This window comes from Streptomyces sp. NPDC088387 (assembly GCF_044753385.1).
GTDB lineage: Bacteria > Actinomycetota > Actinomycetes > Streptomycetales > Streptomycetaceae > Streptomyces.
In genome coordinates this window covers 1-114,507 of record NZ_JBIVNC010000008.1, presented here as the reverse complement: position 1 = coordinate 114,507, position 114,507 = coordinate 1, and the positions used below count along the sequence as shown (strand labels likewise).

Below are 114,507 nucleotides of genomic sequence, written 5' to 3'. Positions count from 1 at the left end.
GGGTTCCAGGTCCTGGATCAGCCGGACCTGGCGGGCCGTCATGCCCCCGGAGGCGGGGACGACCGTACAGCCGAGCCGTTCGGCGCCGTAGTGGGCGCCGAGGCCGCCGGTGAACAGGCCGTAGCCGTACGCCACATGGACCGTGTCGCCCGGCCGGCCACCCGCGGCCCGCAGCGAGCGGGCCACCATGTCGGACCACATGGCCAGGTCGTTGTCCGTGTAGCCGACGATCGTCGGCAGCCCCGTGGTGCCGCTCGACGCGTGGATCCGGCGCAGCCGCTCCCGGGGCACGGCGAACAAGCCGTACGGGTAGTTCGCGCGCAGGTCGGCCTTCGTGGTGAACGGGAAACGGGCCAGGTCGGCCAGGGAGCGGCAGTCGTCGGGGTGGACGCCGGCCCGGTCGAAGGACTCCCGGTAGAACGGCACGTTCTCGTACGCCCGCCGCAGCGACTCCCGCATCCGGCCCAGCTGCACCGCCCGCAGGGCGTCGGGATCCAGCCGTTCGCCCGCGTCCAGCAGCTCCGTCGCCTCCGCCATCGGACCCACTCCCTCCGCCGCGACCACGCCGACCGCGCCGGGCGTGACGAGCCCGGCCACCGGTCACCCGGCGGCCGGTCCGGAGATCAGTTACCCATCTGCCGGTGGCCGCGGCAAGCGCTCCGCCCGACTTTCCCGGCGCCGCGCGTGCGGGTGCGCGTCAGGGCTGCTGCGGCCCGTACGCCGTCATGAAGCGGTCGCGGAACTTGTCCATCGGCCAGACCGGGGCGTCGGTGGCGGGCTTGATGCCCTCCGTCCAGTTCCAGTCCTGGATCCGGTCGAGCACCTTCGGGTCCTTGGCGACCACGGTGATCGGCACATCCCGGTTCTTGCTGCCCTTGGTGACGGAGGGGAGCGGCTGGTGGTCGCCGAGGAAGACCAGCACGGTGTCCTCGTCGCCGTAGCGCTTCATCCACTCGACGAGGCTGGTGACCGAGTACTCGATGGACTTGCGGTACTCCGTGCGGACACGGTCGGGGTCCTTCCAGACCTCCTTCGGGTCCGCGCCCTCCTTCTTGATCTCGTGGAAGATCGAACCGTCGCCCAGGTCCTCCCAATCGACCATCCGGGCCACCGGCGCCCACGGGTTGTGGCTGGACGCCAGGATGATCTCCGCCATCACCGGCTCGCGGTCCTCACGGCCGTGCTCCAGCCGTTCGAACGCCTCCAGGCTGAACTGGTCCGGCACCGGAGTCCAGCTGAAGTACGGGCCGTGATAACCGAGTTGCTCCGAGTCGTAGATGCGCTCCAGGCCGAAGAACTTCCCCTCGGGCCAGGCCCGGCGCACACCCGGCACGATGCCGACGGTGCGCCACGCGCCCGTCTTGCCGAAGTAGTTGGTGATGTTCATCCGGTCGCTGGTGGTCAGGCTGCGGTACCGCTGCTGGTTCTTGATCCACAGTCCGGACAGGAACGTGGAGTGGGCGAGCCAGCTGCCGGCGCCCGTCGTGGGCGACCTGAGCCATCCGCTGCGCGACGCGAACCCGGCCTCGTCCAGGGTCCGGCTGCCGTCGTCCAGGACCGCGCCGACCCCGGCGGCCATGTCGGGATCCTCGATCGCCGAACGGCCGTAGCTCTCGATGAACGTGAACAGCACGTCCTTGCCGCGCAGCCCGGTCAGCAGCTGGTCGGGAGGCGTGTCGGCGAACGCGTCCACCGCCGCCAGCTCCTCGAAGACCCGCGCGTCCCGCAAGCCCGCCTGCACCTGCTCCACCCGGTTGCCGAGGAACTCCGCGTTGCCCTTGGTGGCGACCGGGACACCGGACACCTGCACACCCAGCGTGACGCAGGTGATCCACGCGGTGCCCAGGATCAGCGTCGTACGGGCGGCCACGGGCCGGTGCCGTGTCATCAGGCCGGTCACCCGCACCATCGCGAGCGTCATCAGCACCAGCAGGCCGATGAACAGCACGATCACACCGATGACGGCGAGCACCTGGCCGGTGCGGCCGAACGACTCGCGCACGAAGTCCGTGGCATCGTCGAGCAGGATCCAGTCGAGGACCAGATCGAAGGGGCGGGCCATCACCTGGTAGAAGCCCATGTCGACGAACTTCAGCACGGTGACCAGGCCGAGGAACGCGCCCGAGATCACCGCCGCGATCCGGCGGCCCCGCGGCGGCAGCGCGAGCAGCAGCCCCGCGAGCAGGATCCCCTCGGCGGGCAGCCGCAGGAAGGCACCGACCTCCAGCCGCTCGACCTGGTTGGGCATGAGCAGCGCGCCGAAGAGGAGCACCCCGGCCAGCACGGTGGTACCGATGCCGACGCCGTGTGCGGTACGGGGGTAGCGATGCCGCCAGCCGAACCATCCGCGGGGGCCGGGGGGCTCCGGGACCCCGGTGGCGTCCGTGCCGCCGGTGATCTTCTGAGCCTTGGCGCCGGTCGCGTCGGCGTCGACCTCGACCTGGGCGTCGGAGTCGGCGTCGGCCTCGACCTCAGCGTCGGAGTCGCCCGGCTCCCGGGTCTCCGTGCTGGGCCCCTCGGCGTCGGAGTCGGCGTCGCCCTCGCCCTCGGCTTTGGCCTCGGTCTTCGTCGTGTCGCCCGGCTCCCGGGTCTCCGTGCCGGTCGACTCGACCCCGACCCCGACCTCGGCCGCGGGTTCCTCGGCCGACGGCTCCCGGGTCGCGTCGCCCCCGGTGTCCCCGTCCGTCCCGGCCTCCTCGGCGTCCGGCTGCTGGCGAGAGCGGATGAAGAGCGACACCCGGGGGGTCCTTCCGTGCGGTCGTGCGATGGCATGGCGAACAGGACCCGGTCACAGGGCCTGTCCCCACCAGTACGTCCGCACGGCCCGCCCGGTTCAACGCCCGCGCCACGGATTCACCCGTCCGCCGCCACCGCCACCTCCCGCGCCCACCGGTAGTCGGCCTTGCCGCTCGGCGAGCGGCGGATGGTCTCCGCGAGGACCAGCTGGCGCGGGATCTTGTAACCGGCGAGATGCGTCCGGCAGTGGACCTGGACCTCCTCCAGGGACAGCCCCGCCGCCCCCGCGCGCAACTGCACCACGGCCGCCACATGGCTGCCCCACCGTTGGTCCGGCACCCCGGCCACCAGAGCGTCGTACACGTCGGGGTGCGACTTGAGCGCCTGCTCGACCTCCTCCGGGTACACCTTCTCGCCGCCGGTGTTGATGCACTGCGAGCCGCGGCCGAGGACCGTGACCACCCCGTCCGCGTCGACGGTCGCCATGTCGCCGAGCAGCACCCAGCGCTCGCCGTCCTTCTCGAAGAAGGTCTCGGCGGTCTTCGCCGGGTCGTTGTAGTAGCCGAGCGGGACATGGCCGCACTGCGCGATCCGGCCCACCTCGCCGACGGCGACCGGCTCGTACGTCGCCGGATCCACCACCCGGGTACGGGAGTTGACGCGGATCCGGAAACCGCGGCCGGGCCCGGAGTCCTCGGTGGCCGTACCGTTGAAGCCGGACTCGGAGGAGCCGAAGTTGTTGAGCAGCATGACGTTCGGGACGAGTGCGAGGAACTGCCGGCGCACGGTCTCCGACATGATCGCGCCGGACGAGGACACACTGAACATCGCCGAGCAGTCGGTGCCCTTCATCGGCCCGGACAGCGCGTCGATCAGCGGTCGCAGCATCGCGTCGCCGACTAGCGTCATGCTGCTGACCTTCTCCTTCTCCACGGTCCGCAGCACCTCCTCCGGCACGAACCTGCGATGCAGTACCACCCGTTGGCCGAAGTTGAAGCCGATGAACGCGGTCAGCGTGGAGGTGCCGTGCATCAGCGGGGGAGTGGGGAAGAAGGTGATCCCGGCGCCACCGGCCGCGACCCGCTCGGCCAGCTCCTCCGGTGACTTCACCGGCTCGCCCGTCGGCGCCCCGCCGCCGAGCCCGGAGAAGAACAGGTCCTCCTGCCGCCACATCACCCCCTTCGGCATCCCGGTCGTGCCGCCGGTGTAGATGATGAACTGGTCGTCGCCCGAGCGCGCCGGGAACCCCCGCTCCGGGGACCCGTCGGCCTCGGCCTGCGCGAACGGCACGCCCGGCGCGTCCCCCGGCCCCACCCGCAGCAGATGCCGCACCTTCGGCGCCCGCGGCAGCGCGGCCGCCACCCGGTCCGCGAACTCGGTGTCGTAGACCAGGGCCGCCAGATCGGCGTCCCGGTAGAGATAGACCAACTCCTCCTCGACATAACGGTAGTTCACGTTCACCGGCACGATCCGCGCCTTGAGGCAGCCCAGGACCGTCTGGAGGTACTCGACGCCGTTGAAGAGGTGCAGGCCGAGGTGGTCGCCGGGCCGGATCCCGCTGTCGAGCAGATGGTGACCGATCCGGCAGGCGGCGGCGTCCAGTTCCGCGTACGTCAGGCGGCGCTCCGCGCCGGTGCCCGGATGGTCGACGTACACAAGCGCCTCACGGTCCGGGACCACGTCCACGACCGACTCGAACAGGTCGGCAAGGTTGTACTCCACCGCTCCTCCTGACCGTCGGGATGCCGGTCATCAGAGCAAAGGGCGACACAACTGTGAAGGGCTCGCGCAGCAGAAATCTGACTGACTGTCAGAAAACCCTTGAAGTGCTTCCCCGGCTCCTGCAACCTGTTCTCGTTCCGGAGACGGGCCGCAGGCCGGCGCGCTCACGCCGGACGGAGACGGAGGACGCCCCATGGGTGGCACCGAACACCTCACCGTGCACCGCGCAGGCGCCACACTGGTGCTCACACTCAACAGGCCCGAGGCCCGCAACGCCCTGTCGCTGCCGATGCTCGTCGGCCTGTACGACGGCTGGACCGAGGCCGACGAGGACAACGGGATCCGCTCGATCGTGCTCACCGGCGCAGGCGGCTCGTTCTGCGCCGGCATGGACCTCAAGGCGCTCGCGGGCAACGGGATGGCGGGGGACCAGAACCGCGACCGGCTGAAGGCCGACCCCGACCTTCACTGGAAGGCGATGCTGCGCCACCATCGCCCCCGCAAACCCGTGATCGCCGCCGTCGAGGGCCCCTGCGTCGCGGGCGGCACCGAGATCCTCCAGGGCACCGACATCCGCGTCGCCGGTGAGTCCGCCACCTTCGGTCTGTTCGAGGTCCGGCGCGGACTGTTCCCCATCGGCGGCTCCACCGTCCGGCTGCAACGCCAGATCCCGCGCACCCACGCCCTGGAGATGCTGCTCACCGGCCGCTCGTACACCGCCCGCGAGGCCGCCGACATCGGCCTCGTCGGCCATGTCGTGCCCGACGGCGACGCCCTCACGCGGGCGCTGGAGATCGCCGAGCGGATCAACGACTGCGGCCCGCTCGCCGTCGAGGCCGTCAAGGCGTCCGTGTACGACACCGCCGAGATGACCGAGACCGACGGCCTCGCCGCCGAACTCGCCCGTGGCTGGCCCATCTTCGACACCGCGGACGCCAAGGAGGGCGCCCGCGCCTTCGCGGAGAAACGACCGCCGGTCTACAAGCGCGCCTGAGGAGTCCCCGTGCCCGAAGTCCTCAAAGCCCCCCTCGTCGTCGAGTTCCCCTTCACCCGCTCCCTCGGCCCCGTCCAGAGCGCCTTCCTGACCGGCCTGCGCGAACGCGTCGTCCTCGGCGTCCGCACCACCGACGGCCGCACCCTCGTACCCCCCGTCGAGTACGACCCCGTCACGGCCGGCGAACTGCGCGACCTCGTCGAGGTCGCCCCCACCGGCACCGTCACCACCTGGGCCTGGAACCACGAACCCCGCCGCGGCCAGCCCCTCTCCACCCCCTTCGCCTGGGCCCTGATCCGCCTCGACGGCGCCGACACGGCCCTCCTGCACGCCCTCGACGCCCCCGGCCCCGAGGCCGTCCGCACCGGGATGCGCGTCCGGGTCCGCTGGGCCGGCGAACGCGTCGGCGCCATCACCGACATCGCCTGCTTCGAGCCGTACGACGGAGACCCGCCCGAACTCGCCGGCCACACAGGCGAGTTCGAGGACCCGGTCACCGGCATCGTCGCCCAGGCCCGCCTCGACTACACCTACGCGCCCGGCCGCACCACCTCCCGCTTCCTGGCCGGCCTCGCCGAGCACCGGGCACTCGGTGAACGCTGCCCGTCCTGCCACAAGGTGTACGTCCCGCCCCGCGGCGCCTGCCCCACCTGCGGCGTCGCCACCACCGACCAGGTCGAGACCGGCCCGGCCGGCACGGTCACCACCTTCTGCATCGTCAACATCAAGGCCAAGAACCTCGATATCAAAGTCCCCTACGTCTACGCCCACATCGCCCTCGACGGCGCCGACCTCGCACTGCACGGCCGGATCGGCGGCATCCCCTACGACCAGGTCCGCATGGGCCTGCGCGTCGAACCCGTCTGGAGCGACCACAGCCGCTTCCCCGACCACTACCGGCCCACCGGCGAACCCGACGCGGACTACGACACGTACAAGGAGCTGCTGTGACCGGCCCCGCGCCACTCCGTGAGATCGCCGTCGTCGCGTTCGCGCAGACCGACCACCGGCGCACCAGCGAGGACCTGTCCGAGGTCGAGATGCTCATGCCGGTCCTGCACCAGGTGCTCGACGCGACCGGCCTGAAGACCGCCGACATCGGCTTCACCTGCTCCGGCTCCAGCGACTACCTCGCCGGCCGGGCGTTCTCCTTCACCGGCGCCCTCGACGGCGTCGGCGCCTGGCCGCCCATCTGTGAGTCGCACGTCGAGATGGACGGCGCCTGGGCCCTGTACGAGGCCTGGACCAAACTGCTCACCGGCGAAGCCGACACCGCGCTCGTCTACTCCTACGGCAAGTCCTCACCCGGCTCCGTGCGCGACGTCCTCACCCGCCAGCTCGACCCGTACTACCTCGCCCCCCTGTGGCCCGACTCCGTCGCCCTCGCCGCCCTCCAGGCGCAGGCACTGATCGACACCGGTGCCACCGACGAACCCGCACTCGCCGCCGTCGCCGCCCGCAGCCGCCACGACGCCGAGGCCAACCCGCACGCCCAGCTGCGCGGTTCCGTCCCGCACGGCGACTACGCGGTACGGCCCCTGCGCACCGGCGACTGCCCGCCCATCGGCGACGGAGCCGCCGCGGTGATCCTCGCCGCCGGCGACCGCGCCCGCGAACTGTGCGAACGGCCCGCCTGGATCCACGGCATCGACCACCGCACCGAGGCCCACGGTCTCGGCGTCCGCGACCTCACCGACTCGCCCTCCACCCGGCTCGCCGCCGAGCGTGCCGGTGTCTTCGAACGGCCCGTCGACACCGCCGAGTTGCACGCGCCCTTCACCGCCCAGGAGATCGTGCTGCGCAGGGCGCTGGACCTCGGCGACGACGTACGTGTCAACCCGTCCGGCGGCGCCCTCGCCGCCAACCCGATCATGGCCGCGGGACTGATCCGCATCGGCGAGGCCGCCGCCCGCATCCACCGCGGGGAGTCCGACCGGGCACTCGCCCACGCCACGTCCGGCCCCTGCCTCCAACAGAACCTGGTCGCCGTACTCGAAGGGGATCCGCGATGAGCAAGGAACCCGTGGCCGTCGTCGGGATCGGCCAGACCAAGCACGTCGCCGCCCGCCGGGACGTGTCCATCGCCGGACTCGTCCGCGAGGCCGCCCGACAGGCCCTCGACGACGCCGAGTTGGACTGGGCCGACGTCGACGCCGTCGTCATCGGCAAGGCGCCCGACTTCTTCGAGGGCGTCATGATGCCGGAGCTGTACCTCGCCGACGCCCTCGGCGCGGTCGGCAAGCCCATGATGCGGGTGCACACCGCCGGATCGGTCGGCGGCTCCACCGCACTGGTCGCGGCCCAGCTCGTCGCCGCCCGCGTCCACGGCACCGTCCTCACCCTCGCCTTCGAGAAGCAGTCCGAGTCCAACGCCATGTGGGGACTGTCCCTGCCGGTCCCCTTCCAGCAGCCCCTGCTGGCCGGCGCCGGCGGCTTCTTCGCCCCGCACGTACGCGCCTACATGCGGCGCACCGGAGCCCCCGACAGCGTCGGCTCCCTCGTCGCCTACAAGGACCGCCGCAACGCCCTGAAGAACCCCTACGCCCACCTCCACGAGCACGACATCACCCTGGAGAAGGTCCAGGCCTCACCCATGCTCTGGGACCCGATCCGCTACTCCGAGACCTGCCCGTCCTCCGACGGCGCCTGCGCCATGGTCCTCACCGACCGCGCCGGAGCGGCCCGCGCCCCGCGCCCGCCCGCCTGGATGCTCGGTGGGGCGATGCGCAGCGAACCGACGATGTTCGCCGGGAAGGACTTCGTCTCCCCGCAGGCGGGCAAGGACTGCGCCGCCGACGTCTACCGGCAGGCCGGCATCGCCGACCCGCGCCGCGACATCGACGCCGTCGAGATGTACGTGCCGTTCTCCTGGTACGAACCGATGTGGCTGGAGAACCTCGGCTTCGCCGCCGAGGGCGAGGGCTGGAAACTCACCGAGTCCGGCGTGACCGAACTCGACGGCGACCTGCCCGTCAACATGTCCGGCGGTGTGCTGTCCACCAACCCCATCGGCGCCTCCGGCATGATCCGCTTCGCCGAGGCCGCCCTCCAGGTGCGCGGACAGGCCGGCGAGCACCAGGTCGACGGGGCCCGCCGGGTCCTCGGGCACGCCTACGGCGGCGGCTCCCAGTTCTTCTCGATGTGGCTCGTGGGAGCGCGTCCCCCGGACTCCTGAGGCCTCCCCCTCACGTGGCCTGTCGGCCTCGGGATGCGATCGCTAGGCTGGCCGCGGACGACGGTACCGGGAGGAGCACGGACGTGGCCGAGACCACCACCCAGCACATGCGGCTCATGGGCTGGGACAAGCCGGATCTGGATCTGAGCAACGCGCAGTGGCAGTCCAGCAGCCGCGGACTGGGGGATGTCCAGATCGCCTTTGTCGAGGGCTTCATCGCGATGCGCAACAGCGGCCGCCCGGAGGGCGCTTCCCTGATCTTCACCCCCGCGGAGTGGGGAGCGTTCGTGTCCGGAGCACGGGAAGGGGAGTTCGACCTCACCTGAGCGCTTGATCACGCCGGGTGCGCGGCGGCCGGCCCACGACGAATCGGTCCGGCCGCACAACGCCGGGGACCCCCGGACACGTACCATGGCGGCATGTCGTTCCTCCGCCGCCGCAGCGCCACGCCCGCCGGGCCCGAATTCGACGTTCTGGCCATGGACCCGGGCGACTGGCCCGGCAATCTCGGCGCCGGGCTGCTGCCCGCCCCCGACGGCAGCTGCCAGGGCGTCTTCCTGCGCTACGACCTGTTCGGCGGCCGCGGCCCCGCGATGATCATCGGCAATCTGCCCGAGGGCTCCCCGGCCCGGGACATCGCCGAGGGCCAGGTCCCCTTCGAGGTGGCACAGCTGCTGCTGGCGCTGGAGAACGAGGAGGACGTCACCGTCGTCGGCTCCGAGGACGTCCCCGTGATGCAGGGCGACAACCTGCTGATCGTGCGCCGCGTCAAACTCTCCGAGAGCCGGATCTCCTGTGTGCAGTTCGACCGCAGCGACGGCGTCCTGGTCACCATCGCCGCCTGGGACCGCCCCATCACGGACGACCTGTACGCCCTGCTGAAGCCGCTCCCGGCGGAGCTTTTCCAGCAGGGCTGAGGTCCTCCTACGACGCCGACGACCGCAGCTGCACGTCGGCGGCCCGCACATACGCCACCCGGTGGCCGAACTGGATCTCGTAGTACCGGTCCTTGCCGGTCACCACACGATGCCCGGCGGTGTCGAAGGTGACCGCGTAGTAGTAGGCGCTCCGCACGGTGTCCCCGACCACGTACTTCTGCCCGGCGGGCAGGGTGTACGGCAGTGGCCGCAGCGGCTGGGCCGGGACGTCCGCCGGGTACGCCGACGCCTCCGGGTAGGCCACCCCGTACACCGGCACACTCGCTCCGCCGTCCGTCGCGGTGACGACCTTGCCCTTCGCGGAGACGGCCGTCGGCGCCTTCGCCGGGTTGTGGAACCAGGCCTTCTGACCGAGGTACCAGATCGCCGTCCACTCACCGTCACGGCCGGCCACCGCGTACTGCTGGCCCGTGGTCGCGCGGGCACCGATGTCGTTCACGTCGATCGTCGACGGCCCACCGCCCGGACGCAGCCCCACGTCCTTGACCAGCGGATACGACGTGCCGGGCCCCGTGTACAGCCGTACCGCGCTCGAACCGTGCACCTCGCACGCCGCACCCTGGTCGACACAGCCCGTGTACGCGGGACGGTTCTCCGCGTACTCCGGCAGGATCGTCACCAGCCCGCCGCTCGCCCGCGCGGTCGCCTTGAAGGGCTTGCCGAGCAGCTCGAAGTAGTGCGCCCAGTCCCAGTACGGACCCGGGTCGGTGTGCATCCCGGGGACCGTCGCCGGGGAGGTGCCCGGCACGTTGTCGTGGCCCAGGATGTGCTGCCGGTCCAGCGGGATGTCGTACTTGGCGGACAGGTACTTCACCAGCCGGGCCGACGAGCGGTACATCGCCTCCGTGTACCAGGCGTCCGGGGCGGCGAGGAACCCCTCGTGCTCCAGGCCCACCGACGTCGAGTTGACGTACCAGTTGCCCGCGTGCCAGGCCACGTCCTTCGCCTTCACATGCTGGGCGATGTGACCGTCCGTGGAGCGCAGCGAGTAGTTCCAGGAGACGTACGTCGGATCCTGGACCAGGTCGAGGACCCCCTCCCACTGACCCTCCGTGTCGTGCACCACGATGTACTGGATGCGCTGCGAGCGCGGCCGGTCGCCCAGGTCGTGGTTGCCGTAGTCGCCCTCACCGAACTCCTCGTAGGGCGCCGGGATCCACTCGCACGAAACCGTCCTCGGACACTCCGCGCCACCGGCCTTCGCCGCGCGCAGACCGGCCCGCCCCAGCTGCGCGGTGTCCGGCGCCAGCCCCGGCCGGGCGGCGAGCGCGACCCGCTGGCCCGCGTCCGTGAACCGCTCCTCGCCGCTCTCGATCACCTGGAACACGTCGTTCGCGTACGAGGCGGCCGTCGCGGAGTCCTCGGCGCCGGAGAACTTCGCCACCGCCCCGTACCAGTCGGCCGGATCCTCGCTCGCCGGCGCGCCCAACTCCCGCTGGGCGGCGGCGAGCAGGGCCGCGCCGCCCGCCACGTTGGCCGCCGGGTCCGTCCGCAGCCGCTCGGCGCTCAGGCCGGTCAGCCCGGCGGCCTTGCGCAGCGTCGTGAGCCGGGCGGGGAGTTCGGAGTCCGCCGGGAGCTCCGCCTCGGGCAGCAGGGGTTCACGGGCGAGGTCACCGCGGGGGTCCTCGGCGCCCTCGCTGTGGTGCGGCGCGCCGGCCAGGGCCGTGCGGGCGTCCGTCAGATGCATCGGACCGTAGCCGCCGGTCACACTCGGCGCGCCGCCGTGGGCGTCCCAGCGGGACTGGAGATAGGAGACGCCGAGCAACACGCTCTGCGGGACCCGGTATTCGGCGGCCGCGGCGGCGAAGGCCTGTTGCAGACCGGACGCCTCGGCGGTCCGTGCCGTGGACGGGGCGGCGCCGAGCAGGGGCAGCAGCAGCGCCGACGTGGCGAGGGCACCGGCGGCCCTGCGGGTGCTTCTCGGCCGGGGGGTCCGATGAGCGGCGGTGGCAGGGTGACGCAAAACAGCCTCCTGTGACGTCGAGCGCGATGGGCCGTGCGGTGCCGGAGGTGACAGTGGTAGTCGCTCACCGACGATCCGTCAATCATGCCCAGGCACGCCCGCTTCACCGCGTCGACGCAGGTGGCTCGGCACGCCGAAGTCCGCGATGTGCCCGCATTCCGGGACACATCGCGGACCGACGGCCCCGTCAGCGAGTACCGACCGCCGCACGCACGGCCCTGCGGGCCAACTGGCAGTCGTCGTGCAGCCGCCGCAGCAGCAGCCGCTGTTCCTCGCCGGACGGCGCAGCACCCGAGTGGGCCGTGCCCGGTGCCGCCGGGGTCGTTTCCCGCATCGAACGCTGCACGGCCGTCTCGTACGTACGGATCTCCCGTGTCAGTACGAGCATCAGGTTGACCAGGAACGCGTCCCGGGACGCGGGCCCCGCCGACTGCGCGATCTGGCTGATCTGCCGCCGCGCCACCGGGGCGTCGCCCAGCACCGACCACAGCGTGGCCAGGTCGTAGCCCGGCAGGTACCAGCCCGCGTGTTCCCAGTCCACCAGCACCGGACCCGCCGGTGAGAGCAGGATGTTGGAGAGCAGGGCGTCCCCGTGACAGAACTGCCCCATCCCGGTACGGCTCGTGGTGGCCGCGATCCCGTGCAGCAGCTTCTGGAGATCACCCATGTCCCGGTCGGTCAGCAGCCCCAGTTGGTGGAAGCGGGAGATGCGGTCCGCGTAGTTCAGGGGTGCGTCGAAGGTGCCCGCCGGCGGACGCCAGGCGTTGAGCCGGCAGATCGTGCCCAGGGCCGCGCGGATGTCCGTGCGCGGCGGGGCCTCGGACGGGTGGCGTTGCAGGGCCGCCACTCGTCCCGGCATACGCTCGATGACGAGCGTGCAGTTCTCGGGATCCGCCGCGATCAGCCGCGGCACGCGCACCGGGGGGCGCTGCCGGACGAACGAGCGGTATGCCGCTATCTCGTGCCGGATCCGCTCGGCCCAGGCGGGGGACTGGTCCACCAGGCACTTGGCGACCGCCGTACTGCGTCCCGTCGTACCGACGAGGAGTACGGAGCGGCCGCTGCGGCGGAGCACCTGCACCGGCGCGAACTCCGGACAGATCCGGTGCACCGCCGCGAGCGCCGTCCGCAACTGCGCGCCCTGCGGGCCGGAGAGGTCGAGTCGTCCGCTGAGCGGAGGGGTTCCGAGTCCCGTACGCCGCGCCTGGCCCGCACCGAGCACAGGGCCGGCCGGTCGCGCGGGAGCCAGATAGGGGCCGCCACCCGACAGGGGGGCCTCGCCGGGACGGGCGGGGCCCGGCACCTGAGGACGCGGGCGAAGCGGCCGAGGCGGGGCGGACACGGAGGACGATGCTGCGTACATGGGAGATACAGATCCCTTCGTGTGCCTGCGAAGTCATAACGCCACCCGACCCGGTCGCCCCGGTACACCCTGGGGAGTGCACCGCCGTTCAAGAGGCGAGCGGGTCGGGGTGGCGCATTCCTACCTGACACCCGATCTCCCGTGGCACACCATCTGGCGCACCCTGGCGAACCCTGGCGAATAGTCGCCCGGCAACCTTCACCGGGCTACTGTCAACTCAGCCGAGAACCTGGGGGCTTGACGTGAGCGGAGAACCCAACACCCGACTTTCGGACCTGTTCGGCCTGGCCGGCTGGTCCAAGGGTGAGCTCGCGAGGCTGGTCAACCGGCAGGCGGCGGCCATGGGCCACCCCCAGCTGTCGACCGACACCTCGCGGGTGCGGCGGTGGATCGACATGGGAGAGATCCCGCGCGATCCGGTGCCGCGTGTGTTGGCAGCCCTGTTCACTGAGCGTCTCGGCCGTGTCGTGACCATTGAGGACCTCGGTCTGGTCCGGCACGGGCGTACGGGAAAACGGCAGGGCGCCGGGAATGAGGAACATCCCGACGGTGTGCCGTGGGCGCCCGAACGGACTGCCGCGGTCCTCACCGAATTCACGGGAATGGACCTCATGCTCAACCGACGCGGCTTGGTGGGCGCGGGTGCCGCGCTCGCCGCCGGCTCAGCACTCAGCAGCGCCATGTACGACTGGCTGCACACCGACCCTGCCCTCACCGCCGACGCCCCCCGGCTCCACGACCCCCTGCACGCCGACCCCGCTGGGTTCGACCGCTACGAGGCCGCCCCCATCGGATCGCAGGAGATCGAGGAGCTGGAGCGCTCGGTCGAAGTGTTCCGAGCCTGGGACGCGGCCCGCGGAGGCGGGCTCCAGCGCAAGGCGGTGGTGGGCCAGCTCAATGAAGTGGGCGGCATGCTCTCCTACCGCCACCCTCCCCACCTGCAACGACGCCTGTGGGGTGTGGCCGCCAACCTCGCCGTGCTCGCCGGCTGGATGTCCCACGACGTCGGCCTGGAACCCACGGCCCAGAAGTACTTCGTCATCGCCGCCCATGCCGCGCGCGAGGGCGGCGACCGGCCCAGGGCCGGCGAGGCGCTCTCCCGGGCGGCCCGTCAGATGGTCCATCTGGGCCGGCCCGACGACGCGCTCAACCTGATGAAACTCGCCCAGTCCGGCTCGGGCGAGGGGGTACTGCCCCGCACCCGCGCCATGTTCCACACCATCGAGGCCTGGGCCCAGGCCTCGATGGGCAAGGGCCAGGCGATGCGCCGCACTCTCGGACAGGCGGAGGACCTCTTCGTCTCCGACCGCAGCGATCTGGAACCGCCCGACTGGATGCAGACCTTCAAGGACGAGGATCTGTACGGCATGCAGGCCCTCGCCTACCGCACCCTGGCGGAGTTCGAGCCGGGCGCGGCCGCGCACGCGCAGTACTACGCGGAGAAGGCGCTGGCCCTGCGGGTCGACGGCCGGGAGCGGTCGAAGATCTTCGACCATCTGTCCATGGCCTCCGCCTGCTTCATCGCGGACGACCCCGAACAGGCCGACCGGTACGCGCGACTGGCCCTGATGTCGATGGGCTCCAACTCCTCGCGCCGCACCTGGGACCGGCTGCGAGAGATGTACCGGCTGACCGCCGAGTTCTCCGGCTACCCGAAGATCAGCGAGCTCCGGGAGGAGATCAAGCAGGCGCTCCCGAAGGCGAAGGGCAAGGGCGGCAACAGCACCCAGGCATAGTCCGTGTCCCGACTACTTCGACCGTCCCTACGAGGCCACCCCGACCACCAGCACGCAGGCGTCGTCCTCGCGCTCGGTCCCGCCGAACTCCTCCACGACCGTCCGCACACAGTCCTGCGCGGATCGCGCCCTGCCGAAGCGCGGGGCCAGGTCCAGGAGGTGTCGCACCGCTGCCGCTCCGCCACGGCTCTCCGGCTCGCCGGAACCCGCGGACCGCCGGCGGGCGGGCACCAGACCGTCGGTGTGGAACAACAGCAGATCGCCCGGTTCGAGGGTCACTTCGGCCTCGCCGTACTCGGCGCCCGAGGTCGCTCCCAGCAGAACACCGTCCGGTGCGCTCAGTCGGCGCCCCGTCCCGTCGCGGAACAGCAGCGGGGCGGGGTGTCCGGCCTGCGCCCAGAGCAGGGTCCGGCTCTCCGGCCGGTAGCGGCAGCAGATCGCGCTGCCGAGGGCGGGCTGGTTGCTGCTGTCCAGCAACTGGTTGAGCCAGGACAGCAGTTGGCCGGGCCGGGTGCCGGCCATCGCCATGCCGCGCAGGGCGCCGAGCAGCATCGCGACGTCGGAGGTCACGGCGATGCCGTGGCCCGTGAGGTCGCCGATGCCGAGCAGTGTCTCGCCGTTCGGCAGGTCCAGCGCGTCGTACCAGTCGCCGCTGATCAGGGTGCCCGTGGAGGCGGGCAGATGGCGGGCCGCCAGATCGAGGGTGTGCGGGCCGCTCCGGGCGAGGCGCAGGGAGCCACGCCACTGCGGCAGTACGGCTTCCTGGAGTTCGACCGCGAGCCGGCGTTCGGTGCTCGCGCGATGCCGGTGGCGCTGGAGGGAGTCCCGGGTCTCGCTCACCGCGGCCTGGCTGCGGCGGAGTTCGCTGACGTCGCGCAGGACGGCCCACATGGAGGCGGTGCTGCCGTCGGGGCCGAGTACCGGCTCGCCCATCATGTGCACGGTACGGATCTCGCCGTTGGGGCGGCGCACCCGGAACTCGCCGTCGATCCGCTGGGCGTCGACCAGACAGTCGGTGACCATCGTGGTGAGCCGCGGCCGGTCCTGGTCGTGGACCAGCGAGGGCAGTTCGTCGAGGGTGAGCGCCGGGGCGGACGGGTCGCGGCCCAGGATCTCGTACAGCTCCCCGGACCAGATGACCTCGTCCGTCAGCAGATTCCACTCCGCGCTGCCGACGCGGCTCAGTAACGACTCGCGGCGGGAGGCGGGCGAGGGCGGCGGGGCGGTCTCCTTCTGCGGGGCGGTGGTTCCGGGTCCCTCGCGCAGTTGCGCCAAGTGCTCGTCGAGGTCGTTGAGCTGGTGCAGTGCCAGGTCGTAGAGGGCGCGCTGCCAGCGCTGCTGCGGGTCGGACTCGTCATGCCGCGCGTCCTGCCGCCGAACGGCGTCCACATCGCCCTTGAGCCGTCGCGTCTGCGATATCAGGGCATCGACCGGGCCACGGCCCGGCGGCCGGCCGCCCGGGCGGTCTGCGGAGAGAGGGGACGGCATGACGCACTCCGATGTGGGGACAGTACGACCAGGGCTGTCGGGGGGACCGTTACGACTGTTGCACAGCCCGCGACGGCCTGTAAGGGATTTGGCAACACACGATACGGTGGTGCTTCTGGCATATGCCACCGTCTCTCCGGCTGGTCTGTCCTGCGCCTTCGGTCTACGCCGTCCGGCGCGTCAAGTCGTAGGCGATATAAGCGACTTGACGGACCGTCGGACGAAAGATGCGACTCTCCACCGTATGTTCGACGCGCACGTGTTCGGCAAGGCATCAGGGGTGCGGTGAGGGTGTGTGGAGTTGGGTCGTGAGTCGTAAAAACGTACGAAGGGTGGGTCGGCGGGTGCGAGGGTGACGGATGTGGGCCACGGTGTGTCCCGCACGTCAACTGGCCTTCCAGGGCGGCCCAGTTCGGGCGGTTTCATCGCACTAAATGGCGACAATGGCGCGCGAATGTGATGCAGGTCACACCAATTGATCATGGTCTCGGTGTAATGCAAAGCGCTCTGCGGGGTCGTACTGACACACCGGAAAACCGGACGACCTCGCCACGGCACTGGAGACCGCGTATGGACATCACCCTGGAGCAGCCCGCTCGCGCCCGACTGATCACCGTCGACTCGGAGATCCCCGTGCCCGCGACGCTGTGTTACGGCTCCGCCGATCCGCTGGCGGTGCAGATCGTGTTCCCGGCCGAGGTCGCCCTGGAGGGCGAGGGCGTCACCTGGACCTTCGCCCGGTCCCTCCTGGCGGACGGCCTCGACGGCCCGGCGGGCTCCGGGGACGTGCACATCTGGCCCTGCGGCCGCTCCCGGACCGTGCTGGAGTTCCACTCACCGCTGGGCCTGGCCCTGCTCCAGTTCGACTCGGCCTCCCTGCGCCGCTTCCTGGTGCGGACCTACGCCGTGGTGGCCGCCGGGACCGAGGATCTGAGCCCGGCGGTGGACGAAGGGCTGTCCGCGCTGTTCGGCACGGTCTGATGCGCCGGGCACGTACACCGACGCCCGGGACCGCAAGGCCGTGCGAACCGGTGTGCGGTGTGCCGCGGGGGCACACCGCACACCGCGCATGAACCACGGAGCAGCCGTACGGGCGTCGGCGGAGACCGGCGCTCACCGGCCCGACGGCCAGGCGTCCGCGTACAACTCGGGGCGCGGCGCCAGCTCCACCAGGGTCCGCGCGCCGCTCTCCAGCGCGCGGACGCCGGCCTCGGCGACCGCGGTCGCGGCGTAGCCGTCCCACGCGCTCGGCCCGGTGACCCGGCCCTGCCGCACGGCGTCGACCCAGGCGCGCACCTCGCGGTCGTAGGCGTCCGCGAACCGCACCACGTAGTCCTGCGCCACCTCCTCGTGGGCGCCGCCGTCGGCGGTCACGACCATGGAGTGCTGGTCGCCGATCCGCGCGCTGCCCGCCTCGCAGACGGCCTCGCAGCGCACCTGGTAGCCGAAGCCGGAGTTGACGAAGATCTCCACGTCGACGAGCGCGCCCCGCTCGGTCTCGAACAGGACGAACTGCGGGTCCTGCAACCCCTCCGGAGCCCGGTCCGACGGGCGCGGGCGCATGACCGTCACCGCGGTCAGCTCCTGGCCGAGCAGCCAGCGGGCGGCGTCGATCTCGTGCGAGACCGAGCTGTCGATGAGCTTCGCCGAGGTGAAGCGGTCCGGCGAGGACACGTTGCGGTGGGTGCAGTGCAGCATCAGCGGCCTGCCCAGACGTCCGCCGTCCAGCACCTCCTTGAGCTGCCGGTACTCGGCGTCGTAGCGCCTCATGAAGCCGATCTGAAGCAGCCGCCGTCCGAGCTTCGCCTCCGCCTCCAGGACGCGCAGGGCGCCCGCGGACTCCGGCACCATGGGCTTCTCGCAGAGCACCGGCAGCCGCCGTTCCAGGGCCGCGAGGAGGGCCTCCTCGTGCAGGGTGTCCGGCGAGGCGACGAGGACCGCCTCCACCCCCGGCGCGTCGAGCGCGGACAGGGCGTCGGCGTGCACCGAGGCACCCGTCAGGCCGGCCAGTGCCGCCTCGGCCCGCGCCGTGTCGGGATCGGCCACGGCGGCGACTCTGGCACCGCTCACCACCCCGCCGAGCCGGCGAATGTGGTCGGCACCCATGTGCCCGGCACCCAGCACGGCAACGCCCAGCAGATCACCCACGTGCGCACTCCCTTGTGGCCGAAGACTTCCGACCAGGGTAGATCGCGGGGCGGCGGCGGGAACCGGCGGGCGGTGCCGGGCGGCGGTGGCGAGCGGCGGTGGATCCGGTGGCGCGCGAGGCCCGTTCAGTAACGCAGTACGCCCGCGACGCCCTGGGCGTCGCCGAGGGTGCCGTCCGGGACGAAGCGCACGTCGGCGCCGGTCTCCAGGCACTTCTCAACGATCTCGTCCACGATGTCGTCGCGGGAGTCGAGATCACCGCTCGCCGCCGGCATCAGATGGTCGCCGTCGTCGCGCACGGTGATCCGGTAGTTCTCCTCGACGGCCAGCAACCGGACCCGTGCCTCCCGGGCGTTCTGCCACACCTCGTCGACACCGGCCGCGAACTCCTTGCGCCCACGGGCCGATTCGAGCTCCCGCGCCACCGCCTCGACACCCTTCGCGGCCGCGTCCCGCACGGCCGGCCGGACCGCCTGCCACACGGCGTCCGGCGTGCCGTGCGCCAGGCCCCCGTGATGCACGTGCACCGCGTTCCCGGCGACCCCGGCGACCTCGTCGAGGGCGGACAGCGCCGCCGTCTCGCCCGTCACGTACAGCGGCCTGGGGCTGGTGCGCAGCACGGCCTCCATCGCGGAGCCGGCCTCGCGCAGGAAGGCGCGGGTGCGCTCGTCGCGGAAGGTGCTCGGGGTGTCGCCGATGCGCTCCTGGCGCTCCGGGTCGAAGTTCTCGGGCCCGAGGGTCCGCGGGAACCCGTGCACGCGGGCCTCGGTGACCCGCTCCCCGCCGCCGTTCCACAGCGCGACCCGGTGCGCCGAGACGGACAGCACCCAGAACGGCCGTTCCGAGGCCTGCGCGGAGACCAGGTTGCGGGTGAGGAAGGTGTCGGAGAGGACCACACGCTCCGGCACCGTGCGGGCCAGCGACCACACCTGGTGCTCGCCCGGCGCCGCGAAGATCACCAGCCCGTCCTCGGAGTGCGCCAGATCGACCTCGGCGAGCGCCTGGTCCAGCTGGGCCACCACGTCGACCCGTCGTTCCCGGGTGACCGCCGGATCCGCCTCCAGCTGCTTCTTCGCCTCGGCCACCACATTGCGCAGCCGGACCGCGTCCTGCGCGCTGTGCGGCTCGCGGCGGTGTGTGGGCGTCAGCACGGAGACCGCCGGATAGGGGCGCGGGCGGCGCAGCTCGGCAAGGGTCGCGGGACTGAGTGCGTGCTCCATGACAGCACCATAGGACCGATTCACGGATCGGGCATTTGGTGTGCGGGGGGATTTCGCGGGCGCCCGGGCGTGCATCGGCCGGGCCCGCGCGTCGCGGTACCCGGCTCCGCCCGGCGTCAACGTGCGCCGCCGTCCGCCCAGTTGCCGTTCTCGTCTCAGTCGTCGCTCTCGTCGCCGCAGGAGCTGCCGCTGGGCGGCAGTGAGCCGTACAGCAGGAAGTCGTCGACCTTGCGGTGCACGCACTTCGACGACGCGTACCCGGTGTGCCCCTCGCCCTTGTTGTCCAGCACCACCGCCGACGGGCCGAGCCGCATCGCCGTCTGCTCGGTCCAGCGGTACGGCGTCGCCGGGTCGCCGCGCGTGCCGACCAGCAGCATCTTCGCGGAGCCGACGTCCTTGACCTCGTCCCGGATGTAGTCGGTGCCCTTGGGGCGGCCGTAACAGAGCAGCGCCTGCGTGAGCCGGTACGGGCCGAACACCTCGGACGCCTGCTCGTACGCCGCGCGCAGCCGGGGCAGCTCGCGGGTCATCTGCCGGGCCGTGGGCCGGTCGGGATCGTCCGCGCAGTTCACCGCCATCAGCGCGGACGGGAGGTTGTCCAGCGGCACCTCCTCGGGGTCGGCCAGGGCGCTCGGGGCCGGAGCCGGAGTGGCCCGCAGACCGGGACGGGCCGCACCGCCGGTCGCGAACATCTCCACACCCCGGGTGTCACCGTCCTCGGTCAGCGAGGCGAGGGCCCGCTCCAGGAGCGGCCACAGATCCTCGCTGTAGAGGGCCTGTCCGATGGCACCCACCAGGTCCTGACCGGAGAACGGACCGTCGAACGTCGTCGGCACCGGGTCCTCGTCCATGGACCGCACCAGGCGTACGACCTCCTCGCGGGCCTTGCGCGGATCCTGCCCGAACGGACAGGCGATGTCCTTCACGCACCAGTTCAGGAAGTCCTCCAGCGCCGTCTGCTGGCCCTTGGCGCCGGCGATGCCCTGCCGGGTGACCGGCTCGGTCAGGGTGTCCACCCCGTCCAGGGCGACCCGGCCCACCTTCTTGGGGAACTGCGCCGCGTAGACCGCGCCGAGCCGGGTGCCGTACGAGAACCCCAGGTAGTTGAGCTTCTTGTCGCCGAGCGCCTGGCGCATGACGTCCAGGTCCCGGGCGGCGTTCACCGTGCCCATGTGCGGCAGTACCGGCCCGGAGTGCTTGGCGCACTCGGTGGCGGTCTTGCGCAGTTGCCGCAGTACGGCCGCCGGGTCCTTGAGCGCGTCGCTCGACCCGTCCGCCTCGTCGTCGGTCTCGTACGCGGCGTCCCCGCAGCTCACCGGTGAGGACCTGCCGACGCCGCGCGGGTCGAAGCCCACCACGTCGTAGCCATCGGTGAGGTCCATGAAGTCGTCGCCGCCGTAAGCGAGTTCGGTCACCCCGGACACGCCGGGGCCGCCGAAGTTCAGCAGCAGGGATCCGCGCTTGTCGCCGCTGGAGCGGTAGCGCGCGAGGGCCAGCTCGATCGAGGCGGCCCTCGGCTTCGCGTAGTCCAGCGGCACGGTGACCTTGCCGCACTGGAGATCCTTCGGGAAACCGTCGCCCTGGCACCGGCCCCAGGTGATCTTCTGGCGGTAGAAGCGGTTCAGGTCGGCGTCGGGACGCGCGGCGGCCGTCGCCGGCAGCCCGGCGCCGAGCAGGGCCAGACCCGCGGCCGTCACGATGGCACGGCGTCGGACCGAGGGCGGCACGGACAGCTTGGCCTGCATCGTTGCCTCCATGGACGGCGCGGCCCAGGTGCGCGCCGCGAACCGGGAAACGGGGCCCTCGCTCACCATAGGCGGCGCCCGACCGGCACGCCTCCCGGAGGGCGGGGTGATCCATTCCGCCGTACGATCCGCTCTCTCGTCGCCCTCACGACGGCAATGGAGTGCTTTAAGGCCAGTTCGATAACCGTGCCACTCGATGGGGTGAAAGGCCGATAAGCCATAACTCGGATGGTTCGCCTGCGTTTTAACCGGTGCGGGCGAGTGCCCGTGACCATGTCTGGAAGGCAGGGAACCTATGAAACGGGTTACCCGAAACGGTGTGATCGCCGTCGCGGCCGCCTCCGGCGCGATGGCCGTGGCGTTTCCGGGACAGGCCGCCTTCGCGGCCGGCGGCTCCGGAGCGGACGGTTCCGCGACAGGTTCACCAGGGCTGATCTCCGGCAACACCATCCAGCTCCCGGTGCATGTCCCGGTGAACGTGTGCGGCAACACCGTGAATGTGGTGGGACTCCTCAACCCGGCGGCGGGCAACAGCTGCGCCAACAAGAGCGCGGACGAGGGGAAGAAGAAGGGGGCGCCCGCGGGAGCGGCCGCCCGCGGTGCGGAGCAGGGCTCACCGGGCGTGCTGTCGGGCAACGGGGTGCAGTTGCCCGTGCACCTCCCGGTGAACATCACCGGGAACAGCGTGAACGTCGTGGGTGTCGGCAACGCGGCCACCGGCAACGAGTCCGTCAACAACCCGGGACCGGCGAAGCCCGAGCAGCCGGTGCGCCCCGAGCGCCCGGAACCACGGCCCACCCCGCCGCGGCACGCCCCGGAACCGACCACACGGCCGGTCACCCCGCCCGCCCCGTCCGCACTCGCACAAACAGGCGCGGAAACGACTCTGCCCACCGCGATCGGCGCCGGCGCGCTGGTCCTCGGCGGCGCCGCCCTCTACCGGCGGTACCGGCCACGGGCGGTGCGCTGACCCGAGCGCGCACGCACGTACGGGCAGGCCCCGCCGGTTGCTGTCGCCCGGCGGGGCCTGTGGTTCGACCGGGGCCCGTGGTTCGACCGGGGCTTGTTGTTCAAGTGGAGCCTGTTGTTCAAGCGGGGCGTGTGGTCCGAGTCGGGCGGCCCGGGGCTCCGGGAAGCCGCGGATCAGTCCTTCGGTGCGAAGCAGCGGCGGTGCAACGCGCGGATCTCCGCCTCCAGTTCGGGCACCGGACCCTCCACCACCACACCGGGGGCCACCTCGTTGACGGGCAGCGGCCGCACCGGAGCGGCCGGTACCCCCAGCTCGGTCAGCCACTCGACCAACTGCGCGGAGGAGGCGACGTACACGATGCGGCCCAGGCCCACCCAGGCGTGCGCCGCCGCGCACATCGGGCAGTGCTCGCCCGACGTGTAGACGGTCGCCACCGCGCGGTCCTCCGGCGCCATGTGCTCCGCCGCCCAGCGGGCCAGCTCGAACTCGGGATGCCGGGTGCGGTCGCCGCCCGCGACCCGGTTGCGGTCCTCGGCCAGTACGGTGCCGTCCGCGTCGACGAGCACCGAACCGAACGGCTCGTCCCCGGCGTCCAGCGCCTCGGTCGCCAGCTCCAGACAGCGGCGCAGATACGGCAGCTCGGTGTTGTCGACCATGGGCCCGGCCTCCCTGTGGCAGTGATCGTCCGGAGAAAGCCTACGTCCGGTTCCTCCGGCACGGCCGGTCGCCGTGTCACCATCCGTGCCCGGCGGACGACGTTGTGTGAAAGCCGTTGCCACCGCTACGCCCCGGTGATGAAGTGAGCCCATGGATCACGCCGCGGTACTCGCCCTCTTCGACCGGGACATGCGTGAGAGCGCACAGCCGGACGGCCCCGACGCCACGGTCGAGCGGGTGGGACCGGTGGTCCGCCAGGTCGCCCCCGAGCACGGCTGGAACGGAATCCTCTGGTCCGACCTGGACGAGTCGACCGCCGACGCCGCGATCGCCGAGCAGATCGCCTACTACACCGGGCTGGGCCGGGAGTTCGAGTGGAAGGTCTACGGACACGACCTCCCCGTGGATCTCGGGCAGCGGCTCGTCGCGGCCGGGTTCACACCCGAGCCGGACGAGACGCTGATGATCGGCGAGGTCGCCGACCTGACCCTGGACGCCGAGCCGCCCGAGGGCATCCGGATCGTGCCCGTCACCGACGAGGCCGGCGTCGGCCTCGCGGCGGACGTGCACGAGCAGGCCTTCGGCACCGACAGCTCACGCCTGCGGCAGCGGATGCTCGCACAGCTGAAGGCCGATTCGGACGCGGTGGTCGCCGTACTCGCCCTGGACGGGGACGTCCCGGTGAGTGCGGCCCGGCTGGAGTTCACACCGGGCACCCGGTTCGCCGGACTGTGGGGCGGTGGCACCGTCGAGGCGTGGCGCGGACGCGGTATCTACCGCGCCCTGGTCGCCCACCGGTCCCGGGTCGCCGTCGAGCACGGCTACCGCTACCTCCAGGTCGACGCGGTCGCCCAGAGCCGCCCGATCCTCGAACGCCTCGGCTTCCAGCCGCTGACCACCACCACGCCGTACACGTACCTGCCGTAGGGCGGGCGGTGGTCGGTCCACGCTTCAGTCCCGCCGTGAGCGACCGGCGAGCAGCACAAGGGCCGCCGTCGCCGCCATGGCCGCGCTGACCCAGACGGCGAACCGCGGATCGTGCCCGGCCCCGGCGGCGACCCCGGCGCACAGCGGACCCGCGAACGCCCCGACGTTCAAGGCGACCGTCGCGAACGACCCGGCCAGCGTCGGGGCGTCTGCCGCGGTCCGCATGACCCGGTTGACGAGCGTCGAGCCGACCCCGAAGGACAGCGCGCCGAGCAGCACGGTGGCCGGGAAGAGCACGGTGGCCTCCGTGCTGGTCAGCGCCAGTACGGCCCAGGCGGCGGGCAGCGCGAGCAGGGCGCGGCGCAGGCCGCGGCCGAGCCGTCCGTCGCCGGTGCGGCCGGCCACCGTGACACCGGCGAACGAGCCCACGCCGAAGGCGGCGAGCAGACCCGGGACCGTGGCCTCGGACAGGCCGGTGACCTCGGTGGCCACCACCGCGAGATAGGCGAACGTCGCGAAGGTCGCCCCGTTGACAAGCGCTCCTAGGGTCAACGCCAGCCGCACGGACGGCAGTCGCAGGACACGGAGCTCGGACCGGACGCCGGTCCGTACGCCGGTGGAATCGACCGAAGGGGCAGAAGGGGCAGCCGAAGCCGAAGCTGATGCCGAAGTGGGAGTCGGAGTCGACGCCGATGCCGAAGCCGGAGTTGATGCTGAGGTCGAGGTCGAAGCCGCATCCGCGGGCGCCCAACGGAACACCAGCACCAGCGCCGGCAGGCACAACACGGCGACCGCCCAGAACGCCGCCCGCCACCCGGCGAGTTCGCCCAGCGCGGCACCCGCGGGCACTCCCACGACACACGCCAGCGTCACCCCGGAGAGCAGCGTGGCCGTGGCGCGGGCCTGCCGCTCGGGGGTGACGAGCGTATGGGCGACGGACATGGCGACGGCGAGGAACCCGGCGTTCGCCACCGCCGCCACGACACGCGTGCCGAACAGCACCACGAAGTCCGCGGTGAGCGCCCCGACGACGTGCACCACAACGAAGGCGGCGAGGAACCCGGCGAGGGCGCGGCGCCGTGGCCACCGCGCGCCGAGCGTGGCCATCACCGGGGCGCCGACGATCATTCCGACGGCATAGGCGGAGGTGAGGCTCGCGGCGGCGCCGGTCGAGACGCCGAGGTCGTCGGCGATGCCCGGCACCAGCCCGGCGAGCATAAATTCGGAGGTGCCCTGCGCGAAGACGGCAAGGCTGAGGACATGAAGGAACAACGGCACGGAGTCGGCTCCAGCGGCGTGGAAAGGGGACGGAGGCAGCCGTGGGCCGGGTGGGAACTACAGGACACCGGCACACGGGACACGTGTCCGGCCACGGGAGGCGGGTCCGGTCGGAGGCCGACCGGCTACAGCTCGGAAACCGTCCGCCGCCGGGTGACCGGCGGCATGGCTCTGTCCGACTCTGGAGACGTCACGCCGGGCACGCTACCGGCGGCCCGCCGGCCTGATCAACCGAGTAGATCCGAGTGCCGCCGCTCTCAAACCGGGTCCACCGCCCGGGACGACGTCGACCACCCCGCCCTGTGCGGATCTCCCGGCGATTGACATGCAGCCAATGTGCTGCATAACGTTGAGTGTGCGATCAGAGGACGAGTCCGCGACGGGCTCCACCATGGACAGGGTCTTCAAGGCGCTGGCCGACGGCACCCGCCGCCGGCTGCTGGACGGACTGCACGAGGAGAACGGGCAGACGCTCGGCGAGCTGTGCGCGCGGTGCGACATGACCCGGCAGTCGGTGACCCGGCACCTGGCCGTCCTGGAGGCGGCGAACCTGGTCAGCACGGTGTGGCGGGGGCGGGAGAAGCTGCACTACCTCAATCCCGTACCGCTCCACGAGATCCAGGAGCGGTGGATCGACAAGTTCGAGCGCCCGCGTCTGCGCGCGCTCGGCACCCTGAAGCGACGAGCCGAGGAAGCCATGACCGACAAACCGACCTATGTCTACGTCACCTACATCGCGAGCACGCCCGAGAAGGTCTGGGACACTCTCACCGACGCCGAGCTGACCGCCGGCTACTGGGGCCACAGCAACGTCTCGGACTGGCGGCCGGGATCGCGCTGGGAACACGTCCGCACCGACGGATCCGGCGTCGCCGACGTCTACGGCGAGGTGGTCGAGAGTGAGCGCCCGACCCGGCTGGTCACCACCTGGGGCTATCCGGCGAACGAGGGCAAGGACGAGGAGTTCTCGCGGGTCACCTTCGACATTCAGCGGCACGCCGACATCGTCCGGCTCACCGTCACCCACGAGGACCTGGCCGACCAGGGCGAGCTGGAAGAGGTCTCGTCCGGCTGGCCGGCGGTGCTGTCCAACCTCAAGTCCCTGCTGGAGACCGGCCGTACGCTCCCGCAGGAGCCCTGGCTCGTGCCCAGCACCTGAGCGGACGGACAACCGCGTACGCCGCGGCGTTGGAAGGCCGGTCCACGTGATGCCGTGGACCGGCCCCGGTGTCCTTCCCTGTGTCCCGGCCTACGCCTTGGGCGCGCTCCTTGCCGCCGTACCGGCGCAGACCGCACCCAGGATCACGGCGAGGGCGCCGATGATGATGTTGTTCCACACGACACCCGCGTCCGGGCTCTCGCCGACGATCCACGGCGAGACGATCATCCACACGCCCAGCGCGCACATGGCCCAGCTGAGGCCGTACATACGCTCCGGGGCCCTCGTGAACCCGAGGGCCAGCAGGCCGATCGCGATGCCCATGATGAGGTTGTGGGGCACGAGGGCGGGCTGGCTGGTCGTGTAGTGGAGTATCCACGGGGACACCGCGCAGTACAGACCGAGCAGGAACACCGGTCCGTCCACGAGTGCCACATCGCGACCGCCGAGCATACGGGCGTAACGATCCCGCATTTCGGTGACATCGGGGTGGCTGGATATGTCACCTCGGGTGGGCGAGACATTGGCCATGGGTCGTCTCCTTTGACTAGCAGGCCTTGACCGCGTCTGGTGCGGTATGCGGTAAGCGCCGCGTACATCCATTCTGCTCTTATTTCACCCTTATGTGTAGTCGACAGAAGGGCCCGTCAAGGGGTCTGACGGGCCCGTGTGCGGCCCGTGAAGCCTCGACCGGCGAATGAACGCCTCGTGCAGGTCGTGGGCCGCCTGCGGCACGGATTCGGCCTTTCTGCGGCGCAGCATCAGCAGTACGCGGGTGGTGTCGCCGGCGATCGGACGGCAGGTGATGGCACCGCGCCGCTCCAGCGGATCCCCGAGCACACTGAAGTCCGGCAGGACCGTCGCGCCCAGCCCCTCGGCCACCATGAGCTTGCCCATCTCCGCCCCGTCCGTGGAGTAGGCGAACGAGGCGTCCCGCCCGGCCAGCAGCCGGTGCAGGAAGCGGTGCATCACATAGCCGGTACGCATCGCGATCAGCGGCTCGGTCAGCAGGTCCGCCACCGTCACCGCGGCCCGCGCGGCCAGCGGGCTGTCCGGCCGCACGCACACCATCGGCCGGCCGCGCAGCAGCTCCGTCGACTCGAACTCGGCCGGCATGTCGTCGCCCGCCAGATGGTTGACGAGCCCGAGGTCGAAACCGCCCTCCAGCAGGCCCCGGTGGATGTCCGTCTGCTGTGCCGCCACCACCTCGACCTGGGTGACGGGATGCGCGGCACGGAACTCCCGCACCACCGGGATCAGCAGCGGCACCGTCGCCGCGTTCACCGTGCCCACCCGCACCATGCGGCTGATCCGGTGCTGCTCACCCGCCGCGGACCGCAGCCGGTCCACCGCTTCCAGCACACCGAGGATGTGCGGCAGCAGCTCACGCCCCGAGGTGCTCATCGTCGCCCCGGACCGTTTGCGCTCCAGCAGGTCGACACCCAGCTCCCGCTCCAGGTTCCGTACCGTCTCGCTCAACGCGGGCTGCGACAGGCGCAGTTCCTCGGCGGCCCGGCGCAGTGAGCCGAGCCGGGTGACCGCGGTGATGTATTCCAGCTGTTCGGTCCGCATGCCCGCAGAATGCGGAACATTCGAGGGGCCGTTCAAGGGTTTCCCTGTCACACGTTCGTGAAATTCAATGGTCCGCGATACGAGACCGGTCGGGTTTTCCTTGACGGTCCCGACAGGGGCTGCCACGATCGAAGGCATGATGATGCGACTGGACCTCACGCGGCGACGCCACGTCGACCTCGCGCGCGTCTCCAGCGCCTCCTGTTGCCCCGTGGCCTGAGCTGCCGCGTCCTTCCCCACCGCCCGCTGTCGTCGCACAGCCGCGGTTTCCGCACGCCGACCGAATCCCTTTTCACGGTTCCGTGATTTCGCGTGCTCACATATTCCGCAACAGGAGTTCCGCATGCCACAAAACCCTCTGCAATTCGCCTACTGGGTCCCCAACGTCAGCGGCGGACTCGTCACCAGCCGGATCGAGCAGCGCACCGACTGGGGATACGACTACAACCGCGAACTCGCCGTCCTCGCCGAGAACAACGGCTTCGACTACGCCCTCAGCCAGGTCCGCTACATGGCCAGCTACGGCGCCGAGTACCAGCACGAGTCGACCAGTTTCAGCCTCGCCCTGCTGCTCGCCACCGAGCGGCTCAAGGTCATCGCGGCCGTCCACCCCGGCCTGTGGCACCCCGGCGTCCTCGCCAAGCTCGGCGCCACCGCCGACCACCTGTCCCACGGACGGTTCGCCGTCAACGTCGTGAGCGGCTGGTTCAAGGGCGAGTTCACCGCCCTCGGCGAGCCCTGGCTGGAACACGACGAACGCTACCGCCGCTCCGAGGAGTTCATCCGAGCCCTGCGCCAGATCTGGACCGAGGACCACACCGAACTCGCCGGCGACTTCTACCGGCTGCGCGACTTCTCCCTCAAGCCCAAGCCCCTCAACACCGCCGAGCGCCCGCACCCGGAGATCTTCCAGGGCGGCAACTCCACCGCCGCACGCCGGATGGCGGGCCGCGTCTCCGACTGGTACTTCTCCAACGGCAAGGACTTCGACGGCGTCACCGAGCAGCTCGCCGACGTCGCCCGAGCCGCCGCCGAAGTGGGCCGTACGGCACCGAAGTTCGGGCTCAACGGCTTCCTCATCGCCCGTGACACCGAGGCCGAGGCCCGCGACACCCTGCGCCAGATCGTCGCCAAGGCCGACACCGAGGCCGTCGAGGGATTCGGCGCCGCCGTGACCCAGGCGGGCAAGTCCACCGCCGACGGCAAGGGCATGTGGCAGGACTCCACCTTCGAGGACCTGATCCAGTACAACGACGGCTTCCGCACCGGCCTCATCGGCACCCCCGAGCAGATCGCCGAACGCATCGTGGCCTACAAGCGGCTCGGCGTCGACCTCCTCCTGCTCGGCTTCCTGCACTACCACGAGGAGGTCGAGTACTTCGGCAAGCGCGTCCTGCCCCTGGTCCGCGAACTGGAGGCCGCGCTCCCCGACGACCGCCCCGAGCCCGCGGCCGCCCGCGCCTGACTCTCCCGCTCCCACGGGCACCGCAGCGCCCGCATCCTTTCCGAAAGAGGACCCATGGCCACCGTCCTGTCCGTCTCCGGCAGCCCCTCCGCCTCCTCGCGCACCAACCGCCTCCTGCGCCACCTCGACGAGCGCCTCGCCGCCCAGGGCCACGACGTGATCCCCCTGGACGTCCGCACACTCCCCGCCGAAGCCCTGCTCGGCGCCGACTTCCGGCACCCGGCGATCGTCCGGGCCACCGAACTCTTCGCCCGCGCGGACGGCGTCGTCATCGGCACCCCCGTCTACAAGGCGTCCTACTCCGGCGTCCTCAAAGCGCTGCTCGACCTGCTCCCGCAGTACGCGCTGGCCGGCAAGACCGTGCTGCCCCTCGCCACCGGCGGCACCACCGCCCACGTCCTCGCCATCGACTACGCGCTGCGCCCGGTGCTCAGCTCCATGGGCGCCGGCCACATCGTGCAGGGCTGGTTCACCCTCGACAAGGACCTCACCCTGCACGACGACGGCTCACTCACCGTCGAGGCGGGCGCCACCGAGGCGCTGCGGCAGGTCGTCGACCAGTTCTCGGCCGCCCTCGGCAGCACCCCGCTGCTCGCCGCGGCCGGCTGACATGACGGCACCCGCACCCGCCCACGTCATCGCCGACGACGCCGAGGCACTCGCCGTCGCGGCACGGCTGGCCGCGGAGTTCCGTACGGGAGCCGCCGCGCGGGACGCCGGACGCCGGCTCCCGCGCGCGGAACTCGACCGGCTCTCCGCGTCCGGACTGCTCGCCGTCACCGTCCCCGCCGAGCACGGCGGCGCCGGCGTCCCGGCCCGCACCCTCGCGGAGATCTTCCGCCGGCTCGCCATGGCCGACGGCAGCCTCGCCCAGATCCCGCAGAGCCACTTCGTCTACGTCAACGTCATCCGCCGCCAGGGCACCCCGGAACAGCAGAAGTTCTTCTACGCCGAAGTGCTCGCCGGCCGCCGCTTCGGCAACGCCCAGTCCGAGGCGGGCACAAAACACGTCCAGGACATCCGCACCCGCCTGACCGCCGCACCCGACGGCTCGTACGTCCTCACCGGCGTCAAGCACTACTCCACCGGCGCCCTCTTCGCCGACTGGATCCCGGTCCTCGCCCGCGCCGAGGACGACAACCTGCACGTGGCGTACGTCCCGCGGGACGCGCCCGGGGTCACGGTCGTCGACGACTGGGACGGAATGGGCCAGCGTACGACCGCCAGCGGCACCGTCCGCCTGGACGCCGTCCCCGTCCCCGCCGACCGCGTCCTGCCCCACCACCTCACCTTCCAGGGGCCCCAACTCCACGGAGCCGTCGCGCAGTTGCTGCACGCGGCTATCGACACGGGCATCGCCGGGGGAGCGCTGGAGGAGGCCGCGGAGTTCGTCCGGACGAAGAGCCGCCCGTGGTTCGAGAGCGGCTTCGACACCGCCGCCGAGGACCCGCTGCTCATCCAGCGCTTCGGTGAACTCGATCTCCGGCTGCGGGCGTCGCGGGCGCTGCTCGCCGAGGCGGCACGTGCCGTCGACGCGGCCACCGCCGACCTCACCGACGAGACCGCCGCCGAAGCCTCGCTCGCGGTCGCCGCCGCCAAGGCGCACTCCGGGGACACCGCCGTGGAGATCACCAGCGCCCTGTTCGAGGTCGCCGGCACCCGCTCGGCGCTCGACTCGCTCAATCTGCACCGGCACTGGCGCGACGCCCGCACCCACACACTGCACGACCCGGCCCGCTGGAAGATCCAGCACCTCGGCCGGCATGTCCTCACCCGCACCCCACCGCCCCCTCACGGCCTGCTCTGATCGGAGAACTCCGGTGTCCCTCGTGTTCCACTGGTTCCTGCCCACCAACGGCGACAGCCGCCATGTCGTCGGCGGCGGCCACGGCACCCCGGCCACCGCCTCCGGCCGGGACCGGCCGCCCACGGTCGCCTATCTCAGCCAGATCGCCCGCGCCGCCGAGGACCTCGGCTTCGTCGGCGCGCTCACCCCGACCGGCGCCTGGTGCGAGGACGCCTGGCTGACCACCGCCATGGTCAGCCGGCACACCGAGCGCCTGAAGTTCCTGGTGGCGTTTCGGCCCGGATTCGTCTCCCCGACCCTCGCCGCCCAGATGGCCTCGACCTTCCAGCGGCAGAGCGGCGGCCGGCTGCTGCTCAACGTCGTCACCGGCGGGGAGAGCCACGAGCAGCGCGCCTACGGCGACTTCCTCGACAAGGACGACCGCTACCGCCGTACCGGCGAATTCCTGGAGATCGTCCGGCAGTTGTGGGACGGCAAGACGGTCGGGCTGAACGGTGAGCACCTGCGGGTCGAGGACGCCAGGCTGGCCCGGCTGCCCGACCCGGTGCCCGAGGTGTACTTCGGCGGCTCCTCGCCGATCGCGGGCGAGATCGCGGCGCGGCACGTCGACGTCTACCTCACCTGGGGCGAGCCGCCCGCGCAGGTCGCCGAGAAGATCGCCTGGATCAGGGGACTCGCCGCCAAGGAGGGCCGGACCCTGCGCTTCGGCATCCGGCTGCACGTCATCACCCGGGACACCTCGGAGCAGGCGTGGGCGGAGGCGAACCGGCTGCTCGACGGCTTCGACCCCGGGACCGTCAGTTCCGTCCAGAACGGGCTCGCCCGCAGCGAGTCCGAGGGGCAGCGGCGGATGCTCGCGCTGCACGGCGGCAGCCGGGACGGGCTGGAGATCCATCCCAATCTGTGGGCCGGGATCGGGCTGGTGCGGGGTGGTGCGGGGACCGCGCTGGTCGGCAGCCATGCGGAGGTCGCCGCGCGGATTCGGGAGTATCACGCGCTCGGCATCGACGAGTTCGTGCTCTCCGGGTATCCGCACCTGGAGGAGGCGTACTGGTTCGGGGAAGGGGTGTTGCCGTTGCTGGCGGCGGAGGGGATCTGGCGGCATCCGGGCGGCGTGGTGGCCGACGCGTCGGCGCAGGTGCCGTTCGCCTCGCGATGAGGCGTGAGGGGTGGTCGGTCGTCTGCCGGTTCGTCGTGGAGTGTCGCGCCCACGCGGCGGAGCCGCAGATCGATACAGCCCCGCGCCCCCGGGCGCCGTTGCTGAGCCGTCGAGATCATCAGGAAGCGGCGGCCAGGTGGGTCAGGTGTGCCTCGCGGACCTTCTTCGTCTGGCCCTGTACCAGTAGGAACATGCCCTCGCGGAAGAGGCGTTGGGCGGGGCTCCCCAGGCTCATGGAGCGGCCTCCTCCCGCCACCACCGCGGCGGTCGTCGCTGTCCGCATCAGGTTGTAGGCCTGTGTCCTGAGAGCCAGGCGTTCTTCGAGGTGCTCGTGCGGTACGGGGTGATCGGCGAGGGCGTACGCCCGCTCCCGTACCGCATCGAGCCGTGACCGCAGCGGCTCCGCCGTGTCCCGCGCGTCCCCGTCGAGCAGATCCAGCGCGGCGTTCGCGATCCCGAAGACCGCCGGGGACGCGTTGGTGCTGCGTGGGATGTCGATCCGGGCGAACTGGTCCTGCGGGGTGTGCAGCAGGACCGCGTCCTCCGGCAGCCACAGGCCGTCCAGTTCCAGCGAGACCGTGCGAGCGGCGGTCAGCGCCGCGAGCCGCATCGGCGCGGACGGGCGCAGACCGGGCTGCTCGCGGGCATCGGCGAACGCGAACACCAGGTCCGCCGACCCGGTGGTGCCCGCGAGCAGCATCACGTCGTTCAGGCCCCAGCCGGTGTACCAGGGCACGGTACCGTCGAAGCGCCAGCCGTCCCGGACCGCCGTCGCCCGCACGGGCACCCTCGGGTAGGCGCGGACGTGTGCGTACGCGATGCCGGCCAGCAGTTCGCCGGTCGCGAGCGGGCGCAGCAGCCGTTCGCGCAGCGGCAGCTCCGACCGGGAGAGCAGCCGTACCGGCGTGTGGTGCTGGGTCTGCACGAACCACGTGGAGCAGCACGCCCCGGCCAGCACCTCCGCGACCTCGCGTGCCACCGCGTCCGGCGCGCCCGCGCCGCCGTACTCCTCGGGCGCGCTCACCCCGAGCAGCCCGGCCCGCCGTACGGCCTCCAGATGGCCGGCCGGGACACCTTCCTGGTCGACCCGTTCGGCCTGCGGGACGAGGAGGTGACGGGCGAGCCGGCGGGCGTGGTCGACGAGCGGGTGCGGTGCGGCGGTGGTCGCGGCGGTGGTCATGGACCGGATTCTCCCGTCCGGGACGCACCCGGTGCTGATCAGGGGGCCCGCCGTTCGTGTGGGACCGGGGGTGAATCGCGCCACGGGCAGTGAGCGGGACGGCCCGGGAATGAAACGCCGTGTATAAATAGTTGGCATTTACATCCACCTTCTCCGCGCACCCCACAGCGAGGCTCCCGTGAACCACCCCGCCCCCGCCCCCGAAACGCCCGCCGACGTCGTCGCCCGGCTCCGCGCCACCTTCCGTACCGGCCGCACCCGGCCCGTCGAGTGGCGCACCGAACAGCTGCGCCGGCTGCGCGCGCTGCTCACGGAGAAGGGCCCGGACCTGGCCGCCGCGCTCCACGCCGACCTGGGCAAGAGCACCAAGGAGGCGTACGGCTCGGAGATCGACTTCGTGGTCCGCGAGATCGACCACACCCTCGACCACCTCGCCGAGTGGCTGCGCCCCGAGCCCGCGCCCCTGCCCGCGCACATCGGCGACGACGCGCGGGCCTGGACCCAGTACGACCCCCTGGGCGTCGTGCTGGTGATCGCGCCCTGGAACTACCCCGTGCAGCTGCTGCTCGCCCCGGTGGCCGGCGCCCTGGCCTCCGGCAACGCCGTGGTCGCCAAGCCCAGCGAACTGGCCCCGGCCACCTCCGCCGCGGTCGCCCGGCTGCTGCCCGAGTACCTCGACACGGACGCGGTCGCCGTCGTCGAGGGCGCCATTCCGGAGACCACGGCCCTGCTGGCCGAGCGGTTCGACCACATCTTCTACACCGGGAACGGCACCGTCGGCCGGATCGTCATGCGGGCCGCCGCCGAGCACCTGACGCCGGTCACCCTCGAACTCGGCGGCAAGTCCCCGGCGTACGTCGACCGGGACGCCGACCTTGAGGTGGTCGCCGCCCGGCTGGCCCGCGGCAAGTTCCTCAACGCCGGCCAGACCTGCGTCGCCCCCGACTACGTGCTGACGGACCCGGAGACCGCCGCCGCGCTGACACCCGTCCTCGCCCGCGCCCTGGAGGAGCGGTTCGGCGCCGACCCCCAGGTTTCCGGCGACTACGGCCGGATCATCAACGAGCGCCACTTCGACCGGCTCTCCGGGCTGCTGGACTCCGGCCGGGTGGTCGTCGGCGGTGACACGGACCGTTCGCAGAAGTACATCGCGCCGACCGTTCTCGCCGACGTGGACCCGGCCGCGCCCGTCATGCAGGAGGAGATCTTCGGTCCGATCCTGCCGATCGTGACGGTCGACGGCCTGGACGAGGCGATCGGGTTCATCAACGACCGCGCCAAGCCGCTCGCCCTGTACGTCTTCGCGGCCTCGGAGGAGACCCGCCGGCGCATCGCCGACGAGACGTCCTCGGGCGGTCTCGGGCACGGACTGCCCCTCGCCCATCTCACCGTCTCGGACCTGCCGTTCGGGGGAGTGGGGGAGAGCGGAATGGGCAACTACCACGGCCGTTACTCCATCGAGACGTTCAGCCACCGCAAGGCCGTACTGGACAAGCCGCTGAGCTGACACACGATCAGATCACCCTCGGGCCCGGCCGCTTCCGCAGTGGCCGGGCCCGATTTGTCCTGCGTGCGGCACGGGGTCCCGGCCCGATCCCGGAGCTCTGACCTGGACTTCCGTTGATTCGGCGGCGGTTGACTGGTCTAAACCCTTGACTGGTACAGACCAAAGCGGTTGAGTGTGCCACCACAACCCCCCACCACGGCTGCCCCCACGCCGTGGCCGGTGCCCCCGCCACGTGCGTTCAAGGACGGTCCCCCATCCCGCCCCTGTCCGGGGGCGGCCGTGTCTCCCGAAGGAGTTGATCCCTTGTTGAGGAGTCGAATCGCCGCACTCATGGCTGCCGCCATCGTGGGCACCGCCGCTCCGGTGGTCCTACCGGCCGCGAGTGCCTCGGCCGCACCCTGTTCGAGCTATGCGAGCTGGGTCGCGGGGAAGGCGTACGTGACGGGCAACATCGTCCGGTACACGGACGGCAGGGCCTACATCGCCGAGCACGACAATCCGGGCTACGACCCGGTCGTCAGCACCTGGTACTGGGAGCCGTACGCCTGTGACGGCGGCGGCACGCCCAACCCGAGCGGGTTCGTCGTCAGCGAGGCCCAGTTCAACCAGATGTTCCCGGGCCGGAACTCGTTCTATTCCTACAGCGGACTCGTCTCGGCGATGAGCGCCTACCCGGCCTTCGCCAAGACCGGCAGCGACACCGTGAAGAAGCAGGAGGCCGCGGCCTTCCTCGCGAACGTCAGTCACGAGACCGGCGGTCTGGTCCACGTCGTGGAGCAGAACACGGCCAACTACCCGCACTACTGCGACTGGGGTCAGTCCTACGGCTGCCCGGCCGGCCAGGCCGCGTACTACGGCCGCGGACCGATCCAGCTCAGCTGGAACTTCAACTACCGGGCGGCGGGCATCGCCCTCGGCATCGACCTGCTCAACAACCCCTGGCTGGTGCAGAACGACTCGGCCGTCGCCTGGAAGACCGGCCTCTGGTACTGGAACACCCAGAACGGTCCGGGGTCCATGACCGGCCACAACGCGATGGTGAACCAGGCCGGATTCGGTCACACCATCCGCTCCATCAACGGCTCCCTCGAGTGCGACGGCAGGAACCCGGCGCAGGTGCAGAGCCGCGTGAACAACTACAACCGGTTCACGCAGATCCTCGGAGTTTCACCCGGCGGCAACCTCTACTGCTGACACGGGATCATGGAGCGTGGTGTCATGCCCCTGACCTGATCCTCCGGAACGAAGGACCCCGTCATGCGCACCCCCCACGCTCTGCTCGCCACGACCGCCGCGCTCGCCGCGACGGTCGTGGCACCCTCCACCGGCGCCGCCGCCGAGGCGGCCCCGGCACCCGGTGCCTACTACGTGCAGAGCGCCGTCACCGGCCTCAACGCCTCCGACGCGAGCGGAGCCGTCGAGCAGCACAACCCCAAGGGCGACGAGGACCGCCAGCAGTGGACCCTCAGATCCACCGGGTCCGGACACGTCCTGGAGAACACGGTCGCCGCCGGCAGCTGTCTCGGCCGCTCCGGCGAGCAGGCCAGGACCGTCGCCTGCACCAGCGCGGACGCCACCTGGGAGATCACCCCGGCCGGCGCCGACCAGTACACCCTCAAGGCGCCCGGCACCGATCGCCATCTTACGGTCGCCGCCAAGCCCTCCGGCGCCAACTACCCGGCCCAGCTGTCCGTCGGCTCCGGCGGCGGCCTCGCCTCCTGGTACCTCACACCGGTCACCTCGTCGACCCGCCCGATGCCGTCGGCCGCCGACCGCACACTCGACGAGGTCACCTTCCTGACCTCGCACAACGCCTACGCCAACGGTGTCGACGGCGGCTTCGCCCCGCCTTTCGTCAACTGGTTCCCCAACCAGTCGCGTGGCATCCAGCAGCAACTCTCCGACGGCGTACGGGGGTTCATGCTGGACATCCACCAGACGCCGGACGGCGCGATCCTCTGCCACAACAGCTGCACCCTGGTCAGCAACCCGGTGGCGCTGTGGGTCGACATCCAGCGGATCGTCGACTTCCTCAAGGCCAACCCGGACCAGGTCATCACGGTGTTCCTGGAGGACTACGTCGACCCGGGCGTCCTGAAGTCCGAACTCGCCCGCGTCAACGGCCTGTCCGACGTGCTCTACCGCCCCGACCAGACCGGCGTGAAGCAGAACGGCTGGCCCAAGGTGTCCGACCTGATATCCGCCAACGACCGGCTGCTGCTCTTCACCGACCACAGCCGCTCCTCGGACCAGTCCGCCGGACTGACCCGCGACAGCTTCGGCGTGATGTATCAAAGCGAGTGGACCGTCGAGAACTACTGGTCCATGGGCTCCGGCGCCAGCGCGTCCAACTGGTCCTGCTACAGCCGCTGGTACGGCGCGAACACCAACATCCCGCTGACCCGGACCGAGGGCGCCTTCCAGCCGCTGTTCGTCATGAACCACTTCCGTGACACGACCCTCGCCGGCACCGCGGAGACCGACAACACCAAGGTCGCCGACCGGGCCCGCCGCTTCTGCCAGCCGGCCGCCCGCAAGAAGCCCAACTTCCTCGCCGTCGACCGCTACGACCTCGGCAACCCGACCGCCGCGGTCAACTCCCTGAACACGTACGTGTATCCGTAGCCGACGCGGAACGTGCCGGGGTCGAGGGCGCCACGGCGCCGAGGACCCCGGCACGACCCGTGCGCCTGTCCTCAGCCGGCGAACCCGGTCACCGGATAGTGGTCCGACAGATTGGTGTACGTGTAGTCCGTACCCCAGCTCGACACGGTCCAGGGCGCGCTCGTCTCCTTCACCACGTCGTTCTTCCACACCACCGGCCGGGTGTGACCCGCGCGGTGCAGGATGTGATCGAGGTCCTCGCGCGGGTCGGACGGATAGCGGTCGTGGGCGACGGAGTTGTCCCGGGTGTCGAAGGAGTACGGGTGCCCGGTGCGCGCGTCCGCGCCGGCCAGCCCGCCGTCCGCGAGCATCGAGGTGTACTCGGCGCTGTGCGAGTCGACGTTCATGTCCCCGGCGACCAGCACCTGTTCGTCCGCCGGGATGTGCTTGCCGTCGAGGAAGGTGTCGATCGTCCGGAACTGCCGGGCGCGCACCTCGGCCGCCTCGCCCGCTCCGCAGCCCGGGTCGGTCGACTGGGCGTGGGTGCCGACGACATGCACCTTCGTGCCGTTCACGTTCAGTACGACGTACGCGAAGCCCTTGTTGGACCACCAGTCGGCCCCGCACGCGTCCTTGTAGACCCACTGCTCCTGGCGCAGGATCGGCCACTTGCTGAGGATCGCGACACCGCCGTCCTCGGGTGTGACCGCCGAGTAGGCACCCCCGGTGGCGTCCCAGCCGCTCTTGCTCCGCCCGACGACCGGCGTCTGGTGCGGGTACTGGCCGGCGAGAGAGCTCTTCAGCGCGTCCGAGGAGGAGTTGTCGAACATCTCCTGGAACACCACGACGTCATTGCCCCGCACAAAGGGCGCTTTCGCGATCTCGGTGGCGCGGTGGTCCTGGCCCCAGTTCGGATAAAGCGTCTTGCTGAAAAGGAAGACGTTGTACGACAGCACCCTGAGCGGCGGCTGTTCCGCCGCCGAGGCGGCGGGTGCGGCGCCGGCGAGACCGGCCGCGGCGAGCGAAAGCGCGAGCACGGCCGAACCCTGGGCACGGCGGTGTGCGACGAGCGTCACTGGATCTCCCTGTGCTGGAAGGGGGTTGAGTGGCGCCGCACATCAAATCAGCAGGGATTACTCCCAGGTAACACCTGTGCGGGAATTGCATGGCGCGGGAAGGTACGCCCGGAACCTGTCCGGACAGGCGGGACGACTGGCGCCCGCGACGTTTTACGTATAACCTCTTCCGTCAACCAGCTCTCCCGGAAGGTTCCGATGCGACGCGTCGCCCTGGTCACCCTTGTCGTGGACGACTACGACGAGGCGATCCGTTTCTACACCGAGGCCCTCGGTTTCCGTCTCGCCGAGGACAGCCCACGCCCCGACGGCTCCCGTTGGGTCGTCGTCGAGCCGGGCGCGGACGGGTCCGGCACCGGCCTGCTGCTCGCCCGCGCCAAGGGCGAGGCCCAGGGCGCGCGGGTCGGGGACCAGACCGGCGGGCGCGTCGGGTTCTTCCTGCACACCGACGACTTCGCCCGTGACCATGCCCGGATGCTGGCCGCCGGTGTGACCTTCCTGGAGGAGCCGCGGCACGAGCCGTACGGCTCGGTGGCCGTCTTCCAGGACCTGTACGGCAACCGCTGGGACCTCCTCCAGCCCGCCGGGTAACTCCGGCCTGCCGGGTGCCCTGGCCCGCCGGTGGATCCCGGCCCGCTGGGGAATCCCGGCCCGCCGGGGGATCCCGGCGCTCACATCCGCTTGACCCCGTCCCATGTACGCCCCGTCCAGAAAAGACCCGCACATGACCGCTACGCGCGTAGACGCCGCCACCCTCCGCCGGCTCCCCAAGGCCGTACTCCACGACCACCTCGACGGCGGCCTGCGCCCCGCGACCGTCGTGGAGCTGGCCGAGAATGTCGGCCACACCCTGCCCACCACCGACCCGCAGGGGCTCGCCGCCTGGTACTACGACGCCGCGAACTCCGGCGACCTGGTCCGCTACATCGCCACGTTCGAGCACACCCTGGCCGTTATGCAGACCCGCGAAGGTCTGCTGCGCACGGCCGAGGAGTACGTCCTGGACCTCGCCGAGGACGGTGTGGTCTACGGCGAGGTGCGGTACGCGCCCGAGCTGATGACGGACGGCGGGCTGACGCTGCCCGAGGTCGTGGAGACCGTGCAGGAGGGGCTGGCGGCCGGTATGGCCAAGGCGGCCACCGCCGGGACGCCGGTGCGGGTGGGTACGTTGCTGTGCGGGATGCGGATGTTCGACCGCAGCCGGGAGATCGCCGATCTGGCGGTGGCCTTCCGGGACGGGGGCGTCGTCGGGTTCGACATCGCCGGGGCCGAGGACGGCTTTCCGCCCGCCGATCACCTGGCAGCGTTCGAACACCTGCGGCGCGAGAGTGTCCCGTTCACCATCCACGCCGGTGAGGCCCACGGTCTGCCCAGCATCCACCAGGCCGTCCAGGTCTGCGGGGCGCAGCGGATCGGGCACGGTGTGCGGATCATGGACGACATCGTGGAGGGCAAGCTCGGGCGGCTCGCGGGGTGGGTCCGCGACCGCCGGATCGCGCTGGAGATGTGCCCCACGTCCAACCTCCAGACGGGTGCGGCGGTGTCGATCGCCGAGCACCCGATCACGGAGCTGAAGAATCTCGGATTCCGCGTCACCCTCAACACGGACAACCGGCTGGTGTCCGGCACGACGATGACCCGCGAGATGTCTCTGCTGGTCGAGCAGGCCGACTGGACCGTCGAGGACCTCCGCACGGTCACGGTGAACGCCCTCAAGAGCGCCTTCGTGCCCTTCGACGAACGCCGCGCCCTGATCGAGGACGTGGTCCTGCCGGGGTACGCCCAGGCACTCTGAGCCCACGGTCCGTTCGCACAGTTCCCCGCGCCCCTGAACGGCGGGCGGTCGTCCGCCTGCGGGAGCATCGTGGCTGGTCGCGCAGTTCCCCGCGCCCCCAGGTTGATCCACTCACGCCAACCAACAGCGTCGCGCACTCTAGACGGACGTGAACGACACCCCGCAAGGGGCGCGGGGAACTGCGCGACCGGCCCACCACCGGCCCGCACCCGCAAGCCGCCCCCGCCCGGATCCCGGGCACTCTTGGCCGACGTCGGTGGCACCCCGCAAGGGGCGCGGGGAACTGCGCGACCGGCCCACCACCGGCCCGCACCCGTAAGACGCCCCGCCCGGATCCCAGGCACTCCTGCCCGACGCGAGCGGCACGCCCTGAGGGGCGCGGGGAACTGCGCGCTCAACCCCCACTGCCCGCAGCCGCAGGACCGCCCGGCTCAGCCGCCCCGCGACGTGTCAGGACCCCCCGTTCCAGCCCCGCAGGTACGCTGCCTGGCCCGCGTGCTGGAGGTCGTCCGAGAGGACGCTGATCAGGCGGACTCCGAGGGTGACCGGAGGGTCCCAGCGTTCGTCCACGACTCCGTCGAGATCCTGTGCCGACACCCCCCGCAACGCCTTCAGCGTCTGCTCGTGCACGGCGTCGTAGTAGTCGGTCAGCAGGTCTCCGGAGTCGACCCGGACCTTCCCGACCTGCGCCGCGCTGTGGCCGTATCCGATGTCGTGGCGCGGCAGCCCGAGCGCGAACCGGTCGTGCCAGTCGCCGGTGAGCCACACCTGGTCCAGACCGAACGCGTCGGCGATGTGGTCGTCCTGGACGCGGGTCAGGTGCCAGACGAGCCAGGAGATGGAGTTGGTGGTGCCGGAGGGACGCGCGTTGAGCCGGTCCGGCGAAAGGCCCTCCACCGCGGCGTGGACTTCTTCCTGGATTCGGGAGTAACCCTCGATGAGGATGTCCTTGGCATGCATGTACCCACCATCGCGCATCGGCGCGTCACATGCCGTCGGTCTCCAGCAACGCCATCAGCGCCCGCGCCGCCGGACTCGTGGCCTGCGCCGGCGGCAGGAGGGCGACCGTCTCGTAGACGGTCTCGTTGGTGCCCTTCACCGGCAGCGCGGTCAACGACTCCCGCTTGAGCCGGAAATGGCGCGGCACGACCGCGATACCGAGGTTCTCGTCGACCAGGTCGAGCAGGCTGTGCACGTCGTTCACCTCCAGCGCGACCGTGCGCCGCACCCCCGCTGCGGCGAACGCGGAGTCGGTGGTGCGCCGCGGCCCCCAGTCGGGGTGGAAGTCGACGAACACCTCACCGCCCAGCTCCTCCGGCGTCACCGCCGCGCCGATCCGCGCGAGCCGGTGGCTCGGGTGGCACAGCACGGTCATCGGCTCGCTGGTGAGCGGCACCCGGCGCAGCTGGTCCGGGTCCTCGGCGGCGGACTGCACCACGAACGCGAGGTCGAGCCGGCCCGCCGCGACCTCCTCGGCGAGCGCGCCGGAGCCCGCCTGCCGCAGACAGATCTCCACATCGGGGTGGCCGCGCCGGAACGCGGCGAGCAGCCGCGCCACATGCACCCCGGCGATGCACTGCTCGGAGCCGAGCGCCAGCATCCCGCGCAGCACACCCTGCACCGCGGCCACCGCCTCGTGCGCCGAGCGCACCTGCGCCAGGATCCGCTCCGCCTCACCCCGGAGGGCCCGCCCGGCCGGGGTGAGCGTCACCCGGCGGGTGGTCCGTACGAACAGCGGGGTCTGTAGCTCCCGTTCCAGCGCGCGGATGGAGGCCGAGAGACCGGACTGGGACACCATCAGCCGCTCGGCGGCCCGGGTGAAGTGCTGGTCCTCGGCGACCGCGATGAAGTGCTGGAGATGACGCAGTTCCATGATTGAGCAGTTTAGCCGCTCAATACCATCTGATTCTTCTGTTGGACCACTGCCCGCAGGTCGCGAAAGAGTGGATACCGGTTCACCGGAACCGAGTCACGTGTGCCAACCCTGATGGAGTCGCGTTGTACACCGCACATCCCGACCGCTACGCGGACATGCCCTACCGTCGCACCGGACGCAGTGGCCTCAAGCTTCCGGCGCTCTCGCTCGGCCTGTGGCACAACTTCGGCCCGGACCGCCCGGCCGAGGTCCAGCGGGCCATCCTGCGCCGCGCCGTCGACCTCGGCGTCACCCACCTCGACCTCGCCAACAACTACGGTCCGCCGCCCGGCTCCGCCGAGGAGGCGCTCGGCGAGGTGCTGCGCACCGACCTCGCCCCGTACCGCGACGAGCTGGTGATCTCCACCAAGGCCGGCTACCTGATGTGGCCCGGCCCGTACGGCGAGTGGGGCTCGCGCAAGTACCTGCTGTCGTCGCTGGACCAGAGCCTCACCCGGATGGGTCTCGACCACGTCGACATCTTCTACTCACACCGCTTCGACCCGGAGACTCCGCTGGAGGAGACGATGGGTGCCCTGCACTCCGCGGTGCAGCAGGGCAAGGCGCTGTACGTCGGTGTCTCGAACTACTCGGCCGAGCAGACCCGCGAGGCCGCGCGCATCCTGGGCGAGCTGGGCACCCCGCTGCTGATCCACCAGCCGCGCTACTCGATGCTCGACCGCCGTCCCGAGGACGAGGGTCTGCTGGACGCCCTGGACGAGCTCCAGGTCGGTTCCATCGCCTACTCGCCGCTGGAACAGGGTGTGCTCACCGCGCGCTACCTCGACGGCATCCCGGAGGACTCCCGGGCGGCGAGCGACAGCCCGTTCCTGAACTCGGACGCGCTGACCGAGGAGCTGGTGGGCCGGCTGCGCTCGCTGAACGACATCGCCAAGGGCCGCGGCCAGACCCTGGCCCAGCTGGCGCTGGCCTGGGTGCTGCGCGGTGGCCGGGTCACCTCGGCGCTGGTCGGCGCGAGCAGCCCGCAGCAGCTGGAGGACAGCGTCGCCGCGGCCCGCAACCTGGACTTCGACGCGGACGAACTGGCCCGTATCGACGCCCTCGTCAAGGGCTGATCCAACGGGAGGGGGTCGGGTGGCGAGCCGTTCTTCGGCCCGGCCGGCCACCGTGTCCCCCTCCGTCTTATTGATCGCCCGCCGTGAAAGAGATCCGGAAGACCGGAAAGATTCAGCCGCCTTTCCAGGGGCTCTTCCGTGGTACGACAGTGAATTCAGTAGACAGTTTTCCGTCCCCCGTGAGTCACTCCCGCATCGCCTCGCCCCATGAATTCCGCCACCCATCGTATTCCGGCCAAGAAGGTCCGTGAATATGCCAGGAGACTGGCCGGAAAGTAATGGTGACAGTGTTTCAAGAGTGAAGATACTCGAACGTCAAGGGCAGTTCACCGCTCTGGAGCCGCACGAAAGCGAGGCAAGGCCGGCACGCGATCAGCGGGGGAGTGGAACGTGCACGACGAATTCCTGTGTCACGTCACGGCGTACGGAGTATGCGACGGCCGACGTATCGGGGTGCCGCTCGGCACCTACCGGGCGCCCACGCTCGCGCTGGCCCTGTGGTGGCTGCGCGACCGGGCGTCCTGGATGGCGGATCGGCTCGACCCGCCCCCCGAGAGCACTCACATCCCGCACGGCGCCCTCGTTCCGGTTGCCGCCGGCGTCCCCGACGTGCCCCGGCTGCTGCGGCGCTGGTGCCGCGACCCGGTCCAGCAGGCCCTGGTGGCCGACGAGTTGGCGGTGGGACGGCTGGTGCGCATCGCCGCCAGCGACGACACCACCGAGTACGAGCTGCTGGCCGAGTCCGTCGACGCCCTGCGTATGCAGCGCACCCTGCCGGCGCTCGTCGTGCCGGTCGCCTGACACGGACGGCGCTCCGGGCCCTCGTACTCCGATAATGGGCGCACATGTGAGCGAATCGGTAGAATTCTGGCATGGCGGAGCCGCCGGTGGCATCGACGGCGCCCGAACTCGTGCTGGAGACCGAGACGGGCGCGACGGTGATGATCCCGGGGCACGACTACCACGTCGGCCGCGACCCGCTCTGCGAGATCGTCCTCGACGACGCCCGCGTCTCCTGGCACCACGCCGTGCTGCGCCCCGAGGACGGCCACTGGACCGTCGAGGACGAGAACAGCACCAACGGCACCTTCGCCGACGGCTGCCGCGTCCACACCCGGGGCGTCGGCCCCGGCAGCGAGATCCGCTTCGGCAGCGCCTCCGACGGCCCGCGCGCCCTCCTCGTCAGCCGCCACCACCCCGCCCCGTCCGCGGTCTCCCTGCCCCACCTGACCGGCACCTACCGCCGGCCCACCAGCATCCGGCCGCTGCCCACCCGCACGGTCCGCATCGGCCGCGCCGCCGACAACGACCTCGTCCTCGACGACCTCGTCGTCTCCCGCCGCCACGCCGAACTGCGCGCCCGCCCGGACGGCACGTACGAGATCGTCGACCTCGGCAGCCACAACGGCACCTACCTCAACGGCGGGCTCGTCGACTCCGCGCCCGTCGGCCCGGGTGACGTCGTCGGTATCGGCCACTCCTCGTTCTGCCTGGTCGGCGACCAGCTCCAGGAGTACGTCGACACCGGTGAGATCTCCCTCGACGTACAGGACCTCACCGTCGCCGTCGACCGCGGCCGCAAGACCCTCCTCGACCACGTGTCGTTCCCGGTGGGGGAGAAGTGCCTGCTCGCCGTGGTCGGCCCGAGCGGCGCAGGCAAGTCCACCCTGCTCGGCGCCCTCACCGGTCAGCGCCCCGCCGACCGGGGGACCGTCCTGTACGACGGCCGCGACCTCTACCGCGACTACGCCGAGCTGCGCCAGCGCATCGGCCTGGTCCCGCAGGACGACATCCTGCACGCCCAGCTCACCGTGCGCAGCGCCCTGTCCTACGCCGCCGAACTGCGCTTCCCGCAGGACACCGCCAAGGCCGAGCGGCGCGCCCGGGTCGACGAGGTGATCCGCGAACTCGGCCTGGAACAGCGGGCCTCCCAGCCCGTGCACAGCCTCTCCGGCGGCCAGCGCAAGCGGGTCAGCGTCGCCCTGGAACTGCTGACCAAACCGTCCCTGCTCTTCCTGGACGAGCCGACCTCCGGGCTCGACCCCGGCATGGACCGCTCGGTGATGCACACGCTGCGGAACCTCGCCGACGACGGCCGCACCGTCATCGTCGTCACGCACAGCGTCCTCAGCCTCGACGTCTGCGACCGCCTCCTGGTGCTCGCGCCCGGCGGCCGCATCGCCTACTACGGCCCGCCCGAGGAAGCCCTCGGTTACTTCCGTATCGAGCAGTGGCCCGAGGCCTTCGAGGCGTTCGAGCACGACCAGGACCGCGACTGGGCCGGCGAGTACGCCGCCTCGCCGCAGCACCGGCGGTACGTCGCCGACGCCACCGACCGGCCCCTGCCGCCGCACCCCGAGCCCACCGCCTTCGCACCCCCGCCCCGGCCCCGCAGCCGTACCGCCCAGCTCGGCACACTGGTCCGCCGCTACACGACCGCGCTCGCCGCCGACCGCACCTTCCTGGTCATCATGATCGCGCTGCCGTTCGTCATGGGCGCCATGGCCCGTGCCCTCGCGGGCGGCCGGCTGGACCGCAACACCGCGATGAACGCCCTGCTCATCCTGTGCGTCGGAGCCGTCCTCACCGGCGCCGCCAACGCCGTGCGCGAACTGGTCAAGGAACGTGTCATCTACCGGCGCGAACGCGCCGTCGGCCTGTCCAGATCGGCGTACCTGCTCTCCAAGGTCGTGGTGCTCGGCACCATCACCGTCGTACAGGCCGTCGTCCTCACCCTGGTCGGCCTGGCCGGTGTCGATCTGCGCGCCCCCGGCGGCGAGGGGGTGTTGATGCCGCCCCTCGCCGAGATCACCGTCGCCGTCGCCCTGCTGGCGTTCACCGCGATGATGCTCGGCCTGCTGGTCTCCGCGCTGGTGCGGAAGGAGGAGGTGACGATGCCCCTCCTGGTGCTGCTCGCCATCGTGCAGGTCGTCTTCTGCGGCGCCCTGCTGCCCCTGGACGGTGTGCCCGGCCTTCAGCAGCTCGCCTGGCTGGTGCCCTCGCGCTGGGCGCTCGGCGCGATGGCCGGAACCGTCGAACTGTCCCGGATCGTGCCCGGCGAACTCACCAGTGACCCGCTCTTCGAGCACTCGGCCGGCGTCTGGCTGCTCAACATCGGCATGCTGCTCGTGCTGTCCGCCGTCTTCGGCTGGATCGTCGCGCGGCTGCTGCGCCGCCAGGAACCCGTCGTGATGCGGAAGTAGGCACCCGATGAGGCGTCCCGCCCGATGAGGCACCCCGGCGGCCCCTTCCCGAGAAAGGCGGGCACCCGATGACGGCACCCGGCTTCCTGCCCACCCACGTCGTCCCCCAGCACGGCCTGCCCGCCTGGGAGGCGCCGGACCCGGCCCGGCCCACCGTCCCCCTCGACGCGCTGCTCCCGGTCCGGCTCGTGGAACGGCAGGGCGACTGGAGCCACGTCCTGTGCGCCAACGGCTGGTCCGCCTGGGTCGACGGCCGCCATCTGCTCGCCGTCCCGCAGGACCCGCCCACCGGCGACGCCCTGGACACCACCACCGACCCGCGCCCGCACCTCGCCCACGCCGAGGGCGCCCTGGCCCGCTACCGCGCCGCCCTCGGCGAACTCGCCGCAGGCACCATCGACGGCGAGACCTTCCAGAGCCGCACCCGGTCCCTGCGGATCGGTGTCGTCGTCGACGGCGAGTCCGTCTGGCTGTACGACGCCGAACAGGGCCGCTGGCTGTACGGCGACGGCACCCGCCTGAGCACCTACGCCACCGACGACGGCCCGCGCGCCGCCGCCGACGACCCAGGCCACGCCCCCACCCGGGTGGTCGCGCCCGACGGTGACCGGTGATGGCCCGCGACACCAGCCTGTTCTCCGGGCGCCCCTCCGAGCTGATCGGCCGGCAGGTCGCCGGCTACCGCATCGAGCAGGAGATCGGCCGCGGTGGCATGGCCGTCGTCTACCGCGCCCGCGACCTGCGCCTGGACCGCACGGTCGCGCTGAAGCTGCTCGCCCCGGAACTCGCCCGCAACGACACCTTCCGGCAGCGCTTCACCCACGAGTCCCGCGTCGCCGCCGCCATCGACCACCCGCACATCGTGCCGGTCTTCGAGGCGGGCGAGACCGACGGTGTGCTCTACATCGCCATGCGGTACGTCCCCGGCAGCGACCTGCGTCATCTCCTGGACCGCCAGGGCCCGTTGCCGCTGCCCACCGCCCTGCGCATCGCCACGCAGATCGCCTCCGCGCTGGACGCGGCCCACGAACACGGCCTGGTCCACCGGGACGTGAAACCCGGCAACATCCTGGTCGCGCGCGGCACCGACAGCGAGCACCCCGAGTACGTCTACCTCACCGACTTCGGCCTGACGAAGAAGTCCCTGTCCCTGACCGGCTTCACCACGGTCGGCCAGTTCGTCGGCACGCTCGACTACGTCGCCCCCGAACAGATCTCGGGCCGCCCGGTCGACGGCCGCTGCGACGTCTACGGCTTCGCCTGCGTGATCTACGAGGCGCTCACCGGACGCCCGCCGTTCCTGCGCGACGACGACATGGCGCTGCTCTGGGCCCACCAGTACGACGAGCCGCCCCCGCCGACCGAGGCCCGGCCGGCGCTTCCCGTGCCCCTGGACGCCGTCTTCGCCCGGGCGCTGGCCAAGAGCCCGGACGACCGCCACGACTCCTGCCTCGGCCTCGTCGCCGACCTGCGCACGGCCGTCACCGGGCCGCCGGCCGCCGGGCACCCGCCCACGGAGGTGGACCTGGGCGTCGTACCGCGGCGCCCGCGGGCACCGAAACCGCCGCCGCGGTGGGCGGCACCGGTGTTCAGGGGCACGGAACCGTTCTGATCCACGTGCGTCACGCGGCGGGGGCCCGCCCCGAGCGCAGGCGGCCGGTGCGGCGCAGGCCCGCCACGAGGAGGCCGCCGAGGAAGCCCGTCACCAGGCCCCACAGCAGCGCCAGACCCAGGGCCGACCAGAACTCGGGGCGCAGGACCAGTTCCCCGGACAGATCGCCGCCGAGATCGCCGATGCCGAGCACCGAGAGCCCGAAGTGGGCGGAGAGCCGGCAGACAAGACAGATCATCAGGACCGTCAGCGCGAGTGCCACCGCCATGTGGACCGCGTGCTGCCAGACCCGCACCCGGGCCGGCGAACGGGCCGCCATCACGACCGCGGCCGTCAGCAGCAGCACCGCGTTGACCACGACCAGCCACCACACCCTGCCGTCCGACTCGGACAGCGAGTCGAGGTTGAGCGTCGAGATGTCGGGGCCGCGCAGCACGTCGTCCAGGACCCGTGGCACGGGCAGCCCGAAGGGGCCGTCGACACGGCCGTTCCAGGTGGCGCCGAGACCGATGGTCAGGGCCAGCCACACCAGGTTCGGCATGCCGAGCAGGATCACGGCGAACGTCTCCGCCACATGCCCGCGGGTCGCCGCCACCACCAGCCCGATCACCACGCCGAGGGCGACGTACGCGAGCAGCAGCAGGACCATCGCGTAGGCCGCCGGCCGCACCGACTCCTGGAAGCGCAGCACCCGGCCCGGCAGCGGTGCCCGGCGCGAGACGACCAGCGCCAGCAGAAGCATGCCCGCCAGCCACAGCAGGCCGAAGAGCAGCGTGAGCGGGACGTCCGTGGTGAAGCCCCCGACGGGCGAGACACCGAAGACCTCCGTGAGGTCACTCGCCGCGCCGTCGCCCAGCGAGACCCGGAACGTCTGCCGCGCGGCGAGGCACAGCCCGAGAAGCGCCAGCAGCCACACCACCGCGACCCGCGCGGCCCAGCCCGCCAGCTCCGGCCCGCCCGCCACCGCCCGGTGCCGCAGCGGTCGCAGAAATCCCGCGGCGACTACCAGCGCCCCGGTGAGGGAGACCGACAGCGGGATCACGGCCAGGCCCGCGTCCGTGTCGGCGAGTCCGCCCGCGTCGCCCCGCATCCGCACGGTGCCGCCCACGGCCGTGACCAGGGTCGCCGCGACCACCCGCGGATACGCGCCGTCGGGCAGGTCGGCCGCCCCCGCCGCCCACAGCCCGACCCCGGCGACGACCCCCATGGCGACCAGCGCGGCCAGCACGGTGAACACGGCCTGGACCCAGCCGTGGCGGGCGACGACCTGGTCGGAGCGGATACGGAGGCTCACCCTGCCACGCTAAGCAGGACCCGCGCGGGGCGCCTGCCGGGAGAGCCTCCCGCCACCACCCGGCACGCGCGCGGGCCGCCGCTGTCGGCTTGCGGCACCGACCCGATCGGAGCACACAATGGGCTCATTGCGTAAATAGGCGGTCAATTCCCATCAAGCCGGCCGCCGGCACCTCCGTCGGGAGGAAGAGCTCGTGAGCGCCGAACCGCCGTCATCCGGCCGTCCCACCGGACCGCCCTCCGGCCCCCTGTCGGGCCCCTCCCAGCCACCGGCGGGACCTCCGTCGCAGCCACCGTCCGGACCGCCCGCACAGCCGTCCGGCGCCGCCCCGGAGCCCGGACCGCACCGCCCCTGGTGGCGGTCCGCGCCCCGCGTCGCCGCGATCGCCGCCGTAGTGGTGGCCGTCGTGGTCGTGGCCGTCGTCCTCACCCGGCCCGACGACAGCTCCTCGACCGCCTCCGGCAAGGACGGCGAGATCTTCCTCCAGGCCGCCGGCAAGTCCGGCCCCGACCCCTTCACGGAGTCCACCGCGACCGACAGCTCCGCCCCTCCGGTCACCCCGAGCCCGGAGACCGCGTCCGCCCCCGCGAACGCCGTACGCGGCGTGCAGGGCGGCGCGGCGGGCCTCTACGGCGGCACCCGCAACGTCGCCGCCTGCAACGTCGAGCAGCAGATCGGCTTCCTCCAGCAGGACCCGGCGAAGAACCGCGCCTTCGCCGCCGTCCAAGGCGTCGAACCCGGCCGGGTCCCCGGCTATCTGCGCTCCCTGACCCCCGTACAGCTCCGCCTCGACACCCGTGTCACCAACCACGGCTACCGCGACGGGAGCGCCACCCGCTACCAGGCCGTCCTCCAGTCCGGCACCGCCGTCCTCGTCGACGACCGGGGCGTGCCGCGCGTCCGCTGCGCCTGCGGCAACCCGCTGACCGACCCCGTGGCCCAGCAGGGCACCCCCGAGCGCACCGGCGACTCCTGGCCGTCGTACCGCACCGACAACGTCGTGGTCGTCACCCCCGCCCCGACGGTGATCAACGTGTTCGTGCTCTACGACCCCGACCACCGCGAGTGGGTCGCCCGGCACCAGGGCGACACCGGCGACAGGGACAAGAAGACCGACCGGCCCGACGGACACTCCACACCCTCGCCGAGCCTCAGCACACCCACCGCGCCACCGTCCGACTCGGGTTCGCCGTGCCCCGACACGTCCGACGCGGACGCGGCGACCTGCCCGCCCGCCTCGGAGTCCACGTCCCCGGAGTCCCCGCCCACCTCCGAACCCCCCACGTCGGAACCCGGGGCGGACGGGACGGACGGGACCTCCCAAAGCGCCGACACAACCACCCCACAAGCACCTCTCGGCTCCAATACCACGACTACCACCACCTCGGGCACGGCCTCCGCCTACACTGCTTCGGAGTCCGTCGCCACCACGCCGGCGCTGTAACGCTTCTCTCCTTGGGACTGCGCGGCCCGGCTCTGGGTACCAGGACTGGTGCAGCAGCGTCCGGCCACGCCGGCTTCCGAGAGAGAAAAGCATGATCGAGCACCGGGACGGGGCAGTGATACCGACTGGTTTCGACGTGCCCGTGGAACCACTACGGCGGGCGGCGCACTACACCGGGGAACCGGGATGCATCGCCGAGGCACGCGCGTTCTCCGGGCTCTTCCTGGAGCAGCTCAGGACCGAGTGGTGCGCCGAGATCGGCGACCGGGCCGAGGGCGAAGTGCTCCTGGTCGTCAGCGAACTGATCACCAACGCCGACCGGCACAGCAACGGCCCCTACATCCTTGAGCTGGAGGGCACCGACTCCGAGGTCGCCGTGTCCGTCTACGACAGCAGCGTCGCCATGCCGCGCCGCTACCCGCGCGATCCGCAGCGCATCGGGCGGCACGGTCTGGAGATCGTGCACGCGCTGACCGCCGACGTGACGGTGGAGCGGGTGCCGGTGGGCAAGCGGGTGCGGGCGGTGCTCCGGGTGAGCTCGGACTGAGCCGAGCGGTACTTGAATGCCGGGCCCAGGAAGACGCGGGGCCCGGCATCGACGTGTGTCAGGGCATCGACATGTGTCAGGCGCAGCCGAGTTCGCCCAGCATGCCCTTGCGGAGCTTCACGATGATCCGCTTCAGCAGGCGGGACACATGCATCTGCGAGCAGCCGAGCTGGTCGCCGATCTCCGCCTGGGTGGCCTCCTCCACGAACCGCAGATGCAGGATCTTCCGGTCGCGTTCGCCCAGTTGGGCCATGAGCGGGGCCAGCGAGTGGACGTCCTCGACGAGCCGCAGCCCCTGCTCCTCGACGCCGATGAAGTCGGCGAGCACGGCCTCGCCCTGCTCGGGGCCGTCGCCGGTGAGGGCGGCGTCCAGGGACGCCGAGTTGTATCCGTTGGCCGCGAGCTGAGCCTCGACGACCTGCTCGCGTGTGATGTCCATGACCGCCGCCAGCTCCGCCACGGTCGGCTCGCGGTCCAGATGGCCGGAGAGTTCCTCACGGGCCTTGGCCAGCTCGACCCGCAGCTCCTGGAGACGGCGCGGGACGTGCACCGCCCACGTGGTGTCCCGGAAGAACCGCTTGATCTCGCCGACGATGTAGGGCAGCGCGAACGTCGTGAACTCGACCTCGCGCGACAGGTCGAACCGGTCGATGGCCTTGATCAGACCGATCATGCCGGTCTGGACGATGTCCTCCATGTCGTCCCCGCGGCCGCGGAAACGCCCGGCCGCGAAACGCACCAGCGAGATGTTCAGCTCGATCAGGGTGTTGCGCACGTACTGGTACTCGTGCGTGCCCTCCTCCAGCTCCGCCAGCCTCGGGAACAGCTGTCGCGACATCGCGCGCGCGTCCATCGGCGCCACGGTGCGCGGGTCGACGCCGTCCGGCAGGGTCCCTCCCTCCGTCCGGGTACTGGCGGTGTCGTTCTCGACCTTTGCCTGCGACCGGATCACGGCGGTGTCCATTGCCCTCTCCCACGAACATCGGAGTTCGGTTTTTCTCGTCGGAACCTGCTTCGGCCCGTCCCACTTCGAGGCCTCGGCTACCCCGGGTTCGCCAAGACATGCACAACCGATGCGAAGCGTCGAACTTCCGTGTCCCGCAATGTGCGTAGGCCGCTCCCGTCGATTCCCCCCAGAGCGGAACGCCCGTCCCTTCCCTGAGCGGGCAGGACTCCTAGGCTGGGAAGGTGAGCAACCAAGCGCCGAACGAAGCCCGCGTCATCCCCCTGCGCCCCGCCGCGCGTCCGGGGACCGCCCGCCCCGCGTCCGACCGTCCCGCCGCTCTCGGTCCGGCCCGCCCGGCCGCCGCCCCGCCGCGCAAGGGGCCCACCCCCGTGGAGCCCCTCTGGCGCGACCTGATCGGCGACGTCCTGCGCCGCGAACGCCTCGCGCAGGAGCGCACGCTGAAGGACGTCGCCGACGCGGCCCGGATCTCCATGCCGTATCTCTCGGAGGTCGAGCGGGGCCGCAAGGAGGCCTCCTCCGAGGTCCTCGCGGCCGCCGCCCGCGCGCTCGGCCTCGGCCTCGGCGACCTGCTGTCACTGGCCCAGGGCGAACTGGTCCGCTCCACCACCAGCCGCACCGGCCGGAGCACCACGGCGCCGAACGCGTCCCACAACGGGCTGTGCCTGGCCGCCTGACCGAGCCGCGCCCGGCGTCTCAGGCGAGCACCGGGCGCCGGCTCACCACCTGGTCGGCCAGTCCGTAGGCCACCGCCTCCTCGGCGGTGAACACCTTGTCCCGGTCCATGTCGGCGCGCAGGGTGCCGATCTCGTGGTGGGTGTGGCGGGCCAGCACCTCCTCGACCTGCCCGCGGATCCGGACCATCTCCTTGGCCTGGAGCGCCAGATCCGACACCGTGCCCTGGTGGCCGCCGCTAGCGGGCTGCCCGAGCAGCACCCGGGCGTGCTCCAGCACGGACCGCCGCCCCGGGTCCCCGCCGGCCAGCAGCACGGCCGCCGTGGACGCCGCCTGCCCGACACAGAACGTCGAGATCGGCGCCTGCACGTACGTCATGGTGTCGTAGATCGCCATTAGCGAAGTGAACGATCCGCCGGGCGAGTTGATGTAGATCGCGATCTCGTGCTCGGGCGCCGCCGACTCCAGATGGAGCAGCTGCGCGATGACGACGTTGGCGACACCGTCGTCGATCTCCGTGCCCAGGAAGATGATCCGCTCCGCGAGCAGCCGGCTGAACACGTCGTACGACCGCTCGCCCTGCGGGGTCTTCTCGACCACGTTCGGAATCGTGTAGGTCCCCATGGTCACAGCCCCATCCGTCGTCGTGCGGCGGCCGGGCGGACGTCGTCGAACGACTCCACGACCCGGTCCACCATGCCGTACTCCCTGGCCTGTTCGGCCGTGAACCAGCGGTCGCGGTCGCCGTCCCGGGAGATGGTCTCCGGGGTCTGTCCGGTGTGCTCGGCGGTGATCCGCTCCATGGTCCGCTTCGCGTAGTCCAGGTTCTCCGCCTGGATCTCGATGTCCGCGGTGGTGCCGCCGATACCGGCCGACGGCTGGTGCATCATGATCCGCGCGTTGGGCAGCGCGAACCGCTTGCCGGCCGTGCCGACACTCAGCAGGAACTGCCCCATGCTGGCGGCGAAGCCCATCGCGAGCGTGGAGACGTCGTTCGGGATCAGCCGCATCGTGTCGTAGATGGCGAGACCGGCGTGGACCGAGCCGCCGGGACTGTGGATGAACAGGCTGATGTCGGTGTGCGGGTCCTCTCCCGACAGGATCAGCAGCTGGGTGCAGACGCGGTTGGCGGAGACCTCGTCGACCTGGGTACCGAGCAGCACGATCCGCTGCCCGAGCAGTTGGGCGGCGAGATGGTCGTCGAACCGGGTGGGCTGGGTGTCGCCCTCCTCGGCCCGGGGCAGCGGACCCGGCCCGGGACGGGTGGTGAGTGGAGACATCGGCGCTCCTGAGTCGTGGACGTGGAAAGCGTTGCGATGTCCACCATCGGCGCGGACGGGGGCGGTCGGCGGATTTCTCGGCCCGCAGCAGATTCGCCCTCGGCAGAGCGGCCGCGGGACACGGCGCCACGAAGTGAGCGGGCGACCGATGAGTTGTGCCACGTACGCCGGTCGAAAGAGGTGACCGTGTTCACCGCCCAGGAGGTAGTCATGACGACCGACGGTTTCACCACGTGTCTCTGGTTCGACGGACAGGCCGAGGAGGCCGCCCACTACTACGTGTCGATCTTCAAGAACTCCAGCGTCGGTGCGATCGCCCGCTACGGCGAGGGCGCCCCGCAGCCGGCCGGCTCGGTGCTGACGGCCGAGTTCACCGCCAACGGCCAGCGGTTCGTCGCGCTCAACGGCGGCCCGCAGTTCAAGTTCACCGAGGCGGTCTCCTTCCAGATCCTCTGCGAGGACCAGGAGGAGATCGACCACTACTGGAGCAGGCTCACCGACAACGGCGGCGAGCCCGGCCCCTGCGGCTGGCTCAAGGACAAGTACGGCGTGTCCTGGCAGGTCGTCCCGGAGCGACTGCTCGCCATGGTCAAGGACCCCGACGCGCAGAAGGCCGAGCGCGCCACCCGGGCGATGATGGCGATGGGCAAGCTCGACCTCGCCGCCCTGGAGCAGGCCTACGCGGGCGAGTGACCGTCGCCGATCACCCGGGTCCGGTGCTGCTCCGCGAGGATCTCGGCGATCACATGCCGTGAGTTCTCGGCCAGCGCGGGATTGGTGTCCCAGTAGTACGGCAGCTGGATCAGGGAGATCGACAGCGCCCAGCCCCGGGCCCGCGCCCACTCCTCGTCCCCGGCGCCGACGGCCTCGCGGAATCCGTCACGCACCGACGCCGGCAGCAGGTTCCAGGCGACGACCAGATCCACGGCGGGATCTCCCACGCCCGCCACCCCGAAGTCGAGCACCGCGCCCAGCCGCCCGTCCCGCACGAGCACGTTCCCCGGCGACAGATCGCCGTGCGCCCACACGGGAGGGCCGGTCCGCCCGGGGACCCGCAGGGCCTCCTCCCACATCCGGGTCAGCTCCGTCGTGTCCATCCGGTCCGACAGCCGGGCGAGCGCGGCACGGGTCGGCCCGTCGCGCCCGGACAGCGGGCCGCCACGGCTGCTGGGCGGCCCGTCCACCGCGTCGACGCGGCGCAGCGCGGTGACGAAGTCCGCCAGACCGGCGGCCAGCGCCGCCGGGTCCTCGACCGCGCCGGCCATCGGATTGCGGCCCTCCAGCCAGCCGTACACACCCCACGGCCACCCGAAGCCGGCGCCCGGCCCACCGCGGCCCACCGGCCGGGGTACGGGTGTGTCCAGCGCGGGTCCCAGGCGGTCCAACCAGGTCAGTTCGTGGTCGATGGCGTCCACGGCACGCGGGTGCCGCGGCAGCCGCACCACGAGCTCCGGGCCCAGCCGGAACATGGCGTTCTCCGTGCCCGAGGAGACCAGTCGCGTCACCGGCAGCCCGGCCCACCGCGGGAACTGCGCGGCGACCAGCCGCTCGACCAGCGCCGTGTCGATGTCGACCTCGTCGTTGTGCATCCTCGTGGCACCCATGACGTCGGATCCCACCCGATCGCCCCGGCCCGTGTCGAACGAAATACGCCGTCACAGCGCCGAGCCGACCGCCCGGGTGATCTCGCGGGCCATCCGCAGGATGCCGGGGGAGCGGACCGGACAGGGCTTCGGCGTCGAGGTCGTGGGGGCCAGGCAGAAGTGCAGGTAGTCGTCCTCGCGGTGCAGGGCGGTGCGGTCGCGGTCCGGCTGGGTGCAGTAGTCCGGGTGGGCGCGCTCGTACGAGGTGCACGGCAGGTACCGCGACCAGGCGTAGCGCTCCCCGGCGGGGCTGACCGCCCGGCCCGCGTCCGCGAGCACGTCCGACCCGGCGGCGGCCTGCTCCCGGTAGATGCCGTTCACACTCCGGACCCGGTCGGGCGTGATCGGGTCGGGCCCCTGGAGCACCCAGACGATCCGCGGCGGCCGGTCGCCGCCCGCCGCGGTGATCTGCTCGGTGAGACGGCGCGCGTCGGCGGCGTACCGGTCGAGATAGCGGTCACGCGCGCTGTCGTACGTGATCTTGTCCATGCACGGTGTGTAGCCCCAGGCGTTGCCCCAGAACTGGAGGACCACCACGTCCGGCCGCTCCGCGCGGACCAGTGCTGCCGCCTTGTCCGCGTCGGGGACGAGCGAGGGCTCGCGGGTGCCCTCCAGGTAGTCGCACAGGGTCGTGCCCGAGTACGGCGCGCTGGTGTAGTCGGCGCGCAGGCTCCGGCGCAGCTCCTGGCCGAGGACGTTCTGGTTTTCCATGGCGAGCGAGTCGCCGAGGTAGAGCACGCCGGGGGCGGACTTCGGGGGTGCGCCCCGTGAGGCGGACGGGCCGCGCGGGGGAGAGCGGTCCGGTGAGGCCGAGGGCGACGGCGGGGCGGACGGCGCCGACTGCTGCCGGGTGGTGCTCGGCGACGCCCTCGGCACGTCCGGCGCGGGCGGCGCGGCCCCGGAGCCCGACTGCGGATCCCCGCACGCGCCGAGCAGCAGCACACACGCCAGCACGCCCACGATCCACCGACCGCGCATACGGCACTCCCGCCCCGCCTCCGAAAGGGGTCCCAGGCAAGCACGGCGGGGCAGGATGGGAAAGACGGCTGTCGGACAGCGACCGTCGACATCGAGACCGTACGCATGTGCGGTCCGGTCGCCTGGAGTTCGGACGGTGGTCATCCGGTGTCCCTACGGTGCGCGACATGAGAAGACCTTCGATCATGCTCGGCGCCGTCGTTCTGACGGTGGCGCTGGCGTCCCCCGCCGTCGCCGGCCACGGCGCCCCGCGCGGCGACTTCGGCCGCGCCACGCTCACCGGGTTCGCCTCCCTGCCTGCCGAGACGTACGTCCCGAACAGCGAGCCCTCGGGCGCCCTCATCGGCGCGGGCCCGTTCAACGGCATCGCCGCGCCCTTCCAGGACCAGCCCGTCCAGGGCTTCAGCGGCATCGTGAACCGCCGCGACGGCACCTTCGACGTGCTGTCCGACAACGGTTACGGCCAGAAGGCCAACAGCGCCGACTACCTGCTGCGTGTGAACCGGGTGAAGCCCGACACGAAGACCGGCAAGGTCCGTGTCCTGGGCGGCTTCAACCTCAGCGACCCGCACCGCAGGGCGCCGTTCGCGCTGACCCGCTCCGACCGGGTGCTCACCGGCGCCGACTTCGACGTCGAGTCGATCACGCGTGCCGCCGACGGCACGTACTGGATCGGCGACGAGTTCGGCCCCTGGCTGCTGCACTTCTCCTCGACCGGGCGGCTCCTGGAGGCCCCGATCGCGCTGGCCGGCGTGCAGGCTCCGGAGAACCCGTTCCTCAACGGCGCCACGCCCACCGTCGGCAGCAGCAAGGGCTTCGAGGGTCTGGTCCGTTCCGTCGACGGCAAGCGCCTCTACCCGCTCCTGGAAGGCAGCGTCACCGGCGACACGCCCGGCGACCTGCGCTTCAGCGAGTTCGACCTGCGCAAGCGCGCGTACACCGGCAAGCGGTTCGTGTACCGCCTGGAGTCGACCGCCCACGCCATCGGCGACGCCATCGCGATCGACAGGAACCGGTTCCTCGTCATCGAGCGCGACGGCGGCCAGGGCGACGACGCCAAGGTCAAGCGGCTCTACCTCGCCGACACGCGCGACCGCGACCACGACGGCGTCATGGACAAGACGCTGGTGGCGGACCTGCTGGACATCGCCAACCCGAAGGGCCTCGGCGGTTTCGGGGAGACGTTCCGCTTCCCGTTCCAGACCATCGAGGACGTCGTCCTGCTCGACGACCGGACGCTGGCCGTGCTGAACGACAACAACTTCCCGTTCTCCACCGGGCGTACGGCCGGCAAGGCCGACGACAACGAGTTCATCACCATCCGGCTCACCCAGGGTCTGCACGCGGACCCGCGGGCGTTCCGCTGACAGGTACCACGGAGCGCGTCGTCGCCCGTACGTCATGACGGGCGGCGGGCGGCGGGCGGCGGGCGGCGGGGGAGGGGGAGGGGCGCCAGGCACCGCCGGGCGTCCCGCGCGCACGGAACGGGTCGTTCGGCGCGCGGTCGGCCTCACTGATGACTAGCGTGAAGTACACGACTAGCGTGAGGTAAAGGACAAGTCCCACCGATCCGGGAGGGCCGGAGCCATGGCCGCGAAACCTGAGGGAACGCCGATCTGGGCCGACGCGATGTTCTCCGACGTCGAAGGAGCCAAGGCCTTCTACAGCGAGGTCCTCGGCTGGACCTTCGGCGAGGTCGCGTCGGAGTACGGCAACTACACCCAGGCCTACGTGGACGGGAAGGCCGTCGCCGCCGTGGTGCCGCCGATGCCCGGCCAGGAGGACGTGTCGCAGTGGTGTCTGTACCTCGCGTCGTCCGACGCGGCCGCCGCCGCGCAGCGGATCCGTGAGAACGGCGGCCAGGTGCTGATGGAGCCGATGCGGGTCGGCGAGTTCGGCTCGATGTGCCTCGCCAGTGACCCCGGCGGTGTGGTCTTCGGGGTGTGGCAGCCGGGCACGCACGAGGGCTTCGAGGCGCCCATGAGACAGCCGGGCGCGTTCGGCTGGGCCGAGATCTTCACCCGCGAGCCGCAGAAGTCGGACACGTTCTTCCCCGCCGTCTTCCCTTACACGGCACAGCAGATGGAAGACGGGGAGATGGACTTCCGCGTGTACAACCTCGACGGCGACCCCGCCCTGGGCCGGATGCGGATGACCGAGGAGTTCCCGCCCGAGGTCCCGGCGTACATCAACGTCTACTTCAACGTCGCCGACTGCGACCAGGCCGTCGCCACGGCGACCAAGCTCGGCGCGGTCGCGCGGTTCGGGCCGGTGTCCAGCCCCTTCGGACGGTTCGCCACGATCAGCGACCCGCAGGGCGCCACCTTCTCGGTGATCGACACGACCACCACCGAGGGCGAGATGCCCGGCCTGACCGACGTCTGACCGGCCTCCGACCGACCTCTGAGCGACCTCTGAGCGACCTCTGAGCGAGGCCCGACCGACCTCTCCCGGCCCGCTCCCGGGGCCGGACGCCCGGCACGTCCATGGCATGATCGGCTCATGCGTGAACGAGTGGTGGCCGCGTGCGACGGGGCTTCAAAGGGAAACCCCGGACCGGCGGGCTGGGCGTGGGTCGTCGCGGACGAGGCGGAGACGCCGACCCGCTGGGAGGCCGGCCCGCTCGGCAAGGCCACCAACAACGTCGCCGAACTCACCGCGCTGGAACGGCTGCTGACCGCGACCGACCCGGGCGTACCGCTGGAGATCCGGATGGACTCGCAGTACGCGATGAAGGCGGTCACCGCCTGGTTGCCCAACTGGAAGCGCAACGGCTGGAAGACCGCCGCCGGCAAGCCGGTCGCCAACCAGGACCTCGTGGTCCGGATCGACGAACTGCTGGGCGGCCGCTCGGTCGAGTTCCGTTACGTCCCCGCCCACCAGGTCGACGGCGACCCGCTCAACGATTTCGCCGACCGTGCCGCCAGCCAGGCGGCCATCGTGCAGGAGCCGGCCGGCAGCGGGCTCGGCTCCCCGGTGCCGCCGCCGTCCCCGGACACCCCGTCGTCCGGAGCGCCGCGCCGCAAGTCCGCCCGCCCGCCCGCCAAGAAGACCGCCGGCTCCTCGGCCCGCACGATCAAGGCGAAGTTCCCCGGCCGCTGCGGCCCGTGCGGCCGCCCCTACGCGGCGGGCGAGCCGATCGCCAAGAACGACCAGGGCTGGGGCCACCCCGACTGCCGCACGGCCACGGACTGAGGCACCAAAGAGACCGGCGGCCCGGCGGTCTCTAGGCGGCGTCCGTGTCGAACGTGTAGTGCCGCGTGTGGTCCAGCATGTCCGCCGGCGTCGTGTCGCCCCACGGGATCATCGGCTCGCCGAGATCCACGACGTCCGGCGTGTCGGCCGCCGGGAGATAGCGCCCGCCGGGGTGCCGGCGCTGCCACTCGGTCCACAGCTTGTCGACGTAGGCGTGGTGCAGCCAGAACACCGGGTCGTTCGGTGACACACCGGTGGCCATCTGGCCGCCGACCCAGACGTGCACCCGGTTGTGCAGATTGACGCCCCGCCAGCCCTCCAGATGGTTGCGGAACCCGTCCGACGCGCTGTTCCAGGGCGCCATGTCGTACGTCGCCATGGACAGCACCGACTCCACCTCGGCCCGCGTGGGCAGTTCGCGCACCGACCCGCCGAGCGAGCGCCGCAGATAGGCGCGTCCGTCCACCCGTACGGTGATCGGCCAGGCGCCGGCCTCCGCCGCGAACGGGCCGTCCGTCACGCGGCCGTCGCGGGCGCGCCCGGTGCCGCCCAGGAAGTCGGGTGCCCACAGCGAGGCGCGCACCGAGCGGTCGGTGGACCAGTCCCAGTAGGGCAGCGCGACCGTCGCGTCCACCGCTTGCAGGGCGCGTTCGAAGTCGAGCAGGAACCTGCGGTGCCAGGGCAGGAACGACGGCGAACGGTGGCCGGTACGCGGGCCGTTGTCGGTGTCGGCCATGATGAACCGGTTGTGGGTCGTGACGAACTCGTCGTAGCGGCCGCTGCGCTTTAGCTCCAGACACGCGGCGACGAAGCGCCGCTTCTCGTCGGCGGTCAGACGGGCCTGGTTCTTGCGGACGGTCATCTGCGGTGCTCCAAGTGTGCGGGCGGGAACGTCAGTTGGACGGGAACGGCAGCAGTGGCGCGCCCTGGAGGTCGGCCACGGCGGCGCGGGCGGCGGCGCGCGGTGTGGGCACCGGGTCGTAGTGGCTGACGACGCTGATCCAGGTGCCGTCGGCGTTGCGCATGACGTGCAGTTCCACGCCGTCTATGAGCACCTCGTAGCCGGGGCCGTGGTGGTGCTGACCGCCGCCGGGGACCGGCCGGCCCTGTATGCGGCGGCCCTGGTGGATCTCGTCGAAGGGCGCGGGGGAGTCGGGGTGATGGTCGCCGGTGGCCCGGGGCGCGGTCGCGCCGGTGAGGGCGGTGACGGTGGTGAGCGAGGCAGCGGTGGTGAGCGCGCGGCGGCGGCTGAGTTCGGGCATACGGAGCTCCAGATCCCGGTGGGTCGGCTGACTCCGTATGCCTATCGGGGCGGTGGAGAGCGGGAGAAATTCCGGAGAAGTGGTTGGCTCCGATCAGGACAATTGCCAAAATTTCGTGCAGTGTTGAACGAAGTTGATCTTGCCGTCCTGGGACCCGCGGCCGCCCGGAAGGGGTAATTCCTTCCCCGGGAGGCCCCGCGGTCCGCGATCCTTGGCCGACGGCCGCCGTCCCGGTGGCGTGGCTCACGTCGGCGAAGTGACGCGATCCGACAGGCCGTACGACTGCACCCCGGCCGTCGGCGTCCTGCTACTCTGCGTCGCGAAATGACCGCTTTGAGTGACTCCCAGGGGTGCCTGTGAAGGTCGTCTGCGTCGGCGGCGGGCCCGCCGGCCTGTATCTCTCGATCCTGCTGAAGCGGCAGGACCCCGCCCACGACATCACCGTCCACGAGCGCAATCCGGAGGGCTCCACCTACGGCTGGGGCGTGACGTACTGGCGCGGACTGCTCGACCGGCTCCACGAGCACGACCCCGAGTCCGCCCGCGCCGTCGACGCGAGTTCGGTCCGCTGGAGCGAGGGCGTCGCCCATGTGCGCGGACTCGCCACCCGGCACAGCGGCGACCCCGGCTTCGGCATCGGCCGCCACCGGCTCCTCGAAGTCCTCGCGGCCCGCGCCCGCGAACTCGGCGTCCGGCTGGAGTACGAGAGCGAGATCACCGACCGGAACCTGCCGGACGCCGACCTCGTGGTGGCCGCCGACGGAGTGCGCAGCGCCCTGCGCACCCGCCACGCCGAAGCCTTCGGCACCGAGGTCAGGGCCGGCCGCAACCACTACGTCTGGCTCGGCACCACCAAGGTCTTCGACTCCTTCACCTTCGCGTTCGTCGAGACCGGCCACGGCTGGATCTGGTGCTACGGCTACGGGTTCGGCCCCGAGCACAGCACCTGCGTCGTCGAGTGCGCGCCCGAGACCTGGACCGGACTCGGCCTCGACAGCGCCGGTGAGGCCGAGGGCCTGGAGCTGCTGGAGAAACTCTTCGTGGACGTCCTCGACGGCCACCGGCTCATCGGACGCGCCCAGGCCGACGGCGCCACCCAGTGGCTGAACTTCCGGACCCTGACCAACCGCACCTGGCACCACGGCAACCTGGTCCTGCTCGGCGACGCCGCCCACACCACGCACTACTCGATCGGCGCCGGCACCACCCTCGCCCTGGAGGACGCCATGGCCCTCGCCGGCGCCCTGCGCGAGGAGGCCGAACTCCCCGCCGCCCTCGCCCGCTACGAACACGAACGCAGGGCTGCCCTCCTCCCCGTGCAGAGCGCGGCCCGCTACAGCGCCCAGTGGTACGAGAACCTGCCGCGCTACATCGGCCTGCCGCCGGAGCGGATGTTCGCGCTGCTGGGCCAGCGCCACTCGCCCCTGCTCCCGTACGTGCCGCCCCAGCTCTACTACCGGATCGACCGGGCGGCCGGCCGGATGGAGGCACTGCGCCGGTTCAAGCGCTGGCTCGGCCCGAAGGTCGCCCGCACCGTGCACGCCCGCTCGCTGTCCGCACGCGACTGACACCCGGCGGCCACACGACGGACACCTTTTCCGGGATCCGGGGCACTCGTCGGTCCACGGGGTCAGTACGTTCCCGGCACCGGGAGCCCGTGCGCGCACGGGGCCGGAAAAGGATCGGTCAGCACGCACCGGGAGGACATCGTGTCGGTCACCGAGGACAGGACGCAGAACGACAAGGGCCGTGACGAGACCGAGGACGAGCGCGCCGACCGGAAGTGGCAGGAGCTGATCCAGGAGGTCCGGATCGCACAGATGGGTGTGCAGATCATGTTCGGCTTCCTGCTCACCGTGGTCTTCACCCCGGTCTACCGGGAGCTGGGGGACACCGAGAGAACGATCTACATATTCACCGTGGTGGTGGGCGCCGCCGCCACCGGCGCCCTCATCGGACCGGTGGCGCTGCACCGGATGGTCTCCGGCCACCAGGTGAAGCCCCACGCGGTGCGCTGGGCGGCCAGGCTTACCTTCGTGGGACTGTTCCTGCTCCTGGTCACCATGGCCGCCTCACTGCTGCTGATCCTGCGTGTGGCGACCCACGACGCCTACGTGCCGTATCTCGTCTCCGGTGTCGTCCTCTGGTACCTGGTCTGCTGGTACGGCCTACCGCTCTGGGCGCGGCACCGCTACACCGACCGCTGACCGGGGAGCGCGGCGAGACGGCGGTCGTGCAGCCGGCTCAGCAGGGTGAGGGAGACGACCGCGCCGACGAGCGCGCAGAACATGTCCCACTGCGTGTCCCACACATCGCCCTGCGTGGCCAGGAACGCGTCCGCCGCCTCGCCGCCGATCACGGCCGCCGCCCACTCCAGCATCTCGAACACCGAGCTGAACGCCAGGCACGCACACACCGTGAGCGGCGCCAGCCAGCGGCTGCCGCGCAACGGCGAGGTGCGGACGAGCAGTTCACGGACGAGGATCGCCGGGACGAAGCCCTGCACGAGGTGGCCGAAGCGGTCGTAGGGATTGCGCGCCAGGTCGAACGTGTCGCGCACCCATTCGCCGGCCGGCACCTGCGCGTACGTGTAGTGGCCGCCGACGGCGAGGACCAGCGCGTGCGCCGCGAGGAGCACACACAGCAGGTCGGTGAGCGGGAACCGCCGGCGGACGGCGAAGAGCAGGGGCAGTCCGAGGAACACCCAGAACGTCTCCAGGAACCAGGTCATACGGTCGTGCGGGTTCCACGCGGAGACGGCGAGGCCCACCACCACGACCCCGGCCAGCGCGGCGGGCAGGACCCGGCGTTGACCGGAGCGGGTGGTGGACAGCCCGGACAGGCCGGACGGGGCGGACTTGGTGGACGTGGCGGACACGGTGGACGGCATGGGAGGGCTCCTCGGTGCGGGAGCCCTCATGGTGGCGCCGGGCCGCGGGCCGCGGCATGAGTACGGCTACTCAGCCGGGCCCGTGCGTCATGAGCTCTGCTGCCCGGTGCGCGAGCCGCGCAGCGCCACCAGGCAGGAGGCGACGGCCTGTTGCAGCTCCTCCAGACGCGCGACCATGTCGTCCTCGTAGAACTCCTCGGCGTCGTCGAAGGTCAGCTCCTCGAACACCTTCGTCGCCTTCTGGAGGCTGTTGTAGAACCTCGTCCGCTGCTCCTGCACCCGCAGTTCGGGGTCGGCCTGCACGGTCTCGGCCACCATGGACTTCATCGTGTCGTAGGCGTCGGAGGCCCACTCGCCGGAGTCCTCGTTCTCGTCCAGCTCGTCGAGCAGGGACAGATGCCGCTCCGCCTCCTGCCGTACCTCGACCGGCGCGTCCACGGTCTGCCCGGCGGGCGTCCTGAACTGTCCCGACTCGGCGATCTGGCGGACGTATCCGATCCGGTCGGCGGCACGGCTCTCGGTCGCGACGGCCTTCTTCAGATCGTCGGTCCGTACGACGTCCCGCGCCAGCTCCGCCTGGAGGTCCGGGTCCTCGCGCACCCGGTCCAGCAGGGCGCGGCGGGCCGCCTGGGCGGTGGAGGGATCGGCGAGGATCGCGGCCCGCAGCGCGGTCGGGTTCTCCGCCACCTCCAGCGCCTTCGTGGGGCGGATGCCCTCGGCCTCGGCGGCCTCGGAGATGGCGGTACCGCGCTCGGACGTGGCGCTGCTGCGGGAGGTGTAGTACGTCAGCCAGACCTCGGCGTCCGGCAACTCCACGTCCTGGCCCGGCGCCAGCGCCTCGAACTGCGGCACCATGCCGTCGTCGGCGGCCCGGTCCCACGCCTTGTAGTAGCGCAGCACACGGTCCGCGGAGCAGCCGGCGAGGTCGGCGAACTCCTTCGCGGACACCTTCGGCGTCTCGTCCGCGCCCTGACCGCCCGGCCGGACACTGCGCGCGACCAGCAGCGCGAAGGCCCAGCTTCCGGTGCGGGCGTAGACACCGAACTCGCGGGCGTCGCGCGCCACCAGGTCGGACAGCGGCACGGGGGCGGCGGACGGCTCGGAGGGGGCGGGCGCTAAGGTCACGGACGACTCTCCTGAGGGGCTGGCGGTCCTGCGGAAGTGCAGACAGGCAGCCTATATGGGCCCATTGGCGATACTTTGCAGGCCCTCGCGGATGTGGTGGGACCGTCAGTCCACCGGCGGCTCGAAGGTCCGCAGCACGGTCTCCAGCGCCTCCTCGTTGGCCTTGTCGTTCCAGTCCTGCGCGGGTGCGGTCCAGCGCAGCGAGAACCCGATGCCGTCGCCGACCACCACACCCCGGCCGAACGTACGGAGTTCGGCGCCGTCGATCTCGGACAGCCACTGCATGTCGGCGGCCTTGCGGCCCTGGTACGTCGTCGGACGGATGTCGCCGAGCCGCTCGAAGCCGTCCGTCTCCTCCAGACCCGGCTGGACGTCGTCGCGCCAGACCGCGACCGGGTCCGGCCCGACACGCTCGCTGTAGGTCACCGCGAGGGTCCGCGGGTCGTCGTCGGCGCCGAGCGTGACGCGGTACGCCAGGTCCGACACCCGGTCCGTGTCGAGCGTCTTCCACCCCTCGGGCAGGGCGACGGCGAAGCCCTCGGGGGAGTTGAACCGCCTGAAGCCGTCCGGCAGACCGCTCGGGGAGGGCGGGGGCGTCGTGGGGGTCGCGGACGGTGAGGTCGGCGCCGAGGGGGACGGCCGCTCGGCGGACGGCGGAGGCGGCGCGGCCGAGGGCGCCGACGCGGACGGGGCGGAGACGGACGGGTTCGGCCCGCCGCCCGGCGCGGCGGTGCTGTCGCCGTCCGGCGACGAGTCCCGGGTCACCACGAACACGGCGACCGCGACCGTGACGATCGCCAGCGCCGTCCCGGCGACCATGGTGCGCCGGCTCCAGCGCGACCCGGCGTGCAGCGCGGTGGCGTAGGCGCGCCGCAGCCGGGGGCAGGGGCCGGCCGACAGCGCCGCGTCCGGATCCTCGCGCACCACCCGGACCAGCGCCTCGCGCACCACCTGCCGGGTCAGCCGCTCGCGGGAGTTCTTGCGCAGCAGCCCCTGCACCACCTGGGCGAGCGGCCCGGCGCGCAGCGGGGTGCGCAACGGCAGCCGGTCCACACCCTTCAGCGTGGAGTCCGGCCGCTCACGGTCCCGGAACGGCGGCCGCCCCTCGACCATCGTGTAGAGCAGCGCGCCGAGCGCCCACAGGTCCGCGGCCGGCCCGATCCGCTCGTCCCGTGCCTGCTCGGGGGAGGCGTACGACGGTGCCGTGAGCCGCGGCGCGAGGGTGGCGCCGGCCAGCCCGAAGCCGGTGACCACCAGCGGTCCGCGCTCCGGCACGAACAGCTGGCCGGGGCTCAGCTCGCCGTGTGTGATGCCCTCGCTGTGCGCGACCTCCAGCACGTCGAGCAGTTCGAGGCCGAGCCGCGCGGCCCGCACATAGTTGAACGAGCCCTCCTCCGCAAGGAGTTCGGCGAGCGGTGTGCCGCCGACCCACTCGGTGACCGTCCACAGCGTGCCCGTGTCCTCGAACGCGTCGACGACCCGGGCCACCCGGCCCGGCGAGATCGCCGTCATCACCTCGGCCGTCCGCATGATGCTGCCGACCGTGCGCCGCGCGACCTCCTCCTCGCTTCCGACGGGCAGCCCCACCTGCGTCAGCAGACACGGACGACCCGCTTCGACGTCCTCGCCGTACCAGCTGACGCGATTCGTCTCCTGGAGCACCACGTCGAGGAGCCGGTACCGTCCGGCGACCAACCCGTCCACTGAGACGTGCGCCTTGATCATGGCCATCCCTCGCTGAACCGCGTGTTGTTACCTTGCCCACACAGGTACGGCGCGTGTGACGCCCGGTGTTCAACGGGAAGGGCAACTCGGAGCACGGATTCCGGACGAGTTCAAGAGGTGATGGTCCGTCAGGTGGACCGCGATGCTCTCATCGCAGGCCGAAGCGCTGCGTCCACGCGACGATTTCGCCGGGTGTGGTGTTCCCGCCGCAGACCACCAGACCGAGCCGGACATCCTTCCCGATCCGCTCCACGACCTGCCGGGCGGCGGGCAGCAGACAGCCCGCGGCCGGTTCCGCCCACACCTTCGCGTACTCGGCGAGGTCCAGACAGCCCTGCACGGCCTCCCGGTCCGACACCACCAGCACCTCGTCGACGAGCGCCGCCACATGGTCGTACGTCAACTGCGACACGGCGGGCGCGCACAGTGTCGTCACGACCGACGACGGCGTGACCGGCAGCGGACCGCCCGCCCTGAGGGCCTCGCCCATCGCCTGTGCGCCCTCGGGCTCCACACCCCAGACCCGCAGCCCCGGGCGCCGCGCCCGCAGGGCCGCCGCCACTCCGGCGATCAGCCCGCCGCCCCCGATGCTCACGAGGACGTCGGTGAGTTCACCGGCGTCCTCGGCGAACTCCAGGCCCACGGTGCCCTGTGCGGCGATCACCACCGGGTCGTCGAAGGGGTGGACGAGCGTCAGGCCCTCGTCCCGCAACACGTTCACGAGGGAGAACGCCGAGCCCATGTCGTCGGTCAGCCGGACCGAGGCACCGGCGTCCCGGGCGAGCTCCACCGAGCGGGCGGGCGCCGTACGCGGCATCACCACGGTCGCCTTCACGTCGAGGGCGGCGGCCATGACCGAGAGGGCGATGCCGTGGTTGCCGCCGCTGACCGCGACGACACCGGCGGCCCGCTCGGCCTCCGTCAGCGACAGCAGCTTGGCCGTGGCGCCGCGCGACTTGAAGGAGCCGGTGCGCTGCAACAGCTCCAGCTTGGTGGTGACCGGTACGCCGAGCAGCGTGGACAGACCGGGGCTCGGCACGGTCGGGGTCCGTACGACATGTCCGGCGATCCGCCCGGCCGCTGCTTCGATGTCCGAGATGCCGATCAAGGTGCTCACCCTTTCGGCGCGGTGGGCTGGGATCCGCGCCGTACCGAACCCTGACCCGGTCCGAGCCGAAAGGTCAACACCGGTCGGACTGCCCGGACAGGCCCTAGAGGTCCCGCCCGACCAGGTACTCCAGCAGCGACCGCAGCCCTTCCGCGGCCTCCGGCGCCGGTTCCGTGCCCGCCAGCGACGTCTCCACGGCGGCGAGGTGGTCGCGGGCCCGCGCCAGCGCCTTCGTACGGCCCCCGGACCGTTCGATCAGCGCGGCCGCCTCCGCCGGGTCCCCGCCGTGACCGAGGACGTCGGCGAGCCGGTCGGCCGCGGCGTCCGGCGTGTCGAGGGCGAGCAGCACGGGGAGGGTCTTCTTCCGCTCGCGCAGATCGCCGTGCACCGGCTTGCCCGTGACGGCGGGGTCGCCCCAGATGCCCAGCACGTCGTCGGCGATCTGGAAGGCGACGCCCAGATGCCGTCCCGCCCGGTCGAGCGCTGCGACCAGCGCCGGGTTCGCGCCACCCGCCCGGGCGCCCAGCGCCGCCGCGCAGCCCAGCAGCGCGCCCGTCTTGTGCTCGGCCATCAGCTCGTACTCCGCCGGGCGCACCCGGTCGGGCCCCGTCCAGGGACGCCCCGCGAAGAGCAGGTCGTCGGCCTGGCCGTGCACCAGGTCGGTGAGCGCGCCGGACAGCAGCCGCACGGCGTCCGTGCCCGCCGGGGTGGCCGCCAGGGTCCCCACGGCCAGCGCGAAGAGCGCGTCGCCCGCGAGTACGGCCGGGCCGGTGCCGTACGCCCGCCACACCGTGGGCCGGTGCCGCCGGGTCGCGTCGCCGTCCATGATGTCGTCGTGCAGCAGCGAGAAGGCGTGCACCAGCTCCACCGCGACGGCCGCGGGCACTCCGGCCGAACCGGGGGCGCCCGCCGCCTCCGCGCCTAGCACGGCGAGCGCCTGCCGCACCCCCTTGCCGCCGGACGCCACCGCCGGGGCGCCGCCCACCTCGCACCAGCCGAACGAGTACGCCGCCATCTCGCCCACCCACGGGTGCAGTCCGTCGACCGCCTCACGCAGGGCGGGTCGCACCAACGCACGACAGCGGTCGAGGACCTGGGGTGCGCGGACCCGTGGCAGGACCGTCACATCGAGCGCCGTCATCGCACGACCTCCAGGTCCTTGCCGGCCGGCCGGGACCCGGACGCACCGGCGGCCGGCCGGGACTCGGACGCACCGGCGGCCGGCCGGGACTCGGACGCACCGGCGGCCGGCCGGGACTCGGACGCACCGGCGGCCGGAGGGGACTTGGGCGCGCCGTCCAATGCGGATGCGTCGCGCAATACGGATGTTGCGTCGCGCAATACGGATGTGTCGCCCGACGCGGATCGCACGCCCGACCGTGTGTCGCCGCGCAGCGCGGTCTGCCCGCCCAGCGCCGCTTCGCCACCCGACGCGGCAGCGTCACCCGGTATGGCCCCCTCCTCGACCCGCATGCCGAACTCCTCCTGGGCCCGCGTCACCATCTCGCGCGCGTGCCGGAGGCCGATCCGGTCGAGGACCCGCGCGAGGTCGGCCAGTTCGGCGGCGGTCTCCGTGTGGTCGCGGCCCAGCCGTGCGCGGGACTTGGCGAGGCCGAGCCGGGACAGTGCCTCACCGCGCGGCTCGCTCATCGCCCGGAACTCGGCCAGCGCCCGCTCGTACAGCCTGCGGGCCTGCTCGTAACGCCCCGCCCGGTACAGGACGTTGCCCTGCATCTTGTGGTTGTAGGCGAGCGCGCTCGACAGTTTCATCTCCCGGCACGACCGCTCCGCCTCGGCCAGCAGGGCCAGCGCCCGCTCGGTGTCGCCGTCCCGTACGGAGACGACGTCGGCGAGGCCGCGCAGCGCCCAGGCGTGTCCGCGCCGGTCGTCGGCGCCGGCCGCGATCCCCGCCGCCTCCTCGAACAGCTCGTACGCCTTGTCGTGGTCGCCGGAGTTGCGGTGCATCTGTGCGATGCCCTCCAGCGCCCACACCGTGTGCCGTGCCTCGCCGCGCCGGCGGGCCTCGGCCAGCAACTGCTCGTGCAGCCGGCCCACGGCCTCGTAGTCGCCCTGGATCCGGCCCGTCTCGGCCAGGCCCGCCAGGGAGTAGCCGCGCACCACGACATCGCCGCCGCGCTCCCCGAGTTCGGCCGCGAGACCGAGCAGCCGGAAGGCCAGGGAGAACGAGCCGCGCTGGCGGGCCAGCGTGCCGCCGCTCCACAGCGCCCATGCCATCGCCGCCGTGTTCCCGGCCTCGCGGGCCGCGCGGTAGCTCGCCTTCCACGCCAGGTCGGCCTCGCGCACCTGGCCGAGCCGCCGGTGCGCCTCCGCGACGGCCAGTCCGCAGCGGGCCACCTCGTCGGGGTGGCCGGCCCGCTCGGCGGCGCGCAGTTGCTCGGTGCCGGTGGCCAGGACCTCGGTCAGCGAGGAGTTGACGGACAGTGCGGTGAGGGACCCCTGATACTCCGGGGCGACTGCCTTGGCGAACATGAATGCCTTCCGGTGCTGTGTCTGTTCTTCACGACAGGGACGCCACGAACCGGCTATACGCAGCATGTATACACATTGCGTATACATGGCATGTATACGCCGTGGGTATAGTGCGCCGAAAGCCGGCCCTGACCCGCAGGGGGCCAGGGCGTCACTTGTTGTGGATCAAGACGCTGATCCGGTCGGCGGGGTTGCCCGGGCCACTCGAAGAAGTTCGCGGAAGCGACGAGTGGCCGAAAGTGATCCCGTCAGTGCTGCTGCGGCTTGGCCGGCGTGGCCTCGCTCGGCCGGACGACGACGTACCCCTGGCCCTGGAGCATCAGCTGTACGGCCTCACCGGAACCGCCGCGCAGCATCGACCCGACCGACTGGGACCGGTGCAGCGAGGTCGACAGGCCCGCGGTCCAGCCGACGACCGCGTCGGTGTCCACGTACACCGGCCACTCCTGGGACACCGGGATGACCAGCGGGTTGCCCTCACAGACCAGACCCAGCCGGCCCTGCCCGGTGAACACACTGTTGAACAGTCCGCCGCCGGCGATGCCGGAACCCTTCACCGTGGCGATCCGGTAGGACAGCGAGGCGTCGAAGCACAGCACGTTGCGGCCGTTGACGGTGAACTCGTCACCCGGCTCGATCTCGACGATGAAGCAGTTCTGCGCCTCCTGCGCGAACCACGCCTCACCCTGTCCGCGCACCGCCATCAGCGGCAGGCCCTCGCCGGTGACCGCGCGCTTGAGCATGCCGCCGACACCGCCCTGTCCCTTGCGCTCGAACTGGAGGTTGCCGCGGTAGGCGATCATCGCGCCCTGCCGGGCGAGCATCTCGCCGTTCACCGCGTACTTGACGCATTTGGCGTTCTCGACGGTCATGCCGGCCTGTGTGGCCGGCTGGACCATGTGCTCACTGGAAAAGAGGTCACCCTTCATGGGTGCATCGTGGCGTGAACCGGGCGGATGTGCCAAAGGTTCCGCCGACCCGCGTGGTCCGGTGTCTCACGCGCCGAAGAGCTGGGTCCAATAGGTGCCGGACCGGCCGCCGCCCGCGAGGCCGATCCCGATGTGGGTGAAGTCGGGCTTGAGGATGTTGGCGCGATGGCCGGGGCTGTTCATCCAGCCCGTCACGACCTCGCCGGCGGAGCGCTGCCCGCACGCGATGTTCTCCCCGACCGAGCGGCGTCTTGCCCCGGCCGCGGCGGCCCGGTCCCAGGGCCGGCTGCCGTCCGGCGCGGTGTGCGAGTAGAAGTCGCGGGCCACCATGTCGGCACTGTGCGCCTGGGCGGCCACGGTCAGCAGCGGGTCCGGGGCCAGCGGGCGAAGGCCCGCACGGATCCGCTCCCGGTTGGTGAGCTCGGTGACCTCGGCCGCCGTACGGGCCAGGTCGGCGGCGGTGAAGGGGCGGGCCCACAGCGCCGTCCAGAAGATGTCGCCGGACCTGGGCTCGGCGACCTGGCCCAGCCCCGCATGGGTGAAGGCCGCGTTGGACAGGGTGCGCCGGGGCTGCTCGGTGCGCAGGACGTACGCGACGAAGTCGGACGGCGTCCGCGGCCCGGACACCAGGTGCTCGCCGATCGTGAGGAACGTGAACCCGGCCGTGACGACCCGCTGGTAGACCGAGACGCCGTCCCCGCCCTCGACCCCGAGCCGGCCCGCCGCGGCCATCGAGGCGGCGTGCGCCTGCGCGGCCGACGACAGCCGGGCATCGAGCGAGACCGGCGGCGAACCCGCCTGCGCGCGGGCCGAGTTGACCAGACCGAGATAGCCGTCGGCGCCCGCCTGCGACGCGGCGGCTCCGGTGGGCGGCGGAGGAGCGGAGACCGGCGTGCGGAAAGGAGCGGAGAAGGGAGCGCGCGGGGGAGCGGAGACGGGAGCGCGCGGCGCGGGTATGAACGGCTGCGGGGCGGGCGCCGGCTCCTCCACGACCTCCACGCCGAAGTCCCGGGCGAGCCCGGCGAGCCCGTCGCCGTACCCCTGGCCCAGGGCGCGCAGCTTCCACGCGTCGCCGCGCCGGTAGATCTCCGCCAGCAGCAGGACCGTCTCCTGCCGGAGCGCCGGTGGGGTGAAGCGGGCCAGGGCGCGGCCGCCGGGACCGGTTACCTGGAGGCCGGGGGAGGGCAGCCGGCCGAGTGGAGTGCCGGGGTCGGCGGGGCTGACGACCACCGTGACGCGGGTGGCGCCGGGGCGCAGCGCGGCGGGGTCCACGGTCAGGGTGTCGCCGGTCAGCCGGGCGCCGGGCGCGGTGGGCTGGTTGAAGAACACGAAGTCGGCGTCGCCGCGGACCTTGCCGTCGTCGCCGGTGACGAGCGCCGACACGTCGAACGGGCCGGGCACACGCAGGGTCAGCGGGCCGCCCGGCAGCGGCACATTGCCTCCGGGGACCAACTCGGTCATGGTGCCGCCCTGGTGTGTCGTCGCCGTACGGCGAGGTCGTCGGCCGGATCTTTCCGGACAACGCGCGCGAGGGCGGCGGGGTTCCCGGGACGCCGGACGGGCCGACGTCCCGGGATGTCACTCAGTCCGCGACCGCGACCGCGACCGCGACCGAGGGCGCGATGTCCTCGTACCGCTCCACCGGTACCGAGCCGCTCCTGGTCTCGGCCTGCTTTCCGCAGAAAGCGGACTCCAGGGTGCCCAGCATGGTGTTCAGGACGGTCCCGTTGTTGGAGGTGTTGACCATGGAGGTGAGGCTGCGCCGGCCGTCCTTCGAGGTGAACGCGAAGGTGTAGTAGCCCTGCACTGCGCCGGTGTGCCCGTACACGGAGACTCCGCAGGTCAGGGTGCGGCGGCGCAGTCCGAGTCCGTACGCCTGGGTGTCGTTCACCGTCACCCAGCGCTGCATCTCGGTGAGGCTCTTCTTCGAGGTGAGCCGGCCGCCGAGCAGGGCCGAGTAGAAGGTGTTGAGGTCCTTCGCGGTGGAGATGACGGCTCCGGCGCTCTGCGCCCAGGACACCGTCTGGCGTGTCGAGTCCACCAGCCCGGCGCCGGCCTCGTCGGGGGTGAGATAGCCGCGCGCGTACCGGCCCGGGAGGGCGGTGTCGGGGTGGACGTAGAAGGTGTCGCGCAGCTTCAGCGGCTCCACGATCCGCTTGCGGTACTCGGTGGCGATCGTCCGGCCGGTCAGCTTCTCGGCGAGGAGACCCCCGACGACGAAGTTGGTGTTGGAGTAGGAGTACGCGGCGCCGGGCCGGCCCGTGCGGGGGTGGCGCAGCGAGAGGTTCACGAGCTGGCGGTACGTGAACTTCTTGGTGCGGACCGCCTCGAAGCCGGGGACGGTCTTGGCGAACATGTCGTTGGTGTAGTCGTAGAGCCCGCTGCGGTGGCTCAGCACGTGCCGGACGGTGATCTTGTCGTCCGGCAGCAGGCCGGGCAGATAGCGGTTGACCGACGTGTCGAGCTTCAGCTTGCCCTCGTCGACCAGTTGCAGCAGGACCACCGCCGTGAAGGTCTTGGTGACGCTGCCGATGCGGAACCGGTCGGCGTCGGCGGCGGCCCGGTTGGTCCCGCGGTCGGCGATGCCCACGGCCTCCTTGCGGACCGTGCCGCGCTCGTCGATCCGCGCCGTCGCGCCGGGTGCGCCCTGCCGGACGGCGGAGCGCAGCACCGCGCGCAGGCCCGCGAGGTCGGGTGCGGGAAGGGCCGCCGCGCGGACCGCTTCCTGGGAGACCGCCTGGGCCTGGGTGGCCGACCGGCCCCCGGCGACCGCCTGTTCCTCCGCCACCGCCGGTGCCGGCACCGCGAGCAGTGCCAGCACCGCCGCTCCGAATACCCCGTTCCTGCGCAGCGTTCCTGCGGTCATCGGCGGCCACTCCCGTCTTCGCCGGCGCGTCGGCCGGGCGAGATCGATCAGATCCAGGCCGGCCAACCTTCCCGCATTTCGTCACATCGCCGTGTCAGACACACAGTTGACCGCTCGCCCGGGTGAACCGGTGACGGGTCCGGACCGGGCGAGCCGGTCCCCTCAGGAGCCGTGCGCCGGGAGACGCCACGTCAGGAGTTCGTCGCTTCAGGAGTTCGTCGCGTCAGGAGTCGTTCTCCGGGAGCCGCTCCAGGTGCAGTGCCGTGCTCGCCCAGTCGCCCGCCGGCAGGTCCAGGTGCAGGCCGTACTCCGTGAGGACCGTGGCGTGGTGGACCGTCCCGGTGTCCGTGTCGCGGTAACGGGCGCCCGGCGTCAGTCCGCGCAGCCGGACCGGCAGCCGGGGTGTCCCGTGCCGCGGCTGCCGCCGGTACGCAAGGACCAGCACCTCGCCGGCGTCCTCGGCCGCGTACTGGACGACCGTCGGCCCGGGGTCGGCCGGTGCCTGGAGCCGGTACAGCGCGCCCTGTTGGACCAGGTGCCGGACCCGCTTGTACATGGCGACCAGGTCCGCGGCCTCGGTGATCTCGGCCTCGCTCCAGTGCGTGAGGTCCCCGCCGATGCCGAGCAGCCCGGCCATCGCGACGTGGAAGCGGAACGACAGCGGGACGGTGCGGCCGGTGAGCTGGTTCGGCACGTCCGTCACCCAGGCCGACATGGTCCGCGCCGGGTAGATCTGCGCGTAGCCGTGCTGGATCCAGAGCCGGTCCTCGGCGTCGGTGTTGTCCGACGGCCACGCCTGGTCGGTACGGGAGAGGATCCCCAGGTCGACCCGGCCGCCGCCACCGCTGCACGCCTCGATGCGCAGGTCCGGATGGTCGGCGCGCAGCCGGTCGAGCACACCGTAGAGATTCGTCACGTACCGCGTCCACAGGCGGTCGCCGCCGCCCGGTTCCCCGGGGCGGCCCGCCTCGCCGAAGGCACGGTTCATGTCCCACTTCAGGAAGTCGATGCCGTGGTCCCCGACGAGCCGGGTGAGCCAGCCGTACGCCCAGTCGGCGATCTCCGGGCGGGAGAAGTCGAGGACGAGTTGGTTGCGCATCTCGGTGCGGGGCCGGCCGGGCACGTGCAGCACCCAGTCGGGGTGCGCGCGGTACAGATCGCTGTCCGGGTTGACCATCTCCGGCTCGACCCAGATCCCGAACCGCATGCCGAGCCCGTGCACATGGTCGGCCAGCGGGCCGAGTCCGTCCGGGAACCGCTCGCTCGGCGTCCAGTCACCCAGCCCGGCGTGATCGCTGCGGCGGGCGCCGAACCAGCCGTCGTCCACGACGAACAGCTCCACGCCGAGCGCCGCGGCCCGCTTGGCGAGCGCCCGCTGGCCGTCCTCGTCGACGTCGAAGCCCGTCGCCTCCCAGGAGTTGTAGAGAACGGGCGCCAACTCGTCGGCGTGCGGCAGTACTTGGGCGCGGGCGTAGGCGTGCCAGGCGCGGCTCGTGGCGCCGAAACCGCCCTCGCTGAAGAGCCCCGCGCACACCGGGGTGGTGAACTCCTCGCCGGGGCCGAGCGGCAGGACCGTCCCCTCGTGGCCGATGCCCGCGGTGAAGCCGGCCCGGCCGTCGGGGGTGCGCTGCGCGGTGAGCCGCCAGCCGCCGCTCCAGGCGAGCGCCGCGCTCCACACCCGGCCCTGCTCCTCGTCGGCCGTGCCCGCGTCGAACATGACCCACGGGGCGGCGTGGTGGCTGGTGATGCCACGGCGACTGGTCAGCACGGTCTCACCGTGCGGCAGCGGCTCGCGACGCAGCTGGCTCTCGGCCGACCACTGGCCGGTGATGTGGCTGAATCTGTACTCCGGCAGCGGCGGCAGCGTCCAGGCGCCCGAGTCGGCGCGCAGTACGTCCACCTGTTCCTCGCCGGTGTTGCGCAGCACGGTCCAGCGCTCCACGACGTCCGTGTCCGCGCGCACCAGGTAGTGCAGCGCGACCTCCAGCGGGTACAGCCGGTCGCGGAACCGCAGGACGAGTTCCTCGCTGCCGGGCGCCGGGCGGAGCACCTCGTGTCCCTCGGCCTGCCACTCGAAGCCCCGGGTGCCGTCGGCGTGCCGGACCTGGAGCGACGGTGTGCCGTAGTGGACGCCGTCGTCCGCCGGCAACTCCTCGCCCACCGCGCGCCGCCCCTCGAAACTGCTGGGCGGCTCCCCGAGCGGAACGGTGAGCTCCGCGGCCTCGGCCAGGGAAAGCCGGGGCCCCCACGCGACATGGCCGGGCGCGCCGGTCTCGTCGATGCGCAGGGCGTACGACGTGTGCGGGGTGGCGAGCAGCCAGACCCCGGCGTCGGCGGAGTGGGAGATCAGCGGCATGAGGCCTCACGTTCCAAGCTGGGCAGATGCTGACCCTTAGCCAACGCGACCTTCGATCAACTGTCAACGGGTGGGTGTATCAGGTGTTTTGCATGCCATACCCGGGGTTCAATCACAGTTTCATCAGTTCCTGCTTCTTTCATTGACACCGGAAAATAACAGCCATAGGTTCCCGGCCATGCAGTCGACCTCTCCTCCCGAGGCATTTCCGGCGCAGACGCCGGCCGTGGCACAGATCTTCACCACGGTGCTCTCACACGGCCCGCTCACCCGTTCCGAGGTGGCCGAGCGCGCCGGGCTGTCCGCCGCCGCGGTCACCAAGGCGGTACGGCCGCTGATCGAGGCCGGGTACCTGGTGGAGGACACCGACGACGCCCGCCGCGCTCTGGGGCGGCCGGCCAATCCGGTGCGGGTCGACGCCGGACGTGCGCTCTTCGTCGGAGTCAAGGCGACCGGCGACGAACTCATCGCGGTCCTCACCGACCTGTGCTGCCGGATCCGCGTGGCCCGGCACATGCCGCTCACCGACCCGGCGCCGGGCGCGGTGCTCACCGCGATCTCCGAGCTGGTCGGGGAACTGCTCACCGAGGCCGAGGGCTTCGGCGTCCCGGTACTCGGTCTGGGTCTCGCCGTCTCCGGCGACGTGGACCGCGCCGAGGGAGTTGTCCGGTATTCACCGTTCCTGGAGTGGCGCGATGTCGCCCTCGCCGAACTCGCGAGCATGACGACCGGGCTGCCGGTCACCGTGGAGAACGACGTACGGGCCCTCACCGTCGCCGAGCAGTGGTTCGGCGCCGGCGTCGGACTGTCCGACTTCGCCGTCGTCACCGTCGGCGCGGGCATCGGCTGCGGACTCGTCGTCCACGGGCAGGTGGTGGCCGGAGCGCACGGGGTGGCCGGCGAGATCGGCCACGTGGCCATCGACCCGGCCGGGCCGCTGTGCCGCTGCGGCAACCGGGGCTGTGTGGAGGCGATCGCCGCCGACACCGCGATCCTCGCCCGGATCCGCGAGACCACGGGCCTCGCCGTCACCGACACCGCGCAGGCCGTCGACCTCGCCCACCAGGGACACCCGGGGGTGCGGGAGGTGTACGCCGCGGCCGGCGAGGCGATCGGCCGCGGTATCGCCACCGTGGCCAATCTGTTCGGGCCGGAGCGTGTGGTCATCTCCGGCGAGGGCCTGGCCGCCTACGACCTGTTCGCCGAGCAGATCCGCGACACCTTCACCGCGTACGCGTTCGGCTCGGCCGCGCAGTGCGACGTACAGACCCGCCCGCTGACCTTCGAGGAGTGGGCGCGCGGTGCAGCCGCGACCGCGATCCAGAGCTTCATCCGATCCGACAACCAAGCGCAGCGCACCCACAGCGCTGCGGCGCGCGCCTAGCACGCAACTAGCACGAGGAGCGACGAATGACGCAGCAGAGCCGCACCCCCCTGGCTGCGCAGGGCCCCGGCCGGCGCAGAGTGGTCGGCGGACTGATGGGCCTGTCCGCGGCCGCCCTGGCCGCTCCCGTCCTCACCGCCTGCGGCGGGGGACCGGGGGCCGACCCCAAGACGGTCACCTTCGGCTCCAACGGCGCCGACGCCACGCCCAAGAAGGCGTACGAGGCCGTCACCAAGGCGTTCGCCGCCGACTCCGACCTCAAGGTGAAGACGAACACCGTCGACCACGACACCTTCCAGTCGAGCATCACCAGCTATCTCCAGGGCACCCCGGACGACGTCTTCACCTGGTTCGCCGGCTACCGCATGCAGTACTTCGCGAAGAAGGGCCTCGCGAGCCCCATCGACGACGTCTGGGATGTCATCGGCGACGGCTTCAGCGACGCCGCGAAGCAGCTCTCCAAGGGCGAGGACGGCAAGTACTACTTCGTGCCGCTCTACAACTACCCGTGGGCGGTGTTCTACCGGAAGAGCGTCTTCAAGGACCGCGGCTACCAGGTGCCCACCAAGTGGGACGAGTTCATCGCGCTGTCCAAGCAGATGAAGAAGGACGGCCTCTCCCCGATCAGTGCCGGCTACGGCGGCGGCGACAGCTGGTCCGTCCTCGGCGCCTTCGACTACGTCGACCTGCGGGCCAACGGCTACGACTTCCACATGCAGCTGATGCGCGGCGAGGTCTCCTGGACCGACAAGCGCGCCGTGCGCGTCCTCGACACCTGGCGCGAGCTGACCGCCTACTACCAGACCGGCGGCGCCGGCCGCTCCTGGCAGGACGCGGCCCAGTCCCTGATCGACAAGAAGTCCGGCATGGCCGTCATCGGCCTCTTCCTCGGACAGCAGATCACCGACGAGGCGATACGCGACGACATCGACTTCTTCGCCTTCCCGGAGATCGACAGTGCGTACGGCCTGGACGCCGTGGAGGCGCCCACCGACGGCTTTATGCTCAGCCGGAAGCCGAAGAACGAGGACGGCGCGAAGAAGTTCCTGGAGTTCCTGGGCGGTGCCCGCGCCGAGGAGCTGTACATGGGCGTCGACCCGAGCAACCTCGCCGCCAACGACCAGGCGAAGACCTCCTCGTACAACGCGCTTCAGACCAAGTCGGCCGAACTCATCGGCTCCGCCAAGAACATCACCCAGTTCGCCGACCGGGACAGCGACCCGGGCTTCATCTCCACCGTGGTCCTGCCCGGCCTCGTCGAGTGGCTCGGCCACCCGGACGACGGCACCGACACACTCAAGAAGATCGAGTCCCAGCGCTCGCGCTTCTTCACTTCCTGACCGGGACCGGAAAGGCCTCCTCACCCGTGTCCTCCGCGACCTCCCCCGGCCGGCTGAGCCGAGGCGACCGTCTCTTCCTGACGTTCGTCATCGGCGTGCCGCTGCTCGCCCTGTTCGTCTTCGTCTGGCTGCCCGCCCTCGCCTCGATCGCGCTGTCGTTCACCACCTGGGACGGCATCGATCTGTCCGACATCAAGTGGACGGGCTTCGAGAACTACTCCCAGATCTTCACCAACTACCCGCCGTTCTGGCCGGCCGTCCAGCACAACGTGATCTGGCTGCTGTTCACGGCGCTGCTGCCCACGCCGTTCGGGATGTTCCTGGCGTACCAGCTCGACAAGCAGATCCGGTTCTCGAAGTTCTACCAGACCGCGATCTTCCTGCCGATGGTGCTCTCGCTGGCGGTGGTCGGCTTCATCTGGGAGATCATCTACAACCCCGACACCGGGCTGCTCAACAGCGTGCTCGGCGCCGTCGGCATGAGTGACCACATCGACTGGCTCGGCAACCCCGACCTGAACCTGTGGGCCGTACTCGTCGCGTCGGGCTGGCGGCACACCGGCTACATCATGATCCTCTACCTGGCCGGGCTGAAGAGCGTCGACCCGGCCCTGCGGGAGGCCGCGTCGCTCGACGGCGCCAACGGACGCCAGACCTTTTTCAAGGTCATCTTCCCCACGCTCAAGCCGGTCAACATCATCATCCTCGTGGTGACGGTGATGGAGTCCCTGCGCGCCTTCGACATCGTCTATGTCCTGGGCGGCGGCACCGGCAGCAAACCCGGCATGGAACTGCTGTCCCTGCTCATCACCGACAACATCGTCGGCGAGGCGGGACACATCGGCTACGGCTCCGCGCTCGCCGTGATCCTGCTGCTCGTGTCGCTCGCCGCGATCGGCACCTTCCTCGTACAGACCTTCCGGAAGGAGGACCAGTGACCACCACCGTCGACCGGCCCGCCTCCCACGCCGAGTCCGGACGCCGGCGCTCGCCGAAGAACGGCCCCAAGCGGCCGCCGCGCAACCTCGGCCGCCATCTGCTGCTCGGCGGCGTCGCCGTCCTGTGGCTCATCCCGCTCCTGTGGGCCGTGTACACCTCCCTCAGGTCGTACGAGGACACCTCCAGCAACGGCTACTTCTCCTGGCCGCGCAGCTTCAGCCTGTCGAACTTCACGGACGCCTGGTCCCAGTCCGGCATGCCGCACTTCTTCTGGAACTCCGTGCTCATCACCGTCCCCGCGGTGCTCGGCACGCTGCTGTTCTCCGCGGCGGTGGCGTTCTTCGTCTCCCGCTTCGACTTCCGGTTCAACCTCGTACTGCTGATGCTGTTCACCGCGGGCAACCTGCTGCCCGCCCAGGTGCTCATCACCCCGCTGTACCGGCTGTACCTGCTCGTCCCGCTGCCGTGGTGGATGAGCGACTCGATGCTGCTGTACGACTCGGTCTGGGGCATCATCGCGATCAACATCGCGTACCAGTGCGGGTTCTGCACCTTCGTCCTCAGCAACTACATGAAGACGATCCCGAAGGAGATCACCGAGGCCGCCCAGGTCGACGGCGCCCCCGTGTGGCGACAGTTCTTCCAGATCATCCTGCCGCTGTGCCGGCCGGCCTTCGCGGCGCTTGCCACGCTCGAGTCGATCTGGATCTACAACGACTTCTTCTGGCCCCTCACCCTCATCGACACCGGCGACAAGCGGCCCATCACCTCCGCGCTCGCCAACCTCCAGGGCGCCTACTTCACCAACCCCAACCTGATCGCGGCCGGCGCCCTCATGACCGCGATCCCCACGCTGCTGGTTTACTTCGCGCTCCAGCGCCAGTTCATCAGCGGGCTCACCATCGGCTCGAGCAAGGGCTGAGCCGCCCTCGTATCCCTCGCCGCACCGAAACAGGAGGTACGACCCATGCGGTCATCCTCGTTCGCCGCCCTGCCCGGACGCCGACTGAGAACGCTCGTCGTCCTGGCCCTCACCGCGGGACTCGCGACCGCCGTCCCGGCCGCCCAGGCGGAGACCGCCGCGCCGCCGGCTGTCACGACGCAGGCCGCCGTCACCGCGGACTCCGCCGCCACCGTGGCCGCCAAGCCCTACATGGGCTGGACGAGCTGGACCATGCAGTCGTCGAAGTACCCGGGCCTCAACCCGAAGGGCGACTACAGCTATCTGTCCGAGGCCAACGTCATCAAGCAGACGGACGCCATGGCCGCCAAGCTGAAGAACTACGGCTACGAGTACATCAACATCGACGCCGGCTGGTGGATGGACTGGTCCTGGAAGTCGCAGTACGACGAGTACGGCCGGCAGAAGGCCGACCCGGTGCGCTTCCCGAGCGGGATGAAGGCCGTCGCCGACCGCATCCACTCCAAGGGCCTCAAGGCCGGCATCTACCTGCCGGTCGGCCTGGAGAAGGGCGCCTACAACGACGGCAAGACCCCGATCTGGAACGCCGAGGGCTGCACCACCGCCGATGTCGTCTACGACGACCTGCGGACCACCAACGGCTGGGACAGCGCCTACAAGATCGACTTCTCCAACCCCTGCGGACAGAAGTACATCGACTCCCAGGCGCAGATGTTCGCCGACTGGGGCTATGACTTCCTGAAGCTGGACGGCGTCGGCCCCGGCTCGTTCAAGAACGGCGACAACTACAACAACGTCGCCGACGTGGCCGCCTGGCAGAAGGCCATCGCCACCGCAGGCCGCCCCCTGCACCTGGAACTCTCCTGGTCCCTCGCCTACGCGAACGCCGCGGACTGGAAGAAGTACTCCAACGGCTGGCGCATCGACACCGACGTGGAGTGCTACTGCAACACCCTCGTCGGCTGGGAGAACTCCGTCGACGACCGCTGGGACGACGCCCCGGCCTGGACCGACCACGCCGGCCCCGGCGGCTGGAACGACCTGGACTCCCTCAACGTCGGCAATGGTGAGATGGACGGTCTCACCAAGGCCGAGCGGCAGAGCTACGCCACCCTGTGGGCGATAGCCAAGTCCCCGCTCTACACCGGCGACGACCTCACCAAGCTCGACTCCTACGGGCTGTCCCTGCTGACCAACCGCGAGGTCATCGCGATCAACCAGCAGGACAACACCAAGCCCGCCGAGCCGGTCACCTCCGCCAACCCGCAGCAGGTGTGGGCGGCGAAGAACCCCAACGGCACCTACACGGTCGCGCTGTTCAACCTCGCCGACTCGCCCGCCTCGGTCACCGCGAACTGGTCGACCCTCGGCTTCACGGGCAAGGCCTCGGTGCGCGACAACTGGAACAAGGAGAACCTCGGCTCCTACACGGACAAGATCACCCAGGCGCTGCCCGCGCACGGCTCCCGCCTGTTCACCGTCACCCCGCGCGGCACCGCCCTCCAGTGGACCGGCTACGAGGCCGAGGCCGGCACCAACACCCTGACCGGCAACGCCAACGTGGCCGACTGCTCCGCCTGCTCGGGCGGCAAGAAGGTCGGCAACCTCTACACCGGCGGCAAGCTGACCTTCAACGACATCAAGGTGGCCAAGGCCGGCACCTACCAGGTCAAGGTCGGCTACGTCAGCGGTGACTCCCGCTCGATCGCCGTCTCGGCCAACGGCGGTGGCGGCACCACGCACAAGTTCGCGTCCACGGGCGACTGGGGAACGACGAACAGCGTCTACGTGCCCGTGAAGCTCAAGGCCGGGGCCAACACGATCACGTTCGACAGCGGGAACGGCTACGCCCCGGACATCGACCGGATCGACGTACAGAAGTAGCCCTCCCGATCTCCTTCCGTCCTCCCCACGGGGGCCCGCCCCGCACCGGGCGGGCCCCCGCCTCAGACGCATCCGGAGCCGCAATGAACAGCACCCCGAACGACCCGAGCAGAAGAACCGTTCTCTCTCTCGCCGGTACGGCCGGTCTGACGGCAGCCCTCGCCACGCTGCCCGCCTACACCGCCTCCGCCGCGCCCGCCCGCCCCACCGAGGACGCCGTACTGTCCTCCGGTGCCGCCAAGCAGCAGCTGTGGTGGCAGGCCCCCGGCGACGAGGGCTCGCTCATCGAACAGGGCCTGCCGATCGGCAACGGCCGCCTCGGCGCCCTCGCGAGCAACGACCCCGGCCGCGAACTGCTGATGATCACCGACGTCACCATGTGGACCGGCGGACTCAACGGCACCCTCGAGAGCGACGGCCAGTTCCCCTACGGCCGCACCGACTTCGGTTCCTTCACCCTGCTCGCCAAGCTCGCCATCGACATCCCCGACCACGACCTCGGCAACGTCAACGGCTACCGCCGTACCCTCGACCTCGCCCAGTCCCTGGTCACCAGCTCCTACGTCCGCTCCGGCGTCACCTACCGGCGCGAGATGTACGCGAGCCACCCCGACGACGTGATCGTCCTGCACTTCACCCAGAGCGGCGGCGGCCGCTACACCGGCTCGATCAGCCTGACCGGCACCCACGGCGAGACCATCACCGCCGCCGAGTCCTTCGGCGCCACCCTCGCCAACGGACTGCGCTACGGCGCCGCCGTCAAGGCCCGCTCCAACGGCGGCAAGGTCACCGTCAACGGTACCCGCATCGACTTCACGGGGTGCAGGGAACTCACCGTCGTCCTCAGCGCCGGCACCAATTACGCTCCCGACGTCGAGAAGAACTACCGCAACCCCTCCCTCGACCCGCAGAAGCTCGCCCGCACCAAGGTCCGCGACGCCCTGTCGGAATCGGCCGACTCGCTGCGCCGCACCCACATCGCCGACTACCGCAAGCTGTACGGGCAGATGGACCTCTCGCTCGGCACGTCCTCGGCCGAACAGCGCGAGCTGGACACCTGGGAGCGCCTGCACGCGCGCGACCGCGACGACGTACCCGACCCCGAACTCGAAGCGGCCTACCTCCAGTTCGGCCGCTACCTCACGATCTCCGGCTCCCGCGACAGCCTGCCCCTGAACCTCCAGGGCGTGTGGCTCGACGGCAACGACCCGGACTGGATGGGCGACTACCACACCGACGTCAACATCCAGATGAACTACTGGATGACCGACCGGGCCGGCCTCTCCCAGTGCTTCGACGCCTTCACCGACTACTGCCTCGACCAGCTCCCGTCCTGGACCGAGCTGACCAAGAAGCACTTCAACGACCCGCGCAACCGCTTCCGCAACTCCAGCGGCAAGATCGCCGGATGGACGGTCGCCTTCTCCACCAACATCCACGGCGGCCTCGGCTGGTGGTGGCACCCCGCGGGCAACGCCTGGCTCTGCCAGAGCCTGTGGGAGCACTACGAGTTCACCCAGTCCCGCACCCACCTCGCGAAGATCTACCCGCTGCTCAAGGGCGCCGTCGAGTTCTGGGAGTCGCGGCTGCTCACCACGACCCTGCCGGGGACCTCGCAGGAGGTCCTCATCGCGGACAGCGACTGGTCGCCCGAGCACGGCCCGCAGGACGCCAAGGGCATCACCTACGCCCAGGAACTGGTGTGGATGCTGTTCGGCTACTACGCCATCGCGTCCGCCGAGCTGAAGCGCGACGCCCGCCATGCGGACAAGATCGCGAGTATGCGCAAGCGGCTGTACCTGCCGAAGGTGAGCCCGACCTCGGGCTGGCTGGAGGAGTGGATGTCGCCCGACAACCTCGGTGAGACCACCCACCGCCACCTGTCGCCGCTGATCAACCTCTTCCCCGGCGACCGCATCCGCCCCGACGGCTCCACCCCCAAGGAGATCGTCGACGGCGCCACCGCGCTGCTCACCGCACGCGGCATGGAGAGCTTCGGCTGGGCCAACGCCTGGCGCAGCCTGTGCTGGGCCCGCCTCAAGGACGCCGACAAGGCCTACCAGCTGATCGTCAACAACCTCCGCCCCTCCGTCGACGGCAGCAACGGCACGGCCTTCAACCTCTTCGACATCTACGAGGTGGAGAAGGGCCGCGGCATCTTCCAGGCCGAGGCCAACTGGGGCACCCCCGCCGCCATGCTGGAGATGCTGCTGTACTCCCGCCCCGGCCACCTGGAGCTGCTCCCGGCGCTCCCGGACGCCTGGGCCGAGTCCGGCTCCGTCACCGGCGTCGGCGCCCGCGGCGGTTTCGTCGTCGACCTGCGCTGGAAGAACGGCAGGCCCACGTCGGCGAAGATCCGCAGTGTCGGCGGACGCACCACCACCGTCGAGTTCGCGGGCCGCACCCGCACCGTGACCCTCAAGCCCGGCGCGTCGGTCACCCTGAAGGACTTCGACCGGTGAACCGCCGGATCGTGTCGACGGGCGGGGCGCTCGCCATGGTGTGCGCCCTGCTCGTCCCGTCCGGCCAGGCACTCGCGGCCAACACCGGGCTGTCGGCCGCCGCGGCCAAGCACTCCGTGGTCACCTGGGGCTCCAGCGCCGACCGGCTCGGCGAGGGCGTCGCCGACCGGGCCTACCGGCTCGTGGTGCACACCAGTGTCGGGGGCGACAACGTACGGATCCGGCTGTCGAACGCCTTCGGCGACCGGCCCGTCACCTTCGACAACGTCTACGCCGGCTTGCAGAAGACCGGTGCGGAACTCGTCCGGGGCAGCAACAAACGGCTGACGTTCGCCGGCGCCCGCTCGGTCACGGTGCCGGCCGGACAGACCGTCTACAGCGACCCGCTGCCCGGAAAGCTCGCCGCCGAGTCCAACCTCGTCGTCAGCATCCACAGCCCGGACGCGGCCGGCCCCGCGACCGGGCACGGCATGGCCATGGCCACGTCGTACATCACCGAGGGCGACCACACCGCCGAGGAGGGCGCCGCCAACTGGACCGGCCAGATCGGCTCCTGGTACTACCTCGACGCCGTGTCCGTACGGACCAGCTCCTCGATCGGCGCGGTCGTCGCGCTCGGCGACTCCATCACCGACGGCTGGCAGTCCTCGACAGACCTCAACCGCCGCTGGCCCGACTACCTGGCCCGCCGGCTGCGCACCTCCACCGCGACGACCGTCGAGGGCGTCGCCAACGAGGGCATCTCCGGCAACAAGGTGCTCGCCGACGGCGCCGGACAGAGCGCGCTCAACCGGCTGGACCGCGACGTCCTGTCCCATCCCGGGGTCAGGACCGTGTTCCTCTTCGAGGGCGTCAACGACATCAAGGCTCACAGCGGAGTCACCGCCCAGGACATGATCGCCGGATACCGGGAGATCATCGACCGGGCCCACGACGCCGGAAAGTGTGTCGTCGGCGCTACCGTCGGCCCCTTCAAGGGCTGGTCGGAATGGGACCCGGCCGCCGAGGCCGTACGACAGGAGGTCAACGAGTTCATCCGGGACAGCGGCGAACTCGACGGCGTGACCGACTTCGACAAGGCACTGCGCAGTCCCTACGACCACGAGCGCATCCTGCCGTTCTTCGACAACGGCGACCATCTGCACCCCAACGACAAGGGGATGCAGGCCATGGCCGACGCCGTCGACCTGGGCAGCCTCGACTGCAAGTAGCGGCGTGAGTCAGCCCGCGGAAGAGTGAGTCCGCCCGTGGAAGGGCGAGTCGCCGCTCAGCCGGAGGCGGTGCGATCCGGGGCGATCAGCCCCTGCCGATAGGCGATCGCCACCGCCTCCGTGCGGCTCGCCGCACCCAGCTTGGCGAGGATGTTGGACACATGCACACTCGCCGTCTTGCCGGTGATGAACAGCTCCTCGCCGATCTGCCGGTTGCTGCGCCCGAGCGCCAGCAGCCGCATGACGTCCTGCTCGCGGGCCGTCAGCGGTGACGGCCCGGCGGGCGCGGCCTCCGTGAGCCCGGCACGGCGCGTCAGAGCGTCCAGCCGCTCCAGCAGCACCGTGGCGCCGAGTTCCACCGCCGTCTCGCGGGCCGCGCCGGCCACCACCTCCGCCTCGTCGCGGCGCTCCGCCGCCAGCAGGGCCTCCGCCAACCGCAGCCGGCAGCGCGCCCGTTCGTAGACGTCCCCGAAGTCGAAGGCGGCGACCGCCTTCTCCCAGGCCGTGGGGTCCGGTCCGGTGGCCGCGCGCAGCCACTCCGCCTCCGCGCGGGCCAGCCACGCCATCCCCTCCGGGCCCTGCGGCGCCCGGTCGTTGCCGCGCTCGGCCGTCTCACGGGCCAGCTCCACCAGCTCCGTCGCGATCTCCGTCCACCGCGCGACCCCGGCGGTGTCGCCCGCCGAGCGCAGCGCCGTCGCCACGTCACCGACGGCGGACAGGGCCAGCGCGGCCAGCCGGACCGTCGCGTCGGGCCGCGTCCCCCCGTCGTCCGTCAGCTCCTCCACCGCCGTCCGCATCCGCGCCACCGCCGCCTCGGCGTCACCACGCTGGGCCGCCGCGTCGGTGAGCGTGATCCCGGCGACCAGATGGGCCATCCAGTCGAACGGACCCGCGAGCAGGGCACCCGCCGCCTCCTCCACGGCCCCGGTCCCGCCCCGGGCCAGCGTCACGTACAGCGCGGGTCCCACCGAGAAGCCGCCCGCCGGGGGCAGCAGTTCGGTGTCGGCCTTCGCCGCCCGCACACACTCGTCCCAGCGGCCCAGCGTGTACAGCACCACCAGCTGGAGGTAGCGCATCTCCAGCGGATACGGCGACGACAGCAGGCCCGCGCGGCGCGCCCGGTCCAGGCCCTCGGCCAGCCAGGGCAGACACGCGTCCAGGTCCCCGGACTCGAAGCAGCCCATCGCCAGGTTGAACAACGCCCGCATCTCCACGGGCGCGTTGCCCGCGGAACGGGCCAGCTCCCGGGCCTCACGCAGCCGTTCACGGCCCTGCTCGGTGCGCCGCCCGCCGCCCTCGATGGCCGCCAGCGAGACCAGCAGATCGGCACGGGCGTCCGTGACGTCCAGCCGCTCGGCCACCGGCAGCGCCCGGCGCGCCACCTCCAGCGCGGTACGGAAGTCGCCCACCTGCCGGGCCGCCAGCACATGCGTGGCAGCCGCCCACACCCATGTCGGCGACGGCGGCTCGGCCGGGATCAGCTCCAGCGCCTCGCTGCTGTACGCGAACGCGGCCGTCAGGTTGTCGACCCCGAGCAGGTTCCCGGCGAGCGTGTACCGCACCCGCGCGGCCAGTTCCGAGCTGGTGTCCTGTCCGACGCCGGCCAGCGCGGAGCGGGTGAGGGACACCGCGCGGTGCGCCTCACCGGCGTGCGCGGCCGCCGCCGACGCCCGCAGCGTCAGCGCGATCCGCTCGATGCCCTCGCCCGAGGGGCGGGCCGCCGGGTCCACCGACGCCCACAGTTCGAGCGCCGCCTCCAGATGGCGCAGCTCCTCGGCGGGCGCGCCGACCCGCCGGGCGTGGTCGCCGGCCTCCAGCGACGCGGCGAGCGCCTCGGCCAGGTCATGGCTCTCGCGGTAGTGGTGCGCACGCTCCGCGGCCGTCTCCGACGCACGCCCCCGGGCGGCCAGCAGCCGCGCGAACGCCCCGTGCAGCCTCGACCGTTCACCCGGCAGCAGATCGGCGTAGACCGCCTCGCGCGCGAGGGCGTGGCGGAACGTGTAGGTGTCGTCGTCGCCCGGTACGAGGAGCTGCCGGCCGATGGCCTCGCGCAGCGCCCGCTCCAACTCGTCCTCGGGCAGCCCGACCGCGCCGCTCAGGATCTCGTGCTCCACCCGCCGCCCGGCGACCGCGGCGGTGCGCAGCACCTGCTGCGCGGTGTCGGAGAGCTGCTCGAAGCGGATGAGCAGTACGTCGGCGAGCCCGCTGGGCACCCCGCCGGCCCCGGTGCCGGTGGCGGCCACCAGCTCCTCGGCGTAGAAGGCGTTGCCCTCGGCGCGTTCGACGATCCGGCGGACCGTGGTGTCCGGCAGCGGCCGGCCGCCCAGTGCGCGTACCAGCGTCGCCACCTCGGCGTCGGGCATGGGCCGCAGCTCCAGCCGCTCGACGGAGGGCAGCCGCACCAGCTCGGCGAGGAGCGGGCGCAGCGGGTGGCGGCGGTGCAGATCGTCCGCGCGGTAGCTGGCCAGGACGGCGAGCCGGTGTGTCGGCGTACCGCCCGCCGATCGCTGGAGGATGCCCCGGCTCAGCAGGAACCGCAGCAGGTCCCGGGACGACTGGTCGGCCCAGTGCAGGTCCTCCAGCACCAGCAGCAGCGGGGCCCGCTCGGCCAGCTCCGCGAGCAGGGCGGCCATGCCCTCGAAGAGCCGCAGCCGTCCGCCGCCACCGCCCGCCCGCGCGCCCCCGGTCTCGTCCTCGCCCGCCGCGTCCGCGCCGATACCGAGCAGCCGCTCGGCCGTGGGGTGGGCGGCGAGCACCGGCGCGAACCGCTCGTCGGCGGCGAGCGCGCCGAGGATCTCGGTGAACGGCAGATAGGGCAGACCGACATCCCCGAGGTCCACACAGTGGCCCGCCAGAACGGTCATGCCCTCCCGCGCGGCCCGCGCGGCGACCTCGTCCAGCAGCCGCGTCTTGCCCACACCGGCGTCCCCGGCCACCAGCACGGCCCGCGCCTCACCGCCCCGGGCCCGCTCCAGCACCCCGGACAGCCGGGACAACTCCTCGTCCCGGCCGACCAGCGGCGTGGCGGAAAACGCGATCTGAGACACAGCGCCATCCTGCCACTCGACACCGACAGCACCATGATCGCCCCGGAGCGGGTGGGCGGCAGCGAGCTTTCAGGCGTGCAGGTTGCTCGTCCAGTCCGCGGGAACCCGCCCGGCGGGCCCCGGTGTCGGCTGGTCGGCCGGATGACTCACCGGAGGCGCCAGCTCGGGCCCCGCCTCGAACAGCTCCGACGTCTCGTAGCTCCAGAACCAGTCCTCGCCCGGCTCGAAGCTCCGGACCAGCGGATGCCCCGTCGACTTGAAGTGCGCGGTGGCGTGCTGCGCCGGCGAGGAGTCGCAGCACCCGATGTGCCCGCACTGCGCACAGCGCCGCAGATGGAACCACCATCCGCCGGCCTCGTCGCACTCCGTACAGCCGGCGCCGCTGGGCGGCACGCTGGGGTCCACTCCGCTGATGCTGCTCATCCCGATTCCTCCGGTGTCTCGTTGTCCTCGTCGGTGAGCGGCAGCAGCACCCGGAACCGGGTGTCGCCCGGCACGGACTCGACGAGCAGGCTGCCGTGGTGCTTGTTCACCACGATCCGCCAGGAGATGTCGAGCCCGAGCCCGGTGCCCTCGCCCACCGGCTTGGTGGTGAAGAAGGGGTCGAAGATCCGGTCCTTGATGTCCGCGGGCACCCCGGGACCGGTGTCCTGGAACTCCACCATGAGCAGATCGCCGTCGCGGGCCGTGCGGACGGTGAGGGTGCCCCCGTCGCCCGTGCTCTTCATCGCGGCGACCGCGTTGTCGATCAGGTTGGTCCACACCTGGTTGAGCTCCGCCGGGTAGGCGGGGACCTTCGGGAGCGAGCGGTCGTACTCCTTCACGACCTTGATCTGCTCGCCGAACTTGCCCATCAGCATCACCAGGGTGCTGTCGAGGAGTTCGTGCACGTCGGCCATGCGGTACGGGGCCCGGTCGAGCTGCGAGTACTGCTTGGCCGCGTCGACGAGATGGGAGATGCGGTTGGTGGAGTCCTCGATCTCGCACATCAACAGCTCGGTCTCGACCGTGTAGTTGAGCCAGCCGATGGCGCCGGACAGGATCTCCGGGTCGACGGCGGCCGCGACCTGGTCGAGCCAGTCGGTGTCGAGTCCGGCCTGTACGAAGGTCGGCGCGAGCTGCCAGCCGTCGGTGATGTCGTGGTCGTCGAGCCAGTCGGTGATCTCGTCCTCGCGGTCCGCGGCCTCCAGCGGGCTCAGCACGGACGCCTTCACCACGCGTTCCGCCGTGCGCTCCTGGATCTCGATGAGGTCGGCGAGCGCCTCCCGCGAGTACGGTCCGGCCGCGATCACGGCGAGCTTGTGGCGCATCTTCGCGACCCGCTCGCGCAGCGTCGAGGTGGCCCGGACGGCAGCCGCCGCCGGGTTGTTGAGCTCGTGGGTGAGTCCGGCGGACAGCGAGCCGAGGGCCAGCAGCCGCTCGCGCTGGCCTATCACCCGCTGGCTGTTCTTCGCCCCGAAGAACACACCCTCCAGCAGGTGCACGGCCATCGGGAACCACTCGTGCATGACGTCCGCGAACGTGTCGGCCGGCAGCACGAAGAACCGGGTCGGCTCGGTCACCCGCATCGAGTTGTTGTAGACCTGGTTGACCCGGTCGCCGATGTACGCCTGCATGGCACCGGTGTACACGCCGCGCTGGGAGGTGCGGACGACCTCCACGTCGTCGTCGCCGACCTTCCGGGACAGCACGACCGTGCCCTCGATCATCACGAAGAAGCAGGTCGCGGGGTCGCCCTCGGAGTACACGTGACCCGGCTCGAACAGCTCCACCCGGCCGTCGGCGCACAGCCTGCCGAGCTGCTCCGGGCTGAGTTTCTCGAACAGGAACAGCGAGCCGATCTCCTGCGGGCTGCACGGCAGCGGGGCGTCGCTCATGACTGCTCCAGGTAGCGGTGGACGAGCATCACGGCCATGGCTCCCTCTCCGACGGCGGACGCGACGCGCTTGGCGGACTGGGCGCGTGCGTCGCCCGCCACGAACACGCCGGGAATATTGGTCTCCAGGTGGTACGGCGGCCGGTCCAGCTCCCAGCCGTCCGGCCGGCGCCCGTCGGGCGACAGGTCGGGCCCGGCGAGGATGAACCCACGTTCGTCGCGCAGCACCGCGCCGTCCAGCCAGTCGGTCAGCGGGGCGGCGCCGATGAACACGAACAGCCACTGCGCGTCGACGAGTTCGGTGTGCCCGCTGTCCACGTCGCGCAGGGTGAGCTGCTCCAGCTGGTCGTCGCCGTGCGCCGACTCCACTTCCGTGCCGCAGCGCACGGTGATGTTCGGCACCTCGTTGATCTGCTGGATCAGGTAGTGCGACATCGACGCGGAGAGCTCCTGCCCGCGCACCAGCAGCGTCACCGACTTGGCGCCGCGCGCCAGGTACATCGCGGCCTGGCCCGCCGAGTTGGCGCCGCCCACGATGTACACGTCGTGGCCCTGGCAGGAGGCCGCCTCGGTCAGCGCCGAGCCGTAGAACACCCCGCAGCCGGTCAGGTCCGGCAGCCCCGGCGCGTTCAGCTGCCGGTACGACACACCGGTCGCCAGGATCACGCTGTGCGCGGCGATGGTCGAGCCGTCGTCGAACCGGACGGTGCGCGACGCCCCGTTGACCTCCAGGGCCGTCACCTCCCGCGCGGTGAGGATCTCGGCGCCGAACTTCGCCGCCTGCCGCCGGGCGCGGTCGGTGAGCTGGGCGCCGGACACCCCGTCCGGGAAGCCCAGGTAGTTCTCGATACGGGAGCTCTGACCGGCCTGCCCGCCCGTCGCCGACCGCTCCACCAGGACCGTACGCAGTCCCTCGGAAGCGCCGTAGACAGCCGCGCCGAGTCCGGCGGGACCGCCGCCGATGACCACCAGGTCGTAGAAGTCGGACGCCGGTGTCGTCGCCAGACCCACCTGCGCGGCCAGCTCCGACGTCTCCGGCTCGACCAGCGTGGTGCCGTCCGGCGTGACCACCAGCGGCAGCCGCCGCCCGTCGGCACCGGCCGCGGCCAGCAGCCGCTCGCCCTCCGGCTCGTCCGCCGAGTACCAGCGGTAGGGCACCTGGTTGCGGGCCAGGAACTCCCGGACGTCCGAGGAGCGTGCCGAGAAGCGGTGGCCGACGACCTTGGTGCTGGCCACCGGCCGGTAGTCGCTGGAGCGCCACGCCGTGAGCAGGTCGTCGAGGACCGGGTAGAGCTTCTCCTCCGGCGGGTCCCACGGCTTGAGCAGATAGTGGTCCAGGTCCACCACGTTGATCGCGTCGATCGCCGCGTTGGTGTCCGCGTACGCGGTCAGCAGCACCCGCCGCGCACCCGGATACACGTCCAGGGCCTGTTCCAGGAACTCGATGCCGTTCATCTGCGGCATCCGGTAGTCGGCGAGGATCACGGCCACGAGGTCGCCGCGCAGCTTCAGCTCACGCAGCGCCCCGAGCGCGGACTCGCCGGACTCCGCGCGCACGATCCGGTACGACTCGCCGTAGCGCCGCCGGAGGTCGCGTGCGACGGCGCGCGAGACCCCCGGATCGTCGTCGACGGTCATGATGACGGTCCGCGCTGCCTCGGCGGCCTGTGCCATACGTCTCCCACCCCGAACGGATCGGATCACGGCACGACGAACCCCGTCCGACCGCGCCGGTTTCCGCTTCATCGTATGTTCGATCTGCCTGCTTCGCTCGGGCCGTCGCGGCCCGATACCGCTCCGTGCACAACCGGACACGGGACGGCGTCCACCCGGTCGGGACCGGTCTCAGCCCTGCCGGGACCGCAGCACGCAGAACTCGTTGCCCTCCGGATCAGCGAGGGTGACCCAGGTCTGCTCGCCCTGCCCCACGTCCGCCGGCCGGGCGCCGAGCGCGAGCAGCCGGTCCACCTCGGCCCGCTGGTCGGCGGGACGAAAGTCCAAATGGAGTCTGTTCTTCAAGGACTTGGCCTCCGGAACGCGCACGAAGAGCAGTCCCGGGAGGGTGTCGGGGGTGGGCCGGATCTCGTACTCCTCCGCGTCGTCGTCGACCGTCACCCAGCGCAGCGCCTGCGCCCACCAGGCTCCGAGGGCCCTCGGATCGGCGCAGTCGACTACCACCTGTTCCCATTGCAAGGTCATGGAGACAGCGTAGTGAAGACTGTGCCCGTCGAAGTGATCACAACAGAAGGAGCAGCCTGATGACGCGCCCGGTCACGGCAGGGGTGGACGGATCGGACGAGAGCGTGGCCGCTCTGCACTGGGCCGCCCGCGAGGCGGTCCGCCGCGGGCTGGCCCTGCGGGTGGTGCACGCCTGGCGGCACGAGGAGTACGGAGCCGTGGAGGGCGGCGACCGGGCGGCCCAGGAGAGCTGGGCGCGCGACGTGGTGGACGGTCTGGTGCGGGAGGTCGGCGAGCGGCACGCCGGGCTCGACGTGTCCGGCACGGCCACCGAGGGCGCGCCCGCCGAGGTGCTGGGCGCGGCGGCGGCCGACTCCGAGCTGCTGGTCCTGGGCTCGCGGGGACAGGCGCGGGTGGTGGGGTTCCTGCTCGGTTCCGTGGGACAGCAGGTCATCGCCGACGCGGAGCGGCCCGTGGTGCTGGTGCGGGCCGGGGACCGGCCGTCGGACGAGGTCGCCGGGCACGAGATCGTGGTCGGGCAGGAGGGTGGTCCCGAGGACAGCGCCGCGGCCATGGAGTTCGCGTTCCGTACCGCCGTCGCCCGCGGCGCCGCCGTCCGCGCGGTGCGCGCCTGGACGCTGCCGCCGGTGTTCGCCTACAGCCCCGCCTCCCTGAAGCTGCTCGACGAGGCCGGCGGTCCCGAGCCCTACGAGCAGCGGGCCCTCGCCGACGCACTGCGGCCGTGGCGGGAACGCTACGCCGACGTCCACGTGATCGAGCACGTGGAGATGGGCAGCGCCGGTCAGGTGCTGCTGTCGGTGGCGCGCGGCGCCCAGCTGATGGTCGTCGGCAGGCGGGCCCGGCGGACCGCCGTGGGCGCGCGGATCGGCTCGGTCGCGCACGGTGTGCTGCACCACGCGGACTGCCCGGTGGCCGTGGTGCCGCCCGCCTGAGTCACTCGGGCCTGGCGGACTCCGGGGTCGTACGGGCCTTGGGCAGGATCTTCTCGATGTAGTCCTGGACCGCGATGTCCAGGCCGATGTCGTGCTGGGCCCGCTCGGACAGGTACCAGCGGTGTTCGAGGAGCTGGTGGTAGATCTCCGCCGAGTCCATCGCGCCGCGCAGTTCGAGCGGGACCTCGCGCACGGTCGGGCGGAACACCTCCCGCACCCAGCGGTGGGCCAGCACCTCGGGCCGGGCGGCGAGCGGGTCGCCCGGCGCGTAGTCGTCCTGGGTGGCCATCCAGGACTCCAGGTCGTTCAGCAGCCGCCTGGCCTGGTTCTCCTCGGTGTCCAGGCCGGTCAGGCGCAGCAGCTGGCGCTGGTGGTGACCGGCGTCGACGACCTTGGGCACGAACGTGACCGAGTCGCCGCCGGGGGAGTGCTCGATCTGCATCTCGGCGACGTCGAAGCCGAGTTCGTTCAGCCGCCGGATGCGGCGCTCCATGTAGTGGTGCTTGCCCGCCGGATAGACCGAGACCCGGGTCAGCTCCTCCCACAGGGCGCGGTAGCGCGCGCAGATCTCGGTGCCGAACGCGATCGGGTCGACCGAGGGGTGCAGGGCGCCCGACGCCTCCAGGTCCAGCAGTTCGCCGCTGATGTTGACGCGCGCGAGATCGAGGTCGTACTCCCGCTGCCCGGTGCTCAGGTTCGGTTGCAGCTCGCCGGTCTCCGCGTCCACGAGATACGCGGCGTAGGCGCCGGCGTCCCGGCGGAACAGCGTGTTGGACAGCGAGCAGTCGCCCCACGCGAACCCGGTCAGGTGCAGCCGCACCAGCAGCACCGCGAGGGCGTCCATGAGCCGGTGCATGGTCGCCGGGCGCATCGTCGTCTCGAACATCGACCGGTACGGCAGTGAGCCGCCGAGGTGCCGGGTGATCAGCACCGACTCCAGCGGGTCCCCGGACGCGTCGGTGCGGCCGGTGACCACGGCGAGGGCGTCGACCGCGGGAATGCCGAGCCGGTCCAGGTCGCGCAGCAGCTCGTACTCGCGCAGGGCGGGCCGCTCCGCGAGCTCCTTGACGGCGATCACCTCGGTGCCCGCGCGGGCGTAGCGCACGACGTGCCGGGATATGCCGCGGGGGAGCGGCACGAGGTGCTCCTCGGGCCAGTCCTCCAGCGGCAGGTGCCAGGGCAGGGCGAGCAGGAGCGCGGGGTGCTCCGGGTTGGTGGCGCTGATGTGGAGGGCCATGGGGCGGGCCTAGAGCGCGCGCTCGCGCGCGTGCCGGGCGGCCTCGGCGACCGGGCCGCGGTGGACGGGACCGTGTCCGGGCAGCAGCACGTCGGCGTCCAGCGCCTCGAAGGCCTCCAGCGAGGCGATCGCCTCGGCGCGCTCGCGGTGGAACATGTCGGGCAGCAGCTGCGGGCCCGTCACGCGGGACGTGGGATGCCCGCTGACCAGGGCGTCGCCCGAGATCACCACGCCGGTCCCCGGGACGTGGAAGGCGCAGTGCCCCAGGGTGTGGCCGGGCGTCGGCACGGGCACGGGCCGGCCCGGGAGGTCGAGGGGGCCGCCGAGCTTGAGCGCCTCGGGCTCGGCGACCGGGATGTGCGCCTTGCCCCCGGAGCGCAGGGCGTGCACGGACCACGGCACCACGCCGGGCCGCCAGGCGTTGCGGAGCACGTCCCCGACATTCACCTGATGCAGGAAGTCCCGCCGCGCGTGCGGCACCTCGGCCTCGTGCAGCAGGATCGGTGTGCCGTACTCGGCGCGCAGGTACTCGGCGGAGCCGAGGTGGTCGTTGTGGGCGTGGGTGATCAGCACGGCCCGGACCGACCCGGGCGAGGCGCCCACTTCCGCGAGGGACGCGAGCAGCAGCTCGCGGTCGCCGGGGTAGCCGGTGTCGACGAGGGTGACGTCGTCGCCCTCGGTGATGATCACCCAGTTCGTGTTCGAGCCGTGCACCAGATGAGTGCCGTCGGCGACCTGTCGCACATCCACTTGCATGATCGTCCCGAGGTGAGAGTTCCCAGCCGACGGCTCAAGGAAAGCAGACCGCGTTCCGGACACCGGCATGGGGTGGGGGTGCGTCCCGCATCCCGGACAGCGGGACGGGGCCGCCCCCGGCACCGTCCGCCGGAGGCAGCCCCCGCGCGCGGCGGAGGCGGCCGCCTCTCCGCCTCACCGCACGCCGTGCGGGCGGAACTGCACACTGATCCGCGGTCCCGCGGCCCGTGTGGTCTTCGGTACGCAGTGCTCCCAGGTCCGCTGGCACGAGCCGCCCATCACGACGAGGTCGCCGTGGCCCAGCGGCCGGCGCACCGAGTCGCCGCCGCGCGCCGGGCGCAGCAGCAGGTCGCGCGGTGCGCCGACGGAGAGGATCGCCACCATCGTGTCCTCGCGGGCGCCGCGTCCGGTCCGGTCGCCGTGCCAGGCCACGCTGTCCCGGCCGTCGCGGTAGAGGCACAGCCCCGCGGTGGTGAACGGCTCGCGCAGCTCGGCGCCGTAGTGCGCGGTGAGCGCCTCGCGGGCCTCGTCCAGCACGGGGTGCGGCAGTGTGTCGTCGCGCCCGTAGAAGCAGAGCAGTCGTGGTACGTCCACGACCTGGTCGTACATCGTGCGGCGCTCGGCCCGCCAGGGGACGCCGACCGCCAGCTGTTCGAACAGCGCGTCGGAGCCCTTCAGCCAGCCGGGCAGGACGTCGATCCAGGCGCCGGAGCCGAGCACGGTCCGGCGGATCCCGTCGAGCGCGCCCAGCCGGACCTGGTCGGCCTGGTCGAAGAGGGAGCCCTGGAGGTGCGTGGTCATACGTCCACCGTACTCCTTAATCGAAAATCTGTTCCATATCGTTTCCGGAACCGGGCACACGCTCGGCCTTGTGAATACACCGATGTATCGAATACGTTCGCGTATCGAATACACCGGTGTATCGAACGGAGACGGGTATGGCCGCGCGCGAGGCGACGGCCGGGCGGGTGACCCGGCGCCGGGTGAGGACCCGGGCCAATCTGCTCGACGCCGCGTTCGCCGTGTTCGCCGCCAAGGGGTTCGGCCGGGTCTCCATCGAGGAGGTCTGCGAGGCCGCCGGGTACAGCCGGGGCGCCTTCTACTCCAACTTCGCCAGCCTGGACGAGCTGTTCTTCGCGCTCTACCAGGACCGGGCCGAGGTGATCGCCGCGCAGGTCTCCGGCGCCCTCGCCCTGGACGGGCCAGGACTGGACGTACCGGCCGCCGTCGACCGCGTCACCGAGGTCCTGCTCCTGGACCGCGACTGGCTGCTCGTCAAGACGGACTTCCTGGTGCACGCCGCGCGCGACCCGGCCGTCGCCGGCACCCTCCTCGAACACCGGGCACGGCTGCGCGGCGCGATCGCCGACCGGCTCCGGCGCGCCCGGGGCCACACCGAACTGCCCGCCGTCCTCGGCGACACCGAGGCCGCCGCCCGCGCGGTCGTCGCCGCGTACGACGGGGTCACCGTGCAACTCCTGCTGGACAACGACGTGGAGCAGGCCCGCGCCTGGCTGAAGCAGCTGCTCACCGCACTGCTGACCGACGGCGGCGGCACTCCGGACAAGCCCCTACGAGCGGTTTGAGGAAGGGAACGGTCGCCATGGATGCGGACGTCATCGTCGTCGGAGCCGGCCTGGCCGGCCTGGTCGCCGCGCACGAACTCACCAGCCGGGGCCGCAGGGTCGCCCTGGTCGACCAGGAGAACGCCGCCAACCTCGGCGGACAGGCATTCTGGTCCTTCGGCGGGCTGTTCCTCGTCGACTCGCCCGAGCAGCGCCGGCTGAAGATCAAGGACTCCCTGGAACTGGCCTGGAACGACTGGCAGGGCAGCGCGGGGTTCGACCGGACCGACGACGAGGACTCCTGGGCCGTCCGCTGGGCCCGCGCCTACGTGGAGTTCGCCGCCGGCGAGAAGCGGTCCTGGCTCGACGGACACGGCATCAAACTGCTGCCCACCGTCGGCTGGGCGGAACGCGGCGACCTGCGCGCCGGCGGACACGGCAACTCCGTACCCCGCTTCCACATCGCCTGGGGCACCGGCACCGGCGTCGTCGAGCCGTTCGTGCGCTACGCCAAGGAGGCCGCGCGCGACGGCCTGCTCACCTTCCACCACCGGCACCGCGTCGACGCGCTCGTCGTCGAGGGCGGCACGACTCGCGGAGTGCGCGGCACGGTCCTCGCCCAGGACGACTCCCCGCGCGGTGTCTCCTCCAGCCGCGAGGCCGTCGGCGAGTTCGAACTCACCGCCCAGGCCGTCGTCGTCACCTCCGGCGGCATCGGCGCCGACCACGACATCGTCCGCCGGTACTGGCCCGACCGGCTCGGCACACCCCCGGCCCGGATGATCACCGGTGTCCCCGCCTACGTGGACGGACGGATGCTCGACATCACCGAGGAGGCGGGCGCCCGGCTGGTCAACCGCGACCGCATGTGGCACTACACCGAGGGTGTGCGGAACTGGGACCCGGTCTGGCCGGGCCACGGCATCCGCATCCTGCCCGGCCCGTCCTCGATGTGGTTCGACGCCCTCGGCCGGCGCCTGCCCGACCCCTGCCTGCCGGGCTACGACACCCTCAGCACCCTCAAGTACCTGCGCACCACCGAGGACATCGCCGACCACGACCACTCCTGGTTCATCCTCACCCGGAAGATCATCGAGAAGGAGTTCGCGCTGTCGGGCTCCGAGCAGAACCCCGACATCACGGCCAAGGACCGCAAGGCCGTCCTGCGCGACCGGCTGCTCGGCAAGGGCGCGCCCGCCCCCGTGCAGGCCTTCCTGCGCAGCGGCGCCGACTTCGTCACCGCACCCGGCCTCGACCAGCTCGTCGAGCGGATGAACGAACTCACCGACAAGCCACTGCTCGACGCCGGCACCCTGCGCCGCCAGATCGAGGCCCGCGACCTCCAGATGGCGAACCCGTACAGCAAGGACTCCCAGGTGCAGGGCATCCGCAACGCCCGCCGCTTCATCGGGGACCGCCTCGGCCGCGTCGCCACCCCGCACCGCCTCCTCGACCCGGAGGCCGGCCCGCTCGTCGGCGTCAAACTGCACGTCCTCACCCGCAAGACGCTCGGCGGCATCCAGACCGACCTGGACTCCCGCGCGCTGGGCGCCGACGGGACCCCCGTCGAGGGGCTCTACGCGGCCGGCGAGGTGGCCGGCTTCGGCGGCGGCGGTGTGCACGGCTACAACGCGCTGGAGGGCACGTTCCTGGGCGGCTGCCTCTTCTCCGGCCGCGCGGCCGGTCGGGCGGCGGCCCGCCAGACGGGCTGACGCCCCGCACTCAGGGCCGAAGGAGCCGGACCGGACTCAGGGCCGAAGGAGCCGGACCAGTACGGCCGCGTGGCTGTGGTCCGGCTCCTTCGCCGCGGTCAGCAGGGTCACCGGGCCCCGGTGTGCCGACTCACTCAGCCCGTCGAGCAGTTCGGCCGCCGCGGGCGCGGCGAGCTCCGCCTCGTAGCGCGGCGCGAACTCCTCGTAGGACCCCTCGCCCGCGTGGTACCAGCGGCGCAGCTCGGTCGAGGGGGTGAGGGCCTTGGGCCACTCGTCGATCCGTGCCGCGTCCTTCGACATGCCGCGCGGCCAGAGCCGGTCCACCAGGACCCGCAGTCCGTCGGACGGGTCGGGTGCCTCGTAGACGCGGCGGACGCGGATGCTCACGTGCGGATCCTTACGCGGTGGACAGGGTGCCCGCAGCGTACGTCGGACGGACCGGCCCGGCACCCGGGCGCGCGGGTCCGCCGCGCCGGTCACGGCCACCGGCCGGCGCGGGTCGCGCGGTCACCGTCACGAGGGGCGGCCCGCCTTCGCCCTGCGCCGCTCGGAGGCGCGCAGCCGTCGGCGTTCCGTCTCGTTGGTGCCACCCCACACACCGATGGCCTCGCCCTCGTCGAGCGCGCACCGCAGGCACGGCTCGCGTACCGGGCAGTCCCGGCAGATCGCCTTCGCCTGCTCCGCCTGCATCAGCGCCGGACCGGACGTGCCGATCGGGAAGAACAGATCGGGGTCGTGGAGGCGGCACTCGGCGTGCTCTCGCCAGTTGTCCATCTCTGTCACCTAGCATCCGGTCTTTCCTGCCCCAGTTATTGCCTTACTCGCTTTCGGGTCACCTGTCGATGCGTGATGAAACAGGAATGTCGCGTGACAAGACTCAACTGCGCAGGGAATCCGCCGCGGTGGCCGCGACCGCGTCCGCCACCGCGGCCAGCGCGGGCGAATCCAGCTTCCACTGCTGCCAGTAGAGGGTCACGTCCACGGACCGGCCCGGCGCGAGGTCGACCAGCCGGCCCGCGCGCAGCAGGGGACCGGCCTGGACCTCGGGCACCATGCCCCAGCCCAGTCCGGCGGCCACGGAGGCGGCGAACCCCTCCGACGTGGGCACATGGTGGCGCAACGGCCCCGCGCCGCCCCGTCCGTCCCGCAGCCGGCGTACGAAGTCGTCCTGGAAATCGTCCCGCCGGTCGAAGACCACAACCGGCGCCACGGCGAGCGCGTCCCGCAACTCCCGTCCGGACACATACCGTTCGGCGAAACCGGGCGCCGCCACCGGGACGTACCGAATCCGGCCCAGGGCCCGCACCGAACAGCCCGGCACCACGTCCGGCGACGACGTCACCGCCGCCATCACCAACCCCTCCCGCAACAGCGTCGCCGTGTGCGCCTCGTCCTCGCGGCGCAGCTCGAAGGCGAGCGCGGGCTCCCGGGGGAGCCGGGTCAGGGCGCCGAGGAACCAGGTCGCCAGCGAGTCCGCGTTGACCGCGATCGACACCCGCGTCGGCTCCCCGTCACTGGTCAGGCCCAGCTCGGCGAACGCGTCCCGCTCCAGGCGCGCCATCTGCCGGGCGAGCCGCACCAGCACCTCGCCGGACTCCGTGGGGCGGACCGGCTTGGTGCGCATCAGCAGGACCCGGCCCGTGCGCTGCTCCAGCGCCTTGACCCGCTGGCTGACCGCCGACGGCGTCACGTGCAGGGCGGCCGCCGCCGCGTCGAACGTGCCCTCGTCGACCACCGCCAGCAGGGTCCGCACCTGGTCGAGCGGCAGATCCGGCATCCCGGCCGCCGACGCCCCGTCCATACCGCCCACCTCGCCGTCCACTTCGCCGTCCACCTTCACGGGCGCTAAGGATACGTAAGAATCTTTAGCTGTACACCAGGTGATCGCGTCCCTAGCGTCGACGGCATGACCCCCGCACTGACCGCCGCGGCCGCCGGGTTCGGCACCGGCCTCTCGCTCATCGTCGCCATCGGCGCCCAGAACGCATTCGTCCTGCGCCAGGGCGTCCGGCGGGACGCCGTTCTCGCGGTGGTCGGCATCTGCGCCCTGTCGGACGCCCTGCTCATCACCCTGGGCGTCGCCGGAGTCGGTGCCGTGGTGGTGGCCTGGCCGGGGGCGCTCCAGATGATCGGCTGGATCGGCGGCGCCTTTCTGCTCTGCTACGGCGCGCTCGCGGCCCGGCGGGTGATCCGCCCCGCCGCAGACGGGCTGCGGGCGGACGGCGAGGAGGCCGGGTCACGCCGCCGGGCGATCCTCACCTGCCTGGCCATGACCTGGCTCAACCCGCACGTCTACCTCGACACGGTCTTCCTGCTCGGCTCCGTCGCGGCGGACCGCGGCCCACTGCGCTGGACCTTCGGCCTGGGCGCGGTCGTGGCGAGCCTGTGCTGGTTCGCGGCGCTCGGCTTCGGCGCCCGCCTGCTCAGCCGCTGGCTCTCCCGGCCCGCCGCCTGGCGGGTGCTGGACGGGCTCGTCGCGGTCACCATGATCGCCCTCGGGGTGATGCTGATCGCCGGCGGCTGAGACGGGTCCGCGACCCGCGCCCGGTGCTGCGATAGTGATCCCTGGTTCGAAAGATGTATCGAGCAACCAGGAAGCCCGTGGACACCAGCGAGAGCAGCACCGAGGAACCGGCCGCCCCGGAAGGCGACAAGCCACCACGACGCCGCTGGGCGATGGACACCCGCCCGCTGCGCCGCCCCGCCTACCGCCGGCTGTGGTCCTCCACGATCGTCACGGCCGTCGGCAGCCAGCTGACCGCCGTCGCCGTACCGAAGCAGATCTACGACCTCACCGGCTCCTCGGCCTGGGTCGGCTACGCCAGCTTCGCCGGGCTGCTGCCCATGGTGGTGTTCGCGCTGTGGGGCGGCGCCATCGCCGACACCGTCGACCGGCGCAAACTGCTGCTCGTCACCAACACCGGGATCGCCGTCACCTCCCTGCTGTTCTGGGTGCAGGCCTTCACCGGGCTGGACTCGGTCGCCGTACTGATCGTCCTGCTCGCCGTGCAGCAGGCCTTCTTCGGCCTCAACGCGCCCGCCCGCAGCGCCTCGATCGCCCGGCTGGTCCCCGAGGAGGAGCTGCCCGCGGCCAACGCCCTCGGCTCGACCGTGATGCAGACGGGGCTGGTCGCGGGACCGCTGCTCGCCGGTGCGCTGATCCCGGTGATCGGACTGGCCGAGCTGTACCTCATCGACGCCGTGGCCCTGTGCTTCGCGGTGTGGGCCGTACTGCGGCTGCCCCCGCTGCCGCCGCTCACCGCCCCCGCCAAACGCCGGGCGGGCATCCGGGAGATCGCCGAGGGGTTCCGCTACATCGCCCTGCACAAGGTGCTGCTGCTGTCGTTCCTGGCCGACGTCATCGCCATGGTCCTCGGCATGCCCCGCGCCCTGTTCCCGCAGATGGCCGCCGAGACCTACGGGTCGTACGGCGAAGGGCTCGCGCTCGGCCTGCTGTTCGCGGCGATCCCGGTGGGCGCGGTGGCCGGCGGGCTCTTCTCCGGCACGTTCTCGCGGGCCCGGCGGCACGGCCTGATGGTGATCGGCGCGGTCGTCGTCTGGGGCCTCGCCATCACCGGCTTCGGGCTGAGCACCAGCCTCTGGTTCGCTGTCGCCTTCCTCGTCGTCGCCGGGGTCGCCGACATGGTGTCGATGGTGTTCCGCGGCGCGATCCTGCTGTCCGCCGCGACCGACGAGATGCGCGGCCGGATGCAGGGTGTCTTCACGGTCGTCGTCGCGGGCGGCCCCCGCCTCGCGGACGTCCTGCACGGCACTGCGGGCTCGGCCTTCGGGCCGCGCGCGGCCGTGGCGGGCGGTGGCCTGCTGGTCGTCGCGGCGATGCTGGGCCTGGCGGCGGCCGTACCGGCGCTCCGCCGATACCGCATCTGACACGTCCGACGCCGCCCGGAGACGTCGGCGTGACGTGTGCGGACGCCGCCTAGAGCCGCCGGTGCAGCGCGTACGCCTCCATCAGCCGTCCGCGCGTCAGCTCCAGCCGGTGGGCGAGGATCTCGGCGACGACCCGGACCAGGGACATGCCGAGCGCCGGATCCTCCTCGCACAGCGCGAGCACCTGCCGTGCCTCGAACTCGTGCGCGCGCACCGGGCTGAACGCCTCCGCGCCGAAGTCCCACTGGTACGGCGGGAACAGCCACGACCAGCCGAGCAGGTCGCCCGCGCCCAGACTGGCGACCGTGACCCGCCGCTGGGGCGTGACCTCCTGGACGAGGGAGACCGCGCCCGAGCGGATCACCCAGAACCGGTCGGCCGTGCCGTCCGCGTCGAAGATCCGGGCGTCCTCCGGGAAGGACACCTCCTGCGCGAGTTCCATCAGCCGGGCGCGCTGGGGCGGGGGAAGGGCGGTGAGCAGTTTCGTCGCTTCGGTCATGACGCGGGACTCCTCGCCGAGGATCGGTTCGGGTGCTTTCCCTATGCCCATTTCAGCCGCTGCGGGCGCCGGGGGCACCTCGGCGGACGGAAGTCGTCCGCATCCGCTCCCGGAACATAAAAAAGCCCTGGCTGGACGGGGGAGACCAGCCAGGGCCGTTGTGCGGTGGCGGACAGGGGATGCGGAGGATCGACCCCGTCACCACGTATTGGTGAACCGTAAACCATCCGGCGTGATTTCACACAGCCGAAACACGCCGGGGTGACCTGACTCACGTTGTGTCGTGCGCGCCCGGGGTCAGCACCTCGTCCAGTACTCGGAGCACCGACTCGTACGCCACCACCCGGACGTCGGCCTCGCGGGCCGCCTCCGGATCGGTGGCCCGCAGGCCCTCGCTCTGGCTCAGCCAGTGCGTGCGCTGGTCCTCCGCACAGTCCCGTCCCCGCCGCAGCCGCCGCAGCAGCTCGTCCGTATCCACGACATCCCTCATGTGGTGCACCTACCCCGATGTAGCGGGACGAAGACCGCCGGATCTTCGGCGGCCCGGCGTCACTCCACCTGCGCGCCCCCGGCCACCTGGGCGCGCACCTCCTCGGGCGTGAGATAGGCGTGCACGTACTCGAAGTCGCGGAGCTTGGCCGGCTTGCGCGACTGGAAGCCGGTGCGGACGAAGTCGTCGCCCGCGACCGCGTTCAGCATCCAGTTGGTCAGCACCCGCGTCTTGGCCACGTTGGTGCGCAGCGCCGACCAGTGGTAGCCGCGGGCCACGGCCTGGGCGGGCACCCCACGCAGCGGGACACCCATCGGCTTGGACACCGCGTCCTTGCCGCCGAGGTCCACGACCAGACCGAGGTCCTTGTGCGAGTACGGCGACATGGGGCCGCCCCGCAGGGACGCGATCACGTTGTCGGCGACCTTGCCGCCCTGCCGCATGGCGTGCTGGGCGGTCGGCGGGCAGATCGAGCCGTCCTCGTCCTTGGCCAGGTCGGGCACCGCGGCGGCGTCGCCGAGCGCGAACACCCCGTCGTGGCCGGGCAGGTTCATCTCCGCGTTCACCGCGAGCCGCCCGCGTACGGTCTCCGCGCCGAGCGTCGCGATGAGCGGGCTGGCCACCACACCCGCCGTCCAGATCAGGGTGTGGGTCGGGATCACCCGGCCGTCGGTGAAGGTGACCTCCTCCGGGCCGGCCTTGGCGATGGAGACGCCCAGCGAGATCTCGATGCCGCGCTTGCGCAGCACCTCCTGGGCGCTGAGGCCCAGCTTGTCGCCGAGTTCGGGCATCAGCTTCGGCGCGATGTCGATCAGGTGCCACTTGATCAGGCTGGGGTCCAGACGCGGGTAGCGCTTGACCGCGTTGTGCGTCAGCAGTTGCAGACAGGCCGCCGTCTCGGTGCCCGCGTAGCCGCCGCCCACCACCACGAACTGAAGCCGCGCGGCCCGCTCCTCCGGGTCCTGGCTCGCGTCGGCCAGGTCCAGCTGGGAGATCACGTGGTCCCGGATGTAGGCGGCCTCGGCGAGCGTCTTCATGCCGAAGGCGTGGTCCACGAGACCGGGGATGTCGAACGTCCGCGTGACACTGCCCGGGGCCAGCACGATGTAGTCGTACGACTCGTTCACGATGCGGTCGGTGATCGTGCGGACCACACACACCTTGGACTGAAGGTCCACACCGATCGCGCCGCCCGGGATGATCCGCGTGCGGTACTTCTTGCTGCGCCGCAGCGACACCGCGATCGACTGCGGGGTGAGTACACCCGAGGCGACCTGCGGCAACAGCGGCAGATAGAGCTGGTACGAGAACGGGGTCACCAGGGTGACGTCGGCTTCGTCCGGACTGAGTTTGCGCTCCAGCCGGCGCACACAGCCCACGCCGGCGAAGCCTGCGCCGACGACCAGGATCCTGGGTCGTGTCACGGTGTCCATCCCTTCCGCGGGTCCAGGCGGTCTGCCTCAACGCCTTGTGCGTTCCCCTGGATCGCTGCCTCGCACCTCGTCGATCCCACCGTGCCCGGAGCCGGTCCGCCAGCCGGGTGTGGCAGGCAGACGAACCCGTGCTGCACCAGCATGCACGTACGAACGATCTCGTGCGGCGATTGCGGGCGAAGACGAGCCGTTGCGCGAAGTCTTGACGGTCCTTTGGTCCAGTCCTATGTTCCCAGCCACGTGTTCACTCTTTGAGCCATCGTTCACCTACATGAACAGCGTCAAGCGCTGTACCCATGCCGGTGGGTGGTGGCCACCCCCCACGCCTCAAGGAGGCAGGATGCTCGCACGTACCCGGACCCTCGCCGTACTGGCCGCGGCCAGTGGCTTGTCGATGCTGGTGGCTCCGCAGGCCGTGGCAGAAGTCGAGCCAGGCGGCTGGACGTCGGTGTCGCCGACGTTCACCGAACAGGAGCGTGGCTGCGGCCAGATCAACGGCCTCACGTTCCAGCTCACCTGCTCCACGGCAAGCGGCGACCAGCGGGCTGAACGCCGGTACGCCACCTACACCGGCGGTACCCGGCAGTTCGAGGGCTCCTTCCGCATCAGCAGCCTCAGCGGAACCCGGATCAGTCTCAAGCAGACATTCAACGAGTCGGCCTCCGGCCCGTTCTTCATGCTCGCCGTCGAACGCGGCGGCCGGCTGTACGCGGTCCACGGCGGCGCCACGCTGTCCAACGCCGGGACCGTCGGCGCGACGGTGCGGGTCAACACCGTCCACGTCGTCGGCAGCCAGCACCGTACCTACATCAACGGCTCGCTCCAGCACACGTACTCCAGCCCCGGCGGCAGCTTCTACGACAAGTTCGGCGCCTACCGCACCGACAGCGGCAACGGACCGGCCACGGTGGTGTGGAGCGGTGTCCGCTTCTGGCGGAAGTAGCGGCGCCTGATGCGAGGCAAGACGATCGTCGCGGTGTCGGCAGCGCTGTTCCTGGCGCTGCCGGCCTGCTCGGCACAGACGGCGGCGAAGCCCGCGGCGGACTCCCGCGGACCCCTGCACGCCACCCTCACCACCCCCACCGACATCGACCTCTCCTGGACGGACGAACGCCCCGGAGTCGAGGGCCACCTCCTGGAGTTCGCCACCGACGAGGCGGGCCCGTACACGCCACTCCAGTACCTGGCACGGCAGACGACGACCTACCGCCACCCCGACCTCCTGCCGCAGACGACCTTCCTCTACCGCCTGCACAGCTACGGCGGACCCGCCACCCCGTCGGTCGCCGTCGACCTCCCCGAGCAGGACAGCACCGAGGAACTCACCGACCAGGACTGGCTCTCGCCCGTCGACCGGCCCGGCCACCAGGGCGAACGGCACTCCCTGCGGACCTCCGACGCGGGCGCGCCGACCGCCCTCCACGCCGAGGTCAAGGACGCCGGCGGCATCCACTTCACCTGGACCGACAACTCCACCGACGAGGACGGCTTCCTGCTGGAGATCCGCAGACGGCCGGGCGACGCCTTCGAACCCGTCATGGTGATGGACCCGGACGTCGACAGCGCCGGGCTGATCACTCTGGCCGGCGAGAAGCACGCCTCCTACCGGGTCCGCGCCTATGTGCTCGGCGAACGCTCCAACGTCGTACGGCTGCGAACGGGAGGAGAGGTGTAGACGGGGGAGAGCGGCACGGGACCGGGCGGTCGGGTCAGCGGAACACGTTGTCCGCGTCGTCCCAGCCCAGGGTCTCCTCCGGCGTCGCCAGCCGGGGCGGACGCGACCGGGCCTGGTACATCGCGTCGATCTCGGTCGCGTAGTGCCGCACGATCGCGTCCCTGCGCAGTTTCATCGACGGCGTCAGCAGCCCGTCCTCCACGGCGAACTGCCGGGGCAGCACCCGGAACACCCGGATCGACTCCGCGCGCGACACCACGCTGTTGGCCGCCGCCACCGCCCGGCCCACCTCCTCGCGCAGCGCGTTCTCCTCGCGGTCCTCACGGCCCGGTGTGTCGCCCTGCCACTGGAGCGCGGTGCGCCAGTGCGCCAGGAACTCCGGGTCCAGCGTGATCAGCGCGCCCACACAGGGCCAGTTGTCGCCGACCACCACCGCCTGGTGCACCAGCGGATGCATCCGCAGCCGGTGCTCCAGGATCGACGGGGAGACGCTGGTGCCCCCGTTGGTGATGATGACGTCCTTCTTGCGCCCGGTGATCGTCAGATACCCGTCGGTGTCGAGGCGGCCCAGATCCCCGGTCGCCAGCCAACCCCCGTACAGCGCGGCCCGGGTCCCCGCCTCGTCGTTGAGATAACCCTGGAACACCGAGGGACCCCGGACCAGGATCTCCCCGTCCGCGGCCACCGCGATCTCCGTGCCCGGCAGCGCCTGGCCCACGGTGCCCGACTTCTCCCGGCCCAGCGGCTGCATGGTCACACCGCCACTGGTCTCGGTGAGGCCGTAACCGTCGTTGATGTAGACGCCGATGCCCTCGTAGAACAGGGACAGATCGCGGTTGAGCGTCGAGCCGCCCGACGTGCCGCGCAGTACCCGGCCGCCCAGCGCGCCACGCAGCCGCCGGTACACCGTCCGCTCGTACAGCGCGTGTTGCAGCCGCAGATCGAGCGCGGGCCCCGCCCCCCGGCCCAGCCGCTGGCGTTCGTTCGCCGCCGCGAAGGCCCGTGCCGTCTCCGCCGCCCGCTCGAACAGCGCACCGCGCCCGGCCTGCTGGGACGCGCGCAGGAAGTTCTTGTAGATCTTCTCCAGGACGGACGGCACCGCGTAGAGATACGTCGGCCGGAACGACAGCATGGCCGACGACAGGGCGGCCTGGGTGAGTTCGGGCTCGTGCCCCATCAGCACCCCGCCGCGCACACACAGCACCTGGATCATCAGCCCGTAGACGTGCGAGAACGGTAGAAACGCCAGCACCCGGGCCTGTTCCCCCGGCGCCGCCGCCGTGTGCCCCCAGCCGTCGAGCAGCGTGTCGCACGTGCTCGCCATGGCCCGATGGCTGATCGCGCACCCCAGGGCCCGGCCGGTCGAGCCCGACGTGTAGGTGATCGCGGCGATGGAGTCGGGCAGCACGATCCGGCGCAGCGAGTCGACGGTCGTCGCCGGCATCAGCTCGCCACGCGCGACGATCTGTCCCAGCGCCTCCGCGTCCAGCTGCCAGACGTGGCGCAGCAACGGCAGCGACGCGCACACCGAACCGACGGTCATCACTCCGTGCTCGTCCTCGACGACCACGGCCGCGCACTTCGCGTCCCGCAGGATCCACTCGATCTGGTCGCGGGAGGACGACGGATGGATCGGCACGATCTCGGCGCCGACCGCCCACAGCGCGTAGCAGAAGACCGTCCACTCGTACCGGGTGCGGGACATGATGGCCACGCGGTGGCCGGGTGTGATGCCGCAGGCCACCAGGCCCTTGGCCACGTCGAGGACTTCGTCCCTGACCTCCACCGCGGTCACCGCCTCCCACACCTGCGAGGCGGGATCGGGACGGCGGGCCAGCATCGGCTGTGTGGGATCCTCAAACGCCTTCTCGAAGAGGCTGTCGGCGAGGCCGGCGGTCAGGGGTGGTCCGGCCGACGGAGCGAGGGCCACATCGCGCATGCGCTGCTCCAGAGATGTACGGGGTGTTACTGCACCGGCGGGATCGGTTATCGCCGGTGGTGCGGAATCTAGCGGAACGCTGCGCTGTGCGTTAGAGGAAACGGCAACTGTGGGGGCACGATTGATGTACGCCGGTGCGGGTGCGTTGGGGGCTGGTCGCGCAGTTCCCCGCGCCCCTAGGGGGGTTGGGGGTCAGGCCGGTAGTAGCCAGACCGTTGCCAAGGGGGGAAGTGTTACCGCGATGCTTGTCGGGCGGCCGTGCCAGGGCTGGGCCTCTGCCTTCACCACGTCACTGTTCGTCACGCCACTGCCGCCGTATCGCAGGGCGTCCGTGTTGAGGGTTTCCCGCCATGCCGGGACGTCGTCCGGGACGCCGATACGGTAGTCGTGGCGGACTACGGGGGAGAAGTTGCTGATCGCCATCAGTGGCGTGCCGTCGGCGGCGCGGCGGAGGAACGCGAAGACGTTGTCGTCGGCCGCGTCCCCGACCAGCCACTCGAAGCCCGCCGGGTCCGTGTCGCGTTGCCAGAGCGCGGGCGCGCCGACGTACGTGGTGTTGAGGTCGCGGACCAGGTCGCGTACACTCCGGTGGTCGGCCTCGTGGGCGTACTCGGCGTCGAGCAGCCACCATTCGGGGCCGTGTTCCTCGGACCACTCGGCGCCCTGTGCGAACTCCTGGCCCATGAAGAGCAGTTGTTTGCCGGGGTGGGCCCACATGAAGCCCAGGTAGGCGCGGTGGTCGGCGCGGCGCTGCCACCAGTCGCCCGGCATCTTCGACACCAGGGCCCGCTTGCCGTGCACCACCTCGTCGTGGGAGATGGGCAGGACGTAGTTCTCGCTGTACGCGTACACCATCGAGAACGTCATCTCGTTGTGGTGGAACTTCCGGTGCACCGGCTCGTGCGCGACGTACTGGAGCGAGTCGTGCATCCAGCCCATGTTCCACTTCAGCCCGAAGCCCAGTCCGCCGCTCTCGGTCGGCCGGGTCACACCGTCCCAGGCGGTCGACTCCTCGGCGATCGTCACGATGCCCGGCACCCGCCGGTACAGCGTGGCGTTCATCTCCTGGAGGAACGCCATCGCGTCCAGGTCCTCCCGGCCGCCGAAGACGTTCGGCGTCCACTGGCCCGAGTCCCGCGAGTAGTCGAGGTAGAGCATCGAGGCCACGGCGTCCACCCGCAGGCCGTCGATGTGGAACTCCTCGCACCAGTACACGGCGTTCGCCACCAGGAAGTTCCGCACCTCGGTACGGCCGAGGTCGAACTCGTAGGTCCCCCAGTCCGGATGCTCCGCACGCCGGTGGTCGCCGGGCTCGTACAGCGGCTCACCGTCGAACCGGGCCAGCGCCCAGTCGTCCTTCGGGAAGTGCGCGGGCACCCAGTCCATGATCACGCCGAGGCCGGCGCGGTGCAGCGCGTCCACGAGGAACTTGAAGTCGTCGGGTGTGCCGAGGCGCGAGGTGGGCGCGTAGAACCCGGTGACCTGGTAACCCCACGAGCCGCTGAACGGGTGCTGTGCGACGGGCATCAGCTCCACGTGCGTGAAGCCCAGGTCCTTGACGTACGCGGGGAGCTGCTCGGCGAGCTGCCGGTAGGTCAGTCCCGGGCGCCAGGACGGGAGGTGGACCTCGTACACCGAGAACGGGGCCTCGTGCACCGGCAGGTCGTCCCGGTGGGCGAGCCACCGCTCGTCGCCCCACTCGTAGTGCGAGGTGTGCACGATGGACGCCGTGTCCGGCGGGATCTCCGCGCGCCGGGCCATCGGGTCGGCCTTGAGGAACCGGCGGCCGTCACGGGCCGTGATCTCGAACTTGTAGCGGGCGCCCTCGCCGACGCCGGGCAGGAACAGCTCCCAGACACCGGACGCGCCGAGCGAGCGCATCGGGAAGGCCGTGCCGTCCCAGAACGTGAAGTCACCGGCGACCCGCACCCCCTGGGCGTTCGGCGCCCAGACCGTGAAGCGGGTGCCGGTGACACCCTCGTGGGTCATCGGCTCGGCGCCCAGCGCCTTCCACAACTGCTCGTGCCGGCCCTCCCGGACGAGATGCAGATCGAGCTCACCGAGCGCCGGCAGGAAGCGGTACGGGTCGTGCACCTCCTGCTCGCCCGCGTCGTACGACACCACCAGCGTGTACGCCGGGATCGCGGTCAGCGGCAGCACACCCGAGAACAGGCCGTCGCCGTCCGAGGTGAGCGGATGCCGCTCGTCGCCGATCCGTACGGTCACCGCGCCGGCGAACGGGCGCAGCGCCCGGAACAGCACACCGCCCGGCACCGGATGCGCGCCGAGCAGCGCGTGCGGATCGTGGTGGGCGCCCGACAGCAGCCGCGCACGGTCGTCGGCGTGCAGGGCCGTCGTCTCCTCGGTCGCCCTCGACACGGGCCCGGACGGCTCCGGCAGGGAGGTGTCACGCAGTGCCACGGCTCTCAGTCTCCTCTCACGGCGAGCCGCTCGACGGCCGCCATCGGAACGGCGAGCCAGTCGGGGCGGTGCCGGGCCTCGTACAGCACCTCGTAAACGGCGCGGTCGGTCTCGTAGGCACGCAGCAGCGCGTGCTTCTTGCGGGGGTCCCATCCGGCGCGGGCGGCGTAGCCCGCGCAGAACGCCTCGCGGCAGCGGCGCGCCCACTCCGGACGCCACGGCCGGCGCTGCCGGGCGGCGTAGTCGAAGGATCGCAGCATGCCCGCGATGTCGCGCACCGGAGAGTGCGGACTGCGCCGCTCGGCGAGCGGCCGGGACGGCTCGCCCTCGAAGTCGATGACGAACCACTCGCGGCCGGCCCGCAGCACCTGACCCAGATGCAGATCGCCGTGGATGCGCTGGGCCGGCGGTCCGGCGTCGCAGCCGACCAGCATGCTGAACGCGGACCGCAGCCCGGGGACGTAGGGCCGCAGGGCCGGCACGCTGTGCGCGGCGGCGTCGAGCCGCTCGATCATCGCGGCCGCGGTACGGGCGTTCTCGCCGGGTTCGCCGACCGGGAAGCCCGCCGCCAGCGCGAGATGCACGTCGGCGGTGGCGCGGCCCAGTTCGCGGGCCTCGGCGGCGAAGTCGTGCCCGGTGGCCAGCGCGTCGAGGGCGAGCGTCCAGCCGTCGGACGCGTTCCGCAGAAACGGCTGGAGCACACCCAGCGTGGCGCCGAGCGGCTGGGTGGTACGGAACCAGGCGGCCGGCGCGGGCACCCGCCCGCAGCCCTGTCCGGCCAGCGCGGTGGTGACCTCCAGGTCGGGATTGACACCCGGCTGGATGCGCCGGAAGACCTTGAGGATGAACTCGTCGCCGTACACCAGGGAGGTGTTGGACTGTTCCGCGTCCAGCAGCCGGGGCGGCAGCGCGGCCGGGATCCGGACCGCGGGGTCGGCCTCGAAGTGCAGCGGGCCCGCCGAGCCGGGCTGCCGCAGACGCTCCAGGAGGAGTTGGGCCGAACGGGGGTCCTGGAGGGCGTCGTAGACCACGAGTCCGGCCAGCGGGCCTTCCTGGGTGGTGCCGATGAGCGCCTTGCCGAGCCGCGGCGAGAGATGCTTCTGGACGCCGAGGAGGAGCTGGTAGCAGTCCCCGGGAGGCGGGGTGCCGCCGGGCGCGGGCACTCCGCCGTGTCCGGCGGGGCCACCGGCGTGTCCCGCGTGGACCAGCAGATGCAGACAGCCCGGGAACAGCTCCGTCATCGACAGCAGCCGCAGGTCCGTGACGGGCCGGTCCTTGCCCGCGAACCAGCGCTGGCGTGGCAGCCAGTCGCGCAGCAGTCCGTCGAGCGAGGCCATGGGCCCGGCGAGGCCGCTGTGGCTCGGGTGCGGAAAAGCGGTCTTCGGCATGGTGACGCGTCCTTTCGTCAGCGCACGCTCACTGTCGACGGCCGGATTCGAGATGCCACTCGGGTGAGCCGGAACCAGTAGAAGCCGTGCCCCCCAAGGGTCAGCAGATAGGGCAGTTCACCGATCGCCGGGAAACGCACCCCGCCGAACAGTTCCACCGGATGGCGTCCGTCGAACTCCCGCAGATCCAGTTCGGTGGGCTGCGCGAACCGCGAGAAGTTGCTGACACACAGCACCAGGTCGTCCTCGTACTCGCGCAGGAAGGCGAGGACGGCGGGGTTGGAGGAGGGGAGCTCGGTGTAGCTGCCGAGGCCGAAGGCGGGGTTCTGTTTGCGGATCTCGATCAT

General features: G+C 71.5%; 101 protein-coding genes and 1 pseudogene (1 of these 102 only partly in view). 49 read left to right on the top strand and 53 right to left on the bottom strand.

The genetic code is table 11. From position 1 onward, the window contains the following. From paaK to ACIQAC_RS22310, 3 genes are all read right to left on the bottom strand, one after another. Window positions 1-537, bottom strand: partial view of a phenylacetate--CoA ligase PaaK gene (gene paaK, locus ACIQAC_RS22320; protein WP_402193575.1) — the beginning only. 759 nt of this gene lie to the left of the window's left edge; 537 of the gene's 1,296 nt are visible here — the first part of the coding sequence; it begins with the start codon at window positions 535-537; its stop codon lies off the left edge, out of view. 160 nt (window positions 538-697) lie between these two features. Then, window positions 698-2,248, bottom strand: a complete 1,551-nt coding sequence (locus ACIQAC_RS22315) for a sulfatase (RefSeq protein ID WP_402193939.1) — start codon at window positions 2,246-2,248, stop codon at window positions 698-700. Between the two features lie 605 nt (window positions 2,249-2,853). After that, the gene (locus tag ACIQAC_RS22310; protein ID WP_402193574.1) at window positions 2,854-4,458 is read right to left on the bottom strand and encodes an acyl-CoA synthetase; all 1,605 of its coding nucleotides are present in this window, start codon (window positions 4,456-4,458) and stop codon (window positions 2,854-2,856) included. Between the two features lie 193 nt (window positions 4,459-4,651). Between ACIQAC_RS22310 and ACIQAC_RS22305 the strand changes: the two genes are divergently transcribed. The 6 genes from ACIQAC_RS22305 (at window position 4,652) to ACIQAC_RS22280 (ending at window position 9,544) form a co-directional block, all read left to right on the top strand. Continuing rightward, window positions 4,652-5,452 carry a crotonase/enoyl-CoA hydratase family protein gene (locus tag ACIQAC_RS22305; RefSeq protein WP_402193572.1) on the top strand — a complete coding sequence of 267 codons (801 nt, stop codon included), beginning with the start codon at window positions 4,652-4,654 and terminating at the stop codon, window positions 5,450-5,452. A 9-nt stretch (window positions 5,453-5,461) separates the two neighbouring features. Continuing rightward, entirely contained in the window at window positions 5,462-6,403 is a 942-nt protein-coding gene (locus ACIQAC_RS22300; RefSeq protein ID WP_402193570.1) for a Zn-ribbon domain-containing OB-fold protein, read from the top strand. Then, the gene (locus ACIQAC_RS22295) at window positions 6,400-7,464 is read left to right on the top strand and encodes a thiolase domain-containing protein (protein ID WP_402193569.1); all 1,065 of its coding nucleotides are present in this window, start codon (window positions 6,400-6,402) and stop codon (window positions 7,462-7,464) included. Before ACIQAC_RS22300 ends, ACIQAC_RS22295 begins: the two co-directional genes overlap by 4 nt. Beyond that, entirely contained in the window at window positions 7,461-8,627 is a 1,167-nt protein-coding gene (locus ACIQAC_RS22290) for a thiolase domain-containing protein (RefSeq protein WP_402193568.1), read from the top strand. Before ACIQAC_RS22295 ends, ACIQAC_RS22290 begins: the two co-directional genes overlap by 4 nt. 83 nt (window positions 8,628-8,710) lie before the next feature. Then, window positions 8,711-8,953: a DUF397 domain-containing protein gene (locus ACIQAC_RS22285; RefSeq protein ID WP_402193567.1), complete on the top strand. Its 243-nt coding sequence runs from the start codon at window positions 8,711-8,713 to the stop codon at window positions 8,951-8,953. Window positions 8,954-9,046: 93 nt separating this feature from the next. After that, window positions 9,047-9,544, top strand: a complete 498-nt coding sequence (locus tag ACIQAC_RS22280) for a hypothetical protein (RefSeq protein WP_402193565.1) — start codon at window positions 9,047-9,049, stop codon at window positions 9,542-9,544. Between the two features lie 7 nt (window positions 9,545-9,551). On the opposite strand, the gene ACIQAC_RS22275 is transcribed toward ACIQAC_RS22280, so the two are convergent. Together ACIQAC_RS22275 and ACIQAC_RS22270 are read right to left on the bottom strand one after the other, a co-directional pair. Next, window positions 9,552-11,528 carry an N-acetylmuramoyl-L-alanine amidase gene (locus tag ACIQAC_RS22275; protein WP_402193564.1) on the bottom strand — a complete coding sequence of 659 codons (1,977 nt, stop codon included), beginning with the start codon at window positions 11,526-11,528 and terminating at the stop codon, window positions 9,552-9,554. A 187-nt stretch (window positions 11,529-11,715) separates the two neighbouring features. After that, window positions 11,716-12,891, bottom strand: a complete 1,176-nt coding sequence (locus ACIQAC_RS22270) for an aminoglycoside phosphotransferase family protein (protein ID WP_402193563.1) — start codon at window positions 12,889-12,891, stop codon at window positions 11,716-11,718. A 242-nt stretch (window positions 12,892-13,133) separates the two neighbouring features. Between ACIQAC_RS22270 and ACIQAC_RS22265 the strand changes: the two genes are divergently transcribed. Further along, window positions 13,134-14,627 carry a hypothetical protein gene (locus ACIQAC_RS22265; RefSeq protein ID WP_402193562.1) on the top strand — a complete coding sequence of 498 codons (1,494 nt, stop codon included), beginning with the start codon at window positions 13,134-13,136 and terminating at the stop codon, window positions 14,625-14,627. A gap of 27 nt (window positions 14,628-14,654) precedes the next feature. Here ACIQAC_RS22265 and ACIQAC_RS22260 read toward each other — a convergent pair whose 3' ends face one another. Continuing rightward, on the bottom strand, window positions 14,655-16,115 hold the full coding sequence (locus ACIQAC_RS22260) for a PP2C family protein-serine/threonine phosphatase (RefSeq protein WP_402193560.1): 1,461 nt from the start codon (window positions 16,113-16,115) through the stop codon (window positions 14,655-14,657). 570 nt (window positions 16,116-16,685) lie between these two features. On the opposite strand from ACIQAC_RS22260, the gene ACIQAC_RS22255 reads away from it, so the two are divergent. Further along, window positions 16,686-17,096 carry an SsgA family sporulation/cell division regulator gene (locus ACIQAC_RS22255; RefSeq protein WP_402193559.1) on the top strand — a complete coding sequence of 137 codons (411 nt, stop codon included), beginning with the start codon at window positions 16,686-16,688 and terminating at the stop codon, window positions 17,094-17,096. A gap of 132 nt (window positions 17,097-17,228) precedes the next feature. Here ACIQAC_RS22255 and ACIQAC_RS22250 read toward each other — a convergent pair whose 3' ends face one another. From ACIQAC_RS22250 to ACIQAC_RS22240, 3 genes are all read right to left on the bottom strand, one after another. Then, complete coding sequence (locus ACIQAC_RS22250) at window positions 17,229-18,263, bottom strand: Gfo/Idh/MocA family protein (protein ID WP_402193558.1); 1,035 nt, start codon at window positions 18,261-18,263, stop codon at window positions 17,229-17,231. 125 nt (window positions 18,264-18,388) lie between these two features. Continuing rightward, entirely contained in the window at window positions 18,389-19,483 is a 1,095-nt protein-coding gene (locus ACIQAC_RS22245) for a chemotaxis protein (RefSeq protein ID WP_402193556.1), read from the bottom strand. 155 nt (window positions 19,484-19,638) lie between these two features. Further along, entirely contained in the window at window positions 19,639-21,228 is a 1,590-nt protein-coding gene (locus ACIQAC_RS22240; RefSeq protein ID WP_402193554.1) for an alpha/beta hydrolase, read from the bottom strand. 295 nt (window positions 21,229-21,523) lie between these two features. Between ACIQAC_RS22240 and ACIQAC_RS22235 the strand changes: the two genes are divergently transcribed. Next, complete coding sequence (locus ACIQAC_RS22235) at window positions 21,524-22,198, top strand: chaplin (RefSeq protein ID WP_402193552.1); 675 nt, start codon at window positions 21,524-21,526, stop codon at window positions 22,196-22,198. A 173-nt stretch (window positions 22,199-22,371) separates the two neighbouring features. On the opposite strand, the gene ACIQAC_RS22230 is transcribed toward ACIQAC_RS22235, so the two are convergent. Beyond that, entirely contained in the window at window positions 22,372-22,854 is a 483-nt protein-coding gene (locus ACIQAC_RS22230) for a nucleoside deaminase (protein WP_402193550.1), read from the bottom strand. 151 nt (window positions 22,855-23,005) lie between these two features. Between ACIQAC_RS22230 and ACIQAC_RS22225 the strand changes: the two genes are divergently transcribed. After that, on the top strand, window positions 23,006-23,782 hold the full coding sequence (locus tag ACIQAC_RS22225) for a GNAT family N-acetyltransferase (RefSeq protein ID WP_402193549.1): 777 nt from the start codon (window positions 23,006-23,008) through the stop codon (window positions 23,780-23,782). A 24-nt stretch (window positions 23,783-23,806) separates the two neighbouring features. On the opposite strand, the gene ACIQAC_RS22220 is transcribed toward ACIQAC_RS22225, so the two are convergent. After that, a complete protein-coding gene (locus tag ACIQAC_RS22220; RefSeq protein WP_402193547.1) occupies window positions 23,807-25,060 on the bottom strand; it encodes an MFS transporter in 1,254 nt (417 codons plus the stop codon). Between the two features lie 391 nt (window positions 25,061-25,451). On the opposite strand from ACIQAC_RS22220, the gene ACIQAC_RS22215 reads away from it, so the two are divergent. Then, the gene (locus ACIQAC_RS22215) at window positions 25,452-26,219 is read left to right on the top strand and encodes an ArsR/SmtB family transcription factor (RefSeq protein ID WP_402193938.1); all 768 of its coding nucleotides are present in this window, start codon (window positions 25,452-25,454) and stop codon (window positions 26,217-26,219) included. 90 nt (window positions 26,220-26,309) lie between these two features. Here ACIQAC_RS22215 and ACIQAC_RS22210 read toward each other — a convergent pair whose 3' ends face one another. Together ACIQAC_RS22210 and ACIQAC_RS22205 are read right to left on the bottom strand one after the other, a co-directional pair. Next, entirely contained in the window at window positions 26,310-26,750 is a 441-nt protein-coding gene (locus ACIQAC_RS22210; RefSeq protein WP_402193545.1) for an SPW repeat protein, read from the bottom strand. 90 nt (window positions 26,751-26,840) lie between these two features. Next, the gene (locus tag ACIQAC_RS22205) at window positions 26,841-27,791 is read right to left on the bottom strand and encodes a LysR family transcriptional regulator (RefSeq protein WP_402193544.1); all 951 of its coding nucleotides are present in this window, start codon (window positions 27,789-27,791) and stop codon (window positions 26,841-26,843) included. A gap of 67 nt (window positions 27,792-27,858) precedes the next feature. Between ACIQAC_RS22205 and ACIQAC_RS22200 the strand changes: the two genes are divergently transcribed. The 5 genes from ACIQAC_RS22200 (at window position 27,859) to ACIQAC_RS22180 (ending at window position 32,222) form a co-directional block, all read left to right on the top strand. Next, window positions 27,859-28,011, top strand: a complete 153-nt coding sequence (locus ACIQAC_RS22200) for a putative leader peptide (RefSeq protein WP_402193543.1) — start codon at window positions 27,859-27,861, stop codon at window positions 28,009-28,011. Between the two features lie 123 nt (window positions 28,012-28,134). Further along, window positions 28,135-29,256, top strand: a complete 1,122-nt coding sequence (gene sfnG / locus ACIQAC_RS22195; RefSeq protein ID WP_402193542.1) for a dimethylsulfone monooxygenase SfnG — start codon at window positions 28,135-28,137, stop codon at window positions 29,254-29,256. A gap of 54 nt (window positions 29,257-29,310) precedes the next feature. Next, the gene (ssuE, locus tag ACIQAC_RS22190; protein ID WP_402193541.1) at window positions 29,311-29,865 is read left to right on the top strand and encodes an NADPH-dependent FMN reductase; all 555 of its coding nucleotides are present in this window, start codon (window positions 29,311-29,313) and stop codon (window positions 29,863-29,865) included. 1 nt (window position 29,866) lies between these two features. Then, entirely contained in the window at window positions 29,867-31,063 is a 1,197-nt protein-coding gene (locus tag ACIQAC_RS22185; RefSeq protein ID WP_402193540.1) for an SfnB family sulfur acquisition oxidoreductase, read from the top strand. 13 nt (window positions 31,064-31,076) lie between these two features. Next, the gene (locus tag ACIQAC_RS22180) at window positions 31,077-32,222 is read left to right on the top strand and encodes an LLM class flavin-dependent oxidoreductase (RefSeq protein WP_402193539.1); all 1,146 of its coding nucleotides are present in this window, start codon (window positions 31,077-31,079) and stop codon (window positions 32,220-32,222) included. A gap of 118 nt (window positions 32,223-32,340) precedes the next feature. Here the strand turns inward: ACIQAC_RS22180 and ACIQAC_RS22175 are convergent, their stop codons facing one another. Next, window positions 32,341-33,402 carry an acyl-CoA dehydrogenase family protein gene (locus tag ACIQAC_RS22175; RefSeq protein ID WP_402193537.1) on the bottom strand — a complete coding sequence of 354 codons (1,062 nt, stop codon included), beginning with the start codon at window positions 33,400-33,402 and terminating at the stop codon, window positions 32,341-32,343. 178 nt (window positions 33,403-33,580) lie between these two features. Here ACIQAC_RS22175 and ACIQAC_RS22170 point away from each other — a divergent pair, with 178 nt between their 5' ends. From ACIQAC_RS22170 to ACIQAC_RS22160, 3 genes are all read left to right on the top strand, one after another. Beyond that, complete coding sequence (locus tag ACIQAC_RS22170) at window positions 33,581-34,909, top strand: aldehyde dehydrogenase family protein (RefSeq protein WP_402193536.1); 1,329 nt, start codon at window positions 33,581-33,583, stop codon at window positions 34,907-34,909. 303 nt (window positions 34,910-35,212) lie between these two features. Beyond that, entirely contained in the window at window positions 35,213-36,103 is an 891-nt protein-coding gene (locus ACIQAC_RS22165) for a glycoside hydrolase family 19 protein (RefSeq protein ID WP_402193534.1), read from the top strand. Window positions 36,104-36,166: 63 nt separating this feature from the next. Next, on the top strand, window positions 36,167-37,534 hold the full coding sequence (locus ACIQAC_RS22160; protein WP_402193533.1) for an RICIN domain-containing protein: 1,368 nt from the start codon (window positions 36,167-36,169) through the stop codon (window positions 37,532-37,534). A 71-nt stretch (window positions 37,535-37,605) separates the two neighbouring features. On the opposite strand, the gene sph is transcribed toward ACIQAC_RS22160, so the two are convergent. Continuing rightward, on the bottom strand, window positions 37,606-38,589 hold the full coding sequence (gene sph, locus ACIQAC_RS22155; protein WP_402193531.1) for a sphingomyelin phosphodiesterase: 984 nt from the start codon (window positions 38,587-38,589) through the stop codon (window positions 37,606-37,608). A 198-nt stretch (window positions 38,590-38,787) separates the two neighbouring features. Here sph and ACIQAC_RS22150 point away from each other — a divergent pair, with 198 nt between their 5' ends. Beyond that, complete coding sequence (locus tag ACIQAC_RS22150) at window positions 38,788-39,180, top strand: VOC family protein (protein WP_402193530.1); 393 nt, start codon at window positions 38,788-38,790, stop codon at window positions 39,178-39,180. A gap of 133 nt (window positions 39,181-39,313) precedes the next feature. Further along, the gene (locus ACIQAC_RS22145; RefSeq protein ID WP_402193529.1) at window positions 39,314-40,384 is read left to right on the top strand and encodes an adenosine deaminase; all 1,071 of its coding nucleotides are present in this window, start codon (window positions 39,314-39,316) and stop codon (window positions 40,382-40,384) included. 450 nt (window positions 40,385-40,834) lie between these two features. On the opposite strand, the gene ACIQAC_RS22140 is transcribed toward ACIQAC_RS22145, so the two are convergent. After that, a complete protein-coding gene (locus ACIQAC_RS22140; RefSeq protein WP_402193527.1) occupies window positions 40,835-41,344 on the bottom strand; it encodes a DUF664 domain-containing protein in 510 nt (169 codons plus the stop codon). A gap of 25 nt (window positions 41,345-41,369) precedes the next feature. Beyond that, entirely contained in the window at window positions 41,370-42,257 is an 888-nt protein-coding gene (locus ACIQAC_RS22135; protein WP_402193526.1) for a LysR substrate-binding domain-containing protein, read from the bottom strand. Window positions 42,258-42,382: 125 nt separating this feature from the next. Here ACIQAC_RS22135 and mgrA point away from each other — a divergent pair, with 125 nt between their 5' ends. The 5 genes from mgrA to ACIQAC_RS22110 all read left to right on the top strand — a co-directional run bounded on the left by mgrA (window position 42,383) and on the right by ACIQAC_RS22110 (window position 48,190). Beyond that, entirely contained in the window at window positions 42,383-43,375 is a 993-nt protein-coding gene (mgrA, locus tag ACIQAC_RS22130; RefSeq protein WP_402193524.1) for an L-glyceraldehyde 3-phosphate reductase, read from the top strand. A 390-nt stretch (window positions 43,376-43,765) separates the two neighbouring features. Then, a complete protein-coding gene (locus ACIQAC_RS22125) occupies window positions 43,766-44,176 on the top strand; it encodes a hypothetical protein (protein ID WP_402193522.1) in 411 nt (136 codons plus the stop codon). Between the two features lie 71 nt (window positions 44,177-44,247). Continuing rightward, complete coding sequence (locus ACIQAC_RS22120; protein WP_402193520.1) at window positions 44,248-46,578, top strand: FHA domain-containing protein; 2,331 nt, start codon at window positions 44,248-44,250, stop codon at window positions 46,576-46,578. Window positions 46,579-46,646: 68 nt separating this feature from the next. After that, window positions 46,647-47,192, top strand: coding sequence for a hypothetical protein (locus ACIQAC_RS22115; protein ID WP_402193519.1), 546 nt, complete (start codon window positions 46,647-46,649; stop codon window positions 47,190-47,192). Next, complete coding sequence (locus tag ACIQAC_RS22110) at window positions 47,192-48,190, top strand: serine/threonine-protein kinase (protein WP_402193517.1); 999 nt, start codon at window positions 47,192-47,194, stop codon at window positions 48,188-48,190. The genes ACIQAC_RS22115 and ACIQAC_RS22110 overlap by 1 nt, the downstream gene beginning before the upstream one ends. A 10-nt stretch (window positions 48,191-48,200) precedes the next feature. Here the strand turns inward: ACIQAC_RS22110 and ACIQAC_RS22105 are convergent, their stop codons facing one another. Beyond that, window positions 48,201-49,484: a streptophobe family protein gene (locus tag ACIQAC_RS22105; RefSeq protein WP_402193515.1), complete on the bottom strand. Its 1,284-nt coding sequence runs from the start codon at window positions 49,482-49,484 to the stop codon at window positions 48,201-48,203. Between the two features lie 193 nt (window positions 49,485-49,677). Between ACIQAC_RS22105 and ACIQAC_RS22100 the strand changes: the two genes are divergently transcribed. Both ACIQAC_RS22100 and ACIQAC_RS22095 read left to right on the top strand, forming a co-directional pair. Continuing rightward, on the top strand, window positions 49,678-50,928 hold the full coding sequence (locus tag ACIQAC_RS22100; protein WP_402193513.1) for a DUF6777 domain-containing protein: 1,251 nt from the start codon (window positions 49,678-49,680) through the stop codon (window positions 50,926-50,928). 91 nt (window positions 50,929-51,019) lie between these two features. After that, window positions 51,020-51,475 (top strand): ATP-binding protein, encoded by a 456-nt coding sequence (locus ACIQAC_RS22095; protein ID WP_402193512.1) that lies wholly within the window; start codon window positions 51,020-51,022, stop codon window positions 51,473-51,475. 76 nt (window positions 51,476-51,551) lie between these two features. Here ACIQAC_RS22095 and ACIQAC_RS22090 read toward each other — a convergent pair whose 3' ends face one another. Beyond that, the gene (locus tag ACIQAC_RS22090) at window positions 51,552-52,439 is read right to left on the bottom strand and encodes an RNA polymerase sigma factor SigF (protein WP_402193511.1); all 888 of its coding nucleotides are present in this window, start codon (window positions 52,437-52,439) and stop codon (window positions 51,552-51,554) included. 224 nt (window positions 52,440-52,663) lie between these two features. Between ACIQAC_RS22090 and ACIQAC_RS22085 the strand changes: the two genes are divergently transcribed. Next, window positions 52,664-53,116 (top strand): helix-turn-helix domain-containing protein, encoded by a 453-nt coding sequence (locus ACIQAC_RS22085; RefSeq protein ID WP_402193509.1) that lies wholly within the window; start codon window positions 52,664-52,666, stop codon window positions 53,114-53,116. A 19-nt stretch (window positions 53,117-53,135) separates the two neighbouring features. On the opposite strand, the gene ACIQAC_RS22080 is transcribed toward ACIQAC_RS22085, so the two are convergent. Both ACIQAC_RS22080 and ACIQAC_RS22075 read right to left on the bottom strand, forming a co-directional pair. Beyond that, window positions 53,136-53,738 carry a ClpP family protease gene (locus ACIQAC_RS22080; RefSeq protein ID WP_402193937.1) on the bottom strand — a complete coding sequence of 201 codons (603 nt, stop codon included), beginning with the start codon at window positions 53,736-53,738 and terminating at the stop codon, window positions 53,136-53,138. 2 nt (window positions 53,739-53,740) lie between these two features. Continuing rightward, window positions 53,741-54,394: an ATP-dependent Clp protease proteolytic subunit gene (locus ACIQAC_RS22075; protein ID WP_402193507.1), complete on the bottom strand. Its 654-nt coding sequence runs from the start codon at window positions 54,392-54,394 to the stop codon at window positions 53,741-53,743. 210 nt (window positions 54,395-54,604) lie between these two features. On the opposite strand from ACIQAC_RS22075, the gene ACIQAC_RS22070 reads away from it, so the two are divergent. After that, entirely contained in the window at window positions 54,605-55,087 is a 483-nt protein-coding gene (locus ACIQAC_RS22070; protein WP_402193506.1) for a VOC family protein, read from the top strand. On the opposite strand, the gene ACIQAC_RS22065 is transcribed toward ACIQAC_RS22070, so the two are convergent. Together ACIQAC_RS22065 and ACIQAC_RS22060 are read right to left on the bottom strand one after the other, a co-directional pair. After that, entirely contained in the window at window positions 55,072-55,998 is a 927-nt protein-coding gene (locus ACIQAC_RS22065; RefSeq protein ID WP_402193505.1) for an aminoglycoside phosphotransferase family protein, read from the bottom strand. The genes ACIQAC_RS22070 and ACIQAC_RS22065 overlap by 16 nt on opposite strands. 51 nt (window positions 55,999-56,049) lie before the next feature. Next, the gene (locus tag ACIQAC_RS22060; protein ID WP_402193504.1) at window positions 56,050-57,015 is read right to left on the bottom strand and encodes an SGNH/GDSL hydrolase family protein; all 966 of its coding nucleotides are present in this window, start codon (window positions 57,013-57,015) and stop codon (window positions 56,050-56,052) included. A 167-nt stretch (window positions 57,016-57,182) separates the two neighbouring features. Between ACIQAC_RS22060 and ACIQAC_RS22055 the strand changes: the two genes are divergently transcribed. The 3 genes from ACIQAC_RS22055 to ACIQAC_RS22045 all read left to right on the top strand — a co-directional run bounded on the left by ACIQAC_RS22055 (window position 57,183) and on the right by ACIQAC_RS22045 (window position 60,210). Next, complete coding sequence (locus ACIQAC_RS22055; protein ID WP_402193503.1) at window positions 57,183-58,382, top strand: esterase-like activity of phytase family protein; 1,200 nt, start codon at window positions 57,183-57,185, stop codon at window positions 58,380-58,382. Window positions 58,383-58,602: 220 nt separating this feature from the next. Then, window positions 58,603-59,400, top strand: coding sequence for a VOC family protein (locus ACIQAC_RS22050; RefSeq protein WP_402193501.1), 798 nt, complete (start codon window positions 58,603-58,605; stop codon window positions 59,398-59,400). 117 nt (window positions 59,401-59,517) lie between these two features. Next, window positions 59,518-60,210: a ribonuclease H gene (locus ACIQAC_RS22045; protein WP_402193500.1), complete on the top strand. Its 693-nt coding sequence runs from the start codon at window positions 59,518-59,520 to the stop codon at window positions 60,208-60,210. Window positions 60,211-60,241: 31 nt separating this feature from the next. Here ACIQAC_RS22045 and ACIQAC_RS22040 read toward each other — a convergent pair whose 3' ends face one another. After that, window positions 60,242-61,072, bottom strand: coding sequence for a tyrosinase family protein (locus ACIQAC_RS22040; protein ID WP_402193498.1), 831 nt, complete (start codon window positions 61,070-61,072; stop codon window positions 60,242-60,244). Window positions 61,073-61,103: 31 nt separating this feature from the next. Then, a complete protein-coding gene (locus tag ACIQAC_RS22035; protein WP_402193497.1) occupies window positions 61,104-61,472 on the bottom strand; it encodes a tyrosinase cofactor in 369 nt (122 codons plus the stop codon). Window positions 61,473-61,822: 350 nt separating this feature from the next. On the opposite strand from ACIQAC_RS22035, the gene ACIQAC_RS22030 reads away from it, so the two are divergent. Then, window positions 61,823-63,040, top strand: a complete 1,218-nt coding sequence (locus ACIQAC_RS22030) for an FAD-dependent monooxygenase (protein ID WP_402193496.1) — start codon at window positions 61,823-61,825, stop codon at window positions 63,038-63,040. Window positions 63,041-63,181: 141 nt separating this feature from the next. Beyond that, window positions 63,182-63,679 (top strand): DUF6328 family protein, encoded by a 498-nt coding sequence (locus ACIQAC_RS22025; protein ID WP_402193494.1) that lies wholly within the window; start codon window positions 63,182-63,184, stop codon window positions 63,677-63,679. Here ACIQAC_RS22025 and ACIQAC_RS22020 read toward each other — a convergent pair. From ACIQAC_RS22020 to ACIQAC_RS21975, 10 genes and pseudogenes are all read right to left on the bottom strand, one after another. Further along, window positions 63,664-64,362 carry a DUF2238 domain-containing protein gene (locus ACIQAC_RS22020; RefSeq protein WP_402193492.1) on the bottom strand — a complete coding sequence of 233 codons (699 nt, stop codon included), beginning with the start codon at window positions 64,360-64,362 and terminating at the stop codon, window positions 63,664-63,666. The genes ACIQAC_RS22025 and ACIQAC_RS22020 overlap by 16 nt on opposite strands. A gap of 87 nt (window positions 64,363-64,449) precedes the next feature. Further along, entirely contained in the window at window positions 64,450-65,487 is a 1,038-nt protein-coding gene (locus ACIQAC_RS22015) for a hypothetical protein (RefSeq protein ID WP_402193491.1), read from the bottom strand. A gap of 105 nt (window positions 65,488-65,592) precedes the next feature. Then, window positions 65,593-67,218 (bottom strand): serine/threonine protein kinase, encoded by a 1,626-nt coding sequence (locus tag ACIQAC_RS22010; RefSeq protein WP_402193489.1) that lies wholly within the window; start codon window positions 67,216-67,218, stop codon window positions 65,593-65,595. 142 nt (window positions 67,219-67,360) lie between these two features. After that, window positions 67,361-68,320 (bottom strand): threonine/serine dehydratase, encoded by a 960-nt coding sequence (locus tag ACIQAC_RS22005; RefSeq protein ID WP_402193487.1) that lies wholly within the window; start codon window positions 68,318-68,320, stop codon window positions 67,361-67,363. Window positions 68,321-68,423: 103 nt separating this feature from the next. Next, window positions 68,424-69,461, bottom strand: coding sequence for a polyprenyl synthetase family protein (locus ACIQAC_RS22000; protein ID WP_402193485.1), 1,038 nt, complete (start codon window positions 69,459-69,461; stop codon window positions 68,424-68,426). Between the two features lie 320 nt (window positions 69,462-69,781). After that, a pseudogene (locus tag ACIQAC_RS21995) lies at window positions 69,782-70,810 on the bottom strand (tetratricopeptide repeat protein); the annotation flags it as partial. A 248-nt stretch (window positions 70,811-71,058) separates the two neighbouring features. After that, window positions 71,059-71,739 (bottom strand): AIM24 family protein, encoded by a 681-nt coding sequence (locus tag ACIQAC_RS21990; protein ID WP_402193483.1) that lies wholly within the window; start codon window positions 71,737-71,739, stop codon window positions 71,059-71,061. 66 nt (window positions 71,740-71,805) lie between these two features. Further along, on the bottom strand, window positions 71,806-73,200 hold the full coding sequence (locus tag ACIQAC_RS21985) for a CAP domain-containing protein (RefSeq protein WP_402193482.1): 1,395 nt from the start codon (window positions 73,198-73,200) through the stop codon (window positions 71,806-71,808). Between the two features lie 121 nt (window positions 73,201-73,321). Next, window positions 73,322-74,605 carry a serine hydrolase domain-containing protein gene (locus ACIQAC_RS21980; protein WP_402193480.1) on the bottom strand — a complete coding sequence of 428 codons (1,284 nt, stop codon included), beginning with the start codon at window positions 74,603-74,605 and terminating at the stop codon, window positions 73,322-73,324. A 223-nt stretch (window positions 74,606-74,828) separates the two neighbouring features. Further along, on the bottom strand, window positions 74,829-76,961 hold the full coding sequence (locus tag ACIQAC_RS21975) for an alpha-galactosidase (protein ID WP_402193479.1): 2,133 nt from the start codon (window positions 76,959-76,961) through the stop codon (window positions 74,829-74,831). 178 nt (window positions 76,962-77,139) lie between these two features. On the opposite strand from ACIQAC_RS21975, the gene ACIQAC_RS21970 reads away from it, so the two are divergent. From ACIQAC_RS21970 to ACIQAC_RS21940, 7 genes are all read left to right on the top strand, one after another. Next, window positions 77,140-78,345, top strand: coding sequence for an ROK family protein (locus ACIQAC_RS21970; RefSeq protein ID WP_402193477.1), 1,206 nt, complete (start codon window positions 77,140-77,142; stop codon window positions 78,343-78,345). A gap of 26 nt (window positions 78,346-78,371) precedes the next feature. After that, window positions 78,372-79,685 (top strand): ABC transporter substrate-binding protein, encoded by a 1,314-nt coding sequence (locus ACIQAC_RS21965; RefSeq protein WP_402193475.1) that lies wholly within the window; start codon window positions 78,372-78,374, stop codon window positions 79,683-79,685. A 26-nt stretch (window positions 79,686-79,711) separates the two neighbouring features. Then, the gene (locus ACIQAC_RS21960; protein WP_402193473.1) at window positions 79,712-80,623 is read left to right on the top strand and encodes a carbohydrate ABC transporter permease; all 912 of its coding nucleotides are present in this window, start codon (window positions 79,712-79,714) and stop codon (window positions 80,621-80,623) included. Then, window positions 80,620-81,546, top strand: coding sequence for a carbohydrate ABC transporter permease (locus tag ACIQAC_RS21955; protein WP_402193471.1), 927 nt, complete (start codon window positions 80,620-80,622; stop codon window positions 81,544-81,546). Before ACIQAC_RS21960 ends, ACIQAC_RS21955 begins: the two co-directional genes overlap by 4 nt. Before the next feature lie 45 nt (window positions 81,547-81,591). Beyond that, window positions 81,592-83,430: an alpha-galactosidase D gene (locus ACIQAC_RS21950; RefSeq protein WP_402193470.1), complete on the top strand. Its 1,839-nt coding sequence runs from the start codon at window positions 81,592-81,594 to the stop codon at window positions 83,428-83,430. A gap of 83 nt (window positions 83,431-83,513) precedes the next feature. After that, the gene (locus tag ACIQAC_RS21945) at window positions 83,514-85,892 is read left to right on the top strand and encodes a glycosyl hydrolase family 95 catalytic domain-containing protein (protein WP_402193468.1); all 2,379 of its coding nucleotides are present in this window, start codon (window positions 83,514-83,516) and stop codon (window positions 85,890-85,892) included. Window positions 85,893-85,927: 35 nt separating this feature from the next. Next, entirely contained in the window at window positions 85,928-87,103 is a 1,176-nt protein-coding gene (locus tag ACIQAC_RS21940) for an SGNH/GDSL hydrolase family protein (protein WP_402193935.1), read from the top strand. Between the two features lie 56 nt (window positions 87,104-87,159). Here the strand turns inward: ACIQAC_RS21940 and ACIQAC_RS21935 are convergent, their stop codons facing one another. From ACIQAC_RS21935 to ACIQAC_RS21915, 5 genes are all read right to left on the bottom strand, one after another. Then, the gene (locus tag ACIQAC_RS21935; RefSeq protein ID WP_402193466.1) at window positions 87,160-90,150 is read right to left on the bottom strand and encodes an AAA family ATPase; all 2,991 of its coding nucleotides are present in this window, start codon (window positions 90,148-90,150) and stop codon (window positions 87,160-87,162) included. Between the two features lie 69 nt (window positions 90,151-90,219). Continuing rightward, window positions 90,220-90,573, bottom strand: coding sequence for a UBP-type zinc finger domain-containing protein (locus ACIQAC_RS21930; protein WP_402193464.1), 354 nt, complete (start codon window positions 90,571-90,573; stop codon window positions 90,220-90,222). Further along, the gene (locus ACIQAC_RS21925; RefSeq protein ID WP_402193463.1) at window positions 90,570-92,027 is read right to left on the bottom strand and encodes an ATP-binding protein; all 1,458 of its coding nucleotides are present in this window, start codon (window positions 92,025-92,027) and stop codon (window positions 90,570-90,572) included. The genes ACIQAC_RS21930 and ACIQAC_RS21925 overlap by 4 nt, the downstream gene beginning before the upstream one ends. After that, window positions 92,024-93,700 (bottom strand): FAD-dependent oxidoreductase, encoded by a 1,677-nt coding sequence (locus ACIQAC_RS21920; RefSeq protein WP_402193461.1) that lies wholly within the window; start codon window positions 93,698-93,700, stop codon window positions 92,024-92,026. Before ACIQAC_RS21920 ends, ACIQAC_RS21925 begins: the two co-directional genes overlap by 4 nt. A 171-nt stretch (window positions 93,701-93,871) precedes the next feature. Continuing rightward, window positions 93,872-94,225: a VOC family protein gene (locus ACIQAC_RS21915; RefSeq protein ID WP_402193459.1), complete on the bottom strand. Its 354-nt coding sequence runs from the start codon at window positions 94,223-94,225 to the stop codon at window positions 93,872-93,874. A 59-nt stretch (window positions 94,226-94,284) separates the two neighbouring features. Here ACIQAC_RS21915 and ACIQAC_RS21910 point away from each other — a divergent pair, with 59 nt between their 5' ends. Further along, on the top strand, window positions 94,285-95,157 hold the full coding sequence (locus ACIQAC_RS21910) for a universal stress protein (RefSeq protein ID WP_402193458.1): 873 nt from the start codon (window positions 94,285-94,287) through the stop codon (window positions 95,155-95,157). Between the two features lies 1 nt (window position 95,158). On the opposite strand, the gene ACIQAC_RS21905 is transcribed toward ACIQAC_RS21910, so the two are convergent. The 3 genes from ACIQAC_RS21905 to ACIQAC_RS21895 form a co-directional block, all read right to left on the bottom strand. Continuing rightward, window positions 95,159-96,394: a DUF4032 domain-containing protein gene (locus ACIQAC_RS21905; RefSeq protein ID WP_402193456.1), complete on the bottom strand. Its 1,236-nt coding sequence runs from the start codon at window positions 96,392-96,394 to the stop codon at window positions 95,159-95,161. Between the two features lie 9 nt (window positions 96,395-96,403). Further along, complete coding sequence (locus ACIQAC_RS21900; RefSeq protein ID WP_402193454.1) at window positions 96,404-97,150, bottom strand: MBL fold metallo-hydrolase; 747 nt, start codon at window positions 97,148-97,150, stop codon at window positions 96,404-96,406. 174 nt (window positions 97,151-97,324) lie between these two features. Further along, on the bottom strand, window positions 97,325-97,951 hold the full coding sequence (locus ACIQAC_RS21895) for an alpha-ketoglutarate-dependent dioxygenase AlkB (protein WP_402193452.1): 627 nt from the start codon (window positions 97,949-97,951) through the stop codon (window positions 97,325-97,327). A 137-nt stretch (window positions 97,952-98,088) separates the two neighbouring features. On the opposite strand from ACIQAC_RS21895, the gene ACIQAC_RS21890 reads away from it, so the two are divergent. After that, entirely contained in the window at window positions 98,089-98,736 is a 648-nt protein-coding gene (locus tag ACIQAC_RS21890; RefSeq protein WP_402193451.1) for a TetR/AcrR family transcriptional regulator, read from the top strand. 17 nt (window positions 98,737-98,753) lie between these two features. Continuing rightward, window positions 98,754-100,427 (top strand): FAD-binding dehydrogenase, encoded by a 1,674-nt coding sequence (locus tag ACIQAC_RS21885; RefSeq protein WP_402193449.1) that lies wholly within the window; start codon window positions 98,754-98,756, stop codon window positions 100,425-100,427. Window positions 100,428-100,463: 36 nt separating this feature from the next. Here the strand turns inward: ACIQAC_RS21885 and ACIQAC_RS21880 are convergent, their stop codons facing one another. The 3 genes from ACIQAC_RS21880 to ACIQAC_RS21870 all read right to left on the bottom strand — a co-directional run bounded on the left by ACIQAC_RS21880 (window position 100,464) and on the right by ACIQAC_RS21870 (window position 102,204). Then, window positions 100,464-100,814, bottom strand: a complete 351-nt coding sequence (locus ACIQAC_RS21880; RefSeq protein ID WP_402193447.1) for a DUF488 domain-containing protein — start codon at window positions 100,812-100,814, stop codon at window positions 100,464-100,466. A gap of 126 nt (window positions 100,815-100,940) precedes the next feature. Next, window positions 100,941-101,201 (bottom strand): WhiB family transcriptional regulator, encoded by a 261-nt coding sequence (locus tag ACIQAC_RS21875; RefSeq protein WP_402193446.1) that lies wholly within the window; start codon window positions 101,199-101,201, stop codon window positions 100,941-100,943. Between the two features lie 103 nt (window positions 101,202-101,304). After that, window positions 101,305-102,204, bottom strand: coding sequence for a LysR family transcriptional regulator ArgP (locus ACIQAC_RS21870; RefSeq protein ID WP_402193934.1), 900 nt, complete (start codon window positions 102,202-102,204; stop codon window positions 101,305-101,307). 129 nt (window positions 102,205-102,333) lie between these two features. Between ACIQAC_RS21870 and ACIQAC_RS21865 the strand changes: the two genes are divergently transcribed. Further along, the gene (locus tag ACIQAC_RS21865; protein ID WP_402193444.1) at window positions 102,334-102,951 is read left to right on the top strand and encodes a LysE/ArgO family amino acid transporter; all 618 of its coding nucleotides are present in this window, start codon (window positions 102,334-102,336) and stop codon (window positions 102,949-102,951) included. Between the two features lie 77 nt (window positions 102,952-103,028). Next, entirely contained in the window at window positions 103,029-104,315 is a 1,287-nt protein-coding gene (locus ACIQAC_RS21860) for an MFS transporter (protein ID WP_402193442.1), read from the top strand. Window positions 104,316-104,364: 49 nt separating this feature from the next. On the opposite strand, the gene ACIQAC_RS21855 is transcribed toward ACIQAC_RS21860, so the two are convergent. The 3 genes from ACIQAC_RS21855 to ACIQAC_RS21845 form a co-directional block, all read right to left on the bottom strand. After that, window positions 104,365-104,814: a cyclic nucleotide-binding domain-containing protein gene (locus tag ACIQAC_RS21855; protein WP_402193441.1), complete on the bottom strand. Its 450-nt coding sequence runs from the start codon at window positions 104,812-104,814 to the stop codon at window positions 104,365-104,367. Between the two features lie 271 nt (window positions 104,815-105,085). Next, window positions 105,086-105,304: a hypothetical protein gene (locus ACIQAC_RS21850; protein ID WP_402193440.1), complete on the bottom strand. Its 219-nt coding sequence runs from the start codon at window positions 105,302-105,304 to the stop codon at window positions 105,086-105,088. Window positions 105,305-105,363: 59 nt separating this feature from the next. Continuing rightward, window positions 105,364-106,737 (bottom strand): NAD(P)/FAD-dependent oxidoreductase, encoded by a 1,374-nt coding sequence (locus ACIQAC_RS21845; protein WP_402193438.1) that lies wholly within the window; start codon window positions 106,735-106,737, stop codon window positions 105,364-105,366. A gap of 340 nt (window positions 106,738-107,077) precedes the next feature. Here ACIQAC_RS21845 and ACIQAC_RS21840 point away from each other — a divergent pair, with 340 nt between their 5' ends. Both ACIQAC_RS21840 and ACIQAC_RS21835 read left to right on the top strand, forming a co-directional pair. After that, a complete protein-coding gene (locus ACIQAC_RS21840; RefSeq protein ID WP_402193437.1) occupies window positions 107,078-107,680 on the top strand; it encodes a hypothetical protein in 603 nt (200 codons plus the stop codon). A gap of 9 nt (window positions 107,681-107,689) precedes the next feature. Beyond that, window positions 107,690-108,412 carry a fibronectin type III domain-containing protein gene (locus ACIQAC_RS21835; RefSeq protein WP_402193435.1) on the top strand — a complete coding sequence of 241 codons (723 nt, stop codon included), beginning with the start codon at window positions 107,690-107,692 and terminating at the stop codon, window positions 108,410-108,412. A 34-nt stretch (window positions 108,413-108,446) separates the two neighbouring features. Here ACIQAC_RS21835 and ACIQAC_RS21830 read toward each other — a convergent pair whose 3' ends face one another. The 4 genes from ACIQAC_RS21830 to ACIQAC_RS21815 all read right to left on the bottom strand — a co-directional run. Further along, window positions 108,447-110,351 (bottom strand): AMP-dependent synthetase/ligase, encoded by a 1,905-nt coding sequence (locus ACIQAC_RS21830; RefSeq protein ID WP_402193433.1) that lies wholly within the window; start codon window positions 110,349-110,351, stop codon window positions 108,447-108,449. Window positions 110,352-110,543: 192 nt separating this feature from the next. Then, window positions 110,544-112,772 (bottom strand): 1,4-alpha-glucan branching enzyme, encoded by a 2,229-nt coding sequence (gene glgB, locus ACIQAC_RS21825; RefSeq protein ID WP_402193431.1) that lies wholly within the window; start codon window positions 112,770-112,772, stop codon window positions 110,544-110,546. Window positions 112,773-112,777: 5 nt separating this feature from the next. Then, window positions 112,778-114,160, bottom strand: coding sequence for a maltokinase (locus tag ACIQAC_RS21820; protein WP_402193430.1), 1,383 nt, complete (start codon window positions 114,158-114,160; stop codon window positions 112,778-112,780). A gap of 17 nt (window positions 114,161-114,177) precedes the next feature. Further along, a partial coding sequence (locus ACIQAC_RS21815; RefSeq protein ID WP_402193428.1) for an alpha-glucosidase C-terminal domain-containing protein occupies window positions 114,178-114,507 on the bottom strand: 330 nt, incomplete at its 5' end.

Coding starts and splice junctions, on each gene's coding strand:
- ACIQAC_RS22055 (WP_402193503.1), top strand. CDS start 57,183: ATGAGAAGACCTTCGATCATGCTCGGCGCCGTCGTTCTGACGGTGGCG.
- ACIQAC_RS21835 (WP_402193435.1), top strand. CDS start 107,690: ATGCGAGGCAAGACGATCGTCGCGGTGTCGGCAGCGCTGTTCCTGGCG.
- ACIQAC_RS21945 (WP_402193468.1), top strand. CDS start 83,514: ATGAACAGCACCCCGAACGACCCGAGCAGAAGAACCGTTCTCTCTCTC.
- ACIQAC_RS21855 (WP_402193441.1), bottom strand. CDS start 104,814: ATGACCGAAGCGACGAAACTGCTCACCGCCCTTCCCCCGCCCCAGCGC.
- ACIQAC_RS21990 (WP_402193483.1), bottom strand. CDS start 71,739: ATGAAGGGTGACCTCTTTTCCAGTGAGCACATGGTCCAGCCGGCCACA.
- ACIQAC_RS22110 (WP_402193517.1), top strand. CDS start 47,192: ATGGCCCGCGACACCAGCCTGTTCTCCGGGCGCCCCTCCGAGCTGATC.
- ACIQAC_RS21885 (WP_402193449.1), top strand. CDS start 98,754: ATGGATGCGGACGTCATCGTCGTCGGAGCCGGCCTGGCCGGCCTGGTC.
- ACIQAC_RS21850 (WP_402193440.1), bottom strand. CDS start 105,304: ATGAGGGATGTCGTGGATACGGACGAGCTGCTGCGGCGGCTGCGGCGG.
- ACIQAC_RS22075 (WP_402193507.1), bottom strand. CDS start 54,394: ATGTCTCCACTCACCACCCGTCCCGGGCCGGGTCCGCTGCCCCGGGCC.
- ACIQAC_RS21950 (WP_402193470.1), top strand. CDS start 81,592: ATGCGGTCATCCTCGTTCGCCGCCCTGCCCGGACGCCGACTGAGAACG.
- ACIQAC_RS22065 (WP_402193505.1), bottom strand. CDS start 55,998: ATGGGTGCCACGAGGATGCACAACGACGAGGTCGACATCGACACGGCG.
- ACIQAC_RS22280 (WP_402193565.1), top strand. CDS start 9,047: ATGTCGTTCCTCCGCCGCCGCAGCGCCACGCCCGCCGGGCCCGAATTC.
- ACIQAC_RS22150 (WP_402193530.1), top strand. CDS start 38,788: ATGCGACGCGTCGCCCTGGTCACCCTTGTCGTGGACGACTACGACGAG.
- ACIQAC_RS22000 (WP_402193485.1), bottom strand. CDS start 69,461: ATGACGGCGCTCGATGTGACGGTCCTGCCACGGGTCCGCGCACCCCAG.
- ACIQAC_RS22060 (WP_402193504.1), bottom strand. CDS start 57,015: ATGCGCGGTCGGTGGATCGTGGGCGTGCTGGCGTGTGTGCTGCTGCTC.
- ACIQAC_RS22230 (WP_402193550.1), bottom strand. CDS start 22,854: ATGGTCGACAACACCGAGCTGCCGTATCTGCGCCGCTGTCTGGAGCTG.
- ACIQAC_RS22080 (WP_402193937.1), bottom strand. CDS start 53,738: ATGGGGACCTACACGATTCCGAACGTGGTCGAGAAGACCCCGCAGGGC.
- ACIQAC_RS21895 (WP_402193452.1), bottom strand. CDS start 97,951: ATGACCACGCACCTCCAGGGCTCCCTCTTCGACCAGGCCGACCAGGTC.
- ACIQAC_RS21940 (WP_402193935.1), top strand. CDS start 85,928: ATGGTGTGCGCCCTGCTCGTCCCGTCCGGCCAGGCACTCGCGGCCAAC.
- ACIQAC_RS22245 (WP_402193556.1), bottom strand. CDS start 19,483: ATGGAGCACGCACTCAGTCCCGCGACCCTTGCCGAGCTGCGCCGCCCG.
- ACIQAC_RS22175 (WP_402193537.1), bottom strand. CDS start 33,402: ATGACCACCGCCGCGACCACCGCCGCACCGCACCCGCTCGTCGACCAC.
- ACIQAC_RS21965 (WP_402193475.1), top strand. CDS start 78,372: ATGACGCAGCAGAGCCGCACCCCCCTGGCTGCGCAGGGCCCCGGCCGG.
- ACIQAC_RS22145 (WP_402193529.1), top strand. CDS start 39,314: ATGACCGCTACGCGCGTAGACGCCGCCACCCTCCGCCGGCTCCCCAAG.
- ACIQAC_RS21905 (WP_402193456.1), bottom strand. CDS start 96,394: ATGGCCCTCCACATCAGCGCCACCAACCCGGAGCACCCCGCGCTCCTG.
- ACIQAC_RS21890 (WP_402193451.1), top strand. CDS start 98,089: ATGGCCGCGCGCGAGGCGACGGCCGGGCGGGTGACCCGGCGCCGGGTG.
- ACIQAC_RS21975 (WP_402193479.1), bottom strand. CDS start 76,961: ATGCCGCTGATCTCCCACTCCGCCGACGCCGGGGTCTGGCTGCTCGCC.
- ACIQAC_RS21830 (WP_402193433.1), bottom strand. CDS start 110,351: ATGCGCGATGTGGCCCTCGCTCCGTCGGCCGGACCACCCCTGACCGCC.
- ACIQAC_RS21870 (WP_402193934.1), bottom strand. CDS start 102,204: ATGCCGGATCTGCCGCTCGACCAGGTGCGGACCCTGCTGGCGGTGGTC.
- ACIQAC_RS21910 (WP_402193458.1), top strand. CDS start 94,285: ATGACGCGCCCGGTCACGGCAGGGGTGGACGGATCGGACGAGAGCGTG.
- ACIQAC_RS22255 (WP_402193559.1), top strand. CDS start 16,686: ATGGACATCACCCTGGAGCAGCCCGCTCGCGCCCGACTGATCACCGTC.
- ACIQAC_RS21820 (WP_402193430.1), bottom strand. CDS start 114,160: ATGCCGAAGACCGCTTTTCCGCACCCGAGCCACAGCGGCCTCGCCGGG.
- sfnG (WP_402193542.1), top strand. CDS start 28,135: ATGCCACAAAACCCTCTGCAATTCGCCTACTGGGTCCCCAACGTCAGC.
- ACIQAC_RS22160 (WP_402193533.1), top strand. CDS start 36,167: ATGCGCACCCCCCACGCTCTGCTCGCCACGACCGCCGCGCTCGCCGCG.
- ACIQAC_RS22115 (WP_402193519.1), top strand. CDS start 46,647: ATGACGGCACCCGGCTTCCTGCCCACCCACGTCGTCCCCCAGCACGGC.
- ACIQAC_RS22270 (WP_402193563.1), bottom strand. CDS start 12,891: ATGTACGCAGCATCGTCCTCCGTGTCCGCCCCGCCTCGGCCGCTTCGC.
- ACIQAC_RS21900 (WP_402193454.1), bottom strand. CDS start 97,150: ATGCAAGTGGATGTGCGACAGGTCGCCGACGGCACTCATCTGGTGCAC.
- ACIQAC_RS22010 (WP_402193489.1), bottom strand. CDS start 67,218: ATGGCCATGATCAAGGCGCACGTCTCAGTGGACGGGTTGGTCGCCGGA.
- ACIQAC_RS22040 (WP_402193498.1), bottom strand. CDS start 61,072: ATGACCGTCCGCAAGAACCAGGCCCGTCTGACCGCCGACGAGAAGCGG.
- ACIQAC_RS22070 (WP_402193506.1), top strand. CDS start 54,605: ATGACGACCGACGGTTTCACCACGTGTCTCTGGTTCGACGGACAGGCC.
- ACIQAC_RS21980 (WP_402193480.1), bottom strand. CDS start 74,605: ATGACCGCAGGAACGCTGCGCAGGAACGGGGTATTCGGAGCGGCGGTG.
- ACIQAC_RS22120 (WP_402193520.1), top strand. CDS start 44,248: ATGGCGGAGCCGCCGGTGGCATCGACGGCGCCCGAACTCGTGCTGGAG.
- ACIQAC_RS22240 (WP_402193554.1), bottom strand. CDS start 21,228: ATGCAGGCCAAGCTGTCCGTGCCGCCCTCGGTCCGACGCCGTGCCATC.
- ACIQAC_RS21930 (WP_402193464.1), bottom strand. CDS start 90,573: ATGAGCAGCATCAGCGGAGTGGACCCCAGCGTGCCGCCCAGCGGCGCC.
- ACIQAC_RS22135 (WP_402193526.1), bottom strand. CDS start 42,257: ATGGAACTGCGTCATCTCCAGCACTTCATCGCGGTCGCCGAGGACCAG.
- ACIQAC_RS22045 (WP_402193500.1), top strand. CDS start 59,518: ATGCGTGAACGAGTGGTGGCCGCGTGCGACGGGGCTTCAAAGGGAAAC.
- ACIQAC_RS21925 (WP_402193463.1), bottom strand. CDS start 92,027: ATGAGCGACGCCCCGCTGCCGTGCAGCCCGCAGGAGATCGGCTCGCTG.
- ACIQAC_RS22090 (WP_402193511.1), bottom strand. CDS start 52,439: ATGGACACCGCCGTGATCCGGTCGCAGGCAAAGGTCGAGAACGACACC.
- ACIQAC_RS22035 (WP_402193497.1), bottom strand. CDS start 61,472: ATGCCCGAACTCAGCCGCCGCCGCGCGCTCACCACCGCTGCCTCGCTC.
- ACIQAC_RS22235 (WP_402193552.1), top strand. CDS start 21,524: ATGAAACGGGTTACCCGAAACGGTGTGATCGCCGTCGCGGCCGCCTCC.
- ACIQAC_RS22210 (WP_402193545.1), bottom strand. CDS start 26,750: ATGGCCAATGTCTCGCCCACCCGAGGTGACATATCCAGCCACCCCGAT.
- ACIQAC_RS21915 (WP_402193459.1), bottom strand. CDS start 94,225: ATGACCTTGCAATGGGAACAGGTGGTAGTCGACTGCGCCGATCCGAGG.
- ssuE (WP_402193541.1), top strand. CDS start 29,311: ATGGCCACCGTCCTGTCCGTCTCCGGCAGCCCCTCCGCCTCCTCGCGC.
- ACIQAC_RS22225 (WP_402193549.1), top strand. CDS start 23,006: ATGGATCACGCCGCGGTACTCGCCCTCTTCGACCGGGACATGCGTGAG.
- ACIQAC_RS21845 (WP_402193438.1), bottom strand. CDS start 106,737: ATGGACACCGTGACACGACCCAGGATCCTGGTCGTCGGCGCAGGCTTC.
- ACIQAC_RS22140 (WP_402193527.1), bottom strand. CDS start 41,344: ATGCATGCCAAGGACATCCTCATCGAGGGTTACTCCCGAATCCAGGAA.
- ACIQAC_RS21865 (WP_402193444.1), top strand. CDS start 102,334: ATGACCCCCGCACTGACCGCCGCGGCCGCCGGGTTCGGCACCGGCCTC.
- ACIQAC_RS21985 (WP_402193482.1), bottom strand. CDS start 73,200: ATGACCGAGTTGGTCCCCGGAGGCAATGTGCCGCTGCCGGGCGGCCCG.
- ACIQAC_RS21920 (WP_402193461.1), bottom strand. CDS start 93,700: ATGGCACAGGCCGCCGAGGCAGCGCGGACCGTCATCATGACCGTCGAC.
- ACIQAC_RS22205 (WP_402193544.1), bottom strand. CDS start 27,791: ATGCGGACCGAACAGCTGGAATACATCACCGCGGTCACCCGGCTCGGC.
- ACIQAC_RS21970 (WP_402193477.1), top strand. CDS start 77,140: ATGCAGTCGACCTCTCCTCCCGAGGCATTTCCGGCGCAGACGCCGGCC.
- ACIQAC_RS22305 (WP_402193572.1), top strand. CDS start 4,652: ATGGGTGGCACCGAACACCTCACCGTGCACCGCGCAGGCGCCACACTG.
- ACIQAC_RS22290 (WP_402193568.1), top strand. CDS start 7,461: ATGAGCAAGGAACCCGTGGCCGTCGTCGGGATCGGCCAGACCAAGCAC.
- ACIQAC_RS22315 (WP_402193939.1), bottom strand. CDS start 2,248: ATGCCCAACCAGGTCGAGCGGCTGGAGGTCGGTGCCTTCCTGCGGCTG.
- ACIQAC_RS22215 (WP_402193938.1), top strand. CDS start 25,452: ATGGACAGGGTCTTCAAGGCGCTGGCCGACGGCACCCGCCGCCGGCTG.
- ACIQAC_RS22260 (WP_402193560.1), bottom strand. CDS start 16,115: ATGCCGTCCCCTCTCTCCGCAGACCGCCCGGGCGGCCGGCCGCCGGGC.
- ACIQAC_RS22050 (WP_402193501.1), top strand. CDS start 58,603: ATGGCCGCGAAACCTGAGGGAACGCCGATCTGGGCCGACGCGATGTTC.
- ACIQAC_RS22020 (WP_402193492.1), bottom strand. CDS start 64,362: ATGCCGTCCACCGTGTCCGCCACGTCCACCAAGTCCGCCCCGTCCGGC.
- ACIQAC_RS22095 (WP_402193512.1), top strand. CDS start 51,020: ATGATCGAGCACCGGGACGGGGCAGTGATACCGACTGGTTTCGACGTG.
- ACIQAC_RS22200 (WP_402193543.1), top strand. CDS start 27,859: ATGGTCCGCGATACGAGACCGGTCGGGTTTTCCTTGACGGTCCCGACA.
- ACIQAC_RS21875 (WP_402193446.1), bottom strand. CDS start 101,201: ATGGACAACTGGCGAGAGCACGCCGAGTGCCGCCTCCACGACCCCGAT.
- ACIQAC_RS21840 (WP_402193437.1), top strand. CDS start 107,078: ATGCTCGCACGTACCCGGACCCTCGCCGTACTGGCCGCGGCCAGTGGC.
- ACIQAC_RS22185 (WP_402193540.1), top strand. CDS start 29,867: ATGACGGCACCCGCACCCGCCCACGTCATCGCCGACGACGCCGAGGCA.